The sequence below is a fragment of the Acidovorax kalamii genome (assembly GCF_002245625.1).
Taxonomy (GTDB): Bacteria; Pseudomonadota; Gammaproteobacteria; order Burkholderiales; family Burkholderiaceae_C; genus Acidovorax; species Acidovorax kalamii.
The window spans coordinates 1-113,891 of sequence record NZ_NOIG01000011.1 but is presented as its reverse complement, the minus strand read 5'-3'; the positions used below and the strand labels follow the sequence as shown (position 1 = coordinate 113,891).

General features: G+C 64.6%; 104 protein-coding genes, 1 tRNA gene, 1 pseudogene and 1 riboswitch (1 of these 107 running past the window's edge). Of the genes and pseudogenes, 33 read left to right on the top strand and 73 right to left on the bottom strand.

All coding sequences use genetic code 11. From position 1 onward, the window contains the following. From CBY09_RS17325 to CBY09_RS17225, 21 genes are all read right to left on the bottom strand, one after another. Positions 1-1,122 carry the 5' portion of a type II secretion system protein gene (locus tag CBY09_RS17325; RefSeq protein ID WP_094290841.1) on the bottom strand. Its footprint begins 114 nt before the window's first position, so only the first 1,122 of its 1,236 coding nucleotides appear in the window; it begins with the start codon at positions 1,120-1,122; the stop codon falls past the left edge of the window. After that, on the bottom strand, positions 1,119-3,455 hold the full coding sequence (locus tag CBY09_RS17320; RefSeq protein WP_094290840.1) for a coiled-coil domain-containing protein: 2,337 nt from the start codon (positions 3,453-3,455) through the stop codon (positions 1,119-1,121). Before CBY09_RS17320 ends, CBY09_RS17325 begins: the two co-directional genes overlap by 4 nt. 28 nt (positions 3,456-3,483) lie before the next feature. Beyond that, entirely contained in the window at positions 3,484-4,266 is a 783-nt protein-coding gene (locus tag CBY09_RS17315) for a prepilin-type N-terminal cleavage/methylation domain-containing protein (protein ID WP_094290839.1), read from the bottom strand. Then, positions 4,263-4,850, bottom strand: coding sequence for a hypothetical protein (locus tag CBY09_RS17310; protein WP_094290838.1), 588 nt, complete (start codon positions 4,848-4,850; stop codon positions 4,263-4,265). Before CBY09_RS17310 ends, CBY09_RS17315 begins: the two co-directional genes overlap by 4 nt. Positions 4,851-4,927: 77 nt before the next feature. Next, positions 4,928-6,199 (bottom strand): type II secretion system F family protein, encoded by a 1,272-nt coding sequence (locus CBY09_RS17305; RefSeq protein WP_094290837.1) that lies wholly within the window; start codon positions 6,197-6,199, stop codon positions 4,928-4,930. A 22-nt stretch (positions 6,200-6,221) separates the two neighbouring features. After that, a complete protein-coding gene (locus CBY09_RS17300) occupies positions 6,222-7,967 on the bottom strand; it encodes a GspE/PulE family protein (protein WP_094290836.1) in 1,746 nt (581 codons plus the stop codon). Further along, the gene (locus tag CBY09_RS17295) at positions 7,951-9,456 is read right to left on the bottom strand and encodes an ExeA family protein (RefSeq protein WP_094290835.1); all 1,506 of its coding nucleotides are present in this window, start codon (positions 9,454-9,456) and stop codon (positions 7,951-7,953) included. Before CBY09_RS17295 ends, CBY09_RS17300 begins: the two co-directional genes overlap by 17 nt. Next, on the bottom strand, positions 9,453-9,914 hold the full coding sequence (locus CBY09_RS23965; protein WP_205734161.1) for a tetratricopeptide repeat protein: 462 nt from the start codon (positions 9,912-9,914) through the stop codon (positions 9,453-9,455). The genes CBY09_RS17295 and CBY09_RS23965 overlap by 4 nt, the downstream gene beginning before the upstream one ends. A gap of 485 nt (positions 9,915-10,399) precedes the next feature. Further along, on the bottom strand, positions 10,400-12,199 hold the full coding sequence (mshL, locus tag CBY09_RS17285) for a pilus (MSHA type) biogenesis protein MshL (protein WP_094290833.1): 1,800 nt from the start codon (positions 12,197-12,199) through the stop codon (positions 10,400-10,402). A gap of 132 nt (positions 12,200-12,331) precedes the next feature. Next, on the bottom strand, positions 12,332-12,919 hold the full coding sequence (locus CBY09_RS17280) for a hypothetical protein (RefSeq protein WP_094290832.1): 588 nt from the start codon (positions 12,917-12,919) through the stop codon (positions 12,332-12,334). Beyond that, a complete protein-coding gene (locus tag CBY09_RS17275; protein WP_094290831.1) occupies positions 12,916-14,229 on the bottom strand; it encodes a hypothetical protein in 1,314 nt (437 codons plus the stop codon). Before CBY09_RS17275 ends, CBY09_RS17280 begins: the two co-directional genes overlap by 4 nt. After that, positions 14,226-14,729 (bottom strand): hypothetical protein, encoded by a 504-nt coding sequence (locus CBY09_RS17270; protein WP_094290830.1) that lies wholly within the window; start codon positions 14,727-14,729, stop codon positions 14,226-14,228. The genes CBY09_RS17275 and CBY09_RS17270 overlap by 4 nt, the downstream gene beginning before the upstream one ends. Then, the gene (locus tag CBY09_RS17265; protein WP_094290829.1) at positions 14,730-15,656 is read right to left on the bottom strand and encodes a type II secretion system protein; all 927 of its coding nucleotides are present in this window, start codon (positions 15,654-15,656) and stop codon (positions 14,730-14,732) included. It lies immediately after the preceding gene. Positions 15,657-15,719: 63 nt separating this feature from the next. Then, complete coding sequence (locus tag CBY09_RS17260; RefSeq protein WP_094290828.1) at positions 15,720-16,553, bottom strand: type II secretion system protein; 834 nt, start codon at positions 16,551-16,553, stop codon at positions 15,720-15,722. A gap of 22 nt (positions 16,554-16,575) precedes the next feature. After that, a complete protein-coding gene (locus CBY09_RS17255; RefSeq protein ID WP_094290827.1) occupies positions 16,576-17,433 on the bottom strand; it encodes a type II secretion system protein in 858 nt (285 codons plus the stop codon). Positions 17,434-18,057: 624 nt separating this feature from the next. After that, on the bottom strand, positions 18,058-19,221 hold the full coding sequence (locus tag CBY09_RS17250; RefSeq protein WP_094290826.1) for a Gfo/Idh/MocA family protein: 1,164 nt from the start codon (positions 19,219-19,221) through the stop codon (positions 18,058-18,060). A gap of 56 nt (positions 19,222-19,277) precedes the next feature. Then, on the bottom strand, positions 19,278-20,288 hold the full coding sequence (locus CBY09_RS17245; protein WP_094290825.1) for a sugar phosphate isomerase/epimerase family protein: 1,011 nt from the start codon (positions 20,286-20,288) through the stop codon (positions 19,278-19,280). A gap of 113 nt (positions 20,289-20,401) precedes the next feature. Next, positions 20,402-21,385, bottom strand: coding sequence for a substrate-binding domain-containing protein (locus tag CBY09_RS17240; RefSeq protein WP_094290824.1), 984 nt, complete (start codon positions 21,383-21,385; stop codon positions 20,402-20,404). 195 nt (positions 21,386-21,580) lie between these two features. Beyond that, complete coding sequence (locus CBY09_RS17235; protein ID WP_205734160.1) at positions 21,581-22,633, bottom strand: ABC transporter permease; 1,053 nt, start codon at positions 22,631-22,633, stop codon at positions 21,581-21,583. Beyond that, a complete protein-coding gene (locus CBY09_RS17230) occupies positions 22,614-24,104 on the bottom strand; it encodes a sugar ABC transporter ATP-binding protein (protein WP_094290823.1) in 1,491 nt (496 codons plus the stop codon). Before CBY09_RS17230 ends, CBY09_RS17235 begins: the two co-directional genes overlap by 20 nt. Then, positions 24,101-25,351 carry an ROK family transcriptional regulator gene (locus tag CBY09_RS17225; RefSeq protein ID WP_420807458.1) on the bottom strand — a complete coding sequence of 417 codons (1,251 nt, stop codon included), beginning with the start codon at positions 25,349-25,351 and terminating at the stop codon, positions 24,101-24,103. The genes CBY09_RS17230 and CBY09_RS17225 overlap by 4 nt, the downstream gene beginning before the upstream one ends. Positions 25,352-25,563: 212 nt before the next feature. Here CBY09_RS17225 and CBY09_RS17220 point away from each other — a divergent pair, with 212 nt between their 5' ends. Then, entirely contained in the window at positions 25,564-27,225 is a 1,662-nt protein-coding gene (locus tag CBY09_RS17220) for a DUF4435 domain-containing protein (protein ID WP_094290822.1), read from the top strand. Between the two features lie 180 nt (positions 27,226-27,405). Here CBY09_RS17220 and CBY09_RS17215 read toward each other — a convergent pair whose 3' ends face one another. Beyond that, positions 27,406-27,882, bottom strand: coding sequence for a cupin domain-containing protein (locus CBY09_RS17215; protein WP_094290821.1), 477 nt, complete (start codon positions 27,880-27,882; stop codon positions 27,406-27,408). Positions 27,883-27,935: 53 nt separating this feature from the next. Continuing rightward, complete coding sequence (locus CBY09_RS17210; RefSeq protein ID WP_094290820.1) at positions 27,936-28,334, bottom strand: tautomerase family protein; 399 nt, start codon at positions 28,332-28,334, stop codon at positions 27,936-27,938. Positions 28,335-28,452: 118 nt separating this feature from the next. On the opposite strand from CBY09_RS17210, the gene CBY09_RS17205 reads away from it, so the two are divergent. Continuing rightward, positions 28,453-29,391 (top strand): LysR family transcriptional regulator, encoded by a 939-nt coding sequence (locus tag CBY09_RS17205; protein WP_094290819.1) that lies wholly within the window; start codon positions 28,453-28,455, stop codon positions 29,389-29,391. A 122-nt stretch (positions 29,392-29,513) separates the two neighbouring features. Here CBY09_RS17205 and CBY09_RS17200 read toward each other — a convergent pair whose 3' ends face one another. Next, positions 29,514-30,236, bottom strand: a complete 723-nt coding sequence (locus tag CBY09_RS17200; RefSeq protein ID WP_094290818.1) for a class I SAM-dependent methyltransferase — start codon at positions 30,234-30,236, stop codon at positions 29,514-29,516. A 184-nt stretch (positions 30,237-30,420) separates the two neighbouring features. Between CBY09_RS17200 and CBY09_RS17195 the strand changes: the two genes are divergently transcribed. The 3 genes from CBY09_RS17195 (at position 30,421) to CBY09_RS17185 (ending at position 32,636) form a co-directional block, all read left to right on the top strand. Further along, a complete protein-coding gene (locus CBY09_RS17195) occupies positions 30,421-30,909 on the top strand; it encodes an Rrf2 family transcriptional regulator (protein WP_094290817.1) in 489 nt (162 codons plus the stop codon). Then, positions 30,872-31,831 carry an NAD(P)/FAD-dependent oxidoreductase gene (locus tag CBY09_RS17190; RefSeq protein ID WP_094290816.1) on the top strand — a complete coding sequence of 320 codons (960 nt, stop codon included), beginning with the start codon at positions 30,872-30,874 and terminating at the stop codon, positions 31,829-31,831. Before CBY09_RS17195 ends, CBY09_RS17190 begins: the two co-directional genes overlap by 38 nt. Before the next feature lie 232 nt (positions 31,832-32,063). Next, positions 32,064-32,636 carry a P-loop nucleotide/nucleoside kinase family protein gene (locus CBY09_RS17185; RefSeq protein WP_240515768.1) on the top strand — a complete coding sequence of 191 codons (573 nt, stop codon included), beginning with the start codon at positions 32,064-32,066 and terminating at the stop codon, positions 32,634-32,636. A 15-nt stretch (positions 32,637-32,651) separates the two neighbouring features. Here the strand turns inward: CBY09_RS17185 and CBY09_RS17180 are convergent, their stop codons facing one another. Next, on the bottom strand, positions 32,652-33,623 hold the full coding sequence (locus CBY09_RS17180) for a DMT family transporter (RefSeq protein WP_094290815.1): 972 nt from the start codon (positions 33,621-33,623) through the stop codon (positions 32,652-32,654). Between the two features lie 89 nt (positions 33,624-33,712). Between CBY09_RS17180 and CBY09_RS17175 the strand changes: the two genes are divergently transcribed. After that, on the top strand, positions 33,713-34,579 hold the full coding sequence (locus CBY09_RS17175; RefSeq protein WP_094290814.1) for a LysR family transcriptional regulator: 867 nt from the start codon (positions 33,713-33,715) through the stop codon (positions 34,577-34,579). A gap of 131 nt (positions 34,580-34,710) precedes the next feature. Next, positions 34,711-35,859, top strand: coding sequence for a zinc-binding dehydrogenase (locus CBY09_RS17170; protein WP_094290813.1), 1,149 nt, complete (start codon positions 34,711-34,713; stop codon positions 35,857-35,859). A 143-nt stretch (positions 35,860-36,002) separates the two neighbouring features. On the opposite strand, the gene CBY09_RS17165 is transcribed toward CBY09_RS17170, so the two are convergent. Genes CBY09_RS17165 through CBY09_RS17155 form a run of 3 tightly spaced genes read right to left on the bottom strand, consistent with a single transcriptional unit; the run spans position 36,003 to position 37,858 of the window. Then, complete coding sequence (locus tag CBY09_RS17165) at positions 36,003-36,665, bottom strand: DsbA family protein (protein WP_094290812.1); 663 nt, start codon at positions 36,663-36,665, stop codon at positions 36,003-36,005. Between the two features lie 3 nt (positions 36,666-36,668). Then, a complete protein-coding gene (locus tag CBY09_RS17160) occupies positions 36,669-36,941 on the bottom strand; it encodes a hypothetical protein (protein ID WP_240515767.1) in 273 nt (90 codons plus the stop codon). Between the two features lie 50 nt (positions 36,942-36,991). Further along, entirely contained in the window at positions 36,992-37,858 is an 867-nt protein-coding gene (locus tag CBY09_RS17155; protein WP_094290810.1) for an MBL fold metallo-hydrolase, read from the bottom strand. A 124-nt stretch (positions 37,859-37,982) separates the two neighbouring features. Here CBY09_RS17155 and CBY09_RS17150 point away from each other — a divergent pair, with 124 nt between their 5' ends. After that, positions 37,983-38,876, top strand: coding sequence for a LysR family transcriptional regulator (locus CBY09_RS17150; RefSeq protein WP_094290809.1), 894 nt, complete (start codon positions 37,983-37,985; stop codon positions 38,874-38,876). Between the two features lie 273 nt (positions 38,877-39,149). Here the strand turns inward: CBY09_RS17150 and CBY09_RS17145 are convergent, their stop codons facing one another. The 3 genes from CBY09_RS17145 to CBY09_RS17135 are packed head-to-tail and all read right to left on the bottom strand — an operon-like array spanning position 39,150 to position 41,944. Beyond that, a complete protein-coding gene (locus CBY09_RS17145) occupies positions 39,150-40,142 on the bottom strand; it encodes a Bug family tripartite tricarboxylate transporter substrate binding protein (RefSeq protein WP_094290808.1) in 993 nt (330 codons plus the stop codon). A 45-nt stretch (positions 40,143-40,187) separates the two neighbouring features. After that, positions 40,188-40,559, bottom strand: a complete 372-nt coding sequence (locus CBY09_RS17140) for an AtuA-related protein (RefSeq protein WP_094290807.1) — start codon at positions 40,557-40,559, stop codon at positions 40,188-40,190. A gap of 11 nt (positions 40,560-40,570) precedes the next feature. Then, the gene (locus CBY09_RS17135; RefSeq protein ID WP_094291206.1) at positions 40,571-41,944 is read right to left on the bottom strand and encodes an acyclic terpene utilization AtuA family protein; all 1,374 of its coding nucleotides are present in this window, start codon (positions 41,942-41,944) and stop codon (positions 40,571-40,573) included. Between the two features lie 106 nt (positions 41,945-42,050). Between CBY09_RS17135 and CBY09_RS17130 the strand changes: the two genes are divergently transcribed. Beyond that, positions 42,051-42,944: a LysR family transcriptional regulator gene (locus CBY09_RS17130; protein ID WP_094290806.1), complete on the top strand. Its 894-nt coding sequence runs from the start codon at positions 42,051-42,053 to the stop codon at positions 42,942-42,944. Positions 42,945-43,026: 82 nt separating this feature from the next. Here the strand turns inward: CBY09_RS17130 and CBY09_RS17125 are convergent, their stop codons facing one another. Beyond that, positions 43,027-43,560 (bottom strand): 2'-5' RNA ligase family protein, encoded by a 534-nt coding sequence (locus tag CBY09_RS17125; RefSeq protein ID WP_133066297.1) that lies wholly within the window; start codon positions 43,558-43,560, stop codon positions 43,027-43,029. A gap of 204 nt (positions 43,561-43,764) precedes the next feature. On the opposite strand from CBY09_RS17125, the gene CBY09_RS17120 reads away from it, so the two are divergent. Beyond that, complete coding sequence (locus tag CBY09_RS17120) at positions 43,765-44,757, top strand: NAD(P)-dependent alcohol dehydrogenase (protein ID WP_094290805.1); 993 nt, start codon at positions 43,765-43,767, stop codon at positions 44,755-44,757. Between the two features lie 81 nt (positions 44,758-44,838). Here CBY09_RS17120 and CBY09_RS17115 read toward each other — a convergent pair whose 3' ends face one another. From CBY09_RS17115 to CBY09_RS24300, 10 genes and pseudogenes are all read right to left on the bottom strand, one after another. Continuing rightward, positions 44,839-47,055, bottom strand: coding sequence for an ATP-binding protein (locus CBY09_RS17115; RefSeq protein ID WP_094290804.1), 2,217 nt, complete (start codon positions 47,053-47,055; stop codon positions 44,839-44,841). Further along, the gene (locus CBY09_RS17110; RefSeq protein WP_094290803.1) at positions 47,040-48,311 is read right to left on the bottom strand and encodes a hypothetical protein; all 1,272 of its coding nucleotides are present in this window, start codon (positions 48,309-48,311) and stop codon (positions 47,040-47,042) included. The genes CBY09_RS17115 and CBY09_RS17110 overlap by 16 nt, the downstream gene beginning before the upstream one ends. 93 nt (positions 48,312-48,404) lie before the next feature. Further along, complete coding sequence (locus CBY09_RS17105) at positions 48,405-48,869, bottom strand: hypothetical protein (protein WP_094290802.1); 465 nt, start codon at positions 48,867-48,869, stop codon at positions 48,405-48,407. A 96-nt stretch (positions 48,870-48,965) separates the two neighbouring features. Then, the gene (locus tag CBY09_RS17100) at positions 48,966-49,826 is read right to left on the bottom strand and encodes a hypothetical protein (RefSeq protein ID WP_240515766.1); all 861 of its coding nucleotides are present in this window, start codon (positions 49,824-49,826) and stop codon (positions 48,966-48,968) included. Positions 49,827-50,065: 239 nt separating this feature from the next. Further along, entirely contained in the window at positions 50,066-50,683 is a 618-nt protein-coding gene (locus tag CBY09_RS17095) for a hypothetical protein (RefSeq protein WP_205734159.1), read from the bottom strand. A gap of 116 nt (positions 50,684-50,799) precedes the next feature. Beyond that, positions 50,800-52,446 (bottom strand): ABC transporter ATP-binding protein, encoded by a 1,647-nt coding sequence (locus CBY09_RS17090; protein ID WP_094290800.1) that lies wholly within the window; start codon positions 52,444-52,446, stop codon positions 50,800-50,802. Continuing rightward, a complete protein-coding gene (locus tag CBY09_RS17085) occupies positions 52,443-53,498 on the bottom strand; it encodes an ABC transporter permease (RefSeq protein WP_205734158.1) in 1,056 nt (351 codons plus the stop codon). Before CBY09_RS17085 ends, CBY09_RS17090 begins: the two co-directional genes overlap by 4 nt. 13 nt (positions 53,499-53,511) lie before the next feature. Then, positions 53,512-54,540, bottom strand: coding sequence for a microcin C ABC transporter permease YejB (locus CBY09_RS17080; RefSeq protein ID WP_094290798.1), 1,029 nt, complete (start codon positions 54,538-54,540; stop codon positions 53,512-53,514). A 16-nt stretch (positions 54,541-54,556) separates the two neighbouring features. Further along, positions 54,557-56,383, bottom strand: a complete 1,827-nt coding sequence (locus CBY09_RS17075) for an extracellular solute-binding protein (protein ID WP_094290797.1) — start codon at positions 56,381-56,383, stop codon at positions 54,557-54,559. 14 nt (positions 56,384-56,397) lie between these two features. Further along, positions 56,398-56,589 (bottom strand): annotated as a pseudogene (locus tag CBY09_RS24300) (hypothetical protein); the annotation flags it as partial. Here CBY09_RS24300 and fabI point away from each other — a divergent pair. Further along, on the top strand, positions 56,497-57,288 hold the full coding sequence (gene fabI, locus CBY09_RS17070; protein WP_420807463.1) for an enoyl-ACP reductase FabI: 792 nt from the start codon (positions 56,497-56,499) through the stop codon (positions 57,286-57,288). The pseudogene CBY09_RS24300 and the gene fabI overlap by 93 nt on opposite strands. A gap of 134 nt (positions 57,289-57,422) precedes the next feature. Next, positions 57,423-58,271 (top strand): DNA ligase, encoded by an 849-nt coding sequence (locus CBY09_RS17065; RefSeq protein WP_165773935.1) that lies wholly within the window; start codon positions 57,423-57,425, stop codon positions 58,269-58,271. A 120-nt stretch (positions 58,272-58,391) separates the two neighbouring features. Here CBY09_RS17065 and CBY09_RS17060 read toward each other — a convergent pair whose 3' ends face one another. Then, positions 58,392-60,677 carry an arginine/lysine/ornithine decarboxylase gene (locus CBY09_RS17060; RefSeq protein WP_094290794.1) on the bottom strand — a complete coding sequence of 762 codons (2,286 nt, stop codon included), beginning with the start codon at positions 60,675-60,677 and terminating at the stop codon, positions 58,392-58,394. Between the two features lie 147 nt (positions 60,678-60,824). Between CBY09_RS17060 and CBY09_RS17055 the strand changes: the two genes are divergently transcribed. The 3 genes from CBY09_RS17055 (at position 60,825) to CBY09_RS17045 (ending at position 62,391) form a co-directional block, all read left to right on the top strand. After that, positions 60,825-61,250: an NfeD family protein gene (locus CBY09_RS17055; RefSeq protein WP_094290793.1), complete on the top strand. Its 426-nt coding sequence runs from the start codon at positions 60,825-60,827 to the stop codon at positions 61,248-61,250. 51 nt (positions 61,251-61,301) lie between these two features. After that, positions 61,302-62,219, top strand: a complete 918-nt coding sequence (locus tag CBY09_RS17050; protein ID WP_094290792.1) for an SPFH domain-containing protein — start codon at positions 61,302-61,304, stop codon at positions 62,217-62,219. Positions 62,220-62,301: 82 nt separating this feature from the next. After that, positions 62,302-62,391 (top strand) — tRNA-Ser (locus CBY09_RS17045). Positions 62,392-62,604: 213 nt separating this feature from the next. On the opposite strand, the gene CBY09_RS17040 is transcribed toward CBY09_RS17045, so the two are convergent. After that, positions 62,605-65,367 (bottom strand): DUF349 domain-containing protein, encoded by a 2,763-nt coding sequence (locus CBY09_RS17040; RefSeq protein ID WP_094290791.1) that lies wholly within the window; start codon positions 65,365-65,367, stop codon positions 62,605-62,607. A gap of 1,121 nt (positions 65,368-66,488) precedes the next feature. Between CBY09_RS17040 and CBY09_RS17030 the strand changes: the two genes are divergently transcribed. The 4 genes from CBY09_RS17030 (at position 66,489) to CBY09_RS17015 (ending at position 70,496) form a co-directional block, all read left to right on the top strand. Further along, positions 66,489-67,328, top strand: coding sequence for a lytic transglycosylase domain-containing protein (locus CBY09_RS17030; protein WP_094290789.1), 840 nt, complete (start codon positions 66,489-66,491; stop codon positions 67,326-67,328). 67 nt (positions 67,329-67,395) lie between these two features. After that, a riboswitch (ZMP/ZTP riboswitch) is annotated at positions 67,396-67,546 on the top strand. 36 nt (positions 67,547-67,582) lie between these two features. Continuing rightward, positions 67,583-68,827, top strand: coding sequence for a serine hydroxymethyltransferase (glyA, locus tag CBY09_RS17025; protein WP_094290788.1), 1,245 nt, complete (start codon positions 67,583-67,585; stop codon positions 68,825-68,827). Between the two features lie 21 nt (positions 68,828-68,848). Further along, on the top strand, positions 68,849-69,298 hold the full coding sequence (gene nrdR, locus CBY09_RS17020) for a transcriptional regulator NrdR (protein ID WP_063460772.1): 450 nt from the start codon (positions 68,849-68,851) through the stop codon (positions 69,296-69,298). 298 nt (positions 69,299-69,596) lie between these two features. After that, positions 69,597-70,496 carry a DMT family transporter gene (locus CBY09_RS17015; RefSeq protein WP_094291204.1) on the top strand — a complete coding sequence of 300 codons (900 nt, stop codon included), beginning with the start codon at positions 69,597-69,599 and terminating at the stop codon, positions 70,494-70,496. A gap of 30 nt (positions 70,497-70,526) precedes the next feature. On the opposite strand, the gene CBY09_RS17010 is transcribed toward CBY09_RS17015, so the two are convergent. Both CBY09_RS17010 and aroC read right to left on the bottom strand, forming a co-directional pair. Then, positions 70,527-72,323, bottom strand: a complete 1,797-nt coding sequence (locus CBY09_RS17010) for a bifunctional metallophosphatase/5'-nucleotidase (protein ID WP_094290787.1) — start codon at positions 72,321-72,323, stop codon at positions 70,527-70,529. Between the two features lie 36 nt (positions 72,324-72,359). Next, positions 72,360-73,457 carry a chorismate synthase gene (gene aroC / locus CBY09_RS17005; protein WP_094290786.1) on the bottom strand — a complete coding sequence of 366 codons (1,098 nt, stop codon included), beginning with the start codon at positions 73,455-73,457 and terminating at the stop codon, positions 72,360-72,362. Positions 73,458-73,607: 150 nt separating this feature from the next. Here aroC and CBY09_RS17000 point away from each other — a divergent pair, with 150 nt between their 5' ends. Continuing rightward, positions 73,608-75,845: a sensor domain-containing protein gene (locus tag CBY09_RS17000; RefSeq protein ID WP_240515765.1), complete on the top strand. Its 2,238-nt coding sequence runs from the start codon at positions 73,608-73,610 to the stop codon at positions 75,843-75,845. A 60-nt stretch (positions 75,846-75,905) separates the two neighbouring features. Here CBY09_RS17000 and CBY09_RS16995 read toward each other — a convergent pair whose 3' ends face one another. Continuing rightward, entirely contained in the window at positions 75,906-76,355 is a 450-nt protein-coding gene (locus CBY09_RS16995; protein ID WP_094290784.1) for a CBS domain-containing protein, read from the bottom strand. Between the two features lie 109 nt (positions 76,356-76,464). On the opposite strand from CBY09_RS16995, the gene CBY09_RS16990 reads away from it, so the two are divergent. Beyond that, complete coding sequence (locus CBY09_RS16990) at positions 76,465-77,775, top strand: O-acetylhomoserine aminocarboxypropyltransferase (protein WP_094290783.1); 1,311 nt, start codon at positions 76,465-76,467, stop codon at positions 77,773-77,775. A gap of 2 nt (positions 77,776-77,777) precedes the next feature. Then, the gene (locus CBY09_RS16985) at positions 77,778-78,596 is read left to right on the top strand and encodes an alpha/beta fold hydrolase (RefSeq protein WP_094290782.1); all 819 of its coding nucleotides are present in this window, start codon (positions 77,778-77,780) and stop codon (positions 78,594-78,596) included. 30 nt (positions 78,597-78,626) lie between these two features. On the opposite strand, the gene CBY09_RS16980 is transcribed toward CBY09_RS16985, so the two are convergent. Both CBY09_RS16980 and CBY09_RS16975 read right to left on the bottom strand, forming a co-directional pair. Further along, entirely contained in the window at positions 78,627-79,889 is a 1,263-nt protein-coding gene (locus tag CBY09_RS16980; protein WP_094290781.1) for a DUF418 domain-containing protein, read from the bottom strand. Further along, positions 79,886-80,494, bottom strand: a complete 609-nt coding sequence (locus tag CBY09_RS16975) for a TetR/AcrR family transcriptional regulator (RefSeq protein WP_094290780.1) — start codon at positions 80,492-80,494, stop codon at positions 79,886-79,888. The genes CBY09_RS16980 and CBY09_RS16975 overlap by 4 nt, the downstream gene beginning before the upstream one ends. Positions 80,495-80,686: 192 nt before the next feature. Between CBY09_RS16975 and CBY09_RS16970 the strand changes: the two genes are divergently transcribed. Then, positions 80,687-81,022, top strand: a complete 336-nt coding sequence (locus CBY09_RS16970) for an Mpo1-like protein (protein WP_094290779.1) — start codon at positions 80,687-80,689, stop codon at positions 81,020-81,022. Between the two features lie 90 nt (positions 81,023-81,112). Here the strand turns inward: CBY09_RS16970 and CBY09_RS16965 are convergent, their stop codons facing one another. After that, entirely contained in the window at positions 81,113-82,375 is a 1,263-nt protein-coding gene (locus CBY09_RS16965) for a YihY family inner membrane protein (RefSeq protein WP_094290778.1), read from the bottom strand. Positions 82,376-82,396: 21 nt separating this feature from the next. On the opposite strand from CBY09_RS16965, the gene CBY09_RS16960 reads away from it, so the two are divergent. Both CBY09_RS16960 and CBY09_RS16955 read left to right on the top strand, forming a co-directional pair. Beyond that, positions 82,397-82,828, top strand: coding sequence for a DUF2069 domain-containing protein (locus tag CBY09_RS16960; protein ID WP_094290777.1), 432 nt, complete (start codon positions 82,397-82,399; stop codon positions 82,826-82,828). A 57-nt stretch (positions 82,829-82,885) separates the two neighbouring features. Further along, positions 82,886-84,304 (top strand): FAD-binding oxidoreductase, encoded by a 1,419-nt coding sequence (locus CBY09_RS16955; protein ID WP_094290776.1) that lies wholly within the window; start codon positions 82,886-82,888, stop codon positions 84,302-84,304. A 105-nt stretch (positions 84,305-84,409) separates the two neighbouring features. Here the strand turns inward: CBY09_RS16955 and CBY09_RS16950 are convergent, their stop codons facing one another. Continuing rightward, positions 84,410-85,423 carry a hypothetical protein gene (locus CBY09_RS16950; RefSeq protein ID WP_094290775.1) on the bottom strand — a complete coding sequence of 338 codons (1,014 nt, stop codon included), beginning with the start codon at positions 85,421-85,423 and terminating at the stop codon, positions 84,410-84,412. Between the two features lie 179 nt (positions 85,424-85,602). On the opposite strand from CBY09_RS16950, the gene CBY09_RS16945 reads away from it, so the two are divergent. Together CBY09_RS16945 and CBY09_RS16940 are read left to right on the top strand one after the other, a co-directional pair. Continuing rightward, positions 85,603-86,070 carry a GNAT family N-acetyltransferase gene (locus CBY09_RS16945; protein ID WP_094290774.1) on the top strand — a complete coding sequence of 156 codons (468 nt, stop codon included), beginning with the start codon at positions 85,603-85,605 and terminating at the stop codon, positions 86,068-86,070. 20 nt (positions 86,071-86,090) lie between these two features. Beyond that, positions 86,091-86,711 carry an SMI1/KNR4 family protein gene (locus tag CBY09_RS16940; RefSeq protein ID WP_094290773.1) on the top strand — a complete coding sequence of 207 codons (621 nt, stop codon included), beginning with the start codon at positions 86,091-86,093 and terminating at the stop codon, positions 86,709-86,711. Positions 86,712-86,864: 153 nt separating this feature from the next. On the opposite strand, the gene CBY09_RS16935 is transcribed toward CBY09_RS16940, so the two are convergent. From CBY09_RS16935 to CBY09_RS16885, 11 genes are all read right to left on the bottom strand, one after another. Further along, on the bottom strand, positions 86,865-87,335 hold the full coding sequence (locus CBY09_RS16935; RefSeq protein WP_240515764.1) for a GNAT family N-acetyltransferase: 471 nt from the start codon (positions 87,333-87,335) through the stop codon (positions 86,865-86,867). Between the two features lie 14 nt (positions 87,336-87,349). Then, positions 87,350-87,625, bottom strand: a complete 276-nt coding sequence (locus tag CBY09_RS16930) for a hypothetical protein (protein ID WP_094290771.1) — start codon at positions 87,623-87,625, stop codon at positions 87,350-87,352. A gap of 76 nt (positions 87,626-87,701) precedes the next feature. After that, entirely contained in the window at positions 87,702-88,736 is a 1,035-nt protein-coding gene (locus CBY09_RS16925) for a PfkB family carbohydrate kinase (protein ID WP_094290770.1), read from the bottom strand. Positions 88,737-88,764: 28 nt separating this feature from the next. Further along, positions 88,765-90,312, bottom strand: coding sequence for a xylulokinase (gene xylB / locus CBY09_RS16920; protein ID WP_094290769.1), 1,548 nt, complete (start codon positions 90,310-90,312; stop codon positions 88,765-88,767). 181 nt (positions 90,313-90,493) lie between these two features. Further along, a complete protein-coding gene (locus tag CBY09_RS16915) occupies positions 90,494-91,426 on the bottom strand; it encodes an AraC family transcriptional regulator (RefSeq protein WP_094290768.1) in 933 nt (310 codons plus the stop codon). 32 nt (positions 91,427-91,458) lie between these two features. Next, positions 91,459-92,850, bottom strand: coding sequence for a D-arabinitol 4-dehydrogenase (gene dalD, locus CBY09_RS16910; protein ID WP_094290767.1), 1,392 nt, complete (start codon positions 92,848-92,850; stop codon positions 91,459-91,461). Between the two features lie 19 nt (positions 92,851-92,869). Beyond that, positions 92,870-93,613, bottom strand: coding sequence for an SDR family oxidoreductase (locus CBY09_RS16905; RefSeq protein ID WP_420807457.1), 744 nt, complete (start codon positions 93,611-93,613; stop codon positions 92,870-92,872). Continuing rightward, positions 93,610-94,653 carry an ABC transporter ATP-binding protein gene (locus CBY09_RS16900; protein ID WP_094290766.1) on the bottom strand — a complete coding sequence of 348 codons (1,044 nt, stop codon included), beginning with the start codon at positions 94,651-94,653 and terminating at the stop codon, positions 93,610-93,612. The genes CBY09_RS16905 and CBY09_RS16900 overlap by 4 nt, the downstream gene beginning before the upstream one ends. A gap of 50 nt (positions 94,654-94,703) precedes the next feature. Continuing rightward, positions 94,704-95,549 carry a carbohydrate ABC transporter permease gene (locus CBY09_RS16895; protein WP_094290765.1) on the bottom strand — a complete coding sequence of 282 codons (846 nt, stop codon included), beginning with the start codon at positions 95,547-95,549 and terminating at the stop codon, positions 94,704-94,706. An 18-nt stretch (positions 95,550-95,567) separates the two neighbouring features. Further along, entirely contained in the window at positions 95,568-96,431 is an 864-nt protein-coding gene (locus CBY09_RS16890) for a carbohydrate ABC transporter permease (RefSeq protein WP_094290764.1), read from the bottom strand. A gap of 146 nt (positions 96,432-96,577) precedes the next feature. Then, positions 96,578-97,909, bottom strand: a complete 1,332-nt coding sequence (locus CBY09_RS16885; RefSeq protein WP_094290763.1) for an ABC transporter substrate-binding protein — start codon at positions 97,907-97,909, stop codon at positions 96,578-96,580. A 441-nt stretch (positions 97,910-98,350) separates the two neighbouring features. Between CBY09_RS16885 and CBY09_RS16880 the strand changes: the two genes are divergently transcribed. Together CBY09_RS16880 and CBY09_RS16875 are read left to right on the top strand one after the other, a co-directional pair. Continuing rightward, positions 98,351-98,638, top strand: coding sequence for a DUF4148 domain-containing protein (locus tag CBY09_RS16880; RefSeq protein ID WP_094290762.1), 288 nt, complete (start codon positions 98,351-98,353; stop codon positions 98,636-98,638). Between the two features lie 92 nt (positions 98,639-98,730). Beyond that, entirely contained in the window at positions 98,731-99,024 is a 294-nt protein-coding gene (locus tag CBY09_RS16875) for a DUF4148 domain-containing protein (RefSeq protein WP_094285955.1), read from the top strand. Between the two features lie 146 nt (positions 99,025-99,170). On the opposite strand, the gene CBY09_RS16870 is transcribed toward CBY09_RS16875, so the two are convergent. Beyond that, entirely contained in the window at positions 99,171-99,683 is a 513-nt protein-coding gene (locus tag CBY09_RS16870) for a GNAT family N-acetyltransferase (protein ID WP_094290761.1), read from the bottom strand. A 112-nt stretch (positions 99,684-99,795) separates the two neighbouring features. On the opposite strand from CBY09_RS16870, the gene CBY09_RS16865 reads away from it, so the two are divergent. The 4 genes from CBY09_RS16865 to xth all read left to right on the top strand — a co-directional run bounded on the left by CBY09_RS16865 (position 99,796) and on the right by xth (position 102,755). After that, on the top strand, positions 99,796-100,665 hold the full coding sequence (locus tag CBY09_RS16865; RefSeq protein ID WP_094290760.1) for a thymidylate synthase: 870 nt from the start codon (positions 99,796-99,798) through the stop codon (positions 100,663-100,665). A 100-nt stretch (positions 100,666-100,765) separates the two neighbouring features. Beyond that, positions 100,766-101,380 carry a DUF4337 domain-containing protein gene (locus CBY09_RS16860; protein WP_094290759.1) on the top strand — a complete coding sequence of 205 codons (615 nt, stop codon included), beginning with the start codon at positions 100,766-100,768 and terminating at the stop codon, positions 101,378-101,380. Between the two features lie 31 nt (positions 101,381-101,411). Beyond that, entirely contained in the window at positions 101,412-101,903 is a 492-nt protein-coding gene (locus tag CBY09_RS16855; protein ID WP_094291202.1) for a dihydrofolate reductase, read from the top strand. A gap of 75 nt (positions 101,904-101,978) precedes the next feature. Beyond that, positions 101,979-102,755, top strand: coding sequence for an exodeoxyribonuclease III (gene xth / locus CBY09_RS16850; RefSeq protein WP_094290758.1), 777 nt, complete (start codon positions 101,979-101,981; stop codon positions 102,753-102,755). Between the two features lie 155 nt (positions 102,756-102,910). Here the strand turns inward: xth and ntrC are convergent, their stop codons facing one another. The 10 genes from ntrC to CBY09_RS16800 form a co-directional block, all read right to left on the bottom strand. Beyond that, on the bottom strand, positions 102,911-104,554 hold the full coding sequence (gene ntrC, locus CBY09_RS16845) for a nitrogen regulation protein NR(I) (protein WP_094290757.1): 1,644 nt from the start codon (positions 104,552-104,554) through the stop codon (positions 102,911-102,913). Positions 104,555-104,608: 54 nt separating this feature from the next. Beyond that, positions 104,609-105,634, bottom strand: coding sequence for a nitrogen regulation protein NR(II) (gene glnL / locus CBY09_RS16840; RefSeq protein ID WP_094290756.1), 1,026 nt, complete (start codon positions 105,632-105,634; stop codon positions 104,609-104,611). Between the two features lie 81 nt (positions 105,635-105,715). Next, positions 105,716-106,243 carry a hypothetical protein gene (locus CBY09_RS16835; RefSeq protein ID WP_094290755.1) on the bottom strand — a complete coding sequence of 176 codons (528 nt, stop codon included), beginning with the start codon at positions 106,241-106,243 and terminating at the stop codon, positions 105,716-105,718. Between the two features lie 220 nt (positions 106,244-106,463). Then, on the bottom strand, positions 106,464-107,879 hold the full coding sequence (gene glnA / locus CBY09_RS16830) for a type I glutamate--ammonia ligase (protein ID WP_094291201.1): 1,416 nt from the start codon (positions 107,877-107,879) through the stop codon (positions 106,464-106,466). A 172-nt stretch (positions 107,880-108,051) separates the two neighbouring features. After that, the gene (locus CBY09_RS16825; RefSeq protein WP_094290754.1) at positions 108,052-108,873 is read right to left on the bottom strand and encodes a competence/damage-inducible protein A; all 822 of its coding nucleotides are present in this window, start codon (positions 108,871-108,873) and stop codon (positions 108,052-108,054) included. Next, positions 108,870-109,811 (bottom strand): EI24 domain-containing protein, encoded by a 942-nt coding sequence (locus CBY09_RS16820; protein WP_094291200.1) that lies wholly within the window; start codon positions 109,809-109,811, stop codon positions 108,870-108,872. Before CBY09_RS16820 ends, CBY09_RS16825 begins: the two co-directional genes overlap by 4 nt. 41 nt (positions 109,812-109,852) lie before the next feature. Then, on the bottom strand, positions 109,853-110,866 hold the full coding sequence (locus CBY09_RS16815; protein WP_094290753.1) for a sterol desaturase family protein: 1,014 nt from the start codon (positions 110,864-110,866) through the stop codon (positions 109,853-109,855). A gap of 87 nt (positions 110,867-110,953) precedes the next feature. Further along, positions 110,954-111,715, bottom strand: a complete 762-nt coding sequence (locus tag CBY09_RS16810) for a polysaccharide deacetylase family protein (RefSeq protein ID WP_240515763.1) — start codon at positions 111,713-111,715, stop codon at positions 110,954-110,956. Positions 111,716-111,780: 65 nt separating this feature from the next. Next, on the bottom strand, positions 111,781-112,764 hold the full coding sequence (locus CBY09_RS16805; RefSeq protein WP_094290751.1) for a YncE family protein: 984 nt from the start codon (positions 112,762-112,764) through the stop codon (positions 111,781-111,783). 195 nt (positions 112,765-112,959) lie between these two features. After that, positions 112,960-113,718, bottom strand: coding sequence for a 16S rRNA pseudouridine(516) synthase (locus CBY09_RS16800; RefSeq protein ID WP_094290750.1), 759 nt, complete (start codon positions 113,716-113,718; stop codon positions 112,960-112,962). Positions 113,719-113,891 lie beyond the last annotated feature (173 nt).

Sequence of the window (113,891 nt, the reverse complement as noted above, 5' to 3'; positions counted from 1 at the left end):
TTGCAACGCGTCCTCAGCTTCTTTTAGGTCAATTGCTGCCAAGGTCACCTCAGCTATTGCGAGTCCGAGATTCACACCAGCCAGTGCAATACCGAATATGGTGATCCCTTCCGTATTGGAAGCTGATGCAATCGCCAACGCCAAGCTACCGCCCGCCAGGGCGGCGTTGACGGCCGCCAAGGCAACACCTGATTGGGCTCCTGACAATGCAGACTCGGCCTGCGCAATGTCGAACACACGCAGCGACCAATACTCCTGCGTCAAAAGCGCATTGTCATAAGCGGTGTAAGCCGCTTGAGCAGCGGCCTGCATGGCGCTCAAACGAGTAGCGCAGCCAATGCGCCCCGCCAGATCGGCTGGACCGACACCGATCGCGATGTCGTCGTAGTTTGCGGATTGAACCCGGCCAGGGAAATCAAAGAATCGCCCACCCGCACCCCCACTGACATTGCTTCCCTCAAAGATGTTGTTCAAACCAGGGTGCACAACCACAAACGCGACAGGCATGCTGTCGGTGGCGTTTCCCGCCTGCAGAACGCCAGCCGCCGCAGGGTTGGCGGCAAACCGCCGAAGCACACGGCACCAGTCCAGGCCATTCGCATCCGCAGCGCGCTGGGTCGCAGCGGCGGTCATGGCGGCCGCCACATTGGCCAGCGCTGCATCAACCGCTGCGTCGGCAGGCAAATCTGGATCAGAGGAGGGAATGCCGGTCAGTGTGAGATTCAGGTCAGGTGACACCGATCGCGCGAGCGCACCCGCCTCGGGGGCCAGATTCAAACCCGTGCCGCCTCGGTTCACACCGTAGTGCAATTGGCCGAAACGGCTGCTCAAGCCTAAAGTGCGCCATGGCAGAAAGACAGCCGTGGCATCAGCGCAGTTTTCATTGCCACCTGTGTTGGATGCTGCGCAGGGCAAGCGGCTTTGCGCCAGCACAAAGCCTTCCAGCGCAGCCTGCGCCTCTGCCAGCTGACCCACGATGGCGGGCCGCTCCAGCGGTTCTCGGGTGGAGGCTACCCAACGCCAGACAATGACGCCGATGATGCCGACGATGGCCATCGCCACACCGAGCTCCACCAAAGAGAATCCCGACTGCCGTCGAACAGAGAGGTGCTTGAGCCTCATCGGGTGCCTCCCTTGCGATCCACGTTCTCCAAAATAGTCTGGGCCTGTGCGGGCGTCATGGGGACCACAGCCGACCCCGTGGTAGTGCAAGCAGCAGGGTTATCGACCATGGCCTGCATCTGGGTTACTTGCGCTTGGGCCTTGGTTGCCCGCTCTGCGGCGGCCTCCCGCTTCTTCGCCAACGCGTCCAGTTCTTTCTGTAGCTTCAAGGGTTTCAGATACGTCGCATCTGTGCTGGGGGCTGTAGTGCCAGGAAAACCGAATAGATTCCACAACAAGCTGTTGAGATCGTTGGCGATGTTCACTTCGCCTTGCGCGCACCCGCTCGTGCACCGGTAGGCAATCACATTACCGTTGCCATCGTAAACAGCGTAACGGCCGGCGCCAGTCAGATTGGCGTAGGTGGTTTGGTATTGCGTCTGGGCCTGGCCAAAGCTGGATGACGCAGCATCTCGGTCAGCGATTGCGGTGTTGAGCGTCGCCTGGGCAGAGGCCAGCGAATTGACCGCGTCAGCGCGAGCAGCTCGGAACAGATTGGCATCCAACTCACGGGCCTTGCGTGCGCGCTCCTTCTCCAACTCCGCCTTGTTCGGCGGATTGGTAGCAATCTGCGCATCCAGCGCCGCAATTTCATTGGTCAGGGTCTGTATCTGCGGAATGCTCTCCAGCATGCGGATTTCGGCTTCCTTGCCGGAGCGCTGGCCGCGCAACAGATTCAGCCGTTCAGTGTCGCTCGGGCTAGTGGCGGCAATCTGCGCGTCCAGCGTAGCGATGTCTGCGTTGAGCCGCGCCAGAGAGCCCGCGCTGTCCGCAAGCATGGCGTCGTAGCTAGCGACTTTGTCAGCCCAGGTGTCGCGCGCTTCGGTGGCGCGGCTGACATTGGCCACCGCAGCCTCGTAAGCGTAAGAGTAGTTACCCCAGCTCAGTGCGGCATTGAGCAGCGGATCCACACGGTCATCAATCTGCGACGATGCGCCGTTCCCCCGCAGCAACGCTCGCAGGGATGCCACTGTGTTGTCGCGCACAGTGATGGCTGTATTGCGCTCGTTCGTCTTATTAACGATTTCAGCATCTACAGCGGCAAGCGCATTCACTGCGTTGTCGCGTTCAGTCTTGGCGCTCGCCAGCATCTGGTTGATCAGACTCTGATCACGCGGAGGACAAATGTCTGCCGCCGTTGCAGAGCTATCTGCCAGCGTGAGGGCTGTTCCCGCGATACCTGCAGCCGTGGCGTTCAGGGCCACGGCTGCAATATTGGCATAGACCACGCCCCCCGCAAGCCCAATGGCCACCGTGTGCTGCGGCGCTGCTGCACACGCATTGACAGCCAGCCCCAGCGATGCGGCGCAGGTCACCCATTCGACAGCTGCATTGCCAGCATCCGAAATACCTTCTGCCACGGCCAGCGCAATCTCCAGACTGGTCATGATGGCGGCCAGCGTCGAGAAGGCAACGGCGCGCCGCGCAGCCTCGATATTGTCTGCCTTCATTTCTGCCACTTGACTCACGATGTCCTCGCCCAAGGCTACAGCGTTGATGGAATCGATCAAAGGCTGGCACTGAAAAGCTGCCAACAAGCTGGTGAAGGAGCGCTCCAGAACGATATCGTTGTAGGTAGCAAGCAATGGCCGCCGCGCAGGATCTTCCATCAAATTAGCATTCGCGCCGCCATTGGCGTTCGCTCCATCGAACAGATCGCCATCGCCGTCCGCATCATTACTGCCGGGGTGTGCCAACGCATAGGCAACAGAACGCACCGGGGACGCATTCACGCGGGCCAGACCGGCAGATATCGTGGTAGTACGAGCCGTATCAATGCGTTGGCATAGGTCCGTCAACGTGAGGATGTCACTGGGGTAGCCCGCTCCACGCATGTCGAAGAACGTCGTGCCCGTATCGTCGTACGCCAGCGGTCTCCACGAGTCTGTCAGCGTAGTGAGGTTGTTGCCTCCCGCACCTCGTTGTGCCATGTAGCGCAGCTGACCTACATCCACGCCAGGATCTGCGCCCGCAAGGCGTAGCGTGACGGACGGCAGCCAGCCTTTTTGATCGGTCAGTGTTCCGCAATCCTCCTCTCCGTCACGGTTGATGTCCGGGCACGGCAACCGATGGTTTACCGTGGCAAATGCGATGAGCGCCTGATCCGCTTGGGCGAGCACCTGCCGCTCCTGGCGCGAAGACTCGATGAGTGCCCGCTCGCGCCATTGCAGATAGCCAATCGTGGCAAGGCCCGACATTACCGCGATCAGCAGCAACACCTGCAAGAGCCCGAAGCCACGCGCGCCAGACCTTGTCTGACGGGATGCGGGGACTCTGGAAAAGAAGGAACGCATGGATCTTGTTGGTGTTTTGTTGATACCGCTATGGCAAGCTGGAACGCAGCCAGCCCGCCAACTGAATGGGAGACTCCGCCATCACCACGTCATCGGACAGGCGCCTCCGTGGCGCGGAAGGGCTTGCCGCGCACACACTGTTCAGCGCGTGAGGTGGGTCCAGACGGCTGTCATCGTTGTCGCGGTCCTGCAGCGGGACGACAACCCAGTACGCCACCGCCATGAAGGCGTTGGTAGCGCAGTCGATATTTCCGCTTGCACCGCCATCGCCTGTGATGTGGGTTCTTGACGAAGCAAAAGTCATTCGAGAGGCGCTATTGAGCGCAACGATGAGATCCGTCACGTCTCTGAACGTATCCGCCCCCTCCGCATCACCGGAACGTTCGAGAGCCACCGCCAGATCGGCATCCCGTGTCACGTCGACATTCGCACTACGAAACACGGAATAGCGTGCGCGCAGCGGGTCAGATGGAATGGGTAACCCCGCAGAGGCATAAGGAAACCAGCCCACCTGGGTACCCGAGGTGCAGTTGCCCGAAGTCAGCGACTCGTAGCCAGTGCCAGCTGCGTCAGGGCACGGCAGCCGACCGTGTCGCAATGCAAATGCACGGATAACCGACTGAAGCTGGTGGGCCTCCGCCCGGCCCCGTTCGATTTCCTGCTGCGCCGATACCGTCTCATAACCACTGAAGGCAGCCCATGACATCAAGCCGGCGACGACGAGCACTACCGACACCTCCAACAAAGAAAACCCCCGCTGCGGAGCCCGCCACGAAGGTAGGTGGAGCGACGGGAAGCAGCAAATAGTCATGGCGTTTTAGCCCCTGACCCTGGCTTTGGTGCGTAGGTTTGCAAATTCCGAGCTTCCGCGCCGACACGCTCACCCAGCGCACGCATTTCGTCCATCAGTACTTTCTGACGCTCCAAATCTTTGGGAGATGTGCTCTTGCTGATGGTTTGCAGTTCCTTGTTCAATACCTGAATGCGCGCACTGGACTCGAGCATCTTGCGCAGGGCTTGGTAATAGCGAGGATCAAACCCTGGCGGTGCCAGCGCCTCAAGTTCATTGACCAAAGAAAGCATGCGCTCCGGCGACGCATTGGCCCCTTGAGCGCGCAAGGCATTGAACTCGGCACGAACCTCCGCCAGACGGCGCCGCCGCTCCTGCACCTCCTGTGGCGAACGGAAAGCTGCGCTGGCGCCCCCTGCCGCAGAAGGGGTCTGCCCAGCCAGAGAAGAAGACGATGGCAACGGCGAAACCCGTTGACCAACGCTCGCCCTGGCAGGTGTTGTGGAAGTGGTTTGGGCGTTATTACCAGCCAGCCAAAAGCTGCCCGCCAGCAGAGCCAACACCAGCAGCCCCAGGCCGCCACCTATCAATAAAGGCTTGCGCATGCTTCAGCACCCAGCCCCGCACAACTGCTGGCGGGCTTTCAAAAAAAACAAAACTGTCGGGCAATCCAGACACATGACTAGCCGCCTCCCATGCTCTGCGTTACCGACTGGCGCACCAGGTCGTACACCGGCAGCAGCAATGCAACGATCAGGAAAAGAAACAGGCCACCCGCCACCAGAATGATCAGAGGCTTGAGAATTTCCGCCAGCGACTTCACCAACACTTCCAGACGCTTGCGATAGTCCGCCGCTAGGTGAGAGAGTTGTTGATCCAGGCTGCCAGACTCTTCCCCCACTGAAATCATGCGAACTGCCATGGCGGGGAAGCCGCCCACACGCCGCATGGATGAAGACACAGACTCCCCACGCGAAACCGATTCCGCCACGTGGATCAGTCGGGTGCGGTAGTAGCGGTTCTTGGTGGCCCGCCCCAGAACGCGCAGGCTGGACACCATATCCACCCCCGCACGCACCAGGATGGAAAGGTGCTCGGTGATATGCGCCATGCCAGAAGACACCAGCAACGTGCGAGCAATCGGCAACCGGTGCATCAGGGTATAGGTGGCCAGTTGGAATCGCTCGGACCGCCTGAACGCAATAACGCCGATAGACACCACGATGACAGTGACCAGCAGCACCCAGGGCAGATGGGTGGACAGCAAGTTAGCAAACGCCACCAGCCCTTCAGTGATGGGCGGCAGTTTCGCCTGCAGCTGCTTAAACAGGCGCGCCATGTTGGGCACGACGTAGTAGATCCAGAAGATAGCGACGCCGATGATGGAGGCGAACACAAACGCCGGATAGATCAGCGCAGTCTTGATGTCACGCCGGATGTTGATCATTCGCTCCACGTGCTCGGCGGCTTCGCCCAGCATGCGGTCCAGAGTACCTGTCTGGTCCCCGATGGAGATTAGGTTGCGCACGGTCTCGGGGAACACGTTGGGGTGCCGATTGAAAGCTTCGGTCATGCCCACACCCGCGTTCAGGTCGTCCAACATATTGCGAGCGACAGACGCCATGGCCGGATTGCCCACACTGTGGCTTTCTTCCACCAGGGTGGTCAGCGCATCGAGGGCGGGAACACCCGCGCGCATCATGAGACCCAGGTCGCGAAGGAAGCCTGCAAGATCCTCGCCGCGCACCTGCTTTCGGAACAGGTGCAAAAGCGCATCGGCCACCACTGCCAGCCATCCAGGAAAACGCCAGAGGCTGATCACCGTGCCGTCAGTGTCGGCCTCCAGCCGCATACGGGCAGACAAGTCGCGCTTGACTGCCAGGCGCAACAGACCCGAGCGCACCCCACCGTGGGGCAGCAGTACGCGGTAGTAATAAGTGTTGAGATTGGCCATGCAATGCTTCCGCCAAAGCGGCTCAGTCCTCGCCCACGGTGCGGAGGATTTCCTCCATCGTGGTCTCACCTGCCAACACGCGGTGTCGCGCCAAGGTCAAGATGGGTCGCATTCCCGCAGCCAGCGCGCGTTGCCGCATCTCGGCGCGCGTGGCGTCCGACGCGATGGCGTCTGCGAGATCACGATTGACCACCAGCATTTCGTACACCGGGAGGCGGCCCAGATACCCAGTGTCGCGGCAGTGATGGCAGCCGGCACCATGGAACACCTGCTGCATTTCGCCCGTAGCGCCCTGCCCCAGCCAGCGGCGCTCATCGTCAGTCGCAAGACGTGGCTTGGCGCAATGCGGGCAGATACGGCGCACGAGGCGCTGGTTGATCACCGCTACTAGGTTTTCGGCGATCGTTTCGGTGTCCACACCCAAGAGCTTGAGGCGAGGCATTACCCCGAAAATGCTGCCCACGTGCAAGGTAGACAACACCAAGTGACCTGTAGAAGAAGCGTCCAACGCTGCACGCGCCGTCTCGGAGTCCCGGATCTCACCCACCAGGATGATGTCGGGGTCATGCCGAAGAAAATGCCGCATGGCATTGGCGAACTCATAGCCCGCACGGCGGTTCACTTCGGTCTGACAGGCGACAGGGACGCGGTATTCCACCGGGTCCTCCACCGTCAGCACATTGCGCTCGATCAAGGGCTGCATGCGCAGGGCGGCGTGCAGCGTCGTGCTCTTGCCTGAGCCAGTGGGGCCCGTGATCAAGATGAGGCCATGCGGGCGCGAGAACGCCTTGGCCATGACGGCCACGTCCTCCTCCAGGAACCCGAGGTCCGCCAACTTGTCGAGGTTGCTGCGCTCGGGCAGCAAGCGCAGCACCATGCGCTCGCCAAATTCCGAGATCAAGGTGGAGACACGGATGGTGAAGTTGTGCTCCATCACCTGTGCTGTGAAGCTCCCGTCCTGGGGTAAGCGCTGTTCGCTGGCATCCATGTCAGCCTGCAGCTTGACGTAGACCACCAGGCGGTCCAAGGCCGGCGAGAGCGCAAACACAGGGCGCAAAACGCCGTCCACCCGCAGCAACACCGAACGGCTGCGCGCCGTGGGCGCCAAGTGAATATCGGTCGCGCGTTCGCGCACAGCCAGGTGAAGCATGTGCTCCAGCAAGCGAGCGGGGCTGTAGGCACGATCCACGTCGGCTTCGAGCTTGCGGACCTCGCTTTCGATCAGTCGTGCAGGCGGGTGCTCGGCAAAGTAATAGTGCTGCTGGATGGCCTGGGCAACGCTGTCGAACTCTCCCTGGAAGAAATGGCAACCCTTGCCAAGCTTGCGCTGCACAAGCTCGGTCACTGTGTCCGGCTGTGCGTCGCCCAGCACTACCTCGATCAGACCTTCGTCGTTTTCCCGCACAGGCAGGAAGCCATATGTCAGGCACAGCGATCGGTTGAAGATGCCGGCTACCGCCGTATCGGGCTCCGGCATTTCGTCGGCGTTGACAAAGCGCAGGCCGCGCTGACCAGCAAGCTGGCGTGCAACCTCATTGGCACTTGCGAAACCCAGCTCCACCAGAAGGTTGCCCATGGGCACCTTCTCGATCTTCTGCTTTTGCAGCACGTAGTCGATGGCGACTGCTGACACAAGGCCAGCATTGACCAACGCAGCGCCCAGGGAAGGACTCTTGTCACGCAGCACCGCCAGGCGATCCTCGGCCGTAGGGCCTGCGGGCTGCAACTGGCCCGAGGCCTCTAGCAATGATTCAGCGGGGGGATGCATCCTGATGCTCCAGAAGTAAGAAGGTCAGTTCGTCAGGCTTGCCAGTCGGCGGCAGACCTTGCTGCAGTTGAAAGCGGGCGAACGCCTCTCCAGTCTTCGAACCAAAAAAACCGTCGTCCGGCTCACGCTTGTCCAGTAGGCCCATGCTCTTGAGCTTGCCCTGCACCTTGCGCGTGACCTGTTCAGCGGCCTCGATGTTGCGCGCGTTGTGGCGCCCCAGCCATGCGACCCAGGACTCCTTGTCCACGTTGAAGCGGCACATGCGCGTCGATGGTTTCAGGCTGTCCACCATGCCATCGGGCAGGCGGTAAACGTGCACAACCTCGTCAGCATTAGCCGCCGCCTTGAGCTGGGTTTCGCACGCCTCACGCCCGGATACCCCAGCCGCAGGCTGCGGTTTGGGTACCGGTGCAGCAGCCACCACGGCGGGCGCAGAGCTGCCATTGGGCAGAACCGCCGACGCATCGCCTGACACTGTCGGCCGAACTACCTCAGGAGCCGGGGCTGCCACCACTGCGGCCGCTGGCGACACATGCTCACTAGGTTGGGTCGCCAACCCCCAGCTGGCCAACGCGACGGTTGCTGTGGTGCCAGCCAGCAAGCCAGCAAGCACCCAGACCTTGCGACCGCGAGAGCCGCCAGTCACCTTGGCAATCGCTGCGGCTTCATCCCCCAGTGCAGGCAGATCGGCCACCGCACGCTGAACCAGCGAATCCGTCACTACAGATGTCCTGGTACTCGCCAAACCATAGAGACAGCGGTCCAGCACCAGATGAATGCGCCGCAGGTTGCCCTGCGTGGCCCGGTGCAAAGCGTCCGCTGCAGCAGGTTCGATGGAGAGGCGCCCTTCTGCGCCCGCAGCGTTCACGCGAAAGTCGAAGTAACGAGTGACTTCATCCTTTTGCAGACCCGACAGGCGAGCGTGTTTGATGATGCGACTCTTGAGCTGACGCAACTCCGGCGTCGCCAGGGTCTCCTCCAGCTCGGGCTGTCCGACCAGCAGAATTTGCAAAAGCTTTTCCTGGCCGGTTTCCAGATTGCACAACAAGCGCACCAGTTCAAGCGATTCCACACTGAGGTTCTGCGCATCATCGATCACCAGCAAGCTGATCTCGCCTGCCTGGTGCCCCGCGATCAGGAATTCGGTAAGTCGCGCCAGTCCCTGCTCCACGGAGTCCGATGGCGGCAAACCGAAGTCTGCCTGTATGGCGGACAACAGAGCGCTATCCTGCAAAAAGGTATTCAGGATCAGTGCTGAATGGCAGTTCTTGCCGCTGAGGGTGTCCAGCAGGCGCCGCACCAAAGTGCTCTTGCCCAGCCCTACTTCACCGGTCAAAAGAACAAAGCCCTTGCGCGCCTCGATGCAGTGCACGATCTCCGCAAAATCCTCCTCCAGCCGCGGCGTGAAGAAGTACGAACCCGCATCCGGTGTAGGCGGAAACGGATTACGAGACAACCCCAGCGTGGCGTAGATGGAATTGGCCGTCATTGCCGTGCAGCAGGGGTGAACTGGGCCAATGCAGCCCGCAACGCAGCCGAATCCGGTTGCAGTCGTGACGCCGCATCAAGGGTTGCACGGGCTTCTTCCGTCTTTTGCTGGCGCGACTGGATGCTGGCCAGGTTGATGGCAGCCTCTTCATCGCCAGGCAGGCGCTCAAGGATGGTGCGATAACCGCCCGCCGCAGCAGCATCGCGGCCAGCGCGCAGGTCAAACCAGGCTTGCGCGCGTAGCAGTCCCAGAGATCCTGCTGGAAGCCGCTCCTTGAGCCCAGCCAGCTCACGTTCCGCATCGACCGTCCGCGACTCTTTCATGGCAGCGACGAAGCGGGCAAAGCGTAGCTCCACCGGTGTGTCATCCAATACGGGGGCCGTCGCCACAACGGGCGCAGCGGCGGTGTTGGGGCGGTTGGTACCACGCGCCTGCCGCGTCGGGCTGGTACGGGTCACGGGAACCGCTGTGGGCGTAGCGACATCACTGCGCTGGCTGGCTGCTAGGACCGTCTTGGGCGCAGCTGGCTCCATGGCAACCGCCTGAGTGGGAGTCTGTGACTGTGCTGGCGCAGCCGCAGGAACCGCAGCCATTGCAGGTGTCGGGGACGCAACAGGCTCAGCGGGGACTGCCGTCACCGGCGCTTGCGACGCCGCTGCAGGCGCAGCCGCTTCGGCGACTGGCGAAGCTACCGTCACCAGGGCTGGAGCAGGAGCCGGGGCCGGACTCGGCGCAGCCGCCATTGGCGGCGGCAGCGCTTTGGGTTTCATCTGGGTTTGCCAGACAAACCAACCCAGAATCCCGGCCCCCAGTACGACGGCAAAAGCCAGCATGGCATCCAGCCATGCAGGACGGCCACGCACCGTCGCTTTGGAAGCCCTTGCCATGGCAGGCTTGGAGTCTTGAGGCGCATCCATGGATTTCAGCGCGTCGTGGATGAGACTCATAGCACACGCACCCGCAAGACGATCACCAGCTCACGGCTTCCGTGCACCTTGTTTTCATTACCGAGCAACTTGCCCAGCAGCGGCACGTCGGAGATACCAGGTGCGCCGCGATCATTGTTGGAACTGCGCTGGTCGATCAACCCCCCGACCACCACCACGTCGCCATCACCCACGTTCAAGGTCGTTGTCAGCCCCTTGTAGCTCACCTTGGGCAGGGAGACCAGGTTGTCGCCCCCTACAGCTACAAGTTGCAGGCTGGCCGGGTCCACATCGCTCTGCATGGGATTCAGGAGCAGCTCGATGCGGCCATCGTCACGCACCATGGGCAGCACGCCCACCATGACGCCGGAGAACACCGTGTCGGTCTGTACGCTGGACGAGGTGGTGGAAGCTCCACCGCCAGGTACTGTCTGTGTGGATGCAGACTGGGATACATAACGCGAACTGGTGCCCACTGACAGCAACGCAGGGGTGCCATTGCGCACCTGTACGTTGGGGTTGGACAACACCTTGAGATTGCCAAACGAGCGCAGCGCGTTGATCACGATCCCGTAGTTGCTGCCTTGATAAGACACCCCCAGTGCAGGCCCGGCCACGCTACCGATGAGCGCTGCGGGAATGGAAATGGCCCGCGAAGGGTAACCAGTGGCGGCATTCGGCAGCGTGCCCGAGCTACCGCCCAGCTGCATGGGCGACGAACCAAAGCCGGCGGCCAGACGGCTGCGCAAGGATGTCCAGTCCACTCCGAACTCGAAGTTGTCAGACAGCTGTACATCGATCAGCTGCGCCTCGACATACACCTGCTTTCCCAGCACCTTGTGCACCTGGGCCAGCATTTTTTCGACAGCGCGCATCTTGGAAGGCCTGGCCTTCACATACAGCGTGCCCGTCATCTTGTTCAGCGTGAAGCCACTGTCCTCGTTCATGGTGGCCAAAGGGGCCTGCGGCAACTGGGCCGGACGTGCGGGGTTGGCCCCGCCTCCAATCCAAGCCGACGAGGAAGAACCCGGCGTCGTCATGGTCAGGTTCTGCTGCTGCATTTGCTGCTGGGCCAGACGGTCTTGGTTGGCGTCGCCCAGTACCGACTTCAGCGCTGTCTCGATTTCCTGGTACGGGTCCGTGCTGCCACCGCCAGAGCCCGACATGGTCAGACTGCCCTGCTGGGCACCCGATCCGCCACCACCGCTGCTTCCACTGCCGCTTCCGCCTCCACCACCCGAATTGGTGCTGCCGAAAACATTGCCGCCAGAACCCATCTGAATGCTGGTCTTGGTGTTGAGAAAGTTCAGTGAAAAGAACTTTTCCTCGGTCAGGTTGACACGCAACGTATTGCCACGGAACTCGCCGGCCACGTCGTAGGTGCGCAGCACTTCATTGAAGCCTTCACGCAATGTCACCTGGCGCAAGTGCATATCGGCAAGCTGGCCGCCCTTGAGCACATTCGGATCAACGATCAGATTCAGGTTTCCCGCGTCGGCGAATGCACTCAGTATCTGGCTGATGCTGGCGCGGGACATGGCCACGTTGATCAGCTTGCCTTCCAGGGGATCGAACACCGGCGCCATTGGCGCAATGACTGGTGCCGCGGCCGTCTTGTTGATCTCTGCCAGCAGCATCTGCTGATGTACCAGCAAGCGCTGCGCCTCTTGCGCAGCGTGCTCACGCATCTGGTCCGCCGCGCTGGTGTCTGGCGGCGGGAGGCTGGCAGCGCTACGGGGCGAAGGGCTGGCGCAACCAGCCAGGACTACGGCGGCACATACCAGCGCCAATGGCTTGAAAAACGGAGGATTGTTCATGTCGCTGTCCTTGGCGCTACTAGCGTGATTTCTTGAAATGGTCATGAGGAGAAGCCGACGGGAGCCCACAACGCAATGCACTCGTCGAACCATGCGCGACGTTGCCGGTCTGCTGCCATCGGGCTTTCGTGGTCATGGCAAGCTCTTGATGGGGCCGGGTTGCCCGCCCGGCAGGCCCGAGCGGAACTCCTGGGTATTGATGCTTGCCAGCGATCCGTCGGGCCAGCGCAGCGTGCCCACCCGCAAATCGCCCTGGGGCAGCGTCAGGGTCTGGCGACCCAGCCGCTCTGTGACCACCGCCTCGCTGGGGCGCACCTGCACCACACGTCCGCCGCCCTCCAGCCGTGCGCCCTGACGAGCCAGCTGGCCGTCAATCACCACCGACTGCCGCTCCGATGCCAGATCGTCCAGATGCAATGACAGGGAACGGCGCGGCATTTGCACGCTGCCCACGACATCGCTGCCAGGCACCGGCAGCGCGATCAGACGCTGCGGATCGGTACCAGCCGTCGTCGTCTGCGCCTGGATGCGAGACATGGCGCCAAAGGCCTCAGTAACTCGCTCCTGATCCGTGCGCAAAGCGGCTGGCAAGGGCGCCAGCTCCACGGTCATGAGACGCATCGAAGGGGTACGCGCCTGAGTTAGCTGAAACACGCCATACAGCCCCCAGCCGAGCAAAAGAATGGCAAGCCCATTGAGAAGTAAAGCCGCGTATTTCATGGTTTCACATTTCCTGGTGCTGCTGCATTGGCCACCAGCTCATACGAGAAAGAACCTGGCAGCGTGAAGGTGGGGTCCACCGCCCGGAGCGTCCAGCCAGCCGCAGCCATCTGCGAAACCCAGCGCGTCACGGAAGCCGAGGCACCAGGTGCAACCACGCCGTCTACACGGAATGCCTTTTTGCTGGGTTGCGCGCTGCCCAAAGAGTTCGTGGTTTCCAGACGCACCCGCTGAATCCGAATGTCCTTGTTGGACGCAGCTTTCAACACGGCCATGAACGCCACTGGATCATGGCGCGCGCCCTCATCGAGCGTGCGAGAGAACTCTGCCACCGGCAACAGCTTCTGCGGAGCCTCCACCGATGACACCGCCTGGATTCGGCTTTGCAGCGTCTCCAGCTCTGCGCGCTGGTTCATGCCCGCATTGCGCTGCTGATCCGCCAGTTGCCCGACCAGCACGCCCACGATGGCCAGAACGATGCCGACGAGCGCCGTTACCACGGTGATCGGAGCCACCCAGCGCTCGGCACGCCATGCCACCCGCTCCAGACCTGGATTCATCGCATGGCGGCCTGCCGCCTGGCGTGCCAGTGCGGGCATGACGGTATGCACCCGCTCGGAAGCCAGCGTCATCTCCTGCGCATGCATGACCACTGGTGCGCCACCTGCCACGCTGCGTACCGCAGCAAGGCAGGTGTCCACATCGACGGGCTGCGTGGACCACAGCGTGCCCCACTCCACAGCCTCAGCGCCCAGCCGCGTCAACAAAGCACTGTGATTACTCGTCAGTACCTGGGCAGCACTCGCCATGGCAGATGGCCCAGACCCCAATGCCTGGGTAGAGCCAAAGACCATGCCCTCTTCCGATTGCACGAAGCACATCAACCGCCGTTGCGTCAGCACGATGCGCGCACCGCCGGAAGCCACGCCGTCACACAGCAGGCCACCAGCCATCATGACCAGACAATGGTCGTCCTGCTCCTTGGCCCACTGCGTGCAACGCTGCCACAAGTCCAGCGAAATCGCCGAAAAGAACACCTGAAAGCCGCCCGGCAACTTGACCAGCCGGTGCACCACCACGTGTGCGGCGCCTTCGACGAGACCCTGCGTGCGCACACGCTTTTCAACCAGCGCAGCGGCGTACTCGGTCTTGCCCTCGAAACGCCAGACGTCGGTGTAGACGTCGTCCATGTCGAGCACCACCAGGGCACTGTGGGTCAAGCGCGGCCATGCAGGAACCTCTTCGACCTGATGCCCGTGGCAGTGCAGCCAGCCGGAACTGGCTATGCGATACACATGTTCTGCACTCATGGAGTCACCTTCGGCGATGGAGAAACAGACGCCGTCTGGAAGTGCAGCGTGCCCGTGACGCCCAGCAAAAGCCCATGGTCGCCAGGCAGCGGGGGTTGAAACAGGCTGGCCTCCGGCGACACCGTGCCGATCTCGAACACATCCGCCACAAAAATCTGCCCTGCTCCGCCACGGCCCAGTTCGCCCAGGAACTGAGCCGCCTCGACCCGCGTCGCCGGGGCTACGGCACGGCGCAGCCTGCGCTCGCCCCACTGGGACGGGTCAAAGCCCATGCGCTCCACCTGTTGCGAAACGTCTTTGATAGAACGCACCAGTTGCTCGCGCCGCTGCACTTCAGGCACAAGACTGCGGGCGCTTTCGAGCCCCTGTTGCAACTGCGCGAATTGCTGCCGCTCCCAAGCAAGTTGCTTGAGACCGCGTTGCGCCAGCCAGGCTCCACCGCCGAGCAGGGCAGTGGCCAGTGCCAGGCAGGCCAACTTGAGCGTACGGGTGCCGTTCAATTACTGCTCCATGATCCAGTGGGCGGTCAGCAAGATGACCTGGTCTTCGTCGAAGGTGCGGCCGGTTGCTGTACCCGCACCGCTGCCCGAGGTGTTGTCCACAGCCGCACGCGCATCGCTGTTGTTCATCTGGGTGCTGTTACCGCTGCCCACATTGATGGCAACGCCCTGAGTGTTGTTGGCTTCCCATTGATTGCCGGGCGCATTGGCTTGGTTGGCTGCAGTCTGCTGCGGACGACCTTGAATACGGAACCGGCCTTCGCGGGAGTCCGGTTTTCCGTCAATCACCTGGTCCATGAAGCGTGCCAAGTCAGGTGTCAGGCCACGAATCACCATGACGTTCCCTGCGCCGCTTGCAACGCCGGCATCGTTGAACTGGAAGCACACTTGAAGCTCGGCGGGATTGCCATTGGAGTCGATGTAGAGGAAGCGGTCTTCATGACCTTCGCCACGGCCAGGAGGCATGCGGACGCCGGCACGTGTCATCAGTTCGCGCAGGTTTACGGTAGCCAGCGTGGCATCGCCAGCGCCGACCGTGTTCGCTGCATAGCCCTGGCCAGAGCAGATCTTGCGGCCACGGTCAGTGAAGCTGGCGGGAATGCCTGGTACGTTCATGGAGCCCACGCGGGTGCAGGCATTCCCTCCGTTAATCGAAGTTTCGGTGCCATCCACCATGTAGGTCGGGGCTTGCTGGCAATCACCCACTACCACACCGGTCCGCTGGTAGTACTGGTCATAGGCCATCTTCCACTGGTAGGCAAACTTGTTGACGGCCTTCTGGTATTCGGCGTTGCGCTGAACATCCTTGGCGATGGCCACGGCACCGATGATTAGTCCAATCACGGCCAGCACAATGGCCAGCTCAACCAGCGTGAAACCTTGCTGGACCTTGCGGCCCAACCGGCGAAACGAGTGCATCTTTTTCATTGAAACCTCCGACGAGGGGAACAAGTTGTTTAAAGAGTCAGCAGATAAAGGGCTCGCGCCACATCACTGATTCATGCGATAGATAGCCGTGACAATGGCGATCTGGTCTTCGTCAAAAGCACGGTCATTGGTAGTGCCGATCTGGTCACGGTTGGAGGCCTGCCACTCCTGCCCCGGCGCATTGGGATTGGTGCCGCCTGCGTTGTTCAGCACGCCCTGGCGACGGAAGCGGCCTTCACGCTCGTCGGGCTTGCCGTCGATCATCTGGTCCAGTGCGCGTGCCAGGTCGGGCGTCAGGCCGGTGATGACCATCACATTGCCCATGCCGTCGCCGACCGCATTCGCAGCAGAACCGTTGCCCAATGGCACATTCCACTGAAAGCACACCTGGACTTCTTGCGGGTTGCCATTGGTGTCCAGGTAGACATAGCGGTCTTCCAAACCCTCCGCACGGCCGGGTGGCATGCGAATACCTGCACGCGTCATCAAGGCACGCAGATCAGGGTCCGTACCAGCAGTGAATCCTCGGGTCATTCCCTGCCCTGCCGCAGCGCGGCAAATGGCGTTGGGAGGCGTGACACCGGTCATGTCGCGACCAGAGCGCGTACCTGCGGCCAGAAAGCGTTCGCCATTGACCATGTTTTGAGGCGCGGTCTGGCTATCTCCCAGCACCACACCAGTGCGCTGATAGTGCTGGTTGTAGGCCTGCTCCCATTGGTCAATGAACTTGTTCTTGATCTTGGTGTACTCGGCGTTGCGCTGCACATCCTTGCCAATGGCGACCGCACCGATGATGAGGCCGATCACCGCCAGCACAACCGCCAGTTCGACCAGTGTGAAACCCTGCTGACGCGTAGCGCGCGAACGGCGGGCCAGGTTCTTGAATACTTGGTTCATGATGTTTTATTCCTCGCCCTGATTACTGGTTCATCTTGTAGATGGCGGTCAGGGTGATGACCTGCTCTTCGTCACGCGTGGTGCCCGCGCCGGTGGCTGTGGGCGCTCCCGCACCCCGGCCGAAGGAGTTGTTGGCAGACCACTCCACACCAGGTCCATTCGGTGTGCCATTGGGAATATTCCGCAGGCGGAAGCGGCCTTCTTGCGCATCAGGCTTGCCATCGACCATCTGATCCAGCATGCGAGCCAGGTCTGGAGTCAGGCCAGAGATGACCATGACATTGCCTGAACCCTCTGGTGTCGAGGGTCGGTTCCACTGAAAGCACACCTGGATTTCCTGTGGAGAGCCATTGGTGTCGGTATAGACATACAGGTCTTCCTGTCCCTCGGCACGACCGGGAGGCATGCGAATACCTGCGCGTGTCATGTAGGCACGAAGGTCATTCGCATTGGCGGTGAAAGGAGAGTCGGAGCGCATCGTCCCCGCTTCAGGATTGCGCGAGCAAACAGGGACCGGCTCAGAGCCGGCCGCGACCAGTGCAGCCATGTCGCCACCCGAAGTGGGAGAACCCGCCGCTGCTACATAAGCGGTGCCGTTCACCATGATGCGGGGAGCCGTCTGGCTGTCCCCCACCACCACACCCGTGCGCTGGTAGTACTGGTTGTATGCCTGCTCCCATTGGTCGATGAACTTGTTCTTGATCTTGGTGTATTCGGCGTTGCGCTGAACATCCTTGCCAATGGCAACCGCACCAATGATCAGGCCGATGACCGCCAGCACAACAGCCAATTCCACAAGGGTAAAACCACCCTGCGTCGCTCGGTTACCGGGAGAACAGTGCATGCGCCGAGCAGGCAGAACGGAGAGAAGTGATCGCATGATTTCCTCAAGCGTTGAAAGAAGAGTGAGCGCGAAGATTACTAAACGTAACGAAAGTTAACAAATCAAAACTGGGCTCAGCAACCGGACTGTTCAGCCCTCATCAACCGTACCCGGCTGCCCAGAAAAGCACCGAAAAACGGCAGCCCTCCAAAACAAGAAATCATTGATTTTTCTTATTCAAATCAATAAGTTAACACCCAACCTGACTAACTTTCTGTCTTCAAAAGAAGGTGCGCAAGCATCGCGCATGCAGGCTCTCGATGCCATAGTGCGTATGTATTAGTGACACAACAGCAACAAAAACAAACAATCAAATTCAATGATTGGTAGTTTTTAACTATTGGAAAAACAAGGGTTTTCAAGGGGCTGTCAGCACCAGGTTTTGGCGTTGAAAACCTAGGCGCAAAGCTGCGACAAACATGCGCGACTGGATAGCGCGCGCAAGCGTTCGAACTTGGATGGAAGCCGTGTGAAAACGGCGCGCCCGGAACAGGCTAAGAGTGCACGCCCTACCCTTTTTTGCCGGAGACACGGCGACGCATGCCCAAAGCCAACGGCTCAGGAGAACTCACAGCATGCGAAGACTTGGAGAGACGGGATGTGGTGTGCTGGTGCAGGTGCTCACCCCACCGCCGTCCACTTCTGCTCACTGGCCGCAGACGCCAACACCCGCTCGATGAAGCGCACGCCGCGCGCACCGTCTTCCACGCGCGGGTAGTCGGCGTGCAGCGGGTCGGGCGCCGTGCCTGCCTGCCGTGCGCGGATGTCGGCGGCCACGCCCAGGTAGACGTTGGCAAAGGCCTCGATGAAAGCCTCGGGGTGGCCCGCAGGAATGCGCCCGGCCTGCAGCGCGGCAGGGCTGAGCCAGGGCGAGCCGCGCGTGAGAATGCGGCGCGGGCCGTCCACGGGGGAGTGGATGAGCTGGTTAGGTTCTTCCTGCCGCCAGGTGATGGTGCCCAGCGTGCCGGACACCTGCAGGCGCAGGTCGTTCTCCAACCCCGCTGCCACTTGCGATGCCACGATGAAGCCGCGTGCGCCGCTGTCGTAGCGCAGCAGCAGCTGGGCGTCGTCGTCCAGCTGCCGCCCGGCGCCAAAGGTGGTGAGGTCGGCGCACACCCAGGCGGGATGCTGGCCGGTGACCGTGGCAGCCAGGTTTTCGGCGTGTGATCCGATGTCGCCCATGGTGCCCACCGCGCCGCTGCGCGCCGGGTCCAGCCGCCAGTCGGCCTGCTTGTTGGCGCCGCCCTCTTCCACGGCGGTGGCCAGCCAGCCCTGGTTGTATTCGACGGTGATCTTGCGCAGTGTGCCCAGCGCACCGCTGTGCACCAGGTAGCGCGCCTCGCGCACCATGGGGTAGCCGGTGTAGTTGTAGGTCACGCCAAACACGGTGCCCGCCTTCGTCACGGCGGCCACCAGCTCATCGGCCTGCGCGCTGGTGTGCACCAGCGGCTTGTCGCACACCACGTTGAAGCCCGCCTGCACAAACGCCAGCGCCACCGGGTGGTGCACATGGTTGGGGGTGACGATGCTTACCAGGTCGATGCGCTCATGCGCCGGGCGGCGCAGCTCGTCGGCCAGCAGGTCCTGCCAGCTGCCGTGGTTGCGGTCGTCCGCCAGGCCCAGTTCGGCGCCGGATGCGCGCGCCCGCTCGGGCGATGAAGACAGCGCGCCGGCCACCAGCTCGAACTGGCCATCGAGCGCCATGGCTTTGCGGTGCACAGCGCCGATAAACGCGCCGTGGCCGCCGCCCACCATGGCGTAGCGGAGCTTTCTAGGACTGGACATACGAAACGCCTTTGCTCGCTGTGTGTTGTTGTTATCGGTTTTATGCAGGGGTGCGGCTAAGCCTGCTTGTCGCGCGCAAACACGGCGTCGAACGCACCGGCGGCGGGCTTGAAGTCGAGCCGCTTGCAGAACGCCGCGCTCTCCGTAGCGCCGTGCACGCGGTCCATGCGGCTGTCTTCCCACTCCACCGACAGCGGGCCCTGGTAGCCGATGTCGTTCAGCGCGACGATGATGGATTCAAAATCGATCATCCCGCGCCCCACGCTGCGAAAGTCCCAATTGCGCCGCGCATCGCCAAAGCTGGTGTGCCCGCCGAACACGCCCACCGTGCCGTCGCCCTTGCCCCACCACACGTCCTTCATGTGGGCGTTGTAGATGCGGCCGGCAAACTGGCGGATGAACTTCACGTAGTCGACGCCCTGGTAGGCCAGGTGGCTGGGGTCGTAGTTGAAGCCAAAGCGCTTATTGCCGCCCACGGCTGCAATCGCGCGCTCGGCCGAGGCGATGTCGAACGCGATTTCGGTGGGGTGCACCTCCAGCGCGAAGTTGATGTCGTGCTGCTCGAACACATCGAGGATGGGGCCGAAGCGCTTCGCAAAATCGGCAAAGCCCTTGTCCCAGTACGCCTGCGTGGTGGGCGGAAACGCATAGATCGAATGCCACACCGACGAGCCGGTGAAGCCCGTGACCGTCTTCACGCCAAACTTCGCGGCAGCGCGCGCCGTGTCTGCCAGCTCGGCCGCCGCACGCTGGCGCACACCCTCGGGCTCGCCATCGCCCCACACATGGGGCGGCAGGATGGACTGGTGGCGCTCGTCAATCAGGTCGCACACGGCCTGGCCCACCAGGTGGTTGCCGATGGCAAAACACTGCAGGCCGTGCTGGGCCAGCAGTGCGTGTTTGTCTTTGACGTACTGGGGCGACGACAGCGCCTCCTGCACGTTGAAATGGTCGCCCCAGCAGGCCAGCTCCAGGCCGTCGTAGCCCATGCTTTTGGCCAGGGGCGCGAGTTGCGCCAAAGGCAGGTCGGCCCACTGGCCGGTGAAGAGGGTGACGGGTCTTGGCATGGCGGCTCCAAGGGCGTGTGGTTGCGGATGTACAAGTGGCAAGCAGCTATCTTTTCAATAGCTGCTTGCGCTTGATAAATAAGCGCTACAGGCCTATTTGATTCAAAACACCATCAGAACGGCGAGTCCGGGAAGTAAAAATCCTTCGCCGTTTCCTTGGTGATCAGCACCGACGGAATGATGGTGTTGGCGGGCAGTTTCTCGCCCTTGATGCGCGCCTCGGCCGTGAGCTTGATCGAGTCGTAGATGAACTTGGGGCTGTACGACACGTTAGCCTGGATGAGCGGGTTGCTGCCGTCCATCAGCGTCTTGATCATGCCCTTGGCACCCGCGCCGCCGAACACCAGCTTGATGTCCTTGCGCTTGGCCTGCTCGATGGCCTTGAGCACGCCCACGGCCATGTCGTCGTCGGCGGCCCACACGGCGTCGATCTGCGGGAAGCGGGTGAGGTAGTCCTGCATCACCTTGAAGGCGTCGTCGCGGTTCCAGTTGGCGTACTTGGCGTCCAGCAGCTTGATGCCGGGGTGGTTCTTCAGCACGCTGTTGAACGCGTCCATGCGCTCGTTGTCCAGCGTGGTCGCAATGCCGCGCATGGCCACCACGTTGCCCTTGCCGCCCAGCGCCTTGGCGATGTACTCGGCCGGAATCTTGCCAAACGCCGTGTTGTCACCCGCCACATACGCGTCCTGCGCGCTGGTGTCGGTCAGGCCCCGGTCCACCACCGTCACGTACACGCCCTTGGCCTTGACCTGGGCCACGGGCTTGGTCAGCGCCGCCGATTCGAACGGGAAGATGACCAGTGCATTGATCTTGTTCACAGTCACCAAGTCTTGCAACTGGTTGGCCTGCTCGGGCGCGCCGCCTGCCGTCTTGACGATGACTTGCAGGCCGGGGTGGGCCTTTTCCAGATCCTTCTTGGCCTGGTTGGCCCAGTACACGATGCCACCGGTAAAGCCGTGCGTGGCCGACGGAATGGCCACACCCACCACCGTCTTGCTGGCCTGCGCCATGGCGGGGGCGGCCAATGCCAAGGCGGCGGCGCCCACAGCCGAGAGGGCCAGGCGGCGGGTGAAAGAAGAAAGTTGGCTGCTGTTCATGCGTTGTCTCCTGTTGCTTTGAAAAATGGCCATGGAAGCTGGCCGGCTGGGGAACACCTTGAAAAAAACAAATGCGCGCAAAGAGTGGCTGGAAAACTCAGCGAAGCGGTCCTGGCTAGGCGCTGTGTCGCAGACAGTGCGAGTAGCACGGCAAGACACAGCAACAACGCCAGGAGAGTTGTTCCAGCCACTCCATCACCGCTTTCCGCGCTGCATGAACGCCACCGCGATGATCACGAACCCCTGCACCGCCGCATTCAGGTACACGCTGATGATGCTGGTGAGGTTGAGGATGTTGCTGATGACCGAGAGCAGGATGGCGCCCACCACCGTGCCGGTGATGCTGCCCGCCCCGCCCTTCAATACCGTGCCGCCCACGATGACGGCGGCAATCGCCTCCAGCTCCCACAGCAGGCCTGTGGTGGGCGATGCAGACCCCAGGCGCGGCACATACAGCAGTGTGGCAATGCCCACGCACACGCCGAGCAGCATGTACGTGAGGATCTTGATCTTGTGCACATCCACCGCCGCGTACTGCGCCACCTGCTCGTTGGAGCCGATGGCCTGCACATAGCGGCCGTAGGCCGTGCGATTCAGGATCACGCCGCCGATGACAGCCACCAGCAAGAAGATCCACACGGGGATCGGCACACCCAGCAGGTTGGCGTAATACACCGGGCTGTAGATGTCCGACAGATCGTTCTCCAGCGTGATGGCCCCGCCGTTGGAGAAGTACGTGAGGTACGCGCGAAAGATGCCTAGCGTGCCCAGCGTCACGATGAAGGGCTCGATGCGGCCCTTGGTGATGAGCAGCCCATGCACCAGCCCGAACACCGCGCCCAGCACCACGGCCAGCAGCATGCCCACCACCACGGCCGCCATGGGCGAGCCCAGCATGGGCGCCATCGCGTTCATGAACAGGATGACCGAGCCTGCGATCAGCGCTGCCATCGACCCCACCGACAGATCGATGCCGCCCGAGATGATCACAAAACACATGCCCACCGCGATGATGCCGATGAAGGCCGTGCGCGTGAGCACGTTCATCACGTTGTCGTAGGTGGCGAAGTTGCTGTTGAGCAGCGTGCCGGCAATGCACAGCAGCACCAGGCCGATGACGGGGCCCAGGCCGTGCAGCTTGCCCCACCAGGCGCTGGCACCTGTGGCGGCCGCAGCGGCATGGCGGCTGCCGCCTGCCTGCGCGGCTGCGGCGTTTTCCGCCGGCACGTTAACGGGTACCTGTGGCATGGGCGATCAACTCCTCTTCGGTCAAATTGGGTTCTTGCAGCGTGGTCTGCAGCCGCCCGGCGCGCATCACCGCCACGCGGTGGCACAGGCCGATCAGCTCCATCAGTTCGGACGAGATCACCACAACAGCAAGCCCCTGCTCTGCCAGGCGCTGCACCAGGTGATAAATCTCGCGCTTGGCGCCCACGTCCACGCCGCGCGTGGGTTCGTCGAGCACCACCACGCTGGGGCCGGGGTGCAGCACCTTGGCCAGCGCCAGTTTTTGCTGGTTGCCGCCCGACAGCGACGACGCGCGCACCTCCAGCGACCCGGTGCGGATGCCGAACTCCTGCACCGCATCGCGCAGCGCGGCCTGCTCGGCCGCCGGGTCCAGCCAGGGCTTGGCATAGCGCTCCAGCGCCATCAGCGTCAGGTTGGGCCGCAGGCCAAAGTGCACATGCAGGCCCTTGCCCTTGCGGTCTTCGCTCAGATACGTCAGGCCGTGGCGCGCCGCATCGCGCGGGCTTTTCAAATTCACCGGTTTGCCCGCCAGCTCCACCGTGCCGGCCGAACGCGGGCGCAGGCCCAGCAGGCCCTCGAACAGCTCGGTGCGGCCCGCGCCCACCAGCCCGGCAAAGCCCAGGATCTCGCCACGCCGCACGTCAAAGCTCACGTCCTCGGCCCAGCCCGGCACCGTGAGGCTGCGCACCTTAATGGCGGGCTCTCCACCCTCCGGCGCGGGCAGCTTGGGCGGGAACAAGTCCGCCAACTCGCGGCCCACCATCAGGTTGGCCATCTGCCGCCGCGTCACGCTGGCCGTGGCCTCGCGCGCCACCAGCAGGCCGTCGCGCATCACCACCACCTCATCGGTGGTGCGCTCCACCTCGTCGAGCTTGTGCGATATGTAGATGATGGTCACGCCCGCAGCCTTCAGCCCGGCCATCAGCGCAAACAGGCGCTCCGTCTCGCCGGGGGTCAGCGTGGCGGTGGGCTCGTCCATGATGAGCAGGCGCGCATTGCGGGCCAGCGCGCGGGCAATCTCCACCAGCTGCTTTTCAGCCACGATGAGCTTGCGCACCCGCGTGTCCGGGTCCAGCGGCAGGCCCACTTTGGCAAGCGCCTCGCGCGTTTTCTCGCGCATCGCCTTGTCGTCCAGGAAGGGGCCGCGCTTGATCTCGTGGCCCAAGAAGATGTTCTGCGCAATCGTCAGGTCGTCCGCCAGATTGAACTCCTGGTGGATCAGCACAATGCCCTGCGCCTCGGCCGCGCGCGATCCGCCGCCCGGGGCACGCACGGCACCGTCCACCACCACCTCGCCGGTGGTCGGGCTCTCGTACCCGGCCAGAATCTTCATCAGCGTGGACTTGCCCGCACCGTTCTCGCCCAGCAGGCCGTACACGCGGCCCGGCTGCAGCGCAAAGCCCACGCCGTGCAGCACGCGCACGGGGCCGAACTCCTTGGTCACGTTGCGGAATTCGACGGCCACACTCATCGCGCTGCCCCCACACCAACGCCCGCAGCCGACCCCGACCCGGAGATCGAGCCCGCACGCGACAGGCTCTCTTGCATCGCCAGCACACCCGCCCCCACCACACCGGCATCGTCGGCCAGCGGCGCGTATTGAATCTCCAGGTGCCGCGTAGAAAGCGCCAGCGACCGGTGGTACACGCTCTGCCGCACGGAAGCGAGGAACAGAGGCCCCATGTCCGTCACCCGCCCCGCAATGAACACATGCGACGGGTTGAAGAAGTTCACGATGGACGCCAGCATCTGCCCCACCAGGCTGCCCGCGCGCTGAATGATGGCGTTGGCCGCCACATCGCCCGTGCGGCTGGCCTGGGCCACGTCTTCAATCGTCAGCGTGCCCGTGCTTTGCAGCCGCTCGGCCAGCATCGCGCTTTCGCCGCGCTGCGCGGCCTCGGTGGCCATGCGCGCCATGGCGGGCGCTGCGGCCATGGCCTCCACGCAGCCCTGGTTGCCACAGTGGCAGCGCGGGCCGTGCTGGTCCACACAGATGTGGCCCACATCGCCTGCCGAGCCATTGGCGCCCCGGTACACCTGCCCGTGGCACACGATGCCGCAGCCAATGCCCGTGCCCACCTTGATGACCAAGAAGTTGGGCAGATTGCGCTGCAGCCGGTACATCTCGCCCAGCGCCATCAGGTTCACGTCGTTGTCCACAAATACCGGCGCGGCAAAAGCCTCACGCAGGTAGTCGCGGATGGAAAAGCCGTCCCAGTCGGGCATCAGCGGCGGGTTGACGAGCTGCCCGCTTTCAAAATCCACCGGCCCCGGCACGCCCATGCCAATGGCAATCACCTGATGGGCGGCCAGCCCGCAGCGCGCCAGCAGCTCGCGCATCAGCCCCCGCACCCGCGCCAGGATCACACCCGGCCCCTGGCGCACATCAATGGGCTCGCGGTGCCGCGCCAGCACCGTCATGTCGGGCCGCATCACCGCTATCTGCATGCTGGTGGCGCCCAGGTCGGCGCCAATCACCACGCCCAGGGTTTCGCTCAAACGCAGGGTTTCAGCACGCCGGCCGCCAGAGGATTCCTGTAGGCCCACCTCGTCGAGCAAGCCTTCATCGAGCAGCGCCGCGACCATGGCGTTGGCCTTGCTCTTGGAATAGGCCAGGCGCTGCGCCAGCGCATTGCGCGACGCGCCTGCGGACCAGAAGATGGTCTGCAAGACGCTCAGGTCTTCGGTGCCGCAGTGACTCCAGCGGGTGGATGGCAAGGCTTGTCTCCTGTCATGTTTTTGTGCAGCACCTCATGGGGGTGGGTGCTTGACAGGGATGCTATGCGGTCTACTTTGGCCGGGCAAGACTGAACTTTGGACCATTTCAGGCCAAAGATACGATGATTGAACGGTAACTCAGCGTCTTGCGCCTCAATTTCGCACCCCTTATCCTCAAGGCAGACAAATAGACACGGACCCGAGGCATTCAAATGACAGAAATAATCCAAGAAATTCAAATGAAAGAAGTTACCTTTCCTCCTTCAATTTCGGCGCCAGGACAACCAGTGCTCCTGAAATGCCAAACCAGTATTGTAGTTATTGGGGCAAACGGGGCGGGAAAAAGCAGGCTTGGAGGTTGGCTTGAATTAAAAGGCCCCCAGAAGGCAAAAATTCATAGGATAACAGCTCAACGATCTCTGGTTTTCCCCGAAAGCACCAGTCCAATAAGTTATAAAGCAGCGGAAGAGGCTTTTCACTGGGCGCCGCGCCCGGTGAATTGGGACGAACAGACTTATGAAAGCAATAAAAGCCAGCTCAGACTAAATGCCAGATATGGAAAATCAAGCAACCTAGAAACCGCCCCCTTAAATGATTTTGAAAAACTACTTACACTACTATTTTCAGACAGCTACACCAAACTACTTGAGCATGAAGCACAACAGCGCAGAAGCGATGTACTAGTCCCTCTCCCAGAAAATCTCCTCCGCAAAGTTCAGACTGTGTGGGAATCGGTCCTTCCGCATCGCAAACTCCAATTTCTAAGCGGTGAAGTACGTGCACTTCCTACTGGAAGCGAAGAGATGGGCTATCCTGCTCGCGCCATGAGCGACGGAGAACGAGTAATTTTCTACTTGATTGCGCAATGCTTGTGTGCGAGAGATGAATCAATCATCGTTGTTGATGAACCAGAAATACATCTTCATAAGGCCATTCAAGATACGCTATGGAACGCCATCGAGAAAGCCCGGCCGGACTGCACATTTGTTTACTTGACCCATGACCTAATGTTTGCAGCAGATCGAATTGGCGCTGTAAAAGTTTGCCTCAAAGATTATTTAAATGGGGAATTCAATTGGTTTTGCATAGAGTCTCAGGACTCAATCCCAGAAGACATTTACCTTGAGGTTCTGGGAAGCCGGAAGCCCGTCCTCTTCGTCGAAGGTTCCAGCAACTCGTACGATTTGGAGATATACCAATTAACTTATCCACAATTCTCCATAAAACCAGTTGGTTCATGTGCATCGGTTCTGGCAGCAACAAAAGTATTCAGATCACTTCGTGATCTACATCGCATCGAATGCTTCGGCATGATAGATAGAGACTACCTATCCCAAGAGCAACTACAAGCTTACGCCAGCAGTGGAATTTTTACACCACTAGTGGCCGAAATAGAAAATTTATACCTTGCGCCCGGAATTATCAAAGCGGTGGCCAACCAGCTTTTGCTAGATCCAGAATTAGTATTTGAATCAGTCAAAGAATTTATTATAGATGAATTTCAAAGAAATATACATACTCATGCACTGGATGCTACGCGTCACATAGTCAATTTAAAATTAGGCCAATTCGGCTCAAAAGACGCTTCAATCGAAGACTACTCAAATGCGCTTCAAAACCACATCAAACAGATCGACACAATGAAAATATACAATACCGCTCTTCAAGAAGCAAATCACCTAGTCAGCGAACGCGACTACGATGGAATAATTAGAGCCTTCAACAGAAAAGATCTAACGAAAAAAATAACGAGATTTTTTAACATAAAACAAGAAGCATATATAGACAAGGTGCGAGAAATGACGAAACGCGATTTTGGAAATATTCCACTTCATTTCTCTGAATTCCTGCCAAAAATTAAAATAAATCCTTAGCAGATCGACATTGCAAACCCCTCGAAGAGGAATTCCCATGCAGCCGTTGTTGGGAGCGTTTACTCCACAATTTATAGCTACGAGCGCTACAACGATAAGCGCTGTAGCTTATTTCTACTCACATTTCCGTGCGAAAGTTGCATGCCTACTTCGTATAGAGCGCCCCGCCTGGCCGGCCCCCTAGTGCAGATCACGCGTCACTACCCCCACCGCTTTGCACCACCGGTGGTAATCCGCCCGCCGATCCGCCGTGGAAATCCGCTGCAGCACCGCGTGATGCGGCCCCAGGTATTCCACGCTGCCCTTGACCACCACATGCACCAGCAGCTCTTCGGTGCCCGTCGCCTCCCACCAGTCCACATTGCCAGCAGGCTCGTGGATGTAGTCGCCCGGCCGCACCACGCGGCCGTCGTTCAGGCGGCGCTCGCCTGCCAGCGTCAGGGCATGAACTTCGCCCGTGTGCCGGTGCAGGCCCAGCCGCGTGCCGGGCGACAGGCGCATCAGCTCCACCCAACCGGCATCGTCGGGCAAGAACTGAATGGGCAGGGACCACTTGCCTTCGCCTTCGGGAATCCAGTCCGCCAGGCCCGCGCGCTCCAGCGTCTGGGCCACGATCACATCGGCAAGGTGGTTGTTCGTTGTCGTCATCGTCGTCATGTCGGTACTCCTGGGTAGCTATTGGTTGATGGCTTGCTTGATTGCTTGACCGCTTATTGCTCGGGGTGCTGGTGGCGGTATTCCTGCGTGCGGCCGCCAAAGCCGTATGCAGCGGCGCGCACGTCCTGCACGTAGACGTAGCTCTCGGGGTGCAGCGCGCCCAGCAGGCCCTCGAAGGCTGCGAACGCCTCGGCGATGTAGCGCGCCTTCTCGGCCTTGGTGTTGGTCTCGTCCACCACCTTGACGTCGAAGTAGAAGCTTGATTGCTTGAGGTCGGCCAGCGACCGGCCGGCGACGTACCAGTCGGCCGGGTCCACAAAGGTGATGACCACGGCCGTGAGGTCACGCCGCTTGCCGAGCACGCGGGTGGTCAGGTCCAGCAGGGTTTCTGCAATGCGGGCAGACAGCTCGGGTGTGCGTTGGGCAGACACTTTGACGTTGAGGATGGGCATGGAGGGCTCCTGTAAAAACTCATGGGGTTGAACGAGCCTTCACTGTAGAAATTGCGCTCCGCCACGGAAACCGCCCGTGGCGATAATGGCTTTTGCTCCGCACGCAAAGGCGCGCACGATGAAAAAAGAACCCCGCTCCTTCCTCCCCGATCCGGCCGACCTGCGGTGGCTGGTGCGGTCGCTCGATCTGCGCTCGTTTTCTGCGGCGGCGCGCGAGATAGATGTGGCGGTGTCAGTGGTGGCGCGCGGTGTGGACCGGCTGGAGGCCGGCTACGGCGTGCGCTTGCTGCGCCGGTCCACACACGGCCTGTCGGCCACGCCCGAGGGCGCAGAGCTGGCGCAGGAAGCGCGTGCCTTGCTGGCGCAGCTGGAGGACATTGGGGCATCGCTGTCGGACCAGCGCAGCCGCGTGGCGGGCACCTTGCGCCTGGCCTCCAGCCAGGAGATTTGCGAGGCGCTGGTGCTGCCCCACCTGGCCGACCTGCAGGCGCGCTACCCCGCGCTGCGGGTGGAACTGCTGGCCGATGACCGCGTGGCCGACCTGGTGACGGAAGGCATCGACGTGGCGCTGCGCACCACCGTGGGCCACAGCGACCTGGTGGTGGCGCGCGCGCTGGGCCGGTTCGAGCGGCGCCTGTACGCGGCCCCGGAGTATTTGGAAAAGCACGGCACGCCTGCCGAGCCTAGCGATCTGCAGCAGCACCACACCGTGACGCACACCGCGCAGGGGCCAGCGGTGACCTGGGCGTTTCGCAACGCACAAGGCAAGCCGTTGGAGGTGACCGTGCGCTCGCGCCTGGCCGCCAGCAGTTCGGCCCTGGTGCACCACGCACTGGTGAGCGGCGCGGGCATCGGCATGCTGTCCAGCCCGCTCGCAGCGGCGGATGTGGCGCAAGGCCGGTTGGTCGAGTTGCTGGCGCCTTTTGCGTCCCGCACCGTGCACACGCTGTACGCGGTGTCGTCACCGGGCCGGCGCAACGCGGCCAGGGTGAAGGCGGTGATTGATTTTCTGGTGAAGGCGTCGAAGGACCGGTGGGCGCTGGCGCCTGTGCGTTGAAGGTGTTTTGTGCACCACGGGCTGGCTGGCACGGGGGCCGGTGACCCCAGCCGCAAGAAAACCTGGGGGTGCGCAAGGTGCGGGCATGCGGGGTCAGTGGACTGGCCCGCTTTCGTTGCCTGCTAGCAGGCCGATGCCACCCAGCCTCTGAACGCAAAGCCCATGTAAAACATCTGCACATCGCTGAACCCAGCCTCGCGCAGAATCGCCTCGTCTTCCTGCGGCGCCAGCACAGCCAGCTCCGCCGCAATCTTGTCCCGTGCCTTGGCCGCGTGCTCCGGCGGCACACCGGACGCCACCTGAAACGCGGCGTAGCGTGACAGCCATAGGTCGCGCTCCCCTGCCCCGCCCTCTCCCCCAAGGTCTGCACCATCCGCCACGCTCAGATGCGCAACCACCAGCGGTGCCCCGGGCTTGAGCCGCCGCCGGATCTCCGCCGCCATGGGCACGCGCTCCTCGCGCGGCACAAAGTGAAAAGTCAGCAGGCACGTCGCACCATCGAATGGCCCGGCTGGTGCGCTCTGCACATAGCCGTGGTGCAGCGCCACGCGGCCGCCGGGCACGCCCGCGCTTTGCAGCCGCTGCGCCGCCAGGTCCAGCATGGGCTGGCTGGGGTCCACGCCGTCGAACCGCCAGCCGGGGTGCGCCAGCGCCATGTCTTCCAGCTCCAGCCCGCCGCCTGCGCCCACCACCAGCACGCGGCCGTCGGCGGGCACGCGCTCGGCCAGCAGGATGCGGGACATGCGCAGCAAAGCGTCGTAGCCGGGCACGTTGCGGCGGGGGCCTTCGGCGTAGCGGCCGACGGCGGTGGGGTCGGTGAAGGGGGAGGTGTGCTGGTGTGTCATCGGGCTGGTTGGGGGGTACGGCCGCGGCGGTGTCTGCAACGGTGGTGGCAGGGAAAATTCAGCATCAAATTGGCCTTCACCGCGCGTCCATCATGCCCCGGCAGCTATTGATTGAGTAGCAACCTGCCTAGGCGTTGGCAGGGTTTGCCGCGCCATGCTAGCATTACGCAACTTTAAATGTTGCATGAAACGAGATAGCCGCCTTTCCAATGTCCTCCACGCACTGCTGCACATGGCAGAGATGGAGGGGCCCGCCACGTCCGAGGCGATGGCGCAGGCCATGCAGACCAACCCCGTTGTGGTGCGCCGCCTGATGGCGGGGCTGCGGTATGCGGGCTTTGTGTCTTCGGCCAAGGGGCATGGCGGCGGGTGGGTGTTGTCGTGCCCGCTCACCGACATCACGCTGCGCGACATCTACGAGGCGCTGGGCGCGCCCACGCTGTTGGCCGTGGGCAACCGCGTGGAGAGCCCCGGCTGCATCGTGGAGCAAGCGGTGAACCGCGCGCTGACCGACGCCTACCAGGCGGCCGAAGAGGCGCTGCTGGCGCGGCTGGGCGAGGTGACGCTGGCGCAGCTGTCGGCCGAGTTTCATGAACGCATGGTGGCCGGGTGCCACGGTCACAAGGAGATTGAGCATGGCGACGGCAGCAGTGGCAACAACCCAGGCGTATGAGGTGATCGTGATAGGCGGCAGCTTTGCCGGCCTGTCGGCCGCAATGCAGCTGGCGCGGGCTCGGCGGCGTGTTTGTGTGGTGGACGCAGGCCAGCCGCGCAACCGGTTTGCGGCAGCATCGCACGGCTTCTTTGGGCAAGATGGCGAGCCGCCGCTGGCGATGATCGAGCAGGCGCGGCGCAAGCTGGCGGCCTACCCCACGGTGGGTTTTGTGCAGGGCACAGTGGTGTCGGCCACGACGCAGCAACGCGCCGGGTCACCAGAGAACGGGTTTGAAGTGGTGCTGGACGATGGCACGCACATGGAGGCGCACAAGCTGTTGCTGGCTTTTGGCGTGCAGGATGGTTTGCCTGAGATTGCAGGCCTGCGCGAGCGCTGGGGCGCATCGGTTTTGCACTGCCCGTATTGCCACGGCTATGAATTTGCAGGCCAGCGGCTGGGCGTGCTGTACCACTCGGCAGGCTCGGCCATGCACGCGCAGCTGATTGCCGACTGGGGCCCGACCACCCTCTTTCTGAATGGCGACACCACGCTGGAAAGCGCCGAGCGCGAGCGGTTGCAGGCGCTGGGCATCACCATCGAGCCCGCGCCTATCGCGGCGCTGGAAGGCCCAGGCCAGGCGCTGCAGGGCGTGCGCCTGCAGGCCACCGGCAGCGGTGACGCGCGCGTGGTGCCGCTGGATGCGCTGTATGTGGCCGCCACCACCCGCCCCGCCAGCCCGCTGGCCGAGCAGCTGGGCTGCGCGTTCGACGATGGGCCCATGGGCCCGTACATTCGCACCGATGCCAACAAGATGACCACCGTGCCCGGCGTGTATGCCGCTGGCGACCTGACGCTGATGCGGCACAACGCCACGCTGGCCTCGGCCGAAGGCGTGCTGGCGGGTGTGGGGGCGCACCAGGCGCTGGTGTTTGGGGCGTGACCCAGCTTGCCGGGTGCGCGCAGGGTGTGACTGGGGGACTCAACACACGCGCACGGACCACCGGTTGACGCACCCCGCAGTGGGCACCTACACTGCCCCATCGCGCTTGGCCCCTTGCGCCTGAACGAACCGCAAAGCCCTCCACCTCCGTCGAGGGCTTTTTTTCGTCCGTCGTATGGAAAGCTCTCTCTGCTTGCAGAGGGGGCTTTTTGTTTTTCTGGAGCCCTTTCTCGTGCACACCACTTCAAACCACACCGCCCCCGCAGCCGTTGCCTGCACGGCCCCTCGCATTCACCTGGTCATCGGCCCGGTCGGCGCAGGCAAGTCTACCTTTGCCCGCGAATTGATGCGGCAGCACAGCGCCGTGCCGCTGAACCTGGACGACTGGATGGCCACGCTGTTCTCGCCCGACCGACCGGACCTGCCTGGCGCCGATGTGATGGCCTGGTATATCGCGCGCACTCAGCGCTGCCTCTTGCAGATCTGGAAAACCGCCGAAGCTGTTCTGCACGCTGGCACCGATGTTGTGCTGGAGATTGGCCTCATCCGGCAGCAGGAGCGCGATGCGTTCTATACCCGCATGGGGCATTGGGCCGATGCCATGACGGTGTACGTGCTGGACGCCCCGCGCGAGCTGCGCCGTGCGCGTGTGAACCAGCGCAACGCCGAGAGGGGCGAGACTTTTTCCATGGTGGTGCCGCCGCACATTTTTGAGCTGGCCAGCGACCTGTGGCAACCGCCGGACCAGGCTGAGTGCGAGGCGCACACGGTGGTATTTATCCCGCTGGCAGATCAGCCGCAGTGAAGCAGGCCAGGCAGATCAGCCAGCGCTGGCGGCGGCCTTGCCCGGCCGCCGCAGCGTCCACAGCGCCGCCGCCATCAGCCCCACACCCGCCAGCTGCACGGGGCTGAGCGTGCGGCCATACACGGCCCAGTCCACCAGCACGGCGGTGAGCGGGTACACAAACTGCAGCACTGCAATGCGCCCCAGCCCCAGGCGCGCCATACCTGCAAACAGCACCACATAGGCCAGGCCCGTGTGCAGCACGCCCAGGCCCAGCAGCCAGCCCCAAGCGGCGCCCAGTGGCGGCCACCCGAGCACGAAGGGCGCCCATGCCAGCGCCACCGCACCAACCAGGCATTGCCACAGGGCAATGGCGTAGGGGCTGATGGCCTTTTGCGTGTTGGCAAGCAGCGTGACGCCCGCGTAGCACAGCGAGCCGCCCAGGCACATCAACACGCCCGCCAGGTAGCCCTGACTGTTGTTGCTTTCTGTGACAGCGGCTGCGGCCGTGCCGTCGAGCAGCCCGGTGGTCAGCACCAGGCCCGCCAGCGCAGCCAGGGTGGCCAGCCACTGCAGGGGCGAGACGGCCGCACGCAGAAACAGCGCGCCAAACACGATGACCCAGATGGGCTGGATGTGAAAGATGACCGTGGCCACGGCGATGGAGGTGCGGGGGATGGCCGCAAAGAACAGCGCCCAGTTCAGCACCATGAGCACGCCCGTGGCGCAGGCCACCCAGCGGGCTTTGCCGCTGAGCAGAAGCTCGCGCCCCCGCCCCGTGCCCAGGCACCAGGCCAGCAGCGCCAGTGCGCCAAACGCGCAGCGAAACCACACGGTGACCAGCGGGTGCTGGCCCGCTTCTTCCACAAACACGCCGATGGTGCCCAGCAGCACACCACCGGCAATCAGCAGCCACTGGCCGTCGCGCTCGCGGGTGTGTGCGTTGGCGGGCTGCGGTGTGCTGGCAAGGGATGGCGATGCGGCGGTATGGGATGGGGAGTGGTTCATGCCGCCGATGGTCCGGGTTTCGGGCTACGCTGTAAAACGGATAAATCGAACAGATACCATTCGATAAGCGAATTCAAAGCAAACCGCCCATGAACTACCCAGACTTTCAGATCGACTGGCTGCGCGCCTTTGTGGCAGTGGTGGATGCGGGCTCGCTATCGGGCGCGGCGCCGCTGGTGCACCGCTCACAATCGGCCGTGAGCATGCAGATCAAGAAGCTGGAGACCGCGCTGGGCCGCCCGGTGCTGCTGCGCGGGCCGCGCCACCTGGAGGTGACGCCAGCCGGGGCCGAGCTGTTGTCGTACGCGCGCCGTGTGCTCGATTTGCAGGCCGAGGCGCATGCGGCGCTGTTTGGCCCCAAGCTGGCGGGCCGCGTGCGGCTGGGTGTGCCAGACGACTACGCCAGCGCCTACCTCACGCCGGTGCTGCGCAGCTTTGCGCACCGCTACCAGGGGGTGGAGATTGAGCTGACATGCGAGCAGTCCACATCGCTGATCCCGCGCCTGGGGCGTGGTGAGCTGGACCTGGCGCTGGTCTCGCGCGACAAGCCGCAGCGCGGGCGCTTTCTGTTTGATGAGCCGCTGGTGTGGGTTGGCGCTGCGCAGTACGAGGTGTGGCGGCGCGACCCGCTGCCCATTGCGGTGTACGAATCGGCCAGCATGGCGCGGCAGGCCACGTTGTCGGCGCTGGCGGCGCGGCGCCGGGCCTATCGCATCGTGTACCACAGCTCCAGCCTGGCGGGCCAACTGGCCGCCGTGGAAAGCGGCCTGGCCGTGGCCGTGCTCACGCGCTGCAGCGTGCCGCCCCACCTGCAGATCTTGCAGAACCTGCCGGCGGAGTTTGACCTGCCGCCGCTGGATGCCATGCATGTGGCGGTGCTGCGCAGCAAGGTGTCGCAGCGCTCACCGGCGGTGGATGCGATGTATGAGCAGATGGTGCGGACGCTGGGGGATTGAAGACACAGGCCGCCCCTGCCGCCACAAGGCACTTGCGCGACGGTGTTTCTAGCGCAATCACGTTCTAATGCTTGGCACCGGGCCGCGCAGTGGAACGAAAGGCGCGCCCTCTTTCCCCTCGAAAGGCATTCATGACCACCACCGTCACCATCCCTACCACCGCCCTGCAATTGCGCTCGCTCGTCCAGCCCGACGGCACCTTGCAGCTCAGCCTGGAGCCCACACCCGTGCCCACGCCGGGGCCCGATGAGGTGCTGATCCAGGTGCAGGCCACGCCCATCAACCCGTCGGACATTGGCCTGCTGCTAGGCCCGGCCGATTTGTCTACCGTGCAGGTCAGCGGCACGGCCGATCGGCCGGTGGCCACGGCCCGCATCCCCGAGCGCGCCATGCCCAACATGGCCGCACGCCTGGGCCAGAGCATGCCAGTAGGCAACGAGGGCGCAGGCCTGGTGGTGGCCGCAGGCGCATCGCCCGCCGCACAGGCGCTGCTGGGGCGCACGGTGGCCGTGATTGGCGGCGCCATGTATTCGCAATACCGCGCCATGCCTGCGGCGCAGTGCCTGGTGTTGCCACCCGGCACCACGGCGGCCGAGGGCGCATCGTGTTTTGTGAACCCGCTCACGGCGCTGAGCATGGTAGAGACGATGAAGCGCGAGGGCCACACCGCGCTGGTGCACACCGCTGCGGCCAGCAACCTGGGGCAGATGCTGAACAAGGTGTGTCAGAAGGACGGCATCGCTTTGGTCAACATCGTGCGCAAGCCCGAGCAGGCGGCGCTGCTGCGCGAGATGGGCGCGCAGTATGTGTGCGACAGCAGCGCGCCCACCTTCATGGCCGACCTGACGGATGCGCTGGCTGCCACCGGTGCCACGATTGCGTTCGACGCCACGGGCGGCGGCACGCTGGCTGGGCAGATCCTGCAGTGCATGGAGGCCGCCATCAACCGCACGGCCAAGGAGTACAGCCGCTACGGTTCGGCCGTGCACAAGCAGGTGTACTTGTACGGCCACCTGGACACGCGGCCCACCGAAGTGCACCGCACCTTTGGCATGGCTTGGGGCATGGGCGGGTGGCTGCTGTTTCCGTTTCTGCAGAAGATTGGCAATGAGGCGACACAGGCGCTGCGCGCGCGCGTGGCCGCCGAGCTGAAGACCACGTTTGCCAGCCACTATGCGCGCACGGTGTCGCTGGCGGGGGCGCTGAGTGCAGAGGCGATTGCTTTTTATGGCCCGCGCAATACCGGGGCCAAGGTGCTGATTGATCCGTCGATGGAGTGAGGCTGCGCGGGCGTTTTCCTACGGACTCGCGTTCAGCCATCCCAACCGTTCGGGCTGAGCTTGTCGAAGCCCTGCACGGCGCTTCGACAAGCTCAGCGTGAACGGTTTTGGTGTTGTTTCAAAGCCGCGCACTTCCGCCGCGTTCAATCCGCAGCCGCCGCCCGCACCAGCGCCAGCAATTGCTCGCGCGGCCCCAGCAGCGCATCGCCGCCCAGCAACCGCAGCGCCCCACCCTGCCCTGTAACCACCAGTTGCGGCACACCACGCGCACCCACGGCGCGCAGCGTGGCCTGGGCGGTAGCAGTGCGTTCGGCGGTGGCGCGCTGCAAAGCGGTGTCGGGCGCCAGGGCCAGGGCAGCGGCTTCTTGCAGGCCCAGGGCGCGCAGCACTTCGGCGATCACAGCGGGGTCTGCGTTGTCGCGCCCCTCCACATAGCGGGCGTGCTGCAGGGCGTGCAGCGCATCCAGCTCGCGCGTGGGCGCGGTCTGCGCCACGGCCGTGAGGGCCAGGGTGGCCGGGCCGGAGTCAAAACGGCCATTTGCTGCGCCCAGGATCTGGTCGCGGTAGGCCTGCGTAAAAGGCTGGCCGGTGAGCTGCTGGATGCGCTGGTCGTTGGTCCAGGCGTAGGCGGCAAACTGCGCGTCCATGGGCCGCGCGCCTGCGCCTGCAAACAGGCCGGAGGGAGCCAGCACCACATCAACACCCTCCTGCGCTTGCAGGAACTTGAGCGCGGGCGCTGCGGCATAACACCAGCCGCACAAGGGGTCGAACAGGTAGGTCACGGTGACGGTTGGCGTGGTGGGCATGGATCAGGTTCTTTCTTGAGGGTCTGAGGTTTCAGACGCAGTCAGTGCGGCTTCGAACGCCGCGATCTCTTCGGCCAGCGTGCCCCGGCTGCGGAAGTGGCGGGCGGCGCGGTCGTACCAGTTTTCGGCGTCCTCCAAATCGCCTTCTTGCAAATGGAGGATGCCGTGCAGCCAGGCTGCGAGCATGGAGCCATCGTGCTGCACCAGATCGTGCGCCGCGTTCCAGCGCCCGGCGTGCAGGTGCTGCAGGACTTGTTGGAGCGGGTGCGTGCTCACGATCTGGTTCCTTTTCAACAACTTGCTTCGACAGCTTTCAGCACGTCATCTCACCACTTCATCTCGCCCTTGTTGACCTTGGCGCCGATGTCCAGCGACAGGCCCATGGGCGCTGCGGGGTAGGCCTTCTTCATCGCGTCGATGAGTTCGGCGCTGGTCTTGGTGGCCGCGGCGTTTTTCTCAAACGCCTGCAGGTAGCCCTTGGTGTAGCTGATGTTGGCAGCGTCGAGCGTGCCACCAGCGGGCATGTGGCCGGGCACCACCACCGTGGGCTGCAGCGCGGCCATTTCGTCGAGCTGGGCCACCCAGGCGCTGCGCTCGGCCACGGTTTGTGTGTCGGCCGTCCACACATGGGTGTTGGTGCCCACCACGCCAATGTTGCCCACGATGGCCTTGATGGACGGGATCCACGCATACGGGCGGTGCGCCAGCAGGCCGGTGGTGCCACGGATCTCGACCGCCTGGCCGTCCACGCTCAGCGTGTTGCCCGCGATGGCCTTGGGCAGCACGGGCGTTCGCGGTGCGTTGGCGCCCATCTTGGGGCCCCAGAACGAGAGCTTGGTGGCGAGCTTGGCATTGATCTTCTCCAGCACAGCGGGCGTGGTCACCACGTCGGCCTTGGGGAAGATTTCTTTCAGCGTCTCGACGCCAAAGTAGTAGTCGGGGTCGGCCTGGCTCACGTAGATGGTCTTCAGCTCTTTGCCCGTGTCGAGTACGTTGGCAGCAATGCGCAGCGCGTCGGCACGGGTAAAGCCTGCGTCGATGACCATGGCTTCCTTCTCGCCATAGACCAGCGTGGAGTTGACGTTGAAGCTGTTGCCGTCGGCGTTGTAGACCTTGACCTGCAGCGGCTGGGCTGCCTGGGCGCCGGTGAAGGCAACGGCAAGGGTGGCGGCAATGAGGGTGGTGCGGAACATGGTGGTTTCTCCGGGGTTTTGAGAGGTTGCGTAGATGACGGAATGAAGTTTATTTTCTCCAATCGATCCAATAAACCCGATAATTCGCGCATATTTGTTTCACCAATCGATCAAATAACCCCTTATGGACCGCCTGACCGCCATGCATGTGTTTGCCGAAGTCGCCACCAGCGGCAGCTTCAGCGCCACGGCCGACAAGCTCGATATGTCGCGTGCCATGGTCACGCGCTATGTGGGCGAGATGGAGCAGTGGCTGCAGGCGCGGCTGCTGCAGCGCACCACCCGCAGCGTGACGCTGACCGACGCGGGCGAACACGCGCTGCGCCGCTGCCAGCAGATGCTGGCGCTGTCGCAAGACCTGGAAGAAGAAACCGCCACCACCACCGAGGGCGCGCTGCGCGGGCAGCTGCGACTGACCTGCAGCGTGTCGTTTGCGTTTGCGCAGATGGGCGCAGCGATTGCGGACTTTCTGGCGCAGCACCCGCAGCTCAAGATCGACCTGGACGCGAGCGAGGGATCGCTGAACCTGGTCGAAAAGCGCATTGACCTGGCCATCCGCATCAGCGCTGAGCCCGACCCGCTGCTCATCGGCCGCCCACTGGCGCGGTGTGATTCGGTGCTGGTGGCATCGCCCGCCTACCTGGCCGCGCACGGCGTGCCACAGCAGCCCGCCGACCTGGCGCAGCACCGCTGCCTGAGCTATGCCAACTTTGGCAAAAGCATGTGGCAGCTGACGCGTGGCGATGTGGTGGAGCGTGTGGGCGTGAGCGGCCATTTCAGCGCCAACGAGGCCACCACGCTGATGCGCGCCGCGCTGGCGGGCGGCGGCGTTGCGATGCAGCCGACGTATCTGGTCAACCCCTACCTGCACCGTGGCGAGCTGCAGGCCGTGCTGCCGGACTGGGACTTGCCGGTGATGACGATCTATGCGCTGTACCCGTCGCGCCGGCACTTGTCGCCTGCGGTGCGGGCGCTGCTGGATTTTTTGGTGGAACGGTTTGCGGGGGTGCCGTGGTGAGGGATGGTCGCCTCGGCTGAATCACTACCAAATTGATAGCTAATAGCGCTTATCCATCAGGCGGCAGAGGCCTATTTGGCTTGATATTCACACCCCTTTGAAAGCGCTCTGAAACTCCCTCTCCCCTGGAGGAAGAGGGATGGGGAGAGGGGGGAGCATGGGGCGCGGCGCTCGGAAGAAGAGCCCCCTCTCCCCCGCCCTCTCCCGCGAGGGGAGAGGGAGTGAAAACCCGGCGCAGCGCGTGTTACCCACCGCCGCTACCAGGCCTTCGATTTACTCGGCCTCGATGCCCGCCGCCTTGATGACCTTGCCCCACTTCTGCGTCTCTGCAGCCTGGAACTTGGCGAGTTCATCAGGCGTGGTGGTCCAGGCTTCTGAGCCCGCGTTCTCGAAGAAGCTCTTGGCCGCTGCGCTCTTGGTGGCGGCGGTCAGCAGCTCGTTCAGGCGCGCCACCACCGGCGCGGGCGTGCCCGCTGGCAAGTAGGCCGCAAACCAGTAGCCCATGTCGTAGCCCTTCACGCCCGCTTCGTCCAGCGTGGGCACATCGGGCAATTGCGCGCTGCGCTTTTGCGTGGAATAGCCCAGCGCACGCAGCTTGCCCGCCTTGACCTGCGGCACGCCGGTGGAGGTGTCGGTGATCATCAAATCGATCTGCCCGCCCAACAGGTCGGTAATGGCCAACGGGTTGCTCTTGTAGGGCACATGCAGGATGTCCACAGCCGCCAGCTGCTTGAGCATCTCGCCCGCCATGCGGCTCGATGAACTGCCGCTGCCAAAGCTGAGCTTGCCGGGGTTCTTCTTGGCAAAGGCCAGCAGCTCGCCCACGTTTTTGTACGGTGCGCTGGCGTTGACCACCAGCACCTGCCCGCCCTTGCCCAGGCCGGTGACGGGGGCGAAGTCCTTCACCGGGTCGTACGAGAGCTTTTTGTACAGGTGCTCGTTGGCGGCGTGTGTGGTGTTGGTGGTGATGAGCACGCCGTACCCATCGGCCGCCGACTTGGCCACGGCCGACGCGGCGATCATGCCGCTGGCGCCCGCCTTGTTGTCGATGACCACGGGCTGCTTGGTGTCGTTGGTGATGGACTGGCCCAGCGCGCGCGCCAGCTGGTCGGTGGCGCTGCCTGCGGCAAACGGCACGACGAAGGTGATGGCCTTGGCGGGGTAGCTACCGGCCGCCTGGGCCAGTGCAGCGGGGGCGTGCAGTGCGCCGAGCGCCAGCACGGCGGCAGTGGCGAGCAGAGCGCGGCGGGGGAATGAATGGGTCATGTTGTCTCCTGGTGTTGGTATGGATAGAAAAACGAAATCAAAGGTCTAGGCCGTATGGCCGCCAAAGTGCGGCGCTAGGTGCGCGGGCACGGTGACGGGCATATCGAGCAGCAGGTAGCTCAGCGCCTTGCCGTGGCTGTCGAGGTTGAGTGAATCGTTCACGCCGCCATCGAGCACGTCGTCCAGCACGAGGTTCATGGCCTGCAGCTGGGGCAGCAGGTAGCGCGTGACCTGGCGCGGGCGGCGCTGGGCAAACTGCTTCGCCACGGCGGCTTCCGTGACTTGTTCGACCAGCACATCCCACAGTGCGGGGTGCCAGGCGATGACGCTGATGTTGGAGCGGTTGCCTTTGTCGCCCGTGCGGCTGTGGGCAAGTCGATACAAGGGAACGGTGACGGTAGGGTGTGTAGGGGTCATGGCTTGAGTCCTCAATCCACCATCTCAAAACGCACGGCCACGGCATCGCGCGGCACCAGGCACGACACGGTGCCCAGGCGCGTGCGCATGGCGGTGCGCACGCCGCCGCCGCCTGCGGGGCCACAGGTGTAGAGCGCGGTCACTTCGCGCACAAGGCGCTGGGCGATGGCGTGGTCGCGGTGCTGCAGGGCCACGCGCAGGCGCACGTCACGGGGGTCACTGCGAGCATCACCTGCTGCGGGGTCGTCCAACCAGCGACTGGTGTCGTCGCCAAAGATGCTGGTCACGCCAATCAGGTCAATGCGCAGCGGGCCCAGGCCGTGCAGGCGCTCGCGCAGCACCTCGCCCGCCAGCCGCGCTCGGGCTTCGGAGCGCGGGCCGGCGTAGGAGATTTCGCCCTCGGCAAACCAGCCCGATTCAAAACACACGTTGACCTTGAGCGTGGCAGGCCGTGCATGGCCCTGCACGCCCTCCAGCCGCACAGCGTCGGCGCCCACCGTGGTCACGCGGGCGGAGGTGATGTCGGCCACCACATCGGGCGTGAGGTACGCCGCCGGGTCATGCAGCTCGTACAGCAGCTGTTCCTTTACCGTGCGTTCGGTGATGCAGCCGCCCGTGCCGGGGGGCTTGGTGATGGTGCAGTGGCCGTCGGCGTCGATCTCGGCGATGGGGTAGCCCAGGTGGGCCAGGCCCGCCACGTCTTTGTAGCCAGGGTCGGCAAAGTAGCCGCCTGTGACCTGCGCGCCGCATTCCAGCAGATGCCCGGCCATGGTGACGCGGGCCAGCCGGTCCCAGTCGTCCAGCGCCCACCCGTAGTGCGCCAGCGCGGGGCCCAGCACCAGCGAAGGGTCGGCCACACGGCCACAGACCACGATGTCGGCGCCCGCGCGCAACGCATCGGCAATGGCCTGCGCGCCGATGTACGCGTTGGCGCTGACGATGGGCTCGGTGGGCATCGCGCTGCCCAGTGCGCCCTGCAGCAGCGCGCGGTGGTCGGGGCCGCTCAGGTCGTCGCCCTGCAGGACGGCGATGCGCGGGCGGGCCAGGCCCAGCTCGGCCGCCAGCGCATGGATGCGGCGCGCGGCGCCGTGGGGGTTGGCCGCGCCAAAGTTGCTGACGATGCGCACGCCGTGCGCCAGGCACTGCGCCAGCACGGGGCGCAGCAGGTCCACCAGCAGCGGCTCATATCCAGTATCGGGGTCGGTGCGGCGCGCCAGTTGGGCCAGCGCCAGCGTGCGCTCGGCCAGGGTCTCGAAGATGAGCACCGCAGGCTGGCCGCTGGCGATGAGCGCCTGCACCACAGGCAGGGCCGCATCGGTGCGGTCGCCCGAGAAGCCGGCGGCGCAGCCCACCAGCAGATTGGTTTTCTTTTGGTCGTTCGGCATGAATCCGTTGTCTCCTGCAGCCGACTGTAGGAACATCCCGGTATTCTGTGAAATCGATTGTTCTTATGAATCCATCTGAACTACAGATGAATCAAACTCTCTCCGCATGAGCGCCCCCCACCTCTCCAGCCGCCAGCTCGATGCCTTCCTCGCGCTGGCCGAGCAGCGCAGCTTCACGCGCGCCGCCACGCTGTGCCACCTGTCGCAGCCCGCATTCAGCGCCCTCATCCGCGCGCTGGAGGACGACCTGGGCCTGCGCCTGTTCGACCGCAGCACGCGGCATGTGGATCTCACGCCCGAGGGGCAGAACTTTCTGGAGTCGGCCCGCCGCATCCGCGCCGAGATCACCAACGCGCTGGCCGCCGTGCGCAGTGCCGCCACGCTGCAGCGCGGGCGTGTGGCCGTGGCGCTGCTGCCGTCACTGGCCGCAGGCTGGCTGCCAGGCGTGCTGGCGCAGTACCGCGCGGCGCACCCGGGCATCGAGATCGACATTGCCGATGTGCTGTCCGAGCCCTGCATCGACCGCGTTGCCAGCGGCCATGCCGACTTTGCACTGGCCGCCATCCGCGCCGACACGCCCGCGCTGCAGGCCGAGCCGTTTTGCAGCGACAACTTTTATCTGGTGTGCCCGGCCGACCACCCGCTGGCCCGCCGCCGCAAGGCCATCACCGCGCAGGACCTGGCGGCCTGGCCCTTCATCCACCTTGCGCGCACCAGCAGCGTGCGCCAGTACCTGGAGGCCGCGCTGCACCCGCAGGCCATGCACACGCTGATGGAGGTGGAGCAGCTCGCCACCGTGATGGGCATGGTGCGCGCGGGCCTGGGCATCAGCGTGGTGCCCGCGCTCACGCTGTTCCATTTCGAGCAGCCAGGCCTGGTAACCCGGCCGCTGCCGCTGCCAGGGCTCACCCGCCAGATCTACCTGGTGCGGCGCAGGGATGAAAGCCTGTCGGTAGCGGCGCAGGCGCTGTATGCGCAGGTGATGGCGCAGCGGCCTTGAGTGGCGCCCCAAGAAAGCTACACATTTGATAGCTTAAAGCGCTTGATGGACGCGCGGCAACAGCCTTTTTCGCTTCAAAAAACTAGCCGATCAGTTCAAACTGCCCCCGGTGTTCGAACCGCCCGTCCACCACCTGCCCCACCCACAGCGCGGCCACCTGGCCCGGCACCGACACGCCCGCCTGATTGCGCGCGGCACACCATGCGCGCGCCTGGGGAGCGGACTCGAACGTGCCTACGGTGATGTGCGGGGTGTAAGGCAGGTCCAGACGCAGCGCGTCGGCCAGCGCGCTGGTGTAGAGCGCGTCGTGCAGCAGAGACAACGCGGCATAGCCTTCGTCCGGCACCAGATAGGCATGGGCACGCGGGCTGTGGGCGTCGGTGCCCAGCATGGCGTAGCGGCAGTGAAACGCGATGGGTGCCGTGCGCGCTGCCACCGCCGCCACATGGGCAAGGTAGGTGGCTGCGTCCACCGCGTTGCTGGCAAACACCAGCGTGAAGTGAGGGCGCACCAGCGCATGGCCGGTGGGGTCGTTGGCGGCGCGCCAGGTGTCGATGGCCAACATGTCCTCGGCGGCGCAGACGGGGTAGGCAACGGTGTAGAGCGTGGGGTGCACGGTGGGCCTTTGCAGCAATGAATCAATCAGTCAGTCAATCCAGCAGGCCGACAAGGGTAACGTGCAGTTGGGGCATGGTCACTGTCGGCCGCCCCTCCCACGGTCGGGTTGTGCGCGCCCCACCCGGCCGCCTAAGCTGCATGCAGGCACCTCCACCCCGCCCACCTCTTCGACTGCGCCACCGGGAGCCCTGCCTTGTTGCCCATGCACACACTCACCTTGCCCACGTCCACCACCATGCTCGCCTGGGTTTGCACCCGCTATGGCGGCACCGATGTGCTGCGGCTGCGCACACTGCCGCGCCCCGTGCCTGGCCCGCGGGATGTGCTGGTGCGGGTGCTGGCGGCCAGCGTGTCGTCGGCCGACATGCGCGTGCGCACCCAGAAGCTGCCGCGCGGGTTTGGCCTGCTGGGGCGGCTGGCGTTTGGCATCACGCGGCCGCGCCAGCCGGTGCTGGGCACTGATGTGGCAGGCGTGGTGGAGGCCGTGGGCCGTGCGGTGACCGGCTTTGCACCCGGCGATGCCGTGGTGGGTGTGGCGGGTGTGGCCATGGGCGGCCATGCCGAATACTGCCTGTTGCCCGGCACCCGGCCCCTGGTTCACAAGCCTGCTCGCCTGTCGTTTGTGGACGCGGCCTGCCTGCCGTTTGGTGGCTTGGCGGCACTGCACTTCTTGAACAAGGCAAACCTGCGTGCGGGCGAATCGCTGCTGGTGATTGGCGCGGCGGGCGCCGTGGGCAGCGCCATGGTGCAGCTGGCGCGGCACCGGGGCGCGCATGTCACGGCGGTGTGCAGCGGCGGCAATGTGGCGCTGGCGCGGGCGCTGGGTGCGCAGGCCGTGATCGACTACACCGAAGAGGACTTCACCCAGGACCCGCAGCAGTGGGACGTGGTGGCCGACACCGTGGGCGCGAGCAGCTTTGCCGCCTGCCTGCCGCGCCTGACAGAGCATGGCCGCTACCTGGCGGTGGCGGGCAGCCTGGCGCAGGTGCTGGCCCGGCCGCGCGGCACGCGCCGCAGCATTGGCGGCCCCGCGGCCGAACGGCCTGAGGATCTGCAGACCCTGATGGACCTGGCCCAGGCCGGTGTGCTGCGGCCGGTGCTGGACTGCGCCTACCCGTTTGCCGACCTGCCTGCGGCGCATGCGTATGTGGAGACAGGGCGCAAGCGCGGTGCGGTGGTGGTGGCGCTGCCGTGAACCCCAACGCCCACGGCACAAATTACTACCAAATAGATAGCTAAAAGCGCTTATCCATAGCGCGGAGACGGCCCTTTTTTCTCAAACTTTGGCATCGCTGCGCGCCAGCACGGCCAGCTCCTGGTGCAGCAGCAGTTCCACTTCCGCCGGTTCAAACTGGTCCTGCAGCAGCGGGATCGCAAAGCGGTATTCACCGCCTTCGTGCTTGCGCAGCACATAGGCCAGCTGCAGGCGTGCCAGCGACTGGCGCAGCGCCTGCGCGTCGCCCGCGATGCCGTGGCCTTGCAGCAGCTGGGCCAGGGCGACCAGGCTGGCCTGCCCGGCCTGGGCAGTGTGGTAGACCACGATGCGGTCGAGGCGGCAGGCCGCTTCGTCGTGGCTCAGACGGCCCCAGCCCGCCAAGGCATCCTGCACGGCCTGCGAGGCCAGGGCCTGGTCGAGATGGCGCTTTTCAATCACGCGCTCGCCGGGCGCCAGTGCCTCCAGGCACTCCTGGCACAGGATGGCGACCAGGTTGGCGCGCTGGCCGCTGGCGTCCACCAGGCGGTCCACCAGGCGCTCGTTGTCAAAACCCAGGCGCAGCTTGCGCAGCGGCTCTGTGGCCAGTTCGCGGCAGGCGCTGCGCTCCAGGCCGCCAATGGCCAGCACCTCGCCAAAGTTGCGCAGGGGGCTTTGGTAGTCGAGCACGGCCGTGGCATACAAATCCCAGAAGCCCGCGAGCATGAACCAGCAGCGGCCCTCTTCGCTGAGCGCGCGCAGGGTGGACAGCTGCACATAGCCGTTGGCCGATTCGTCACGGAAGAACAGGTCGGCCTCGTCGATGAGCAGCACCAGGCGCTTGCCCTGGTACTGCGCCTGCAGGTGGTCCACGATGGCTTCGAGCGGGGTATCGGCCGCCAGGCCAAACTGCAGCGCCATGCGCGGTGCCAGGCGGTGGTCGCGCAGCGAGACGTAGTGGCACACGGTGTGCGGGTGGCCCGCCATGCGACGCTGCACGGCCTTGAGCAGGCTGCTTTTACCCAGCTGGCGCCCGCCCACCACCAGGTAGTTGGCGGGCTCGCGGTTGATGACACGGGCGAGCAGCTGGGCGCGGCCAAAAAAGCCGCCCTCGCGCGTCACACCGCCGCGTGTCTGGTAGGGCGAGATGCGCGTGATGCGCAGTTGCGCGGCCAGCTGGCGCAGCAGCGCCTGCAGGGCCTCGCCACCAATCAGCCACTCGGTCTGCTGGGCGCTGTCCAGCATCACATGCAGGTTGGCGCGGTCGTCGGCATGGGCGCGCAGCAGGGGCCAGGGCGTGTCCACGCTGTGCTCGCACAGGATCAGCAGCACGTCGCTGCCGGTCTGAACGGCGCGCAGCTGGCGCAGCACGGTGGCTTCGTCGATGCCGGGCGTGGGCACAAACACCAGGCAGCGGTCCAGCGACACGGGCAGGTCGGGCGGGAACTGCCACTCAAACACTGCACCGGGCAGCGCCCAGTCGGTGCTGGGCTGGCAGCGGGCCGACACGCGCTCGGCCAGCGCGCGGGCCAGGGCCGGGGCGCGCTCGCCGCCCGTGGCCTGGGCACAGGCCACGGCGCGGCGCCAGTCCACCGTGCGGATGTCGGCGGCGAGCAGGGTGGCGTCCAGCCGCCGCAGCCAGCGCAGCAGGCGGTCGATCTGCGGCAGGCGCGCCAGCGGCGTGCGGCGCAGGCGTGCGGGGCGCAGCTGGCCCGCACCGATGAGCGGATGGCGCACCACCCACAGCACGGCGCCTGCCCCAAAAATCACGGCGCACCAGGCGATCAGCGAGCGCATCCAGCCAAACGGGTCGGCATCGGGCACTTGCGTGGGGCGCTCGAAATCGTCGGTGCTGCCCTCCAGGCAGTTGATGGGCAGGTAGCCCAGGGGGATGGGCGGCTTGCCGGGGCGGCAGGACCAGGTGGTGGTGCCGGGTTTCAGCTCCACCACCACCTGGGTGCCAGCGAGCTTGCCCAGATCGGGGTGCTGGGCGATGTCGGCCTGCAGCACATAGGGGCGCGGGGAGGTGACGCGCAACTGCGGCTGGGCCACCGGGGGCGCGTAGGCGTAAATGTCCTTGGGCCAGTGGCCCAGCTCGTTGTGCGCCTGCATCATCGCCACGCGCCACTGCACCAGCTCGCCCCACAACGGTCCCACGTTCATGGCCGCCATGAACCTGCCGCGCGTGGCCGGGTTGTGTTGGGGCGTGAACACCGCGCTGGCCACAAACAGGGTGACCAGCGCGATGACCACGGCGCGCACCACGGGTCTGGACAGCAGGGGCTTCAGTCCGCCGAGCATGAATCCAGCACCATGAAGCCCGCATCGCGGATGGTGGCGCAGCGCCAGTGCAGCCGCGCCGCATCGCCCGTGCCGCGCGCATGGATGAGGTTGCCCCAGAACAGGGTGCGCAGTTCATCGTCTTGCAGATAGGGCCGGGCGCGGCCCAGGTCGTCGGCCTGCAGCAGCTGCAACAGGCGCGCGCGGGTGGCGGGCGCCTGGGCCAGGGGCAAAAAGGTTTGCCACAGGCGCGGGCTGCTGGCCAGGTGGGTGCGCAGGGCGCTGGGTGGCGCATCGCCCTTGCCCCCTTTCTGGTCCATCCCCTGGTCCACCAGCCACTGCAGCCCCTCTTCAAACAACGCGGGGTGGCCGCCGCTGAGCGCCTGCAGATCGGCCACCACGGGCTCCGTCCAAGTGTGCTCGGGCCAGCGGTGGCGGGCCAGCTGCAGAAGGTCGTGCAGCGACGGGTCGGGCCAGTGGTTGACCTGCGCGATGTTGAGCAGCGAGAGATCGCCACTGCGGTACTTGAGGTCGGCCAGCGCCTCGCCGCCACACAGCAGCAGGTGCAGGCGGCCGCTGTGCATCTCGCTCAGGCTGCGCAAAATGCCCGCCAGGGTTTCGCGCAGCGCGGGTGTGCCCTGCTCAAAGCGGCTGACCAGGCAGAAGATGCGTTCGCCCGCCAGCAGGCGGCGCTCCAGCGCGGATTCAAACTCGTAGTCCGACGCCACGTCGCCCAGCCCACACTGGCGGCCGATGGCGGCGAAGTATTCGGCGGGCACGGTGCTCACGCTGTAGGGCGGCTGGATGTGCAGCACCGAGCCCTCGCCGTACTGCGCGCGGGCACGCTGCAGCAGCTCGTGCCGAAATGGCGGCTGCCCCCAGTGGGCGGGCGACAGCAGCAGCGAGATGGGGTATGGCACGGCCTGCGCGAGCTGGGCAAACAGCCGGTCCTGAAACGCCGCAAAGGGCTGCGCAGCGCCTGGGGCCACACCCGTGGCCCTGGCCTCGGCCCGCAGCGGGGCTTCGGCCTGCAGCGGAAACTCGGGCGCAAACCCTGCTGCGCTGAGCAGGCGGTTGGTCTCGCTCTCGGTCAGGCGCAGGTAGCGGGTGCAGGCCACCAGCTTGTCGCGCGAGCGCGGGTTGGGCACCGAGATGCCGTTGCGCCAGTTGTTCACCGCCTCGCGGCTCAGGCCGATTTCGGTGGCCACGCCGGAGGCGCTGGCGCGGATGCGGCGCATGTAGAGCGAGAGCAGGTCAGGAAAAGAATCTGTGGCCATGAACGGGGACAAGGAAGCGCAGCACAGCGCCGGGAGACGATCGAAAAAAGGAAGGCAATGCGCGGGCACCCAGGCTGCCCGGCCGCTACCCCGCTACAACAGCCCCTGCACCATGGGCCAGGCCTTGGCGCAACCCAGCCCGCAGGCCACCAGCACCGGGCTGTAGAGCACCACCACCCCGATCAGCGTCATCAGCCAGCCGGGCGATTCATCGTCCGCCTGCGCTGCGCCCGCAGCAGCGGCCCCACCGGCAGCCTCTGCGGTAGTCTCTGCCGAGCCTTCGCCCGCATCCCCGGTCACCTCCTGCACCAGCATCACAGCCACCAGCAGCAGAGCGGCGCCCAGCACGCCCATGTAGGCGTATTGCAGGCCGGGGCCTGCCAGCGGATAGAAATACCCGGCCAGCACCACGGCGGGCAGCACGAAGAAGCCGTGCATCTGCCAACGATGCCAGTCGATGCCCTCGTCTTTCTTGTCCAGCGCTCCCGTCACCAGCCGGTGGGTGATGGCCCCCAGCACGAAGATCAGCCCACCCCACCATTCGATCTCTGTCAGCATCGCTCACTCCCTCGTTGTTGCTTGTTTGTTTGTCTGCATGTCTGTTCTGTTGGGCTGTGTCGCGGGTCTTTGCCGCCCCGCCCGCCCTGCGCCGGGTCAGCCCGCCGCCGGTTGCACCGTGGCCGGGCCTGCAGGGTCGGCACCATCGCTGCCACCGGCAGCGTCGTCGTCATCGTCCCCATCGCCGCGCAGGTCCTTGTGCTCGCGCACCATGTAGAACAGCGGCAGCGCAATCGCGAGCACCAGGCCCAGGCCCAGCCACAGCCAGATGCCCTTGAACAGCAGCACCGTGACCACCGTGAACACGACGGCATGCAGCAGCCCCTTGAACCCCGCGCGCAGCAACAGCACCGCAATCAGGCCCTGCACTGGCGACTGGCCATTTTTGCCAAAGGTTTGAGCCAGGTCGATGAAGGCCTTCGCCGCCTCTTCGCCCTGCTTGCGGCGGTCGGCCTCATCCTTGCGCATCTTCGCCACGCTCATGGGCTTGGCCGGGTCGCGGGAGCAGGCATAGGGGTCGTCCTGCGCATCGTCGCCCCCATCCAGAGGCTCCACCACCGCGCGCCAGTCGGGGTGGGCACTGAAGAAGGCCTGGCGCCCCACCCACTGGCCCTGGTCGAAGTGCATGCGCTCGGTTTCGCCCACCTGGTCGTAGAACACCTCCAGCACCGCCGCCCGCAGGCCGTGGGCAAACAGGGTTTCCAGGGCGCGCAGGGGGAGGTCGTCGTGGGTACCCGTGTCAAAACACAGCAGCAGGTGGGTGGGTTTGGCCGCCACCTGCTGGTTGAACCATTCCCCATCCCACAGGTCGTCCAGGTCGGCCACGCCCAGCTCGCCGGCCCAGCGCTGTGCCTGTTCGGTGTTGCCCGCCACCAGGTACTGGTAGGCCAGTTGTGCTGTCTTGAGCTTGATGGGGCTGTCGAAGAAGAGCTGCAGGGTATGCGCGTTTTGTGACATGGTGTGGAGGGTGAAGTCGGCCCGTGTGAAAGTGCACGAATTGTTACCGCGCTGCGCGGGTTTGTTCTTCTCGGCGTTGTCCACCGCCCACACTGCGTGCGCATGCCGACCACCTCGCCACCTGACAGGGTGTCAACCGCTCCCGCGCAATCTCCCATGCGCCAGCACCATCCACCCGGTGCTCGGGTGGCCCGCACGGGCAGCCAATCCAGCTCTCTCCACTATCTCATCAATAGCAACTACTGCAGGTCCAGCAAGGTGATTTCGGCAAATGGCATGTGATGCATCAATTCGCGCAAGACGAGCAGGCTGGCTGCGAAGGCGGGGCTGGCGGGCAGGCCCTCGTGCGCGGCGGGGCGGCCTTGCGCCACTGCGGCCAGCCGGTTGAACAGCCGCTCCATGGCCTCCAGCGGCAGCACCCGGGCGGGCCCCGGCGAAATGCCTGCGAGGGTGGCGATCTCATGCAACGCCGGGTCGGTGGAGTACAGCTGGGCCGAGGCGCCCTCGGGCACCCATTGGCGGTGGCGCACATGGGCCGCATAGACCTCGTCTTCCACCGAGGCGATGGCGGTCTCCAGCTCCAGCGGCGTCGGCACGGCGCCACGGAAAAACGCCCGCGCCGTTTTCTGCTGGCCGAGCGCCAGCGTCAGCTGGGCCGAAGGCTGCGCGGGCCCCTGCCCCGTGGCCAGCACGCAGTGCTCGGGCCCCAGGTGCAGGGCGGTGATGCATTGGCCCTGGGCGGCCAGAGCGCGGGCCCGGCGGTAGACCTCGGCCAGATCCAAGGCGGTCGTAGTGTCGCCGTCTGGCGGCAGGGTGGGCGCTTGGGCGGGCATGGGTTCAGGCAGGGATGGGGGCATGGAGGCTCCGGCCAGAGTGCCCCGGCGGGTTGCAGGGGGTGAAGGCATCTTTCCACGGCCAGGGGGCATGCGCAACCGCATGCACGCATCCATGCGCGCAAGCCCTCCCCAGTCTGTCAGCCCGCAACGCCCGGTGCAATGGCAGCCGCCACCAGGCGCTGGGTGTAGGGGTGTTGCGGTGCGTCCAGCACCCCATTCACCGGGCCGCTTTCCAGCACGGCGCCATCCTTCATCACCAGCACATCGTGCGCCATGGCGCGGATCACATCCACATCGTGGGTGATGAGCAGGTAGCTCAGGCCCTTTTCTTTCTGCAGGCGCTGCAGCAGGCCCAGCACCTGCTGCTGGATGGTCACGTCGAGCGCGCTGGTGGGCTCGTCGAGCACCAGAACCTGCGGCTGCACGATGAGCGCCCGCGCAATGGCCAGGCGCTGGCGCTGGCCACCTGAAAACTCATGCGGGTAGCGCTCCAGCAGGCGCGGGTACTGCGCTTCGGTCAGGCCCACTTCGGCCAGCACTGCCTCGACACGCGTGCGGCGCTGGGCCACGGCGAGCGTGGGTTCGTGCACCTTCAGGCCCTCGCCCACGATCTCTTCGACCGTGAGCCGCGGTGAGAGGGAGGAGAACGGGTCTTGAAACACCACCTGCACCCGGCGGCGCAGTTGCTGGTTGCTGGGCGTATTGCGCATGGCGGGCTGCTGCCACGCCTGCCCGCCCACCTGCACTTGTCCTGCCGAAGGCAGCAGCCCCAGGATGGCCCCTGCCAGCGTGGACTTGCCGGAGCCGGATTCGCCCACCACACCCAGCGTCTGGCCGGGCAGCAGTTGCAGTGTGGCGCCCTGCACGGCCACAAACTCGCCTTTCTTGAACCAGCCCTTGATGCCTGGCAACGGCGTGGGGTAGACCACCCGCAGGTCTTGTGTCTGCACCACGGGCGCCGTGCCAGCAGGCGGGTCGGCCAGGGCCACATCGCGGCGCGGCTGGCTGGCGATCAGGCGGCGGGTGTACGCATGCTGGGGGGCACCAAACACTTCGGCCACCGGCCCCTGCTCTACCAGCACGCCCTGCTCCATCACGGCCACGCGGTCGGCAAAGCGGCGCACCAGGTTCAGGTCGTGCGTGATGAGCAGCACGGCCATGCCGGTCTGGCGCTGCAGGTCGCTCAGCAAATCCAGGATCTGCCCGCGCAGGCTCACATCCAGAGCCGTGGTGGGCTCGTCGGCCAGCAGCAGCTTGGGCGCGCTGGCCAGGGCCATGGCGATCATGGCGCGCTGGCGCTGGCCGCCGCTGAGCTGGTGCGGAAAGCTGTTGGCGCGGCGCGCGGGCTCGGGGATGCCGGTTTGCGCCAGCAGATCAATGGCCGCCTGTGCGCACTGGGCGCCCGTGAGACCGCGCTTGAGCAGCAGGATTTCGGCGATCTGCGCGCCAATCGTCATCAGCGGGTTGAGCGCCGTCATGGGCTCCTGGAACACCATGGCGATGTCGTCGCCGCGCACGCCGCGCATTTCGCGCTCGGTCAGCGCCAGCAGGTCGCCCCGGCCTTGCAGGTGAGCCTGCCCGGTGATGGCGGCATCGCCCACCAAGCGCAAAAGGCTCAAGGCGGTGATGGTCTTGCCCGAGCCGGACTCGCCCGCCAGCGCGAGCTTCTCGCCCGCAGCAATGTGGAGATTGACACCTCGCACCACCTCTTTGGGGCCGAAGCGCACATGCAGGTCCTGCACCTGCAGCAGGGGTGGATTGTTGGCCGATGGGGTTACGGTCACAGGTCGGCCTTTCTGGGGTCCAGCGCATCGCGCAGTGCGTCGCCCATGAAGGTGAGCAAGAGAAGGGTGGTGACCAGCACGCCAAAGGTCGAAAGCGAAATCCACCACGCGTCAATGCTGTTCTTGCCCTGGCTCAGCAATTCGCCCAGCGACGGTGTGCCGGGCGGCACCCCCAGGCCCAGAAAGTCGAGCGAGGTGAGCGCAAGGATGGCCGCACTCATGCGGAAGGGCAGGAAAGTGACCACGGGCGTGAGGCTATTGGGCAGGATGTGGCGCCAGATGATCTGCAGGTTGCCCACACCCAGGGCGCGTGCGGCCTTCACATAGTCAAGCTGGCGGTTGCGCAGGAACTCGGCGCGCACATAGTCAGACAGCCCCATCCAGCCAAACAGGCTCAGCAAAACAAGCAGCAGCGCAATGCTGGGCGCAAACACCGCGCTGAAGATGATGAGCAGGTACAGCTCGGGCATGGAGCCCCAGATCTCGATGAAGCGCTGGAACGCAAGATCGGTCTTGCCGCCAAAAAAACCCTGGAGGGCACCCGTGACCACGCCCAGCAGCACGCCGGTGATGGTGAGCGCCAGGCCAAACAGCACGCTCACCCGAAAGCCGTAGAGCAGCTGCGCCAGCAGGTCGCGCCCCCGGTCGTCCGTGCCCAGCCAGTTGTCGGCCGTGGGCGCCGAGGGGTTGGGCGCCTTGGCAAAGTAGTTGAGCGTGTTGGGGCCGTAGGGGTTCAGGGTGTACAGCGCCCAGTTGCTGCCGGTGCTCAACCGCTCCTTGATGAAGGGGTCGAGGTAGTCGGTGGGGGTTTCGAAGTCGCCCCCGAAGGTCTTCTCGGGGTAGTCCTTGAGCATGGGGAAATAGGTCTGCCCCTCGTAGCGCACGATGAGTGGCTTGTCGTTGCTGACCAGCTCGGCGCACAGGCTGACCAGCACCAGGGCACAAAAAATGATCAGACTCCAGTACCCCAGCCGGTTGCGCTTGAAGCGCAGCCAGGCACGGCGGGATGGGGAGAGTGAAATCGGGGCAGCAGCAGGACTCATCGGGGCCATCGGTGCGTTCGGGCTAGTCAAACTTCACGCGCGGGTCCACCCACACATAACAGAGGTCACTGATGAGCTTGGTCACCAGCCCGATCAGCGTGAACAGGTACAACGTGCCCAGCACTACGGGGTAGTCACGGCGGATCACGCTCTCGTAGCTGAGCAGGCCCAGCCCGTCGAGCGAGAACAGGGTTTCGATCAGCAGCGAGCCTGCAAAGAAAGCGCCGATGAACGCGGCCGGAAAGCCGGTAACGATGGGGATGAGCGCATTGCGAAACACATGCTTCCACAGCACCTGCCGCTCGGAGAGGCCCTTGGCACGGGCCGTGAGCACATACTGCTTGCGGATCTCTTCGAGGAACGCGTTCTTGGTCAGCATGGCCGTGACGGCAAAACTGCCCAGCACCATGGCCGTGACGGGCAGCGTGATGTGCCACAAATAGTCCACGATGCGCGCGCCCCAGGACAACTGCTCCCAGTTGGCCGACGTGAGCCCGCGCAGCGGGAACCACTGCAGCTGACCGCCAAAAATCACGAGCAGCGCCACGCCGAGCACGAAGCCCGGGATGGCGTAACCGACCAGGATGAGCAAGGTGGTGACCAGATCAAAGCGTGACCCCGCACGCACCGCCTTGGCCACGCCCAATGGCACAGCAACGAGGTAGCTGATGAAGAAGGTCCACAGGCCCAGGCTGATGGAGACAGGGAGCTTTTCCTTCACCAGCTGCCACACATCCTTGTTCTGGAAAAAGCTCTTGCCCAGATCAAACCGTGCGAACTGGGCCAGCATCTGCAGAAAACGCTCGTGCGCAGGCTTGTCAAATCCGTACAACGCCTTGATCTGCTCCAGCCGTTTGGGGTCCACACCCTGTGCACCTCGATAACTGAGCCCGCCCCCTTCAGCGCCACCACCCACCCCGGCCTTGGCCTCGGCCATGTACTGCTCCACAGGGCCACCGGGCACGAACTGGATCACCACAAAGGTCAACAAGAGCACGCCCAGCAGCGTAGGCAGCATGAGCAGGACCCGTTTGAGGATGTAAGCAAACATAGGGAGCGGTCTGTGGCTATTTCTTGTCCGGCGCGGTCTGTCGCGGAACACGCGCCCACCATGTGTCGATGACCCACCCTTCGCCGCTGGCGTAGGGCGGCACCGTAGCCGGTCGCTCCAGCCGCCAGGCGTTGTAGACCATGCGGTGTGTGCCGGCCGTCCACTGCGGAATCAGGTAGTGGCTGTGCGCAATGATGCGCTCCAGCGCGTGGCAGGCGGGCAGCAATTGCGCCTCGGTCTTCGCAGAAGTCATGGCTTTGACCATGGCGTCCACTGCCGGGCTCTTGACGCCCGCATAGTTGCCGGAATCCTCCGTATCGGCCGCCTGGCTGCCGAACATGTCAGCAAATTCCTGGCCTGGGTTGTTGGTACCCTGGTACGCGATCGAGGTGATGTCGAAATCGAACTTCTGCAGCCGCTGCTGGTACAGCGCGAAGTCCACCGACCGGAAGCGCAGGGTGATGCCGATCTTTTCGAGATTGCGCATCCAGGGGGTGATGGTACGCACCCCCCCTTCGTTACTGTCCATGTACTCCAGCACCATCGCCTCGCCCTTCGCGTTGCGCAAGGCACCGTCACGCACTTCCCAGCCAGCCTCTTTGAGCAGGGCCTGTGCGCGTCGCAGGTTGGCGCGCAGTGACGAATCGCCGTCGGTGCGGGGGGGCACGGTCATGGGGCCAAAGGCAGCGGCAGGAATGTCTTTGCGGTAGGGCTCCATCAGCGCGAGTTCCTCGGGCGACGGGCTGCCCTTGGTTTCGCACGCAGTGTTGCCAAACAGGCCGTTCACACGCTGGTAGGCGCCGTAGAACATCTGGCGGTTCATCCACTCATAGTCCAGAGCCAGGCCCAAGGCCTCCCGCACGCGCACATCCTGCAGCAGCGGGCGGCGGGTGTTGAGCACGTAGCTCTGAAAACCCGACGGCAGTTTGTGTTTGAACTCGCCCTTGACCAGCTCACCAGTGTCGAACTTCCTGCCCGTGACGCGGCGGGCCCAGTCGCCCGCACTGAAGAAACGCATCAGATCGAACTCACCCGCCTTCAGGGCCTCCAGCCGCGCGGTGTTGTCCTTGTAGATCTTGACCAGGACGTTGTCGAAATTGGCGGTACCCCTGCGCGCGTTCAGGTCGCGTGCCCAGTACTGCGGGTCACGCACATAGGTGATGTCCTTGCCGAAACGTACGGGCCCAATCTTGTAGGGACCACTACCGATGGGGATATCCATCACCACCTGGTCAAAAGGCTTGGCCTTGCCGTTTTCCACACCCCAGTCGCGGCTGAACACCGGTAGCCCGCCCACGGTCAAGGGCAGCTCACGGTTGGGCTGTTTGAAGCGATAACGCACGGTGCGGTCATTGACTACATCCACACCCGCCACTTCGATAAGCAGCGTCTTGTAGGCGGGCGATGTGAAAGGGCCAACCAACGTGTCGTAACTGTGTTTTACGTCCTGGGCCAACACCGGCTTGCCATTGTGGAACCGCGCCTCGGGTCGCAAGCGGAAGGTGGCGGACAACCCATCAGGGGCAACTTCCACATCTTCTGCCAGCAGGCCGTAGCCCGTCGCGGTCTCGTCCATGGAGCCCACCAGCAGTGAGTCGAACATCAGCGACGACAGGTACGCTGGCGCGTTGCCTTTGATGGTGAACGGGTTGTACTTATCAAAGGTGGAGACACGCAGGTTGCTGACCAGCCGCAGCTCTCCGCCTTTCGGCGCATCAGGGTTCACGTAGGCAAAGTGCGCAAACCCAGCGGGATAACGCGGCTCGCCCCACAGAGCATACCCATGCGCAGCCCACACAGGAGTCGCACACCCCATCAGCAAAAAAGTCAGCCAGAACCGCATGCGACAATTCTGCACTACGTTCGCCGGCCTACGTGGCACCCAGCGCATACCCCTATGCCCTCGCCCGCCGGCCCACATTCCGCTATTCCAAAAGGAGATTGAACATGGGTTTTCTGACCGGCAAGAAGCTGCTCATCACGGGTGTTTTGTCCAACCGCTCCATCGCCTACGGCATCGCCAAGGCCTGCCACGAACAAGGCGCCGAGCTGGCGTTCAGCTACGTGGGCGAGCGCTTCAAGGACCGTATCACCGACTTTGCGGCAGAGTTCAACTCCCAGCTAGTGTTTGACTGCGACGTGGCCAGCGACGAGCAGATCGAGCGCATGTTTGCCGAACTGTCGCAGACCTGGCCGAAGTTCGACGGCTTTGTGCACAGCATCGGCTTTGCACCGCGCGAAGCGATTGCGGGCAACTTCCTCGACGGCCTGAGCCGCGAAGGCTTCCGCATTGCGCACGACATCAGCGCCTACAGCTTCCCGGCCATGGCCAAGGCCGCCCTGCCCTACCTGAACGACAAGTCGTCGCTGCTGACCCTGAGCTACCTGGGCGCGCTGCGCTCCATCCCCAACTACAACACCATGGGCCTGGCCAAGGCCAGCCTGGAGGCCAGCGTGCGCTACCTGGCTGAGGCTGTGGGCCGCACCGAAGACGGCCGCAGCATCCGAGCCAACGGCATCAGCGCGGGCCCCATCAAGACGCTGGCTGCGAGCGGCATCAAGGACTTCGGCAAGCTGCTGTCCCGCGTGGCCGACGCCTCGCCCCTGCGCCGCAATGTGACGATTGAAGACGTGGGCAATGTGGCGGCCTTCCTGCTGTCCGACCTGGCCTCGGGCATGACCGCCGAGATCACCTACGTGGATGGCGGCTTCAGCCAGACGGCGGGCCTGTCTGCCGACCAGGTCTGAGCGCACCGCACCCCGGACACCCTGCGGACCACACCGAAATATTGAACAAAATGGCTGCTACCGCGCATCCATCATGCGCAATCAGCTATATTTTCAATAGCAAACTAACCCGCAGGCATTGGCTGGGCCTGGGGATGCTGGGCCTGCTGCCTGTCGCCATGACAGTGCACGCAGCCGATGCCCCCGCCCTGCTGCTGGCCAATGTGTACCGCCCCGGCATGCCGCTGGCCGACTACTGGGTAAGCGAGAAGTACGACGGCGTGCGGGGCTACTGGGACGGCTACACGCTGCGCACACGCGGCGGTGAAACGGTGGCCGCGCCCGCCTGGTTCACCGCAGGCTGGCCCGCCACGCCCATGGATGGCGAGCTGTGGGCGGGGCGAGGCCGTTTTGCGCATGCCCAGTCCACCACACGCCAGCAGCAGCCGGACGATGCGGCCTGGCGGCAGATGCGCTTCATGGTGTTTGACCTGCCCACCCAGGGCGGCCCGTTTGACGAACGCCTGCCCGCACTGAAGGCCCTGGTCGCACAGATCCACCAGCCCTGGGTTCAGGCCGTGCCGCAACAGCGCGTGGCGACCGATGCCGCCCTGCAAGCCCTGCTGCAGCGCACGGTGCGCGCGGGCGGCGAGGGGCTGATGCTGCACAAGGGCAGCTCGCTGTACCGCTCTGGCCGCAGCGACGATCTCATCAAGCTCAAGACCCACGAAGACACCGAGGCGCTGGTGGTCGGCCACCTGCCAGGCAAGGGCAAGCATGCCGGGCGGCTGGGTGCGCTGCTGTTGGAGATGCCCTCAGGCCAGCGTTTCAGGCTGGGCGCAGGACTGAGCGATGCCGACCGCGCCGACCCACCGCCCATTGGCAGCTGGGTGACCTACCGCTTTCGCGGCACACACGACGGCGGCCTGCCGCGTTTTGCGAGCTTTGTGCGGGTGCGGCTGGACTCGCCGGCTGCCACGACTCCCACAACAGCCGTACGCTGATCCACTATCAAAAAAATAGCTACCGGCGCTTTATGAACAAGCGCTGGTAGCCTTTTTTGACTCAATTCCCCCCCACCAAGCCCAGGCAGCGATGGGGGCATGAGCGGGCTGTGGGCGGGCTCAGAGCTTGCCCGCGACGCAGTCGGCGTAGTAGCGCACCTGGCCGCTCTCGTCTTCCACCTCCACCAGGCCGTGGATGTCGGTTTCGAAACCCGGGCACAGCTTGGCGAACTCGCGCGCGAACTTGAGGTAGTCCACGATCTTCTTGTTGAACACCTCGCCGGGAATCAGCAGCGGAATGCCTGGGGGGTACGGCGTGACCAGGCCCACGGTGATGCGGCCTTCGAGGTGGTCAATCTCGACGCGCTCCGTCGTGCGATGCGCAATGTGCGCGTAGGCGTCCGAGGGCTTCATGGCGGGCGTGAGGTCCGACAGGTACATCTCGGTCGTCAGGCGCGCGATGTCGTACTTGGCGTACATCTCGTGCACATGCTGGCATAGGTCGCGCAGGCCCATGCGCTCGTAGCGCTTGTGCTGCTGGCAGAACTCCGGAAGGATGCGCCACATGGGCTGGTTCTTCTCGTAGTCGTCCTTGAACTGCTGCAGCGCCGTCAGCAGCGTATTCCAGCGGCCCTTGGTGATGCCGATCGTGAACATGATGAAGAAGCTGTACAGGCCCGTCTTCTCCACCACCACGCCGTGCTCGGCCAGGTACTTGGTCACGATGGACGCAGGAATGCCGGTCTTGTCGAACTTGCCGTCCAGGTTCAGGCCGGGCGTGACGATGGTGGACTTGATCGGGTCCAGCATGTTGAAGCCATCGGCCAGCTGGCCGAAGCCGTGCCACTTGCTGCCGTTCTTCTTGCCTTTGCCGTCGCTGCGGATGATCCAGTCCTCGGCACGGCCCAGGCCCTCGTCCACCAACTTGTCGGGGCCCCAGACCTTGAACCACCAGTCGTTCTTGCCGAAGTCTTCTTCCACCTGGCGCATGGCACGGCGGAAGTCCAGGGCTTCGAGCAGGCTTTCCTCCACCAGTGCGGTGCCGCCGGGCGGCTCCATCATGGCGGCGGCCACGTCGCAGCTGGCGATGATGCTGTACTGCGGCGATGTGGACGTGTGCATCAGGTAGGCCTCATTGAAGAGGTGCCTGTCGAGCTTGGCGGTCTGCGAGTCCTGCACCAGCACATGCGATGCCTGGCTGATGCCGGCCAGCAGCTTGTGGATGGACTGCGTCGCATACGTCACCGAATACTTGGGACGCGTGCGCTTCTTGCCCATGGCGTGGTAGCTGCCATAGAACGGGTGAAAAGCCGCGTGCGGCAGCCAGGCCTCGTCGAAGTGCAGGTTGTCCACGTAGCCATCGAGCATGCCCTTGATGGTCTCGGTGTTGTAGAGCACGCCGTCGTAGGTGCTCTGCGTGAGCGTGAGCACGCGCGGCTTGACCTTTTTCGCGTCCACGCCCTTGAGCAGCGGGTTGGCCTTGATCTTGGCCTGGATGGCAGCGGGTTCGAACTCGCTTTGCGGGATGGGCCCGATGATGCCGAAATGGTTGCGCGTGGGCTTCATGAACACGGGGATGGCCCCGGTCATGATGATGCTGTGCAGGATGGACTTGTGGCAGTTGCGGTCCACCACCACCACGTCACCCGGGGCCACGGTGTGGTGCCACACCATCTTGTTGGACGTGGACGTGCCGTTGGTCACAAAGAAGCAGTGGTCGGCATTGAAGATGCGCGCGGCATTGCGCTCCGATTCGCCAATGGCGCCGTTGTGGTCCAGCAGCTGACCCAGTTCTTCCACCGCGTTGCACACGTCGGCACGCAGCATGTTTTCGCCATAGAACTGGTGGTACATCTGGCCCACAGGGCTCTTCAAAAACGCCACGCCGCCCGAGTGGCCGGGGCAGTGCCAGCTGTACGAGCCGTCTTCGGCGTAGTCCAGCAGCGCCTTGAAGAACGGCGGCTGCACGCTTTCGAGGTAGCTCTTGGCTTCGCGGATGATGTGGCGCGCCACGAATTCGGGGGTGTCCTCGAACATGTGGATGAAGCCGTGCAGCTCGCGCAGGATGTCGTTGGGCAGGTGGCGGCTGGTCTTGGTCTCGCCGTGCACGTAGATGGGCACATCGGCGTTCTTGCGGCGCACCTCGCCGATGAAGTTGCGCAGGCTCAGAACGATCGGGTCCAGCCCCTCGCCCACAGTGAACTCTTCATCGTCGATGGACAAAATGAATGCGCTGGCGCGGCTTTGCTGCTGCGCAAATTGGGACAAATCCCCATAGCTGGTGACCCCGACCACCTCAAAGCCCTCAGCCTCAATGGCCTGCGCCAGGGCGCGGATACCCAGACCCGAGGTGTTCTCGGAACGATAGTCTTCATCGATGATGATGATGGGAAAGCGAAACTTCATGCGCAGCCTCCAAGGAGCCGTGGCCTGCCCGGCCAAAAAACGAAATAGGCGCGAAGTGTAAGGAATAACGTTGACGCGCCTTTGAACTGCCACCCTTTTGACCCAGAATGTGGTGCACTAAACACAACCGACCCAAGGAGGTTCAGCATGGAGGCATCCACCATCTGGTGGCTGGCAGCGGGGGCCGTGGTCGTTGCGGAGCTGCTTACCGGGACGTTTTATCTGCTGATGGTGGCCGTCGGCCTCGCAGCTGCAGCTTTGGCAGCCCATCTGGGACTGCCTATCGCGGCTCAACTGGTGGCGGCGGCCTTGGTGGGCGGCGGCGCTGTGGTGGGCTGGTACTACCTCAAGAAAAAGCGGCCTGGAGACCCTTCCGCCCGCGCCGACCGCAGCGTGAATCTGGATGTGGGAGAAACCATCCTGATCGAGGGCTGGAACCCCGATGGAACCACCACCGTGAAGTACCGGGGCGCAACCTGGATCGCCATCCACCGTCCTGGCGTCACGCCCTCCACCGGGATGCACCGGGTGGCGGAATTGGTGGGCAATCGCCTTCTGGTGGATCCACTCTAGAGATCGACCACCGCTTTAGCTTTACAGATCACAAGAAAAGAGAGGTTTCTCATGGAAGTCGCCATCGTCATTCTCATCATTGCCGTGATATTCATCGCACGCTCCGTCAAGGTCGTGCCCCAGCAAAACGCCTGGGTCAAGGAGCGGCTGGGCAAATACGCCGGCACCCTCACGCCGGGCCTGAACTTTCTGGTGCCGTTTGTGGACAAGGTAGCCTACAAACACAGCCTCAAGGAAATCCCTCTCGACGTGCCCAGCCAGGTCTGCATCACACGCGACAACACACAGCTGCAGGTGGACGGCATCCTGTACTTCCAGGTCACCGACCCCATGCGCGCCAGCTACGGCTCCAGCAACTACATCATGGCCGTCACGCAACTGGCCCAGACCTCGCTGCGCTCCGTGATCGGCAAGCTGGAGTTGGACAAGACCTTCGAGGAGCGCGACATCATCAACGCCCAGGTCGTGCAGGCCATCGACGAAGCTGCGCTGAACTGGGGCGTGAAGGTGCTGCGCTACGAAATCAAGGACCTGACTCCTCCTAAGGAAATCCTGCACGCCATGCAGGCTCAGATCACCGCTGAGCGCGAAAAGCGTGCGCTGATTGCTGCCTCCGAAGGCCGCCGACAGGAACAGATCAACATTGCCACCGGCGAGCGCGAAGCCTTCATCGCCCGCTCCGAAGGGGAAAAACAGGCTGTCATCAACAAGGCCATCGGCGAGGCCGAATCCATCCGCGCCGTGGCCCAGGCTACCGCAGAGGCCATCGAGCGCGTGGCCACCGCCATCCGCCAGCCCGGCGGTGAACAGGCCGTGCAGCTCAAGGTCGCAGAAAAGGCCGTGGACGCCTACAGCCAGGTCGCGTCCGACGCCACCACCACGCTCATCGTGCCCAGCAACATGACCGAGGTATCGGCCCTGATCGGCTCGGCCATGAAGATGGTGCAGGCGTCGCAGAAGGCAGGCTAAAAACGGACCAGCACCTTTTTTTGCCGCCAACCCCGCCACCGGCCCAGATAGACGCAATCCTGTGGCTATAATCGAGGGCTTCGGAGAGGTGGATGAGCGGTTTAAGTCGCACGCCTGGAAAGCGTGTGTGGGCTAATCCCCACCGCGGGTTCGAATCCCGCCCTCTCCGCCATATGCAAACATTCAGAGCACTTCCATTGCTTTGAAAGCGCCAAAAAAATCCCCGCATGCCGGGGATTTTTCATTTGTGCTGCCTACATTTCGCCGCAGCCAATCACCCAATCGCCAATACGCAGCACGCCCGTGGATCAGCGCATTCGCCTGCACGGGCCCGCGGCACATGCCCGGGAGCCCCTTCGGGTCACCCGAGCAGCACCCTCATCCCTTACTGCTTGCGCAGCAGCGTCTTCAGCACGTTCTGCAGACGCCGGGCGCTGGCAGGGTCGCTGGCACTGGCCAGCACGCGGGCAGCATCCTGGCCCCAGGTCTGGGCCGGGGCCGGGTCGTTACGGCGCGTCAGCAGTTGCAGTTGCAGCATGCGCCGAGCAGCGATGTGCTCCGCGGGTGTGGGGGCTTCGGCTGCCATTTCCAGGCGCAGCAACGCTTCGGATGCATCGCCCTGAGGCGCGGCGGACAGAGCCTGTGTCCATGCGGCGCGCACGGATGCCGTCACGCGGCCCCCCAGGTCTTGTGCACTCGGGACCTGGGACGGATCGCGCTTGTCCCACGCCGCGAGCAACTGGGTCAGCGTTTCACCATGGGCCTGGGCTGCCAACTTTTTCAGCGCCAGCTGAGCGTGCTCCATGGCATCACGCTGTGCCCGGAAAGCCGCATCACCCAGGCGGGGACCACGGTCTTCGTGAGCAGGGCGCTCGCCCATGCGGCCGCCACGGTCATTGCGGTCACCAAAACGGCCTTCGGTGCGCGGGCCACGGCCCGCGTCACGGTCACCAGGACGACCATCACGGCGATCACCTGGACGCGCGCCACGGCCAGCGGCGGCTGGTGCATCCTTTTTCATACCAGGGCGGTCGTCGCCACGCACAGCCACCACGGGGCGGGCTGGCTTGGGGGGCGCCACAGGGGCGGCAGCAGGTGCCGCAGCTTCGCCATCAGCGGCTGCCCCACTCGCATCGGCATCCGCCGCAGGAGCATCACCCGCGCCGGCCTGCTCGGCAGGCGACGCAGCGTTTTGTGCCGCCTCCGCCTTCTGCACAGTAGCCACCGCTTCAGCCGCCTGGGCCTGGCCACGCAATGCAGCCTCCAGCGCCTGCACGGCAGCACGGATCTGCTGGGCATCGCCCGTGGTATTGGCAGCCTCCAGGGCCTTGGAGGCGTCCAGCACCGCGCGGTCGCGTGCGCTCAGTTCGGTGGCAGCCTTTTCACGGTCGGCCGATTTGCGATTGAACGCCTCGTCAATGGGTTTGCGGAAAGCATCCCACAGCTTTTGTTCGTGCTTGCGATCCAGCGGCACGGACTGCGCCTCGGCTTGCCAGCGCTGCTGCAGGGCCTTGACCGCGTCGATGCGCAGCGTGGGTGCAGCGCCCAGCGCCGTTGCTTCTTCGATCATGGCGTGGCGGCGGGCCAGGCTGTCTTTTTGTGCGGCCTCCAGCGGCGCGGCGGCCAGGGCAATGGCCTGCTTCCACTGCGGCTGCAGTTCGGCAAACAGCTTTTCGCCCACATGGCCACCCTCGCGCCAGCGGTCACCAAACTGGTACAGAGCGCGGTTCATGCCCTTCCAGTCGGTCGATGACGCGTGCTCTTGCGCCCAGGCCTTGACCTCTTCGATCAGCGCCAGGCGCTGCGCCTTGTGCTCAGCCGCTTCGGTGCGGATCTTGTCCAGCCAGGCCTCGACGACCTTGTGCGCGGCGTTGCAGGCTTCGTCGAATTTTTTCCACAAGCCGTGGTTGGGGGCACCGCCTTGGTCTGCCTGCTTCCATTGATCACGCAGGTTGCGCAGGGTCTCCTGCATCTTGCGGCCACCCAGGGCCTGCCCTTCGGGGCGATTGAGCAATGCCTCAGCCTTGGCGACGAGGTCTTCGCGCACCTGGTCGGCGCTCCAGCGCTGCCAGCCCTCCAGTTCGCCCGCAGCCACCAGTGCGGTGTGCACCTGCTGCTCCAGCGCGTTGTCGATGTGTTTGCCATGCACCTTGAGCACGGCCCGCAGGGCGGCGGCGGCACCAGCGCTGGCCTTGCCATGGCCTTCGGCGGTTTCCTTTTCCAGCGTCGCCAGGGCTTCGCGCACCACCTGTGCGGCCTTCTCCACCACCTCGGGAGCCACCTTGGGCTTGGCGGCACGTGCGGGTTTGGCTGCAGCCGAAGCGGCGGCCGCCTCGGTAGGCAGGCCTCGCGCAGCACGCAGTTCATCGGCCCACACGGGCACGGGGGGCAAGGGTGCTGCTGCGTCTTCGGCCGCTGCGGCCGCCTGGGCCACGGCGGGCTGGAAGGCTTCCCACACCACCAGCAACTGGGTGCGAGAGGCGTCCAGCAGCGGGGGGAAGCGGGCTTCCACGCTCACCCAGCTGGCGTCGCCCGTCAGTTCCTGGGCTTGCTCCTGCCAGCGCGCAACGTCGGCGCGCAGCAGTTCAAGCGCCGCATGTGCATCGCGCCAAGGCTTGGTCGAGAGCACTTCAATGCGTTGTGCAAGCAGCACGGCGGCTTCGCGTTGCACCTGCACGCGGTGCTGCAGGTCTTCGATGACCTTCACGCGGTCAGCCATCTGCGCCTTGAGCAACGACAGCGGTTCACGGGACAAGGGCGCACCGGCCTTGGCCGCATCGCGCTGCCAGGCCAGGGCGTCTGCAATATTGAGCTTGGGGGCGGCCAACAGCGCCTGGGCCTTCTCGGCCCATTCGGCGGCGATCGCTTCTTGCCCCTTGGCGCGGCGGATTTCATCCAGGCGCTCACGCACGGCACGGGCGGCACCCTTGTCACGGCCGCTCAGCTCCTTGAAGACTTCCTGCAGCTGTTCGGGCGCGGGCTGGGTGGCCAGCCAGTCACGGATGCGGGAGGCGCGCTCGCCGGATGTGGCGGCAGAAAAAGCACCGCCGGTCAGCGCGTCGAGCGGATGCGGCTCTTGGGTTTTGGCCGGGGCCGGATTCACTTCAGGTGCGTCGGACATTTTGCTGCGGGAAAAAAATGGAAACATGGATCCAATGGATAACGAAGGCACCCCTGGCGCATTGCCAAAAGAGGACCTGCCACGGCAAGCGCACTGCATGCGTGCCGGGGCAACAAAGGGGCTATTTTCACCGGGTTCTGAGCGGGCGCCTTTGTATGCACCACACCAACCTTCTACAGGTGATCTGGCACAAGGCTTGGACAGGCAGCCGACAGGCTGCGGCCCCTCTATGGGAACCTCGCCCTACTGCGGGCGAACAGTCGCCCCGCCAGGGGCAGCCCCCATTATCTATATATAGACGCCAATGCCCAATCGCCAAGGGATCCTGCACGAATGGAGCGGCAAGCGGGCGCTGCGGAACGGGATGGGCTGCAAGGCGCAAAAAGCAGCAATAGCCGTAGCTATTGCGAGTATTTGCAACGCCGCAGACCACCCGAGACCGCAGATGCACACGGCGCGGTGATTTGTGCAGAATTTGTGCAGAGGATCCCAAGGGTGAAGCACAAACAAGAAAGCCCGACGGACAGGGCCTCATGGCCTGCCCGCCGGGCTTGACGGCTGACACAACGGTCTTTGCCATCGGTCGCGATGCGGAGATAAAGGTCCGCATGGCGAGGAGGCAAGGGATTGCCTCCAGGGGTTGCCTTAGAAGCGGCATCTGCTGCACCTTGGCACTGAATGCCCTCGGAGGGAGATTTCGCTTCGTCTGGCGATGCCTGAAATCTACAGGCGCCTCCACCTTACCAAAGTCGCTCTCCGGGCTCAAATCGGATTCTCAATGGCGGCCACACGGCCGATTGAATTTGACACGGGGGTGTCACACCCACCACCCGCGCCAGGCAACTTCGAGCCCCTCAAAGAGCCCAAAAACTGTAATTTTTTACAGATTTTTCATAACTCAAGTGTCTGATGATTTCGATTGTTAGTATTGACTATGCATTTAGAGAGCTTCTAGAATCCGCCAGCCCTGAAAACGGGCTAGTAAAAACCCCAACCCGCTGCCGAACCCGGCTAAGTCAAACCAGGCGACAAGCACTCCACAGACGTGCAGCCCGGACTTGATGGCGTACCAATCCAGGCGACTTGCCGGGAAGGTGCAGTCCCAGTGACTGCTCCAAGCTCCCGCTGCGCCTCAGAAAGGAAGAGCTATGACAGCGTCAGGAAAAATAGTCTCCGGCGTACGAACCTTCGTGGCCGATGTGACCGAAGGTTTTCTTGAAATCACCCACAACAGCTTTGCCCTCATCGGCCTGGCCGTTGCCTTCATCATCATTGCCCTCACGGCCCGGCCCGACCTGCGCCAGGCTGGCGAAGAGCGCCTCATGGGCTGGCTGCAGGCCCGCCAGGTGGAAATGCTGGGCATGCCCATCGAGCCCGAAGCCAGCGAGCGCGCCACGGCCGCCAACCCCAAGGACCTGCCCAAGGAGCAGGCCGCAGTGGCCTTCTGGCTCAGCAAGAAGTACCGCGTGGCGCCCGAGCCGCTCAGCGTGCTGGTGGCCGAGGCCTATGAGATCGGCACCCGCGCCAAGATCGACCCCACGCTGATCCTGGCCATCATGGCGATCGAGTCGAGCTTCAACCCGTTTGCCGAGAGCGCCGTGGGCGCCCAGGGCCTCATGCAGGTCATGACCCGCGTGCACACCGACAAATACCAGAGCTTTGGCGGCCACTTTGCGGCCTTCGACCCGGTGAGCAACCTGCGCGTGGGTGTCAAGGTGCTGCAGGAATGTATTGCGCGCGCTGGCTCCGTCGAGGGCGGCCTGCGCTACTACGTGGGCGCAGCCAACATGGCCGACGATGGCGGCTATGCAGCCAAGGTGATGGCAGAGCATTTCCGCCTGCGCCAGGTCGCCAACGGCCGGGCCATGCCCTTCAACCCTCCCCCGTCGCTGTCCACCCAGGCGCCTGCCCAGAGCATTCCGGCCGCAGCCCCACCGGCAGCGCCCACCGCGACCGCCGACAAGGTGGCCCTGCTGTCGGGTCTGTGAACCCCTCGGCCCAGCGGAGATTTGTGCGATGCACCTGGTAGGTGCACGCCGCCGTGTCGGCTACACTAGCGAAGTACGCGACTGGCGATAGGCGCGGTACCCGCACAGGGTGCTGCCGCTGACGTGGAAACCGGCAAGGGCCCGCCCCTTGTGAACCACTGGGAAGCGTGCCGCACGGGGCCACCCGCTGCGTTCAGCCGTTCGCCTGGGCAGCCCTTGTTTCAAGGGACACAAGTTCTTAGGACTGCCAAACCATGTACGACCGCAACATTCTTGTCGAACAAACCGACCCCGAACTCTTTGCCGCCATCCAGGCCGAAAACGCCCGGCAAGAGCACCACATCGAGCTGATCGCCAGCGAGAACTACGCCTCCCCCGCCGTGATGTGGGCGCAGGGCACCCAGCTGACCAACAAGTACGCCGAAGGCTATCCCGGCAAGCGCTACTACGGTGGCTGCGAGCATGTGGACGTGGCCGAGCAGCTGGCCATCGACCGCGTGAAGAAGATCTTCGGCGCCGATGCCGCCAACGTGCAGCCGCATTGCGGCGCATCCGCCAACGAAGCCGTGTTCCTCGCCTTCCTCAAGCCCGGCGACACCATCATGGGCATGAGCCTGGCCGAAGGTGGCCACCTGACCCACGGCATGCCGCTGAACATGTCGGGCAAATGGTTCAACGTGGTCTCCTACGGTCTGAACGCCAAAGAAGAGATCGACTACGACGCGATGGAAGCCAAGGCCCGCGAGCACAAGCCCAAGCTGATCGTGGCTGGTGCATCCGCTTACAGCCTGCACATCGACTTTGCCCGCTTCGCCAAGGTCGCCAAGGAAATCGGCGCCATCTTCATGGTGGACATGGCCCACTACGCGGGCCTGATCGCTGCCGGCGTGTACCCCAACCCCGTGCCCCACGCCGACGTGGTGACATCGACCACGCACAAGAGCCTGCGCGGCCCCCGTGGCGGCATCATCCTGATGAAGGCCGAGCACGAGAAGGCCATCAACAGCGCCATTTTCCCCGGCCTGCAAGGCGGCCCGCTGATGCATGTGATTGCAGCCAAGGCCGTGGCCTTCAAGGAAGCAATGCAGCCCGAGTTCAAGGCCTACCAAGAGCAAGTGGCAAAGAACGCCAAGGTTGTGGCCGAGACGCTGACCGCACGCGGCCTGCGCATCGTGTCGGGCGGCACGCAAAGCCACGTCATGCTGGTGGACCTGCGCGCCAAGGGCATCACCGGCAAGGAAGCCGAGGCCGTGCTGGGCGCCGCTCACATGACCATCAACAAGAACGCCATCCCCAACGACCCTGAAAAGCCGATGGTGACCAGCGGCGTGCGCATTGGCACCCCCGCCATGACCACACGCGGCTTCAAGGAAGAAGAAGCCCGCATCACGGCCAACCTGATTGCAGACGTGCTGGACAACCCCCGCGATGAGGCCAACATCGCCGCCGTGCGCGCCAAGGTCAACGCCCTGACCGCACGTTTCCCGGTCTACCGTTAAGCAAGCCGGTCCTGGAAGTCCATGAAGTGCCCCTTCTGCAGCCACCTCGAAACGCAAGTCGTTGAAACGCGGGTGTCTGAGGATGGGGTCTTCATCCGCCGCCGCCGCCAGTGCGGCGCGTGCGACAAGCGCTTCACGACCTACGAGCGGCCGGAAGTGAACTTCCCGGCCATCGTCAAGAAGGATGGTCGGCGCATTGAATACGACCGCAGCAAGCTGCTCGGCTCGTTCAGCCTGGCACTGCGCAAACGCCCGGTGAGCACGGAGCAGATCGACAGCGCCATCGAGCGCATCGAGGAAAAGCTGCTCAACCTGGGCCAGCGCGAAGTGCTGTCCGGCCGCATTGGCGAACTGGTCATGCGCGAACTCAAGAAGCTCGACAAGGTGGCCTACATCCGCTTTGCGAGCGTCTACCGAAGCTTCGAAGACATCGACGACTTCCGCGCCATGGTCGATGAAGTGCGCAAGTAAGTAGGTCAGCGCCAGGCCAGGCGACATGGTCACCTCCACCCGGCCCACTGCGCATGGAATTCAAGCTTTTTTGGCGCCTACCGCGCGCCCACCATGCCTTGATAGCTATCAATAGCATAGCAATCAAACAACACCATGGCTTCCCGACAGATGCTGCCAGCAGCGCTGTCACCAAGGCTACAGCGCGCAACGCTCCTGAAACGATAGCTGCAACGGCATGCTGGACGAGCGCAAACGGCATTTTTTGCTTTAAGTTTTTCACCCGCACATGCGGCACGCCCAGCGCCCGTGCCCGACAATCGCTGCGGTGAAAACCCGCCACTTCCTGCAGCTGGTGCTGCTGTCTGCCCTGTGGGGCGCCTCATTCCTCTTCATCCGCATCGCCAGCCCCGTGCTGGGGCCCAACGTGATGGCGGCCCTGCGCATCGGGCTGGCCACTCTCACGCTGATTGGCATCATGCGCGTCGCCAACGAGTCCTGGCCCTGGCGCCACTGGCGCGAGCTGTTCGGGCTGGGCACGCTCACCGTCGCCCTGCCCTTCTTGCTGTACGCCTGGGCGGCCTTGCACTTGCCAGCGGGCTACAGCTCGCTGCTCAACACCATGGCTGTACCGTTTGGCGTGATCGCCGCTGCCTGGATGAAGGAAGACACGCTGAGCGTGCGCAAGTGGCTGGGCTGCCTCAGCGGCTTTGCGGGCGTGGCGCTGATCGTGCAGCTGGGCCCCGTGCAGCCCACGCCCGCCCTGTTGCTGGCGGCGGCGGCCTGTGTGGCGGCGTCAGCCTGTTATGGCATCGCGACCACCTGGATGAAACGCGCCACCCAGCGCATGTCCCCGCTGTCGATTGCCGCAGGCATCCATGCCGCCGCCCTGGTGCTGTTGCTGCCGGGCGCAGCCTGGAGCCTGCCCGAAGCGCGCTTCACACCCGGCGCACTGGCCGCCGTGGCCGTGATGGGCATCGTGACCTCGGGCCTGGCGTATTGGCTCAACCTGCGGGTGCTCAAGCATGTCTCGCCCGTGGCCGCCATGAGTTCGGCCTTCATGATCCCGCTGTTTGGCGTGGCCTGGGGCCATGTCTTTCTGGGCGAGGCCCTGGGGCCGGGCATGCTCTGGGGCGGCGCGCTGGTGCTGGTGGCGACCGGGCTGGTCACCGGCTTCAATCCGCTGCAATGGCTGGGTGCGCTGCGCCGCCGCAGCTGAACCGCACTATGGCTGCAGCGCGGCCCCGCCTCAGCGGCCCACGCGCGTGATGCGGTCCGTGGCGGGCGGCGCCACCGGGCTTTGCTGGCGGAAGTAGGCCTCCAGCGCGTCCAGGTCCAGCGCGCCCACCTGCCGGTCCCGGCCCTGGGTCAGCACCGTGAAGTTGTCGCCGCCGCTGTCCAGGAAGCTGCTCATGACCACGCGCACCGGTTGCGCGTCGGCCAATGGCGCCCCGTTCAGCACCATCTGGCTGATGCGCGCCCCGGCGGGCTGGGTCAGGTCGTAGCGGTAGCTGAAGCCGCTGGACACCGACAGCACCCGGGGCCGCTGCACCGTGTTGCCGCCGCTGGCGAACTGTTGCTCCAGCACCGCACGGATCTGTGCCCCCGTGAAGGTCTTCACCACCAGTTGGTTGCCAAAGGGCTGCACCGCGTACAGCTGGCCATACCGCACCAGCCCTTGCTCATCCGGCACTAGGTCGGCGCGCAGGCCGCCGGGGTTCATGAACGACAGCTGCGCGCCCCCCTCTTCGGGCGAACGCGTGGCCAGCAGCTGGGCGTCCGCCACCAGGTTGCCCAGCACGCTCTCCAGCGCCGCGTTGGGCTGGCGGCGCATGGGGCCCTTGGCCTGGCCCACGGGCCGCTGGGCCAGTGGAATGGCGGCGGCGCGGTAGGTGTCGATGATCTTTTGCACACCTGGGTCTGCCGGGAAGGCAGGCACGGCGGTGGTGACGGGCACAAGGCCCTGGGCACCAGTAAAGGCCTCGCCCTGCACCACCACATTGCGCGCTGTCTTGCGCACCACACGGCGGGTCCGCGTATCCACGCGCAGCTGGATGTCAGTGAGCAGCGTGCCGTACTGGCCTGCGCTGGTCAGCAAGAAGGGCTTGGCCGGGTTCACGCGGCTGTAGTCGCACACATAGGCCTGGTGCGTGTGGCCCGAGACCACCACATCCACGGCAGGGTCCAGGCGCTCCAGAATGGGCACGATGTCGCCCGACAGACCTGCGCAGCTGGTCTCCTGCACGCCCGCCGTGGTGCTTCCGCCTTCATGGATGGCCACCACAATCACATCGGCGCCCTGGGCCTTGAGCTGCGGGATCAGCGCATTGGCAGTGGCCGCCTCGTCCTCAAAACGCAGCCCCGCTACGCCCGACGGGCTGACCATGGTGGGTGTGGCCTGCAGCGTGAGGCCGATAAACCCCATGGTGACCGTGACGCCGCCTTCGGTGAACCGCTTGAGCCCCGTGGCGGGCAGCAGGGTGCGCCCGTCTTCGCGCACTGTGTTGGCCGCCAGCAGGCCAAATCGGGCGCCCTCGAACGGCTGGCTGATGCGGCAGGGCTCGCGCGAGGTGAATTTCTCGCAGCCCCCGTGCTGCAGCCGCAGCAGTTCGCGCCAGCCCCGGTCGAACTCGTGGTTGCCCACCGCATTGAAGTCGATCTGCATGCGGTTGACCGCTTCGATCGTGGGCTCGTCCAGGAAGAGTGACGACACCAGCGGCGAGGCGCCCACCATGTCACCTGCCGACACCACCGCATGGTGCGGCGACTGGGCCTTGAGGGCCGCCATGGCGCTGGCGAAGTAGGCCATGCCTCCGGCAGGCGCCAGCACCGGGCCTGTGGGCCCCTGCACCCGGTGCGCCATGTGGGGCGGCTCCAGGTTGCCGTGCAGGTCGTTGAAGCCGATGAGGGTGATGTCGATGTGGGGCGGCGCGCTGCCCGCCACAGGCGAGGTGGGCGCAATGCCGGTACAGCCAGCCAGCCACAGCGGCACCGCCAAGGCTGCCAGCACGCGAAGGCAGAAGGCCCGGGACAAGCGGTTGCTCATACGGAGGCACCGCCCCAGGGACGGTGGGAGTTGGTGTTACAGAAACGAGGCCTGGATCGGCGGCACGGGTGGCACCACGTCGCCGCACTGGGCGCGGTGGCGCAGCGCGTGCTCCATCACCACCAGCGCCAGCAGCGCCTCGGCAATCGGCGCGGCGCGAATGCCCACGCAGGGGTCGTGGCGGCCCTTGGTGATCACCTCGGTGCTCTTGCCGTGGATGTCGATGGATTCGCGCGGGCTGATGATGGAGCTGGTGGGCTTGATGGCGATGCTCACCTCCAGGTCCTGCCCGGTGCTGATGCCGCCCAGCACGCCACCGGCGTTGTTGGTGCGAAAGCCCTGGGGCGTCATCGAGTCGCCATGCATGGTGCCGCGATGCGCCACGCTGGCAAAGCCCGCGCCAATCTCCACGCCTTTCACGGCGTTCAGGCCCATCATGGCGTGGGCGATGTCGGCATCCAGCTTGTCGTACAGCGGCTCGCCCAGCCCCACGGGCACGCCCGTGGCCTGCACGCCGATGCGGGCCCCGCAGGAGTCGCCCGCCTTGCGCAGGGCATCCATGTAGTCCTCGTACTGCTGCACGTCGGCCACAGGGGCGAAGAAGGGGTTGTTGCGTACGTGGTCCCAACTCTCGAACGGGATGGGCAGTTCGCCCAGCTGGGTCATGCAGGCGCGGAACTCGACGCCATACTGTTGTGCCAGCCACTTCTTGGCCACGGCGCCTGCGGCCACGGTGGGCGCCGTCAGGCGGGCCGATGACCGACCACCGCCGCGCGGGTCGCGGATGCCGTACTTGTGCCAGTAGGTGTAGTCGGCATGGCCGGGGCGGAAGCTCTCGGCGATGTTGCTGTAGTCCTTGCTGCGCTGGTCGGTGTTGCGGATCAGCAGGGCAATGGGGGTACCGGTGGTCTTGCCCTCGTACACGCCGGAGAGGATCTCCACCGCATCGGGCTCGTTGCGCTGCGTGACGTGGCGGCTGGTGCCAGGGCGGCGCCGGTCCAGGTCGGTCTGGATGTCGGCCTCGGTGAGGGGCATGCCGGGCGGGCAGCCGTCGATCACGCAGCCAATGGCCGGGCCGTGGGATTCACCAAAGTTGGTGACTGCGAATAGGGTACCGATGGTGTTGCCGCTCATGGTGCGGGATTATCCCAGACCCACCGCCCCCTAACGGCCTGGAGCGCAACCGGCGTATCCACCGATCTTGTCCCGCCCTGCGCAGGGCATATCGCGCTTGGCATGGCCCCACGCGCTTGCTAGGATCGGCACACCACCTCCGGGACCTTCATGCCCGCCTCTGCCCTGCCAATGCCTGGTCCCTCTTTGCCCCACGCAGAATTTCTGCCCCCCATGCTGGGCGATGCCCCCCTTCGCAAGGCCCTGGATGCCAGCGACAACGCCATCGTGATGACCAACAGCGCCAAGCGGGTGGTGTACATCAACCAGGGGTTTACGCGGCTCTTTGGCTTTCAGCCCGAGGAAATGCTGGGAAAGCTGCTCAGCGAGGTGCTGCTGGGCCCGCATTCCGATCCGGCCCTGCTGGGCAGCATCCGCTCCAAAGTCAGTACCCAGGGCGAGTTCCATGTCGAGACCATGCTGTACAGCAAGTCCGGGCAACCACGCTGGGTGTCGATGGTGATCAATGCCTCGCCCGAGGCCTCGGGCGGCCCGGGAGGCAGCATCACGGTGCTGACGGACATCACCTTGACCAAGATGCACGAAGTGCTGCAGACAAAGGTGCTGGAAGGCATGGTCAACGAACTGCCGCTGCCAGACCTGATGGCGCTCGTGTGCCGCGAGGTGGAGCGGATTGCCCCCGAAGTCACGGCCTCCATCCTGGCAGTCGATGCACAAGGCTGCCTGCGCCCTCTGGCCGCCCCCGGCCTGCCAGCGGCCGTTTGCGATGCCCTGGATGGCCTTCCCATTGGTCCGAAGGTGGGCTCCTGCGGCACGGCGGCGTTTCGCAACGCGCCGGTGATCGTCACCGACATCACCACCGACCCCCTGTGGACGGACTACCGCGACCTGTTCGCCCCCACGGGCCTGCGGGCCTGCTGGTCCAGCCCCATCTCCAACCACCAGGGCAAGCCGGTAGGCACTTTCGCCTTTTATTTTCGGGAGCCTCGCAGCCCCGGTGCGCTGCACCACCGCCTGGTGGAGGTGTGCCTGCACCTGTGCGCCCTGGCCATCGAACGGGACAGCACCCACCGCCGCATTCACCAGCTGGCGTCTTTCGACACGCTCACGGGCCTGCCCAATCGCGCCATGTTCCGCAGCAGCGCAGAACGCGCCTTGGCCAGCCTGGAGCACGAAGAGCGCCCCGGGGCGTTGCTGTTTCTGGATCTGGACCGGTTCAAGCAGATCAACGACACCCAGGGGCACGCCGCAGGCGACGCCCTGCTGTGCGAGGTGGCCGCGCGGCTCACGCAGTGCCTGCGTGCGCGCGACCTGATCGGGCGGCTGTCGGGGGACGAATTTGTGCTGCTGCTGTCCGAATGCACCACCGAACAGGCAGTGCCCATGGCCCAGCGGATTCTGGAATCCATCGCCCAGCCCCTGCACATCAACGGGCAGGTCCATAGGCCCCACGCCAGCCTGGGGATCGCCATGTTCCCCGACGACGGCAGCAACATCGACACCCTGCTGCTGCACGCGGACCAGGCCATGCACCAGGCCAAAAGCGACCACCGGCACAGCCTGCAGCTTTTCAGCGCCGAGATGAACCGCCGCGCGCAAGAGCGCGCCTCGCTGGAACGCGCGCTGCAACAGGCGCTGGCGGAACGCAGCCTCACCCTGCACTACCAGCCCCAGGTGCTCAGCAGCTCGCCAGATACGCTGCATGGCGTCGAAGCCCTGGCACGCTGGCACCACCCCACCTGGGGCATGGTGCCGCCTTCACAGTTCATCGCCATTGCAGAAGAGGCGGGCTTGATCCACACACTCACACTGTGGCTGCTGGACGAAGCCTGCCGCCAGCTTGCGGCATGGCGCGCGGCAGGCCATCCCGTGCCTTGCGTGGCCATCAACCTGTCAGGCCGCAGCTTTCACCAACCCGGGCTGGCGCAGGAGATCGCCGACGCCTTGAAACAGCACGGCCTGCGCCCCGGGGATGTGTTGCTGGAGATCACCGAAAGCGTGATGATGGATGCGCGGCCGGTGACCCTGGCCAACATCGACACCCTGCACCGGCAAGGCTTCAAACTGTCGCTGGACGACTTTGGCACCGGATACTCCAGCCTCAGCTATCTGCACCGGCTGCCGATCAGCGAACTCAAGCTGGACATGGCCTTCGTGCAGGACCTGACCACCAGCGCCACGGCGCGCGCACTCACGGTGTCGGTGCTGAGCATTGCGCACAGCCTGGGCATGGTGGTGGTGGCGGAAGGCGTGGAAACCGTGGGCCAGCAGCAATGGTTGCAGGCGCATGGGTGCCCGGTCATGCAGGGCTATCTGTTCGGCAAGCCCCTCCCGCCCGAGGACATCGAGGCCTGGCTGGGCGCCCGATCGGCGGCACACAACCACTGACCTGGGCATCCACGCGGTGGCAGGGCCACGCCACGTCGGCAACCGGAGCCCCCGGCGGGGTCAGGCGCGTGGTTCTTCCTCAGGCCAATCGCGGATGTAGGCCTTGAGCATCTTGTTCTCGAAGTTCTGGCTGTCCACCACGGCCTTGGCCACGTCGTAGAAGCTGATCACGCCCATGAGCATGCGGCGGTCCATCACCGGCATGTAGCGCGCGTGGCGGTCCAGCATCATGCGGCGCACCTCGTCCATGTCGGTTTCCAGGGTGCAGGTCAAAGGCGCATCGTCCATAGCGGTGCGCACCAGCATCGTGCCCACGCTGCCGCCGTTTTTCACCACGGCCTGGATCACTTCGCGGAAGGTGAGCATGCCCACCAGGTCACCATGCTCCATCACCACCAGCGAACCGATGTCGCGCTCGGCCATCAGGGCCACGGCGCCTGCCAGCGGCTCGTCGGGCGAGGCGGTGTACAAGGTGTTGCCTTTGACGCGAAGGATGTCGCTGACTTTCATGGTGCTGGGTCTCCGAGAGGGCGAGAGAAGCGCGGCAGGCGCTATAGACAATTTGCTACCAAATATAGCCCACAATGCCCGCCTGCATTGACAACATGGGAGACACCCGATGCCCGGCTATTCCGACCCCGGCTTTGACACGCTGGCCCTGCACGCAGGGGCGAGCCCCGACCCCGCCACCGGCGCGCGCGCCACGCCCATCCACCTGACGACCTCGTTCGTCTTCGAGTCGAGCGACCACGCAGCGTCGCTCTTCAACCTGGAGCGCGGCGGCCATGTCTACAGCCGCATCAGCAACCCCACCAACGCAGTGCTGGAGCAGCGCGTGGCGGCCCTGGAAGGTGGCGTGGGCGCAATTGCCACCGCCAGCGGCCAGGCCGCGCTGCACCTGGCGATTGCCACGATCATGGGCGCGGGCAGCCACATCGTGGCGAGCACGGCGCTGTATGGCGGATCGCAGAACCTGCTGCACTACACGCTCTCGCGCTTTGGCATCGAAACCACCTTTGTGAAGCCCGGTGACATCGACGGCTGGCGCGCTGCCGTGCGCCCCCACACCAAGCTGTTCTTCGGCGAAACCGTGGGCAACCCGGGCCTGGATGTGCTGGACATCCCCACCGTGAGTGCGATGGCACACGAGGCCGGTGTGCCGCTGCTGGTGGACTCCACCCTCACCTCGCCCTGGCTCATCAAGCCGTTTGAACACGGCGCGGACCTCGTCTACCACTCGGCCACCAAGTTCCTCTCGGGCCACGGCACCGTGGTGGGCGGCATCGTGGTGGACGGCGGCAGCTTTGACTGGGACGGCCCAAAATCCGCCAGCAAGTTTGCCGAGCTGACCCAGCCCTACGACGGCTTCCACAACATGGTGTTCACCGAAGAGAGCACCGTGGGCGCCTTCTTGCTGCGCGCGCGGCGCGAGGGGCTGCGCGACTTTGGCGCCTGCATGAGCCCGCACACGGCCTGGCTCATCCTGCAAGGCATCGAGACCCTGCCGCTGCGCATGGCGCAGCACATGCGCAACACCGAGAAGGTGGTGGAATTTCTGGCTGCGCAGCCGTTTGTGTCGCGCGTGGGCCACCCCATGCTGGAGTCTCACCCCAGCCACGCCCTCGCGCAAAAGCTGCTGCCGCGTGGCGCAGGCTCCGTGTTCAGCTTTGACCTCAAGGGCAATCGCGAGCAGGGCAAGAAGTTCATCGAAACCCTCAAGGTCTTCAGCCACCTGGCCAACGTGGGCGACTGCCGCAGCCTGGTGATCCACCCCGCGAGCACCACGCACTTCCGCATGAGCGACGACGCGCTGGCGGGAGCAGGCATCAGCCAGGGCACGATCCGTCTGTCCATCGGCCTCGAAGATGCCGACGACCTCATCGACGACCTCAAGCGCGCGCTCAAGGCCGCCGAGAAAGCGGGGGCCTGACCATGCACATCCAAGTCAACGGCGCCGCCATCTACTGCTACACCGGCGGCAAGGCCTTCGATGCCGCCAAGCCCACGGTGGTGTTCATCCACGGCGTGCTCAACGACCACAGCGTGTGGGCCCTGCAAAGCCGCTACATGGCCAACCATGGCTGGAACGTGCTGGCCATCGACCTGCCGGGCCACTGCAAGAGCGGTGGCGACGCGCCTGCATCGGTGGAGCAGGCGGCCGACTTCATCGGCGCACTGCTCGGCGCTGCAGGCGTGCAGCGCGCAGCCCTGGTGGGCCACAGCTGGGGTTCGCTCATTGCCATGGAAGCCGCCGCTCGGCTCAAGGACCGCGTCAGCCATCTGGTGCTGGTGGGCACGGCTTTCCCGATGAAGGTGTCGCCCGCGCTCATCGAGGCCTCGCAGAGCGACCCCGAAAAGGCCCTGCGCATGGTCAACGTGTTCTCGCGCAACACGCTGGCCGCGCCCCCGTCGGCCCTGGGGCCCGGCACCTGGGTGTTTGGCACGGGCATGGCGCTGGGCCGCCGGGTGCTGCGCAGCAACCCGGCCGTCAACGTGTTCCACCGGGGCTTTGTGGCCTGCGACAGCTACGCCGGTGGCGAAGCCGCCATGGCGCAACTCACCTGCCCGGTGCTGTTTGCGCTGGGCGCGCAGGACCAGATGACCCCCCCGAAGGCCGCGCAAGGTCTGGTCAACGCGGCCCGCGCTGCAGGCCAATCGGTGTCGATCGCGAGCCTGCCCGTAGGCCATCACCAGATGACCGAAGCGCCGGAAGAAACGCTGTTCGCGCTGCGCGACTTTCTGGCCCGCTGAGCAACACGCCGCCCGCGCCCTGGCCAGTGGTCAGGGCGCGCCGCGCCGCCACGCTGGCCACTGCCAAAGCGTGAAGGCCCGCAGCCACCACTCCACCGGGCCGTAGGCGTGTGTGGCCATCCAGCGGCGGCTCCACGCCAACTGGGCCCCGTACAACGTGAACACCCCCAGCACCACCAGCCAGGGCGCCACCCGGCCCACCAGCGCAAAGCCATAGGCCGTGAAAACTGTGGCCCCGATCAGCGACTGCAGCAGATAGTTGGACAGCGCCATGCGCCCCGCAGGCTCCAGCGCCGCGCCCAGACGCTGGCCCACGGGGCCATGCTGCAGCAGCCACAGCAGCAGCGCCACATAGCCGAAGGTAAGAAACGGCGCCGTGGCCAGGTCCACCGCCAGCGCGGCCAGCACCACATGCTCGGGCTGCTGCACGCTGCTGGTGCCCACCTGTGCCGTGGCATAGAACAAGGCCCCCGCCCCTCCTGCAGGCAGGCACCACGCCATCCACCGCCGCAAGTGCGCTGGCTGCTGCGACACCCGGGCCAGAAAGCCCGAGCGGTGGGCCGCGAGCCCCAGCAGGAACATGGCCAGTGCACAGGGCCCCTGCACAAACACCAGCACAAACCACACGCCGTCGGCCATGTCTCGCCCGCGCTGGGCGATGGCATCCAGCGCGCTCGCACGGTAGGCCTGTGCGGCCTGCTGCGCCTTGGCATGCAGCTCGGCCACCGGTACCCCTATGGGCGGCACATGCGCCACCAGCCAGGCCAGCAGGCCCCAGCCTCCGGCCACCATGCCCAGCAGCGCCAGGGCCAGCACCGTGGCCGATGCGGGTTTCAGCCCGCGCCAGGCCAGCAGCAGCACGCCCAGCAGCGCATAGGTGACGAGGATGTCGCCCGCGAACAGCAACCAGGCATGCGCAAGCCCCAGCAGCAAAAGGCCTAGCAGGCGGCGCAGAAAGCGCGGCACAAAGGCGCTGCCCGAACGTTCCGCCGAATCCATCTGCAGCGCAAAGCTGTAGCCGAACAGCAGCGAGAACAGCAGGTAGAACTTGGTCTCGAAGATGAAGCTCACCCACCAGCGCACAGCATGGTCCACGGTGCGGGAGAAGGCCGGGTCCACCACGCCCACGCCAAAGTAGGTGGATGCAAAACTGCCCGCATTGACCATGAGGATGCCCAGCAGCGCAAAGCCGCGCAGCGCGTCAATGGCGTGTTCGCGCCCGGCACTGACTGGTGCGGGGTGGACGGGGGTGGTGGGTGCGGCGGGTTCGTGGGGGTGCGCTGCCTGCGTCATGCGCCCTCCCCCACCGGCACCACCACTGCGGCCAAGGCCCCCAGCACCAGCGAGCGATAGGCCTGGGCGTCAAAACGCTCTTCCACCATGGCCCGGCCAAAGGCGCCATCCAGCAGCAGCAGGATCCAGTCCGCCACCTGCGCAGGCGGCATGGTCAGCCGCGCCTGCTGGCGTTCCACCGCCGTATCAAGCAGACGCACCAGCTGGGCCTTGCGGCCCGCCTCGCTCCGTGCCACGCTGGCAAACACATCAGGGTTGCGCACGGCCTCGGCCAGCACCTCCAGGCCGATGCGGGTGTACACCGGGTCGGCCAGCAGGGCGAGGCTTTCTTCCACGATGGCGATCAGCGCGCCATAGAGGTTGTGAGCACCTGCCGCAGCGGCAAAACGCTCGGCAGTTTCGCGCTGGTCCTCTTCCACGATGGCCGCGATGATGGCCTCCTTGGTCGGGAAGTAATGGAACAGGTTGCCGGGGCTCATGCCCGCCTCGGCGCAGATCTCGGCGGTGCGGGTGGCATGAAAGCCCTTGCGCATGAAGCAGGCCACCGCGGCCTCCAGGATCTGCTGGCGCCGCGCCTGATGGCGCTCGGGGTCCACGGTACGCATGTGAAAAATCTTGTGCAGTTATTAATAGATCAACCAGTCGATTTATTAAAACACCGCAACTGCGCCGCTGTCAAATCCGCTACCCCATCCCTGCGGGCTTGGGCGTATAAAGCGCCAGGGGCCGCCTTTTCCCGTTGCTCACAAAGGGCCAGGCATGGTGAGCCCCCCTGAACAACAACACAGGAGACAACGATGGACATCAGCGCCCCCCACACCACCACCGACCCGCGCAGCTTCAAGAGCTTCGCGGAGTTCTATCCCTTCTACCTGGGCGAACACAGCAACCGCACCTGCAGGCGCCTGCACTTCGTGGGCTCTACGCTCACCCTCGTCTGCCTGGCCATGCTGGTGGCCACGGGCAAGCCGCAGTACCTGCTGTATGGTCTGCTCTGCGGCTATGGCTTTGCCTGGGTGGGGCACTTCGGCTTTGAGAAGAACAAGCCCGCCAGCTTCAAGCGCCCGCTCTACAGCTTCATGGGCGACTGGGTGATGTACAAGGACATCTGGACGGGCAAGGTGCCGTTCTGATCTGAAAATTCAAGAAAAAATGGCCGCTACCGCGCTTCCACCATGCGCCGATAGCTATATATTTTATAGCAATCAAAGCGCAACAGCAGTTCATCCGGCCTGCGCGGCGCTCTCCAGCACATCGGCCATGTGCAGGCTCTCCAGGCCCGCGCGCTGCCACAGCGGGGCCAGGCTCTGGGCGCGCTCCAGCAGCAGCTTCTGCACCAGGGGCGCGAGCGGGGTGAGGGCCGGGTCGGCCAGCAGCACATAACGCGGCTCGGGCACGTCCGAAGCGCTCACCGCCGCATCGGCCACCTCGCCCGCCCAGTCCAGGGCGGTCAGGGCTTCGAGCACGGGTTCGAGCTGCAGCACGTCCACGCGCAGCAGCTGAGCGAGCTGGCTGGGGCGTAGGCCTTTCATGGGCTGGCTGCGCGCGCGGTGCAGCTCCTGCAGCACCTCGATCGCGAGCTGGAACGTCCAGCCCGCCACCGTGCCGCGCCGCGCCACGCCCGCCAGCAGGCTGGGCAGGTAGGCGGTGACCACGGCCCCCAGCAGCACGATGACCCAGGCCACATAGATCCACACCAGCAAGATGGGCAGCGTGGCAAACGCGCCGTACACCACCGAATAGGTGGGCACCTTGCCCAGGTACAGCGCCAGGATCTTCTTGGCCAGCTCGATGCACACGGCCACGAACAGCCCGCCCGTCCAGGCATGGCGCCATTTGACCGGCGTGTTGGGCACATAGTGGTACAGCGACGCCATGCCCCCCGCCAGCACCACAAACTGGATCGAGTCGAACAGCAGTTGCACGCCATCGGGCAACCGTTTGACCAACCCGCCCGAGGCCGACATCACATACGAGGTGAGCGCCAGGCTCGCGCCCATGAGCAGCGGCCCCAGCGTGATGGCGGCCCAGTAGATCAGCACCCGCTGGCCCAGCGGGCGCAGGCGCGGCACGCGCCAGATGTCGTTGAGCGTGCGGTCGATGGTGAGGATCAGTGCGAGCGCCGTGGCCAGCAGGATGCTGAAGCCCGCCACCCCCAGGCCGCTGGCCTTGGAGGCAAACTGGTTCAGGTAGCCAATCACCTGCCGCGAGATGCTGTCGGGCACCAGGCTGCTCACCAGCCAGCCCTGCAGCGCATCCTGCAGCTTGCCGAAGATGGGGAACGCGGTGAACACCGCCAGCGCGACGGTAAAAAACGGCACCAGCGCCAGGATGGTGGTGAAGGTCAGGCTGCTGGCCGTGAGCCCCAGATGGTCCTCACGAAAGCGCTCGCGCAGCGTCTGGGCCGTGGTCTTCCACGGGAAGTGCGACAGTTCATTGATCAACGCTTCGGTGCGTGATGCGACTGTCTGTAGGGAAAGAGGCATGGCCGATATGATGCCACCCCAATGACTGCATCCCCCGCCACCCCCCTCACCCCCTCTGACCACGGCGTTGCCGCCACCCGCTGGCTGGCCACCGGCAGCCTGCTGGCCCTGATTGTTCTGTGCCTGGCCTGGGAGCTGGTGCTGGCCCCCTTGCGCCCCGGTGGCACCTGGCTGGCCATCAAGGCCCTGCCGCTGTGCATTCCGCTGGCGGGCATCCTCAAGAACCGCATGTACACCTACCGCTGGGTCAGCCTCGTGATCTGGCTGTATTTCACCGAAGGCGTGGTGCGCGGCTGGAGCGACAAGCCCCCGTCGCAATGGCTGGCCTGGGCCGAAGTGGCCCTGTGCCTGGTGCTGTTCACGGCCTGCACGCTGCATGTGCGTGTGCGCCAGCGCAACGCCAAGGCCGCCGCGGCGGCGGCAGAAGCCAACTCAGCAGCACCCGCCCCCTGATGCCCCTGGCGCAGTCCCCCGCTACCCGATCCACCCACTGAACACGCCGATTCATCCATGACCACCTTGCTCGACACCCTGCGGGCCATCGTTGGCCCCACCCATGTGATCACCGAAGGCGACCTCACCGCCTGGGAACAGGACTGGCGCCGCCGCGTGCGCGGCAAGGCCCTGGCCGTGGTGCGCCCCGCCAACACGCAGGAAGTGGCCGCCGTGGTCAAGGCCTGCGCGGCGGTGGGTACCGCCATCGTGCCCCAGGGCGGCAACACGGGTCTCGCCGTGGGCTCCACGCCCGATGACAGCGGCACGCAGATCGTGCTGAGCCTCACGCGCATGAACGCGGTGCGCAGTGTGGACACCGACAACCTGACCATGACCGTGGAAGCGGGCTGCATCCTGCAGAACCTGCAGGACGTGGCGCAGAACGCCGGTGTGCTGTTCCCCCTGAGCCTCGCGGCCGAGGGCAGCTGCACCATTGGCGGCAACCTGGGCACCAACGCGGGCGGCACGCAGGTGGTGCGCTATGGCAATGCACGCGACCTGTGCCTGGGCCTCGAAGTGGTCACAGCGCAGGGTGAGGTGTGGGACGGCCTCAAGGGCCTGCGCAAGGACAACACGGGCTACGACCTGCGCGACCTGTTCATCGGCAGCGAGGGCACGCTGGGCATCATCACCGCTGCCACCATGAAGCTCTACCCCCAACCCGCCGCCAATCTCACGGCCTGGGCCGCCGTGCCGTCAATGGAGCATGCCGTGGCGCTGCTGGGCTTGGCACACAAGCAGCTGGGCGCGGGGCTCACGGGCTTTGAGGTGATGGGCCAGTTTGCACTGAGCCTGGTGGGCAAACACATGCCGCAGCTGCGCGTGCCCTTCCTGGGCGACGAGAACGCGCCCTGGTGTGTGTTGCTGGAGAACTCCGACAGCGAATCCGAGGAACACGCCCGCGCGCGCTTCGAATCGCTGCTGGAAACCGCGTTTGAAATGGGCTGCGTGACCGACGCCGTGGTGGCCGAAAACCTCACGCAAGCCCACCAGCTGTGGCATATCCGCGAGAGCATTCCGCTCGCTCAGGCCGAAGAGGGCCTGAACATCAAGCACGACATCTCGGTGCAGATTTCGCGCATCCCCGCCTTCGTGGCGCACACCGACGCGGTGCTGCAGCACGAGATCCCGGGCGTGCGCCTGGTCAACTTCGGCCACCTGGGCGACGGCAACCTGCACTACAACGTGCAGGCGCCGGCTGAGGGCGACCCCAAGGCCTTCCTGCGCGAGCACGAGGACCATGTGAACCACTTGGTGTACGAGGCCGTGGCCGAGTTTGGCGGATCGTTCTCGGCCGAGCATGGCATCGGCGAACTCAAGGCCGAGAAGCTCGCCAAGTACCAGTCGCCCGTGGCGCTTGGCATGATGCGCGCCATCAAACAGGCGCTGGACCCGCAGGGGATCATGAACCCGGGGCGGGTACTGAAGGTCTAACGCCGCACGGTCTGCGCAAACATAGGATCAGCGCGAGATGTGCAGGCCGCACACGGCCAGCAGCTCGTGCATCTGGGGCAGCAGCCCCCGGCCAAACGCGTCGGCCTAGTACATTGCATAGCGCTCCAGGGCGCGTTGCTCGAAGTCAGGGGCGTTGACTGCAGCAGCCACCAGCAGATCGGGGTGGTAGTTCAGCAAGCGGTAGTCGCTGCGTTGGCGCAGGCCCACGAAGGGGCATTCCTCATCCGGCACGCGGTTGGCCCATCTGTCCAGATCCTCCAGGCTGTGCAACTGGTCCAGCCAGTCCAGCACGGCCCTGTCGTACAGCGCCGCCAGCTCATCCCGGCGCGTGGCAGCACTGTCTGCGCTGCCCATGGGCAACTCGTAGATCACCCCTCCCGCCTGTTTTTGGAACAGTGCCGGTGGCTCCAGGTAAGTGAAGGGCAGCCTGTGCGTCTGCGCGAAGTGCTGCAAGGACACCTTAAAGGCCGGCCCGCCATCGCTGTTAAGAGCGGGCTGCAGGTGGGAGGGCAATGCAAGGCGTATCCACACGCCGTGGTGCAAGGTGTCCCGCACCATGTCCGAGTACACCAGCGCCTCGCCCACAGGCAGCTTTTTCTTGAACCAGAATGCGCCCCGCAGCTTGCGCCAGCCCCGTTGGGTGAACAGGGGCTCCAGCGATTGCTGCACCCGGCGGCTGCGCGCCGAAGGCGAAGTGTCCAGCTCAGGGAGCACAGGCACATCCGCCACGGCTGCAACAGATCCCATGGGGCCCATCACCTGCCCCGAAGGAGGGTGCACCTCGCCGCTCTGCGGATCAAAAATCACCCACCCCAGCTGGCGGGCCACGCGCTCGATCACCGGCAGCACCACCTCCAGTTCGGCCACGGCAGGACTCAGGCTTTGCACCAGCGCGAACGGGTCCGGCTCCGGGGGTTCAGTCCAATAGTCCTCGGGCTCGCCATCCTGCGGCAGCCCGGCTGCAAGGGCTTGCATCAGTACGCCTGCCGCCGGATCGGGGTTGAAACTCAACTGCTGGCGCAAGTCACGCAACGTGACCTGCGCGTCCTCACTGGAGACAGGGATCGGATGGCGCCAGAGGTGCAGAACATAGCTCATGGTCAAAGCGTGGGGCACAGGGCCCGAATGCGGATCAGACGCGCATCGTAGCCCACCGAATCCCAACAAACCGCAGGGCATGGCCGCCGCCGCGCAGCTGCAGGCCCCGGCAAGGAAAACGGCCCTCCGGCTCTGCCTGCACAATCACCGCTTCGCTCCACAACACCGCTCGGCCCGCCATGAGTTCTGCTGTCTCCATACGCCCCGCTCAGCCCTCCGACTACGCCGCATGGCGCCCGCTCTGGGACGGCTACAACGCCTTCTACGGTCGCTTTGGCGCCACGGCGCTGCCCGAGCACATCACGCAAACCACCTGGCAGCGGTTTCATGACGCGGCAGAACCCATGTTCTGCCTGGTGGCGCAAGACGATGCCAGCGGCGAGCTGCTGGGCCTCACGCACTGCGTCTTTCACCGCAGCATGACGCGCATCGAACCCGTTTGCTACCTCAGCGATTTGTTCACCCGTGAGGCCGCGCGCGGCCGGGGCGTGGGGCGGGCGCTGATCGAAGCGGTGTACGACGCTGCGCGCGCCGCCAAGTCTTCCCGCGTGTACTGGCAAACGCACGAGACCAATGCCGCCGGGCGCCAGCTGTACGACAAGATGGCCAAGCACCATGGCTTCATCGTGTACGCCCAAGAACTCTGACTGCCACCCAAGGTCTGCCCATGACACTGCCTGATCTGCACCGCGCCATCACCGAACACGCCGGCACCTTCACCTGCGAGCGCATCAACAAGCCGCAGCAAACCAAAACGGTGAACTTCCAGCACCACATCCAGCCCCCCGCTGCGCTGGATGCGCCCCTGTCCGATGTGGGCCAGCTTTCCGGTTTCTATGCCACGTTCGGTGGCGTGCTGCTGTATCACGATGCCGACTCGGGCGACGCCGCCCGCTACATCGCCCCACCAGCTGAATGGCCCACGCTGCAAGAGGCGTTTGAAGGCTGGACGGAACACCTGAGCGACGAAGAACGCGAAGAGATCCTGCCCGACTGGATCGAGCACTGCCTGGTGATTGGCGAGACGCCCCATTCGGGCAACTACATCCTGATGGCGACCGATGGCGAGTGCGCCGGACAGGTGTTCGAGTTTGACCACGACGGTTTCGAGTTCACCCACGAGGCCAACGACCTGATGGACTATGTACAGCGCCTGCTCCACCTGGACAGCCAAATGCTGGCCAACATCGCCTCGCACATGCGCTTCATCGACAAGAACACGGGGGCGCAGTGGTGGATTCTGGAAATGAACGACAACCAGGGCCACCGGGTGACCACAAGCACCTAGCGACGTCGCGGGCGCTGGGAAACCTTATCCATAATGCTATAAAAAAGAGAGCTACAAGCGCATACCTAACAGGCGCCAGCGGCCAATTTTGCTTGCATCTCTACCCCCCAAGGCCGGGCACGACAGGCGGGCACGCCAGGAACCCCAGTCAGTTCATAGCGCCTTGCGCATCGGCTGTGCCTGCAGACCGGCCCACGTTTGCACCGCGCCATGCGGCACGTAGCCATTGCGGCGGTAAAAGTGCTCAGCGGTGCGCGTACTCTCAAGGCCCAAGGCTGAGAGCCCCACCTTGCGCGCATGGCCCTCGGCTTGTCGCAGCAAGGCCCGCCCCACCCCTTGGTGTATGGCTTCAGGCACCACATAGCACAACGCCAGCGTGGCCCCCGCCACCAGCGCAAAACCCACCATCTTGTCGCCCCGGTATGCACCCCACGCGGCAGCGTCTGGCGCGGACATCCACGCAGCCAGATTCTCGGGGGTCTTGTTGATCAGCCAGGCCGTCAGGATGGCAGGGTCATGGCCGTGGTCGAGGGAGCAGCAGTGGGTGATGGACTGGCGGATGAGCGTGCAGGCGGCTTCTGCCGTGACAGGGCCGACGGGGATGATCTGTGTGTCCTGGGGCACTGCGCTACCCGCAATCACGCCAAAGCCAGCCTCGAAAGCGCGACGGCCAAAACGGCGAGCAACCCATAGAACAACAAGCCCACGAATATCAGGCCGTTGGTCGTCACCACACGTTGCCCGTCATGGAGAAACGACAGTGCGCCCGCCGCGCTCAAGGTACGCGCTTCGTTGGTGCTCCAGCGCTCAGAGCGCCAGCGGCCGAAGCTGAGCACCCGGATCACCTGCGCGCCCGTGAAGACGATCAGCACCTCAACCGCTGACCACAGCATCGCAACCAGAAACTCCGTCATCGGCATCCTCCGCAAATCTGCAACAGGAAATGATAGACGGCCTGCCCCTCCAACGACGGTGCCCCAAACCCGGATGTCAGCGCGGGTCTTGGGCTGCTGGATGCTGCTCGCTCCATGCGCGCGCTGCCTCCCAGCCCGGTGGCACGCAGCCCTGCTCCATCACACACAGGCTGGCGCTGGCCAGCGCATGGCGCAGCGCCAGCTGGCAGGCGTCGGCCGTCAGCCCGTCCACAAACTGCGTAAAACTCGCAACCCCTGCAGCCTGCGATTGCCGCAGCAAATGCGCCAGCAGCCCCGCCAGAAAACTGTCGCCCGCGCCCACGGTGTCCACCACCTGCAGCGGCTGGGCTTCTTTCGCAAAACATTGCGCGCCGCTGCGGTGCAGCAGCCATGCGCCTTCCGCCCCCAGTGTCAGCGCCAGCAGATGGGCTTGCGGGTTGGCGGCCAGCAGATGCTGCGCGCGGGCCAGGGCATCGGCGCCGGGCACAGCCAGATGCTCCAGGTCTTCGTCGCTGGCCTTGATGATGTGGGCGTGGGCCAGCGCGGCGTGCACCATGGTGCGGTAGGCCGCCAGGTCGGGCATGACGGAGGGGCGCAGGTTGGCATCGACCACCACGCAGCGGCCTGCGGCGCGCTGGGCGGCCAGCCATGGCAAGTAGATGGCCGTGTCGCGCGCGTCGAGAGCCAAAGCGCCGGTGCAGACCAGCTGCAGCGCGGGCAAAGCCGCGCAGCTTTCGCCCAAACCCGCGGCGGACACAGCGCGGTCTGCCACACCTTCGCGGTAGAAGGCGTAGTCGGGGTGGCCATTTGCATCGAGATTGACCACGGCCAGTGAGGTGACTTGCTGCACAGGCTCGGGCTGGGCCAACACCACGCCGTCGGCCACCAACTGAGCTGCCAGCTCGCGGCCAAAGCGGTCGCGCGACAAGGGGTTGAGGTACTGCGTGCCCACGCCCTGCCGGGCCAGCGCACGGCACAGGTTGTAGAGCGCGCCGCCCAGGCACGGCAGGTAGCTGCCATCGGGGCGGCGGATGAGGTCGATGAGGGCCTCGCCTGCGATGGCGGCGTGGATGGGCGTCGTAGCGGTAGAGGTGTTGGGTGCAGAAGTCATGGTGGCTTGGGGAGAAGCAGGCAGCGCGTCAGAACTGCGATTGCAGTGCGGGGTACAGCGCGACAAATCGGGCATAGCGGTCGGCCAGCAAGGCTTGTTGTGCAGGCTGTGGCATGAAGATGGCATCAGCAGTCAAGGGCTGGCACCAGTGGGCCTCGTCCCCGCCACAGGCCATGGCCGCCAGGCGGGCCGCGCCCAGAGCGGCGGCGGCGTGTGCGCCCTGCGGGCGCTGCAAAGAGGTGTCGAAAGCGCTGGCCAACAGTTGCGCCCAGGGGTTGCTGCGCGCGCCACCACCGACCAAAGCCAGGGCGCTGTCGGCGGCGCCTGGTGCTGTACGGGCATCGACAAGTTCAGCCTGAACAGGGGCGGTCGAACCAGCAGCATCAACCGCAGCATCGCCCTGCCCGGCCCCTGCGGCGCGCATCGCATTGAGGCCATCAAGCAGGCCAAAGCCCACGCCTTCCATCACGGCATAGGCCAGGTCCGCCGCGTCGTGCTCGGCGCGCAGGCCCATGAAAACGCCGGTGGCCGCCGCGTTGTTGTGCGGCGTGCGTTCGCCGCTCAGGTAGGGCAAAAACAAAGGTGCCAGGGCACGGCGGCCGGGTGCCAAAGCGCCCACGGCGTCCGACAGTTGCGCCTCGTCACCGCGCCCTGTGAGCCGGGTGACCCAGCCAAACGCACTCGCTGCACTGAGCATGACCGACATGTGGTGCCACCGCTGCGGCAGCGCGTGGGCAAAGGCATGCACGGCGCGCTCGGTGGCAGGCGCAAATGCATCCGTCACCCGAAAGACCACGCCCGAGGTGCCCAGCGACACAAAGCCCTGCCCGGCAGTGCGGGCGCCCACACCCACGGCACTGGCGGCATTGTCGCCCGCGCCAGCGGCCACGACGACACCTTTACCGAGCCCCCAGCGGCGCGCCACGTCGCTGCGCAGCGTGCCCGTGGGCGCGCTGCCCTCGGCCAGTGCGGGCATGTGCAATGTATCGAGCCCACAGGCTTGCAACATGGCCGGGCTCCAGGCGCGGGCCTGCACGTCCAGCCACAGCGTGCCTGATGCGTCGGACATGTCGCTCACTGCATCGCCGCTGAGTTGCAGACGCAGCCAGTCCTTGGGCAGCAGCACGGTGCGGATCTGGTCGAACACGGCGGGCTCGTGCGTGCGCAGCCACTGCAGCTTGGGCGCGGTGAAGCCGGGCATGGCGAGATTGCCGGTGATCTGGCGCGAGGTGGGCACGGCGTCTTCCAGCTGCGCACATTCGGCGCTGGCGCGGCCGTCATTCCACAGGATGGCGGGGCGCAGCACCTGGCCCTGCGCCCCCAGCACCACCGCGCCATGCATGTGGCCCGACAGGCCGATGCCGCGCACCTGCGCCCAGGCGGCAGGCACCTGCGCGCGCAGCTGCGCCACGGCAGCCTCCAGGGCTGCCCACCAGTCGGCCGGGTGCTGTTCGCTCCATGTGGGCCGGGGGCGGTGCTGGGGCACGGCAGCATCGGCCGTGGCGACCACGGCTTGCGCATCGTCCAGCAGCAGGAGCTTGACACCCGAGGTGCCCAAATCGATTCCGAGGTACATGGTGGGTGGCGGGGTCGGCGGGATGCCACGCGGGCGCAGGATCAGATTGGAGGGCGGGCCGTGGCTTCGAAAGGCTCAGCCCGAACGGTGGGTGGGTGACGCGGGGGAGGGTCGCAGGGTGATTCGGTGGGAACGATCTTCAACACTCACCAGCCCTTCACCCTCCAGACCGCTGCGGGCCTCACACCTTGCCAAACCTTCCCGCGCCCTGCTTGCGAAACTCGCTGGGCGTCATGCCCTTGATGTCCAGGAAGCGGCGGTTGAAGTTGGCCATGTTGTTGAAGCCCACGTCGTACGCGATGTGGGTGATGTAGCGGTCGGACTCCATGAGCAGCTGGCACGCGCGGTTCACGCGGACCAGGTTCACGAAGTCGGTGAAGGTGTTGCCCGTGGCGCGGCGGAAGAAGCGCGAGAAGCGGCTCTCGGTCATGCCCAGCTCCTGCGCCAGGTCAGCGGCGGCCAGGGGCTCGGCCAGGTGGTCGGTGATGCGGCTCACGATGGCGTTGATCTGGTCAAGCTGGGCGTCGTTGTCTTCGCTTTGCAGTTGCGTGCTCGACAGCAGGCGAAAGTCGGTGCAACGCGCCAGATCGCTCAGAAATTCGCAGAACGCGCCAAACCGGGCCAGGCCTTGCCGCGCCTTGATGCGGTGCCAGTGTTCTTGCGCCTGCGCCTCCATGCCGAAGAACTCGATGCCGTGGCGCGCGCGCTCCAGCAGGGGCAGCACCTCGCGCAGCTCAGGAATGCTTTCACTGCTGGCCACCAGCGGCGCGTGCGAGAACTGGATCACCAGGTCGCGCAGCGGCACACCGCCTTCGGGCAGATCCATGCTGATCCAGTTGTGCGGCAGGCGCGGGCCCGTCAGCACCAGATGGCCGGGCTGAAACTGCCCGATCCAGTCGCCCACAAACACCTTGCCCGAGGTGGCCGTGATGAGGTGCAGCTCGTACTCGTCGTGGTAGTGCCAGCGCGCCAGCGGCGTGGGAAACCCGTGGGCCAGGCAACGGATGAAGCCCGCAGTGTCCGGCGACTCGTAGCCCAGTGCGGGCGAGCGCACATAGTCGTGCTCCAGCTCGGGTTTGGTCTGGCGCGGGGCGGTGGACGTTTTCACGGTCATGGTGGTGGTGCTGGACGGAAGTTACACCAGCATCAGGCGCCTGTCCGCTGCGCCACAAAGGCCAGCACGCGGGCGTAGGCTTTGCGCAGGGCATCCACCAGCCGGGGGTGGCTGGCCATCTCGCCCCACAGGGTGGTGTCGGCTGCGAAGGCGGCTACGGGGTCGGCGGCATCGCAGATGGCATGGGCCACGGCCGGGTCCATGGCCTGGTCCTGGTAGGTGTAGGGGATCTGCCCGGCATGCCAGCGCTGCAGGTAGGCCAGGAACAGTGCGGGCAGCAGGGCTACGCTGTCAAACGATGCATTGCGCGCCAGCTTGTCGCGGATGGTGGGCGCGATCATGCCTGGGATCTTGGAGAACGCGTCCATGGCCACGCGCTGGTTGGTGTCAGCGATGGCGGGGTTACCAAAGCGGTCCAGCACCACGTCGCGGTAGCGCGCGAGGTCGATGGGGCACGGCAGCAGCACGGGGATCGCATCGTCGGTCACGTAGTCGTAGGCCATTTGGCGGATGGCCGCATCGTGCGTGCCTTCGTGGATGTACTGGTAGCCCACCAGCGTGCCCGCCCAGGCAATGCAGCTGTGGGTGGCGTTGAGCAGGCGGATCTTGGCCTCTTCGTGTGCCTGCACCGACTGCACCATCTCCACGCCTACCGTCTCCCACGCGGGCCGGCCGGCGATAAAGTCGTCTTCGATCACCCACTGGATAAAGCTCTCGCCCATCAGGGCAGCCTTGTCGTCCCAACCCGTTGCAGCCTTCACGCGCTCGGCCACATCGGGCGTGGGGCGCGGCGTGATGCGGTCCACCATGGCGTTGGGGCTGGTGGTGTTCTGCACCACCCACTCTTTCAGTGGCTCATCGCCCAGCGCCTCGATGAACTGCAGCAGGCCGTTGCGCGAGCGCTCGCCGTTGTGGCGCAGGTTGTCGCAGTTCATCAGCGTCACGGGGCCCGTCCCGGCTGCCCTGCGCGCGCGCAGGATGCTGACCAGGCCACCGTAGATCGTGTGGCCAGCTTGTCCCGCCTTCACGGCCGCGAGGTCGGCGCGCAGGTCGGCAAACGTGGACCAGTCGAGCTGGTTCTGGGCATCCAGGTAGTAGCCTGCCTCGGTCACCGTAAAGCTGATGATGCGCGTGGCCGGATCGGCACCGGCGGCGATCAGCGGGGCAAGGTCGTCTTGGTACGGGATCACGCGCTGAATCGACTCGATGACGGTGTAGCTGCGCTCGCCCTGGGGCGTGACGGTCTCCAGCGTGTAGCGCCCGCCCTGCGCCTGCAGGGCCGCAATCGTGTCTGCCATGTCGGGGCGCAGGTTACCGCCCGCGATGGCCCAGTCCGTGCTGCCCTGCTGGCGCAACTGGTGCATATAGACGGCCTGGTGCGCGCGGTGGAAGGAGCCCAGGCCCAGGTGCAGGATGAAATTCATGGTGCGTGACAGCGGGTTTCTAGAGATCAAAATTGGTGGGCATCATCACGACGTCGCGGATGGTCATGCCGCGCGGGCGGGTGAGCATGAAGAGCACCACATCGGCCACTTCGGAGGCCTCGATGAGGCTGCCGCTGGCCTTGGCCTCGGCGAGCTTCTCCGCGGGCCAGTCGGCCAGCAGCGAGGTGATGACGGGCCCGGGCGAGATGGAGCCCACGCGGATGCCATGCTTGAAGACTTGACGGCGCACGGTCTGCACGAAGCAGTTGACCGCCCACTTAGACGACGCGTAGACGGGCTCCCACGGCGTGGGGAAATGCGCTGCCAGCGAGCTGGTGACGATGATGTCCCCCCGGCCGCGCTCGATCATGTGGGGCAGCACGTTGTGCACGTTCTTCATCACTACGTTGACGTTCAGGTTCAGCATGCGGTCGATGGCGTCAGGGTCGGCATCGACGAGATCGCCGCCCACATACAGCCCCGCGTTGGCATGAAAGATGTCGAGTGGGCCCGCGATGCCCAGCGTGCGCTGCAGCAGGCTGGCGCACTGCTTGGCATCCAGCAGATCGAGCACCAGCGGCGAAGCGCGTTCGCCAATGGCCGTGCAGGCCTTGGCGAGCGCCTCCTCGTCGCGGTCGATCAGCACCACGCGCGCGCCCGCATCGGCCATGACCTGGGCGCTGGCAAAGCCAATGCCAGAGGCCGCGCCAGTGATGGCCGCCACCTTGCCGTGGAGTGGGAATTGGAGGCTCATGACCGTCATGCAGCCTGTCGGGCCACCACACGGCCTTGGGGGTCGAACCAGTGGCCTTGCGAGGCGTCGATGTCCAGGCTCACCGCATCGCCAGCGCGCAGGCCTGTGCGGTCGTTCTGGCGCGCCACAAACTGCGCGCCGCTGGGCGTGCTCACGTAGATCAGCGTCTCTGCACCCAGTGCTTCCACCAGGTCCACCCGACCCGGCACCGGCGTCGCGCCGGTGTTGCGTACAGTGATGTTCTCAGGTCGCAGGCCGATGGCGCCGCCCTCCGCCCCGGCGGGTGCCTGCTGCTGCACGGGCGATGGCAACTGCGGCAAGGGCACCACATTCATCTGCGGCGTGCCGATGAACTGGGCCACGAACTGGTTGGCAGGTTTGTCGTACAGCTCCAGCGGCGTGCCCACCTGCTCGATGACGCCGTCGCGCAGCACCACCACGCGGTCGGCCAGCGTCATGGCCTCCACCTGGTCGTGCGTGACGTAGATGGTGGTCGCACCCAGGTCGCGGTGCAGCTTGGCGATCTCTACACGGGTCTGGCCGCGCAGCGCCGCGTCAAGGTTGGACAGTGGCTCGTCAAACAGGAACACCTTGGGCGCGCGCACGATGGCGCGGCCGATGGCCACGCGCTGGCGCTGCCCGCCCGACAGCTCCTTGGGCGTGCGCTGCAGGTACTGCGTGAGGTTGAGGATGCGCGCGGCGTTCTGCACCTTCTCGTCGATGACCTGCTTGTCCGCCTTGGCGAGCTTGAGCGCAAAACTCATGTTCTCGTACACGCTCATGTGCGGGTACAGCGCGTAGCTCTGGAACACCATGGCCAGGTCGCGCTTGCTCGACGGCTGGTCGGTGATATCTCGGCCGTCGAGCATGAGCGAGCCACCGTCGATGGCTTCAAGCCCTGCGATCAGCCGCAGCAGCGTCGACTTGCCGCAGCCCGAGGGGCCGACGAAGACGATGAACTCGCCTTGCTGGATGGAGAGGTCGATGCCCTTGATGGCGCGGTGTTCACCAAAGAATTTCTCGATGCCGCGCAGTTGAAGGTAGGCCATGGAATCGGGTTCCTGAATGCTTTGAAAACTGGGGAGATGAACGCTGCGCTTTACTTGACCGCGCCGAACGTGAGACCTTGGACGAGCTGCTTCTGGCTGAACCAGCCGAACACCACGATGGGCGCAATGGCCATGAGCGAAGCCGCAGACAACTTGGCCCAGAACAGGCCCTCGGGGCTGGAGTACGACGCGATCAGCGTGGCGAGCGTGCCGGCCTTGGCGGCGCTGAGGTTCAGGCTCCAGAAAGCCTCGTTCCACGACAGCACAAGGCACAGCAAGCCGGTGGATGCCAGGCCGCCCATGCCCAGCGGCAGCAGCACCAGGCGCACCTCCTGCCATAGCGTGGCGCCGTCCATGCGCGCGGCCTCCAGGATCTCGTGCGGGATGTCCTTGAAGTGCGAGTACAGAATCCAGACCATGATGGGCAGGTTGGACAGCGCGAACACGATGATGAGCGCAAGCTGCGTATCCAGCAGGTGGCTCTTTTGCGCCAGCACGTAGATGGGCACCAGCGCGCCCACGGCGGGCATCATCTTGGTGGAGAGCATCCACATCAGGATGTCCTTGGTGTACTTGCCCTTGAAGAAGGCCATGGCGTAGGCCGCAGGGGCGGCGAGCATCAGGCCCAGCAGGGTGGAGAGCACGCTGGTGATGACCGAGTTCTTGGCATACAGCAGGTAGTCGCTGCGCTCCTGCACCTCGTGAAAATTCTCCAGCGTCGGCGTGAAGACGAACAGCGGCGGCACGGCGATGGCCTGCAGCTCGGTCTTGAAGGCGGTGAGGAACAGCCACCCCAGCGGGAAGAACAGCAGCAGGGCCACGCCCCAGGCGGCTGCGGTGCGCAAGGCCAGCAGGCCGAGCGGAAAGTTGGAACGGCGTCGTTTGGTTGTTGTCATGTTCGTTGCCCCTGGGTCTTACTTGTCGAGGTTCTTGCCGACCATACGGATCAGGAAAACCGCCGCAATATTGGCCAGCACGACGGCGAACAGCGCGCCGGCAGAGGCCACGCCCGCGTCGAAGTTGAGCAGCGCCTGCTTGAAGATCAGGAAGGTGACGTTGGTGCTCGCATCGCCCGGCCCACCGGCGGTGGTGGTGTAGATCTCGGCAAAGATGCTGAGCAAGAAGATGAGTTCGATCATGACCACCACGGCCACCGAGCGGCCCAGGTGCGGCACGTACAGGTAGCGCAGCTGCTGCAGGTAGTTGGCACCGTCCATGCGCGAGGCTTCCAGCTGCTCGTGGTTCATGCTCTGCAGCGCGGTCATGAAGATCAGCGTGGCGAACGGCAGCCACTGCCACGACACCATGACGATGACGGAGAACAGCGGGTGGTCGGTAAGCCAGTCCACGGGCTGTGCGCCAAAGAACATCCACACCTGCGCGAGCACGCCGTAGATGGGGTTCATCATCATGTTCTTCCACATCAGCGCGTTCACCGTGGGCATGACGAAGAACGGCGAGATCAGCAGCACCCGCACGATGCCCCGGCCCGGGAACGGCTCGTTGATGAGCAGCGCGATCGCCACGCCGAAGAACACCGTGATGAGGATCACGCTGCCCAGCAGCAAGATGGTGTTGACCACTGCCGCGCCGAACGATGGGTCAGTGACGAAGTACTCGAAATTCTCCAGCCCAGCAAAGCCCGTTTGGTCGGGCTGCATGAGGTTGTAGCGGATGAGCGAGAAGTAGATCGTCATCACCAGCGGCACGATCATCCACAGGAAGAGCGTGGCCATGGCTGGCGTGAGCAGCAGACGGGGGAGCAGGCGGCGGTTCATGGGAGCCTCAGAAAAAAGTCCAGCGGAAATAGGCGTTCAGTCGGCGTCGCGAGCGGGCCGAGGCGGGGTCGCTGTACCGCAGCCGTACTCTCGTACGGCGAGGAACACCGGCCCCGGATCGGCCCGCGCAGTAGCCGAATGAATGCCTATTTGTAGTAGCCAGCCTTCTTCATCTCACGGTCAGCCGACACCTGCGATGCCTTCAGCGCAGCATCCACCGTCGTCTTGCCTGCGAGCGCGGCGCTCATCTGCTGCCCCACCGCAATGCCGATGGCCTGGAACTCAGGAATCGCCGCGAACTGCACGCCCACGTACGGGCTCTTGGGCAGGGTCGAATCGGTCGGGTTGGCCGAGTCGATGGCGACCTTCTCGGCGGCGGCAAAGCGGGCGGCCTTCTGGAACTCAGGTGACGCATAGGTGCTCTTGCGCGTGCCGGTGGGTACGTTGGCCCAGCCGTTGGTCTTGGCCACGAGCTGGATGTAGTCCTTGCTGGTGGACCAGGTGATGAATTTCTGCGCGGCATCCACCTTCTTGGACCCTGCGGGGATCGCCAGATTCCACGACCACAGCCAGTTGGCGCCCTTGGGCGTGTTCATGGTGGGAGCCTGCGCAAACGCCATCTGGTCCGCCACCTTGGACTGCTTGGGGTCGGCCACAAACGACGCGGCGATGGTCGCATCCACCCACATGCCGCACTTGCCGGAGTTGGTCAGCGCCAGGATCTCGTTGAAGCTGTTGGCCGACGAGCCAGGCGGGCCGTAGTTCTTCAGCAGGTCCACGTAGAAATTGATCGCTTCCTTCCAGGGCTTGGATTCGAGCTGCGGCTTCCACTGCATGTCGAACCACTGGCCACCAAAGGTGTTGACCAGCGTGGACAGGAAGGCCATGTTGTCGCCCCAGCCCGGCTTGCCGCGCAGGCAGATGCCGTACACCCCGTTCTTGGGGTCGTGGATCTTGGCGGCCAGGTCCTTGATCTGCGGCCAGGTGGGGCGCTCGGGCACTTGCACGCCCGCCTTGTCGGCCAGGTCCTTGCGGTACATGAGCATCGAGCTTTCGCCGTAGAACGGCGCCGCGAACAGCTTGCCGTCGATGGACAGGCCGTTGCGCACGGCGGGCAGCAGGTCGTCCACGTCGTAGGCGGCGTCAGTCTTCAGCTCCTGCAGCCAGCCCTTTTTGCCCCAGATGGGCGCCTCGTACATGCCGATGGTCATCACGTCGAACTGGCCACCCTTGGTGGCGATGTCGGTCGTCACGCGCTGGCGCAGCACGCCCTCTTCCAGCGTCACCCACTTGAGCTTGATGTCGGGGTGGGCCTGCTCGAAGTTCTTGCTGAGCTTCTGCATCTCGATCATGTGGCCGTTGTTCACGGTGGCAATCACGAGCTCGGTCTGCGCATGCGCAGCGGCGCCGCACAGCGATGCCGCCAAGGCGGCAACGGCCAGGGCCAGGCGGGTGTGTGGACGGGTGGAACGGGGCATCGGAACGTCTCCTGCGTAGTTGGTATGGATCTGCCATTCAACGCCGGTCGGATCACGGCATTGATGGGCTGAACGATACCGATGCTCTGATGCTCAGTTGATACTTTGAAAAGCCTTACACATACTAATTTTCGCCAGAATCTCAGGATTTATACCTAGATACATCAATTGGGTATGTGCATTGCGGGCCTGGGATGCCTGCCATGGCGCTGCGGGGCACTGCGCAAACTCGGCACAAGGGCGCACCCTGTTCGTCCCCACTGTTTCGAATACTGGAACAGTCAGTTCGCGACTCGGTGGTTTTTCTCTGAACACCATCGGCGTACAGTTCATCCCATCGATGAGCCGAACCCGCAAGGCGACTCACCGAACCCGGTTCAGGAATGGTTTTTTGACCCGGCTTTTTTGAGACGCTTTTTTAACTTCAAGGACTTATCCATCATGAACAACACCGCACGTTTCCTCTCCATCGCCGCTGTCGCTGCTTTCGCCTCGTTTGGTGCCCACGCTGACGAAGCCGATGCTTCGCAGTTCGCCACCCAATTCGAAACCAACCGCACCCGCGCCGAAGTGGCCGCTGAAGCCGCCACTGTGGCCCAGACCCGCAGCCAAGAGCCTGCTGGTTCGCGTGTGGTGACCTACAAGAGCACCGCTGACCGCGCTGCTGTGCGTGCCCAGGCTGCCGACGCTGTGCGCACCGGCCAGATCGCCTACGGCGAGCGTGGTTGATTGGTCAGCGCCTGATTCGCTGAATCCACCGCTCTTGCTGTTTCGTATTGCCCCGTACATCCCTGTTTTTTGAATTTCACCGGAGTTTCACCATGAACAAGACCGCTCGTATCATCTCCATCGCCGCTGTGGCTGCTTTCTCTGCCTTTGGCGCACACGCTGACGAAGCCGACAGCTCGCAATTTGCCCTGAAGTTCGACACGAACCGCACCCGCGCTGAAGTGGCTGCCGAAGCCGCTACCGTGGCACAGACCCGCAGCCAGGAGCCTGCTGGTTCGCGCGTGGTGACCTACAAGTCCACCGCTGACCGCGCTGCTGTGCGTGCCCAGGCTGCTGAAGCCCTGCGCACCGGCCAGATCCCTTCGGGCGAATTCAGCGCCATGTAATCGGTTGATCGATTGACACAGTTGCGGGACTTCCCATGGTGGTGGCATCTCACGGTTGTGGGTGCTGCCACCATGTGGAAGTGTTTCCCCCCGCCCCCATGAAAGGGCTCCCGCATGGGAGTCCTTTTTTTGCATCAGGGAAAAGCTCAGGCCACCAGCGTCTTGAACATCACGTGGGCATCGACATAGCCCAGCGTGTGGTGCCGGAAGGCCCCGGGCAGCGTGCCCACGACCGCAAAGCCCAGGTGCTGCCACAGCCGCACGGCGCGCACATTGCTGGCCACCACCAGGTTGAACTGCATGGCCCGAAAACCCATGGCCACCGCCTGCTGCTGGGAATGCTCGCACATCAACGAGGCCACGCCTTGCCCCTGCGCGACCGGCGCCACCACATAGCCACAGTTGCACACATGGGCGCCCAGCCCGGCCTGGTTGGGCTTGATGAAGTAGGTGCCCAAAATCTGCCCGCCCACGCCGCGGGCAACAAAGGTTGCGGCAGGCAGTTCTACCCAGGCTTTGTGGATCTCGCCCTCGGTGCTGTCAGGGGCAAAGGCATACGTGTCGCCCGCCTGAAAGGTGGCGCGCAGGATGGGCCATACGGCGGGCCAGTCGGCAGCTTCGAGGGGGCGGATGGTGGCGGGAGTGGCAGGAGTCGTCATGGCAGATGCAAGGGATGGAAGGCGAGTCCCGCATTCTCCCGCTCCGCATAAAATCCGCTGTCGGCAACGGCCACCTTTTGATGGCGGCGCCCCACTCTGAGTGATCGATCCCATGACCCAGCCTTCTGCCGCCCCGGCAGCTCCTGCCTTGCTCGCCCGCCCCGCGCGCTCCCAGTACGAAGACTTCATGCGCCATGTGTTCACCCACGGCGTGCACAAGTCGGACCGCACGGGCACCGGCACGACCAGCGTGTTCGGGCACCAGATGCGGTTTGACCTGAAGGAAGGCTTTCCTCTGGTCACCACCAAGAAGGTGCACCTCAAGTCCATCATCCAGGAGCTGCTGTGGTTCCTCACCGGATCGAGCAACAACAACTGGCTGAAAGAACGTGGCGTGACCATCTGGGACGAATGGGCGCGCGAGGATGGAGACCTGGGCCCGGTGTATGGCGTGCAGTGGCGCAGCTGGCCCACGCCGGACGGCGGGCACATCGACCAGATCAGCGACGTGATCCAAACGCTCAAGACCAACCCCGACTCGCGCCGCATCATCGTGAGCGCCTGGAACGTGGCCGAGCTGCACAAGATGGCGCTCATGCCCTGCCATGCGTTCTTCCAGTTCTACGTAGCCCCGGCGCAGGAGCCCGGCGGGCGCGGCACGCTGAGCTGCCAGCTCTACCAGCGCAGCGCAGACATCTTCCTCGGGGTGCCCTTCAACATCGCCAGCTATGCGCTGCTGACCCACATGGTGGCGCAGCAGTGCGACCTGGATGTGGGCGACTTCATCTGGACCGGCGGCGACTGCCACATCTACAGCAACCACCACGAACAGGTTGAGACGCAGCTGGCGCGCACGCCCTACCCCTACCCCGTACTGAACATCAAGCGCAAGCCGGACAGCATCTTCGACTACCAGTACGAAGACTTTGAAGTGGTGGACTACCAGTGCCACCCGGCCATCAAGGCGCCCGTGGCGGTGTAGCCCCAACCGGCGCCCGCCCTTAAAACCCGTTTCCGCAGGCAAACGCAGTAGCGCTTGCCCGGCGTCCATTCATCCACAACCATCACCCCCACGCTTACCCATGTCTTCCGGCGGATTTCACGTACACGGCCCCCACGACCACGCAGTCGAGCATGCCACCCATGGCCACCATGGCGACCACGCCTCCAGCCATGGCGCGGAGGGCAATGGCTCGTCCATGAACAAGATCGCCATGTTCACCGCCATCGTGGCCACGGTGGGTGCCATCTTTGCCTACATGGGCGGGGCCACGCAGGCCAATGCCGGGCTGCTCAAGAACGATGCGGCCATCAAGAAGACCGAGGCCTCCAACCAGTGGAATTACTTCCAGTCCAAAAGCACCAAACAAAGCCTGGCCGAACTGGCACGTGACCTGACCCCGGCCGAGACCGAAAAGGCCAAGTACCAGGGCAAGATCGACCGCTACGAAAAAGAAAAGAACGAGATCAAGGCCGTGGCCGAAAAGCTGGAGGCCGATGCCCATGCCTTCGACCAGAAAAGCGAAGCCCAGATGCACCAGCACCACCGCTGGGCCCAGGCCACCACGGCGCTGCAGGTGGCAATTGCCTTGGCCGCCATTGCGCTGCTGACCAAGAAGAAGTGGCTGGAATACGGCATGTATGGCGTGGCCGCCGTGGGCCTGGGCGTGGGCGCGCTCGCCGCCCTGCACATCTGACCAGATCAACCCCCACAAAACACCGAGCCCCATGCCCCTGCACCTCATCTACGCCCGCGCCGCCAATGGCGTCATCGGCCGGGACAACCAGCTCCCCTGGCACCTGGCCGAGGACATGGCGCACTTCAAGCAGCTCACCCAGGGTTGCCCGGTGGTCATGGGCCGCAAGACCTGGGACTCGCTGCCTCCGCGCTTTCGCCCCCTGCCCGGCCGCAGCAACATCGTGGTGACGCGCCAGACCGACTGGCAGGCCGACGGCGCGCACCGCGCAGGCAGCCTGGCCGAGGCCCTGGCGCAATGCGATGCGGCCCAGACGGTGTGGGTGATCGGCGGCGCGCAGATTTACGCCGAAGCCCTGCCCCTGGCCGACCGCGTGGAGGTGACCGAGATCGACCAGCCCTTCGACGGCGACGCCTACGCCCCCACGCTCGGCCCGGAATGGGCCGAGTCGGCACGCAGCAGCCGCCAGGTGGGCAGCAACGGACTGCCGTTCAGCTTTGTGACCTACGTGCGCGCGGCCTGAGTGCCACTGCGCTTTTACTCACTTATTGATAGCTACTAGCGCTTGATGGACGGGCGCAAAGGGCCAAAAAAATCTATGCAAATCGCCACCTGGAATGTGAACTCCCTGTCGGTGCGCCTGCCCCAGGTGCTGGCCTGGCTGGCCGCCAACCCGGTCGATGCGCTGTGCCTGCAGGAACTCAAGCTCACCGATGACAAGTTTCCGCACGACGCCCTGAAAGAGGCCGGCTACGAAGCCGCCGCCTTTGGCCAGAAGACCTACAACGGCGTGGCCATCCTCAGCCGCCACCCGCTGCGCGATGTGGTGCGCAACATCCCCGCCTTTGGCGACGAGCAGGCCCGCGTCATCGCCGCCACGCTGGACACGCCGGCAGGCCCCCTGCGCCTGCTCAACGGCTACTTCGTCAACGGCCAGGAACCAGGTTCGGAAAAGTTTGCCTACAAGATGCGCTGGCTGCAGGCGCTGCAGGACATGGTGCGCGCAGAGATGGCCGCCCACCCGCGCCTGGTGCTGGTGGGCGACTTCAACGTGGCCCCCGAAGACCGCGACTCGTACGACCCCGAGGGCCTGCGCGAGACCATCCACCACACGACCGAAGAACGCAACCACTTCCAGGCGCTGCTGGGGCTGGGCCTGACCGATGCGTTCCGCATGTTCGAGCAACCCGACAAGAGCTTCTCGTGGTGGGACTACCGCATGCTGGGCTTCCAGAAAAACCGGGGCCTGCGCATCGACCACATTCTGGTGAGCGAGGCCCTCAAGCCCACGGTGACGGCCTGCGTGGTGGACCGCGCCCCACGCAAGAACCCGCAGCCCAGCGACCACACACCGGTGGTGGTGACCCTGGGTTGATTTGCTACTGATTCAATAGCTATAAAGGAAATAGGGGCGCGCGCAAACGGCCTCTTTTTCCTTGATTTTTGAATCACCCAAGTCAAAGAGCCCCTGGCAGCTTGCCGCTGCCAGGGGCTCTTTTCAATCCGGCTATGCAGCCACGACGCGGGCAGTTACGCCTCGTCGGGTGCGTCCAGCCCCAGCTCCTGGATCTTGCGCGTGATGGTGTTGCGCCCAATACCCAGGCGCTGCGCGGCTTCCATGCGGCGCCCATGGGTGGCCACCAGGGCCGTGCGGATCAGGCGCGACTCAAAGCGCCGCGTGAGCGCATCCCACACCTCGGGCTGGCCGCCCGCCAGCAGCTTTTGCGCCTCGGTTTCCAGCGCCTGCTCCCAGCTGTGGACTGCCGCAGCGGGGGCTGCGGCTGCCACCGCATCGGCCGACCAGGATGGCGCGGCGGCAGGCATGGGCGCAGGCACCGCAGGGTGGTGCAGCCCTCCCACCATGTCGGACGCAGGCTGCGGCGCGGCAGGGGCCTGCGCCACGGGCACCACCGCGGCCAACGGCGCCACGGGCATGGATGTGACCGTGGCCGCAGGTTCTGCACCCGGCGTGGCGCGCACCGGCGGCTGGTAGACCGGGGCCTCCAGCACTTCAGGGGGCAGGTCTTGCAGGGAGATCACCTGCGCGGGTGCCATCACTGTCAGCCAGTGGCAGATGTTCTCCAGCTGGCGCACGTTGCCGGGGAAGGCGAACTGCTCCAGCCGCGCGAGCGCCGAGTCGGCGATGCGCTTGGGTTCCACGCCCAGCTGCCGCGCGCTTTGCTGCAGGAAGTGGCGCGTGAGCATGGGCACGTCTTCGTGCCGCTCGCGCAGCGCGGGCAGGCGCAGGCGGATCACGTTGAGGCGGTGGAACAAGTCCTCGCGGAAGCCGCCTTCCTTGACGCGCTGCTCCAGGTTCTGGTGAGTGGCAGCAATCACGCGCACATGGGCCTTGACAGCCGCATGGCCGCCCACGCGGTAGAACTGGCCGTCCGACAGCACGCGCAGCAGGCGCGTCTGCAGGTCAAACGGCATGTCGCCGATTTCGTCGAGGAACAGCGTGCCGCCCTCGGCCTGCTCGAAGCGGCCGCGCCGCTGGGTCTGGGCTCCGGTGAAGGCGCCGCGCTCGTGGCCGAAGAGTTCGCTCTCCAGCAGGTCCTTGGGGATGGCTGCGGTGTTGATGGCCACAAAGGGGCCGTCTGCCACGGGCGAATGCTTGTGCAGCGCACGCGCCACCAGTTCCTTGCCCGAGCCCGATTCGCCGGTGATGAGCACCGTGACCTGGCTTTGCGACAACCGCCCGATGGCGCGGAACACGTCCTGCATGGCGGGCGCCTGGCCCAGCATTTCGGGGGTCGCGGTCTGGCGTTCTTCGGTGACTTCTTCGCGTTGGCTTTCTTCCACCGCGCGGCGGATCAGTTCCACTGCCTTGGGCAGGTCGAAAGGCTTGGGCAGGTATTCGAACGCGCCGCGCTGAAAGGCCGACACGGCGCTGTCGAGGTCGGAGTACGCCGTCATGATGATGACGGGCAGGCCGGGCTGCAGCTCGCGCACCTTCTCCAGCAGCTGCAGGCCCGAACCGCCGGGCATGCGGATGTCGCTCACCAGAACCTGGGGGCCCTGGCGGGCAGGGTCGCCTGCGGTGACATCGGCCAGTGCGTCCAGCACTTCGCGGGGGTGCGTGAAGCTGCGCGTGGGCAGGTTCTCGCGGGCCAGCGCCTTCTCCAGGACGAAGCGGATCGAGGGGTCGTCATCTACTATCCAGATCGGCTTCATATGTTTTTCTAACCTTCCCTGTGGTTGCGTGTCAGGGACCGTCGTGCGTGGTTGTCAAGGCAGCGGGATCAGGATGCGGAAGTCGGTGCGACCCGGTACGCTGTCGCATTCGATCAACCCGTGGTGGCGCTGCACGAAGGTTTGCGCCAACGTCAGCCCCAGCCCTGATCCGCCGTCCCGCCCCGACACCAGTGGATAAAAAATCCGTTCCTTGATGGCATCGGGTACGCCCGGTCCGTTGTCGATGACATGCAATTCCAGTGCCAGCCGGTAGCGCTGCCGGCCGAACGTGACCTGGCGGGCCACGCGGGTGCGCAGTGTGATCACGGCATCGCCCGCAGCAATGCGGTCGGTGAGCGCCTGGGCGCCGTTTTGCACGATGTTCAGCAGCGCCTGGATGAGCTGGGCGCGGTCGCCCCGGAACTCGGGGATGGAGGTGTCGTAGTCGCGCTGGACCTTGAGGCCCTGCGGGTATTCGACCAGCACCAGCGAACGCACACGCTCGCACACCTCGTGGATGTTCACGTCGCCCACCAGGTGCGGATGGCGGTGCGGCGCGAGCAGCCGGTCCACCAGGCTTTGCAGGCGGTCGGCCTCGTGGATGATGACCTGGGTGTATTCGGTGAGCTCGCGGTTGTCAAGCTCCATCTCCAGCAGTTGCGCCGCGCCCCGAATGCCGCCCAGCGGGTTCTTGATTTCATGGGCCAGGTTGCGGATCAGCTCCTTGTTGGCCTGGGCCTGGTCGCGCAGGCGCTCTTCGCGGTCCTGGCGCGCTTGCTGCTCCAAGGGCCACAGCTCCACCAGGATTTCGCCCACCTGCTCGGCATCGGCCACGTTGACATGCACGGGCACCGGGTCCTGGTGCAGGCGTTTCAGGCTGGCCTCGTAGCGCAGCGCTGCAAAATCCTTGCCCCGGGCGCCCGCCAGGGCGGTCTGCAGCAAGGCGGGGTCGGTGAAGAAGGTGGAGAAGTCCGCCCCTTCCAGGGTGCGGCGCGAGAGGCCCAGCGTGTTTTCCAGGGCGGCGTTGGCAAACTGCACGGCACCATCATCCGCACGCAGCACCGCCACCAGGGTGGACATCAGGTCCAGGGAATGAAAACGCCCGGTGTCAGTGCCGGGAAGGTCGGAGGAAGAAGGGGCACTCACGCGCAATCACCGCTATCAGTTGGTGGGTGCAGCAGGGGCAGGCAGGCGGGCAATCTCGCGCTTGATCCCTGCAATGTCGCTCTCGCTGCGAGCCAGGCTGGCCTTGAGTTCGGCCGTGCGCTCGGTGTAGCGCTGAGGGTTGCGCAGATCCAGCGCATTGCGCTCGGGCGCGCCGTTGTTGTATTCCTTGAGCAGTTCGGCATGGCGCGTTTCCGCCTTGCGCAGCTCGGACTCCAGAATGGCACGGGCATCCGAGTCGCGGGACTTTTGCTCGTTGTTGCTCACGCGGGGCGCAGTGGCGGGTGATGTGGCGGAAGACGTGGCTGCAGCGCCACCGCCACCGGCGGCAGGGGCTGCAGCAGACGCCGGGCGGGTGCCCTGCACCACGGTGACATTGCCCCCTTCGACCAGTTTGCAGCCACGCTCCTTGGCCTGCTGCGCGTTGTTGGTGTATTCGTTGCCGCAACGGTAGATGCGGTCTTGCGCCTGGACTACGGGGACGGTGGCGGCGGTGAGGAGCAGGGTGATGAGTGTTTTATTCATTCGGTTTCCTCGCACGGACATGCAGGGGTCGAGGGAGTATCCCCCAATCACCCCGCATCTCCAATCCAACAAAGACAGACCCTTGCAGGGCTGTGTATACGGATGCAACACCTGACGCCTTGGTTCCGTCGCATGCGTTCGACGCGTCCGCCCTCTTCGCCCGCCCATGAAAAAAGGCGGCTTGCGCCGCCTTTTTGAGCAATGGTCTGCAAGCAGACGATTACAGCGAGTAGTACATGTCGTACTCGACAGGGTGCACGGCCATGCGGAAGCGGGTCACTTCGTTCATCTTCAGATCGATGTAGGCGTCGATCATGCTGTCGGTGAACACGCCACCCTTGGTCAGGAACGCGCGGTCCTTGTCCAGGTGCTCCAGGGCCTGGTCCAGGCTGTGGCACACGGTGGGCACCAGCTTGTCTTCTTCTGGAGGCAGGTGGTACAGGTCCTTCGTGGCGGCTTCGCCAGGATGGATCTTGTTTTCCACGCCGTCCAGACCGGCCATCAGCAGGGCAGCGAAGCCCAGGTAGGGGTTCATCAGTGGATCGGGGAAGCGGGCTTCCACGCGACGGCCCTTGGGGTTGGCCACATAAGGAATGCGGATCGAGGCAGAACGGTTCTTGGCCGAGTAGGCCAGCTTCACCGGGGCTTCGAAGTGGGGCACCAAGCGCTTGTAGCTGTTGGTGCCGGGGTTGGTGATGGCGTTCAGGGCACGGGCGTGCTTGATGATGCCGCCGATGTAGTACAGCGCGAAGTCCGACAGACCGGCATAGCCGTCGCCAGCGAACAGGTTCTTGCCGTCCTTCCACACGGACTGGTGCACGTGCATGCCGGAGCCGTTGTCGCCGTGGTAAGGCTTAGGCATGAACGTGGCGGTCTTGCCGTAGGCGTTGGCCACGTTGTGGATCACGTACTTTTGCAGGATGGTCCAGTCGGCGCGCTCGACCAGCGTGCTGAACTTGGTGCCGATTTCGTTCTGGCCAGCGCCCGCCACTTCGTGGTGGAACACTTCGACCGGGATGCCCAGGGATTCGAGGATCAGGGACATCTCGGCGCGCATGTCTTGCGTGCTGTCAACGGGAGGCACGGGGAAGTAGCCGCCCTTGACGGTGGGACGGTGGCCGCGGTTGCCGCCTTCGAGCTTGGCGCCGGTATTCCAGGGGGCTTCGTACTCTTCGATTTCGTAGAACGTGTTGTTGGGTTCGGTGCTCCAGCGCACGCCGTCGAAGATGAAGAATTCTGGCTCGGGACCGAAGTAAGCGGTGTCGCCCAGGCCGGAGGCCTTCAGGTAGGCTTCAGCGCGCTTGGCGATGGAGCGTGGGTCGCGGTCATAGGCCTTGCCGTCGGTGGGCTCGATCACGTCGCAGGTCAGGATCAGCGTCGTTTCTTCGAAGAAAGGATCGATGTTGGCCGTGCTCGGGTCGGGGATCAGCTGCATGTCGGAGGCTTCAATGCCCTTCCAACCGGCGATCGACGAGCCGTCAAAGGCATGGCCCGAAGTGAACTTGTCTTCGTCGAAGTGAGAGACGGGCACCGTGGTGTGCTGTTGTTTGCCACGGGTATCGGTGAAACGGAAGTCAACGAACTTGACTTCGTTCTCCTTCACCATCTTCATCACGTCTGCAACGGTCTTGGCCATCAGGTTCTCCTGGGTAAAGCGCTTGTTGAAAAAAGATTTTGCCGAAATAAAAGCAGTTTGCGTGCCAGCCGAGTGCACTACCGCACTATGAAGGAGCGCCGCAGACTACGGGTTGGCACGGCATCCGCCAAAAAGCACCAAAACAGTGCAATCCTTGGATCAAGCCTGAACATCACAGATTGCGCACCAATTCAGGGCCGCAATTTGCACCAAATTCGTGCAACCCTTGTTTCAGATCCTGCCATGCAGCAGGAACCGAGGATGCCGGCCCTTTGACGCCCAGCTCGATATGCCGCCCGTATTGTGGATGATCCACGCTGGGCAGACTGAACACCCGCACCAGCGGATGCATTTTTTCAATGCGCTCCATGAGAGGCGTCAACGCCGCCTCCATGGCGCCGTAGACCACCACCGACTGCTCGGTCTGGGGCGTGCGGTTGAAGAATTCCGCGTAGTGCCGCTCCAGCACCTCTTCGATCATGGGCCAGGCCATCACGGGAAAGCCCGGCACAAAATGCACGGCCCCTCCGCCCGCACCCTCGCAGCTGAAGCCGGGGATCTTGTTGTAGGGATTCGGAATGATGCGGGCCCCTGCCGGAAACACCCCCATGTTGAGCCGATGGATGTTGTCGGGCCGGTCGGCCTCGTAGGGCACGCCTTGCTCCCGCGCCACGTCCTGCATACGTTCGCGGATCAGGGCCTCGGCCTCAGGGTGCAGCAGCAGTTCACGCCCCAGGGCGCGGGCGGCACACTGGCGCGTGTGGTCGTCGGGCGTGGCACCAATCCCGCCGCACGAGAACACCACGTCGCCCGATGCAAAGGCACGCTGCAGGGTCGCCGTGATGCGGTCAGGGCTATCGCCCACATAGTCCGCATAGGCCAGCGACAGGCCTCGTGCCGCCAGAAGCTCAATGACCTTGGGCATGTGCTTGTCGGCACGTTTGCCCGACAGGATTTCATCGCCCACGATGATGAGGCCGAAGGTGGGGGTCATGGTGCTGGATTCTCGGAGGTCGGAGATGGAGCCGGAGGCAAGGCGGCTGCAGAGGACGCGGCGGGCAACGCAGAAGCCACCACCGCAGGAGGCCCGGCGGCATCGGCCACATCGGCAGTGACAACCACGGGCGCCAGCCCGGCAGACTCGGCACGCAGGCGCTGCAGCGCTGCCAGACCGTAATGGGTAAACCAGAGCGACGAGAACGCGAACACCAGGGTGTAGATCCAGATGGCCAGCGGAACCAGGATGAAAAAGGCCGCTGCAAACACGACCCCGGACGCCCAGACAATGCTGGGCGCCGCCCCCAGGTAGCCGGTGATGATGCCAATGCCCAGCAGGCTGCTGCGGTGGCGGCGGAAGATCTCCTGACGCTCTTCCTTGCTGGCATGGTCGGCCAGAGCATCAAACACCATGACCCGGTAGGTGAGCCAGCCCCAGATCAGGGGCGGCAGCACCAGCACGAGCGGCGGCACCAGCCACAGCGGAACCGACACCACAAGGGCCACCAGCGCCAGCAGGGTGGAGCCCACCGACCAGGCCACGCTGGCAATGAAGGAGCCGCCCTTCTTGCGCTCCAGATCGGGAAACCGCCGCTCGGCCACCAAAGCCACCAGGGCGGGTGTCATGAGCACGGCCACTGCCAGCAGCGACACCACCACCAGCACGGGCGCCACGGCCAGCACCACCATCAGGGGGGCCATCACGGCAGTCACATCCCCCAGGCCCCAGCCCTGGAGCCAGCTCCAGACGCTGGCCAGTAACGTGGAGGCATCCAGCATTGCGCGCATGCCCTGAACCGCCACATCCCAGTAGAAATAACCTAGGCCCAGTGCCAAAGCCACCATCAGCAATAGCGGCAAGACCGACAGGGCCACAACACGCGGCCGCAGGCAATAGACCGCAGCGCGCCAGAAAGAGTCAAGCAGAAGTCCCATGTCGGCAAGCATACCTTGGGTGCCTAAGGGGGGGAGACAAATCAGGCTTTGCCGAACAACCTCAGCACGCCCCGCCATTGCTGGGACCAGAACCCCTGGCCGTAGTCGCGCAACCGCCCTTTCGCATCGGGCTCGACCTGGTCGCGCACGCCGGTGGGGTCAAAGCGCCATTCGAAGTTGGCCGTGTGCATCAGCATGTCCCACCAGGGCAGCAGCACCCCGAAATTGTGGCCGCCCAGCACCACACGGGGTCCTTCGGACTTCGCACCGTCGGCTGCAGCCACCGCAGGCTTCACCGTCTCATGGCCAATGCCAATGCTGTGGTGCAGGCGGTGGAAACGCGGGCTGACCCACAGGCGCTCGCCCCAGTGGCCAAACCACAGACGCACATTGGCATGCTGAAAGCTCTCGCTGAGCTGGGTGATGGCCACAATGGCGATGAACTGCCCCGGGGCCACGCCAATCGCCTGCGCGACAACCACCAAAATCGTGTCCCGCAGCAGGTCGTCGAGCAGGTGGTTGCGGTTGTCGCTCCACATGGTCATCTGCTGCTGCGCATGGTGCAGGGAGTGCAGGCGCCACCACCATTCGAAGTGGTGCTGGCCCCGGTGGATCCAGTAGTCCACAAAATCGAACACCACCAGGTACAGCAGCAGGCTTACCCAGGGGATGTCCGTGATCCCCGGCCAGACGCCATCCAGCTGGAAGGTGCTGATCCCCGCCACGCGCAAAGCTCCGAACAGGGAGTCGGCCAGCGGGTCCACCGTGAAGAACAAGGCCAGGCGGAACACGCCCAGCCGGTGGATCAGCGTGTAAAGGATGTCGGTGCGGATGGTGGCTCGGTTGGTCACCGGCTCCACCGGCCACAGGTGCTGCATCGGGCCGATCACGGCCACGATCATCGCCAGCTGCAGCAATCCCACCAGAAGCCAGCCTGCGGCCTCATAGCCAGTCTCCAACACGCTGCTCAGGCCCAGCGAGAACATCAGCGGCTGCAGCACGCTCTCAAACAGCCACTGCTGTACACCGTCAAACCAACCGCTCAGCGATCCCATCACATCATGCTCCCATGCCTACGCTGCAACAGGCCGCGCAGCAATCGCCTGCATCGGCATCCGCGCAACCCACCGCCCTGTTGTCCATCAGCGGACGACCCCATACTGGGGGTGTTCCCGCAAGGTCCGAAAGCAGAAACCCTGCTGCTTGAGGCCCACAATTAAGGGCTCCAGCACGGTTGGCGCCCACGGGTCCTTGCGCGACCAGATACCGAGGTGCGCCAGCAGAATGTCGCCGCTGCGCACGTCACGCAAGGCCTTGCGCAGCAGGGCCGCATTGCTGGCGCTCTCACTGGGCAGCTCATCCCCCAGAAAGCCTGCGGGCGACCAGCCCACATGCGCATAACCGCAGGCCTGCGCGGTGGCGATCAGCTGGGGGGATGTTTTTCCTCCGGGCGCGCGGAACAGAGGCAGCGGCGTCTTGCCCGTCAGCACCTTCAGGCGATCGGCAGCACGGCCAATCTCCGCGCAGTACTCGGCAGCCGACATCTGAAAGCTCTGCCCCTCCCGGGGACCTGCTGAAGGGCGCACGCGAAACACCGGAGCTTGCGCCGTGCCCACATCCGCACGCCAGTAGGTGTGGTCCCAGGTGTGTGAGGCGAATTCGTGGCCCTCGGCCGCGCGCGCGCGCCACCAAGGCGCCCAGTGGTCGCCCAGGCTGCCGTCGCCTTCCTTGGTCCGTTCGTTGGCCGCAAAAAAAGTCACCCGCACCTGCTGGCGGTTCAACACATCGGCCACCAGGGGCGCCACCTCCATGTGACCGGTGTCGAACGTCAAATACAGGGGTTTCTTACAATCATTTTGGGCGCTTGCATCCGATGGGCATGCGGTTATTGCTACAAATAACATAGCAAACTGCCACCCCGACATTGGTTTGTGGCCCAGCCTTGCGCGCACGGCCTTCACCCTCGCCCTCAACGCGGTGCGTGGTGCAAGGTCCAGACGCCGTGGGGTGACTTGCCCACCGTGACCTGCCGCACGACCTTCTTGGCTTCGGTATCCACCACCGACAGCTTGCGGGCCCAACGCGAACTCACGTAAATGAAGCGTCCATCGGCAGACACATCCATGCAGTCGGGGCCACCCGGCACGGGGTACGACTCCACCACCTGGTAAGTTGTCATGTCGATCTTGCTGATGGAGTTGGCCACGCGGTTGCTCACGTAGAGATGGCGGCCATCCCCTGCAGCGCGAAATGCATGGGCACCGTTGCCGGTCTTGATCTTCCGAACGCTGACCGGCTCACGCCCCGAGACATCAAACACTTCAACACTGTCGCTGCCGGTCAAGCCGACAAACAAGCGCTTGTCGTCGGGACTGCCGTACACATCCGCCGGCATGGTGCCGGTCTTGATGCGCCATTTGATGGTCTGGGTGGCGATGTCCATGGCCACCAACTCATCACTGTCCTGCATGGTGGCGTACACCGTGGTACTGCGGCTGTCGATCCACAGATGGCTGGGCGTGCGCGATGTGGCCACACGCTGCACCAGCGTCAGGTCCTTGCCATCCCAGCGATAAAAATCCACATGGTTCAACCGGTTCGCAGCGGTAATGAACCACTTCATATCGGGACTGAAGCGGAGGTGGTAAGGGTCCACAATGCCGCGCACCATACGCTGTACCTGGGCCGTGCGCGGATCAATGAACGTCAGCGTGTCGCCCAAAGCATTGGCCACGATCACCGACTTTTCATCCGGTGTCAGGTAGAGATGGTGCGGCTCTTTGCCCGTAGGGATCCGGGTTGTCTCCGTCCAGGTCGCCGGGTCAATGACACTGACATTGGCCTCCAGCGAATTGAGAACAAACAGGGGGGGCACTGAAGCGCCCGCGCCTCCGATGGACAGCCACAGCCCACACAGGGCAACACATGTACGTGCAATCGAAAAAATCTTCACAGAGCCACTTTCAACACAGCCTGTGAGTGTAGCGTCCCGCCCACCCGTACCCGGCGATTGCAGGAGTAACGCGGCGCGTCAAACATGAACATTGATCAAGGTCATGCACCAGTATGCTCTTCGATCAGCTCGTCCTACCCCGGGCCCCTGCCACCCAGCGCGATGCACTGATGGGCAACTGCCCTACCCCCTCCTTCAGCCAACCTGGGTCAAGAGCTGCATCTCATCTTCGCCAAGCCAGCGCCAGGCACCAGGGGCCAGGTCCGCAGGCAAATCCATGCCGCCAACTCTGGAACGGTGCAGCCCTTCCACCCGGTTGCCCACGGCAGCCAGCATGCGCTTGACTTGGTGGTACTTGCCTTCTGTCAGGGTCAGGTCCAGGCGGTGGCTGCCAACCACCTCGCAACCTGCTGCGCGAACCGGCTTGGGATCGTCATCCAGCACCACTCCTGCCAATAACTGGGTCACCTGGGCACCATCCACAGGGTGCTTGGTTGTGACCTGGTAGACCTTGGGCACGTGCTTCTTGGGCGAACTCATGCGGTGAATGAACTGCCCGTCATCGCTCAGCAGCAGCATGCCGGTGGTGTCCTGATCGAGACGTCCGACAGCCTGGACCCCTTGCACCGCACTTTTTGTAGGCCGCTGCCGCAATGGCGCGGGCAACAGCGTGTAGATGCTGGGATAGGTGGATGGCTTCTGGGAACATTCGGTCCCGGCAGGCTTGTTCAGCAGCACATAGGCCTTGGCATGGTAGGGCCAGTCAACGCCCTGAACCCGCAAAACCAGCCCTTCGGGATCGTAATCAGAGGTCGCATCGGTACAAGGGCGGTATTCGTACTCAGCTGCGGCCACAGTCGGCTCACGCACAGCCACCCAACCTTGCTGCACCAGTCCAGCGCAGACGCGGCGTGTGCCAAACCCTTGGGAATACAGAATCTCTTGTAGTTGCATGGCAAAAGCAGAGTGAATCAGCGGGCTGCTCCGAGAGTCAAGGCAATCCAGTTATTGCACGCAACTCAAAGCGAAAAGTTTGTGGACCTGCAAAGCAAAAAACCCCAGTCTAAATAGACTGGGGTTTTCTGGGCTGTAAGAGCCTGACGATGACCTACTTTCACACGGGAACC

Coding starts and splice junctions, on each gene's coding strand:
- CBY09_RS17320 (WP_094290840.1), bottom strand. CDS start 3,455: ATGCGTTCCTTCTTTTCCAGAGTCCCCGCATCCCGTCAGACAAGGTCT.
- CBY09_RS17315 (WP_094290839.1), bottom strand. CDS start 4,266: ATGACTATTTGCTGCTTCCCGTCGCTCCACCTACCTTCGTGGCGGGCT.
- CBY09_RS17310 (WP_094290838.1), bottom strand. CDS start 4,850: ATGCGCAAGCCTTTATTGATAGGTGGCGGCCTGGGGCTGCTGGTGTTG.
- CBY09_RS17305 (WP_094290837.1), bottom strand. CDS start 6,199: ATGGCCAATCTCAACACTTATTACTACCGCGTACTGCTGCCCCACGGT.
- CBY09_RS17300 (WP_094290836.1), bottom strand. CDS start 7,967: ATGCATCCCCCCGCTGAATCATTGCTAGAGGCCTCGGGCCAGTTGCAG.
- CBY09_RS17295 (WP_094290835.1), bottom strand. CDS start 9,456: ATGACGGCCAATTCCATCTACGCCACGCTGGGGTTGTCTCGTAATCCG.
- mshL (WP_094290833.1), bottom strand. CDS start 12,199: ATGAACAATCCTCCGTTTTTCAAGCCATTGGCGCTGGTATGTGCCGCC.
- CBY09_RS17280 (WP_094290832.1), bottom strand. CDS start 12,919: ATGAAATACGCGGCTTTACTTCTCAATGGGCTTGCCATTCTTTTGCTC.
- CBY09_RS17275 (WP_094290831.1), bottom strand. CDS start 14,229: ATGAGTGCAGAACATGTGTATCGCATAGCCAGTTCCGGCTGGCTGCAC.
- CBY09_RS17265 (WP_094290829.1), bottom strand. CDS start 15,656: ATGAAAAAGATGCACTCGTTTCGCCGGTTGGGCCGCAAGGTCCAGCAA.
- CBY09_RS17260 (WP_094290828.1), bottom strand. CDS start 16,553: ATGAACCAAGTATTCAAGAACCTGGCCCGCCGTTCGCGCGCTACGCGT.
- CBY09_RS17255 (WP_094290827.1), bottom strand. CDS start 17,433: ATGCGATCACTTCTCTCCGTTCTGCCTGCTCGGCGCATGCACTGTTCT.
- CBY09_RS17250 (WP_094290826.1), bottom strand. CDS start 19,221: ATGTCCAGTCCTAGAAAGCTCCGCTACGCCATGGTGGGCGGCGGCCAC.
- CBY09_RS17245 (WP_094290825.1), bottom strand. CDS start 20,288: ATGCCAAGACCCGTCACCCTCTTCACCGGCCAGTGGGCCGACCTGCCT.
- CBY09_RS17240 (WP_094290824.1), bottom strand. CDS start 21,385: ATGAACAGCAGCCAACTTTCTTCTTTCACCCGCCGCCTGGCCCTCTCG.
- CBY09_RS17235 (WP_205734160.1), bottom strand. CDS start 22,633: ATGCCACAGGTACCCGTTAACGTGCCGGCGGAAAACGCCGCAGCCGCG.
- CBY09_RS17230 (WP_094290823.1), bottom strand. CDS start 24,104: ATGAGTGTGGCCGTCGAATTCCGCAACGTGACCAAGGAGTTCGGCCCC.
- CBY09_RS17220 (WP_094290822.1), top strand. CDS start 25,564: ATGACAGAAATAATCCAAGAAATTCAAATGAAAGAAGTTACCTTTCCT.
- CBY09_RS17215 (WP_094290821.1), bottom strand. CDS start 27,882: ATGACGACGATGACGACAACGAACAACCACCTTGCCGATGTGATCGTG.
- CBY09_RS17210 (WP_094290820.1), bottom strand. CDS start 28,334: ATGCCCATCCTCAACGTCAAAGTGTCTGCCCAACGCACACCCGAGCTG.
- CBY09_RS17205 (WP_094290819.1), top strand. CDS start 28,453: ATGAAAAAAGAACCCCGCTCCTTCCTCCCCGATCCGGCCGACCTGCGG.
- CBY09_RS17200 (WP_094290818.1), bottom strand. CDS start 30,236: ATGACACACCAGCACACCTCCCCCTTCACCGACCCCACCGCCGTCGGC.
- CBY09_RS17195 (WP_094290817.1), top strand. CDS start 30,421: ATGAAACGAGATAGCCGCCTTTCCAATGTCCTCCACGCACTGCTGCAC.
- CBY09_RS17190 (WP_094290816.1), top strand. CDS start 30,872: ATGGCGACGGCAGCAGTGGCAACAACCCAGGCGTATGAGGTGATCGTG.
- CBY09_RS17180 (WP_094290815.1), bottom strand. CDS start 33,623: ATGAACCACTCCCCATCCCATACCGCCGCATCGCCATCCCTTGCCAGC.
- CBY09_RS17175 (WP_094290814.1), top strand. CDS start 33,713: ATGAACTACCCAGACTTTCAGATCGACTGGCTGCGCGCCTTTGTGGCA.
- CBY09_RS17170 (WP_094290813.1), top strand. CDS start 34,711: ATGACCACCACCGTCACCATCCCTACCACCGCCCTGCAATTGCGCTCG.
- CBY09_RS17165 (WP_094290812.1), bottom strand. CDS start 36,665: ATGCCCACCACGCCAACCGTCACCGTGACCTACCTGTTCGACCCCTTG.
- CBY09_RS17155 (WP_094290810.1), bottom strand. CDS start 37,858: ATGTTCCGCACCACCCTCATTGCCGCCACCCTTGCCGTTGCCTTCACC.
- CBY09_RS17150 (WP_094290809.1), top strand. CDS start 37,983: ATGGACCGCCTGACCGCCATGCATGTGTTTGCCGAAGTCGCCACCAGC.
- CBY09_RS17145 (WP_094290808.1), bottom strand. CDS start 40,142: ATGACCCATTCATTCCCCCGCCGCGCTCTGCTCGCCACTGCCGCCGTG.
- CBY09_RS17140 (WP_094290807.1), bottom strand. CDS start 40,559: ATGACCCCTACACACCCTACCGTCACCGTTCCCTTGTATCGACTTGCC.
- CBY09_RS17135 (WP_094291206.1), bottom strand. CDS start 41,944: ATGCCGAACGACCAAAAGAAAACCAATCTGCTGGTGGGCTGCGCCGCC.
- CBY09_RS17130 (WP_094290806.1), top strand. CDS start 42,051: ATGAGCGCCCCCCACCTCTCCAGCCGCCAGCTCGATGCCTTCCTCGCG.
- CBY09_RS17120 (WP_094290805.1), top strand. CDS start 43,765: ATGCACACACTCACCTTGCCCACGTCCACCACCATGCTCGCCTGGGTT.
- CBY09_RS17115 (WP_094290804.1), bottom strand. CDS start 47,055: ATGCTCGGCGGACTGAAGCCCCTGCTGTCCAGACCCGTGGTGCGCGCC.
- CBY09_RS17110 (WP_094290803.1), bottom strand. CDS start 48,311: ATGGCCACAGATTCTTTTCCTGACCTGCTCTCGCTCTACATGCGCCGC.
- CBY09_RS17105 (WP_094290802.1), bottom strand. CDS start 48,869: ATGCTGACAGAGATCGAATGGTGGGGTGGGCTGATCTTCGTGCTGGGG.
- CBY09_RS17100 (WP_240515766.1), bottom strand. CDS start 49,826: ATGTCACAAAACGCGCATACCCTGCAGCTCTTCTTCGACAGCCCCATC.
- CBY09_RS17095 (WP_205734159.1), bottom strand. CDS start 50,683: ATGCCCCCATCCCTGCCTGAACCCATGCCCGCCCAAGCGCCCACCCTG.
- CBY09_RS17085 (WP_205734158.1), bottom strand. CDS start 53,498: ATGGCCCCGATGAGTCCTGCTGCTGCCCCGATTTCACTCTCCCCATCC.
- CBY09_RS17080 (WP_094290798.1), bottom strand. CDS start 54,540: ATGTTTGCTTACATCCTCAAACGGGTCCTGCTCATGCTGCCTACGCTG.
- CBY09_RS17075 (WP_094290797.1), bottom strand. CDS start 56,383: ATGCGGTTCTGGCTGACTTTTTTGCTGATGGGGTGTGCGACTCCTGTG.
- CBY09_RS17065 (WP_165773935.1), top strand. CDS start 57,423: ATGCTGGGCCTGCTGCCTGTCGCCATGACAGTGCACGCAGCCGATGCC.
- CBY09_RS17060 (WP_094290794.1), bottom strand. CDS start 60,677: ATGAAGTTTCGCTTTCCCATCATCATCATCGATGAAGACTATCGTTCC.
- CBY09_RS17055 (WP_094290793.1), top strand. CDS start 60,825: ATGGAGGCATCCACCATCTGGTGGCTGGCAGCGGGGGCCGTGGTCGTT.
- CBY09_RS17050 (WP_094290792.1), top strand. CDS start 61,302: ATGGAAGTCGCCATCGTCATTCTCATCATTGCCGTGATATTCATCGCA.
- CBY09_RS17040 (WP_094290791.1), bottom strand. CDS start 65,367: ATGTTTCCATTTTTTTCCCGCAGCAAAATGTCCGACGCACCTGAAGTG.
- CBY09_RS17030 (WP_094290789.1), top strand. CDS start 66,489: ATGACAGCGTCAGGAAAAATAGTCTCCGGCGTACGAACCTTCGTGGCC.
- glyA (WP_094290788.1), top strand. CDS start 67,583: ATGTACGACCGCAACATTCTTGTCGAACAAACCGACCCCGAACTCTTT.
- nrdR (WP_063460772.1), top strand. CDS start 68,849: ATGAAGTGCCCCTTCTGCAGCCACCTCGAAACGCAAGTCGTTGAAACG.
- CBY09_RS17010 (WP_094290787.1), bottom strand. CDS start 72,323: ATGAGCAACCGCTTGTCCCGGGCCTTCTGCCTTCGCGTGCTGGCAGCC.
- aroC (WP_094290786.1), bottom strand. CDS start 73,457: ATGAGCGGCAACACCATCGGTACCCTATTCGCAGTCACCAACTTTGGT.
- CBY09_RS17000 (WP_240515765.1), top strand. CDS start 73,608: ATGCCCGCCTCTGCCCTGCCAATGCCTGGTCCCTCTTTGCCCCACGCA.
- CBY09_RS16995 (WP_094290784.1), bottom strand. CDS start 76,355: ATGAAAGTCAGCGACATCCTTCGCGTCAAAGGCAACACCTTGTACACC.
- CBY09_RS16990 (WP_094290783.1), top strand. CDS start 76,465: ATGCCCGGCTATTCCGACCCCGGCTTTGACACGCTGGCCCTGCACGCA.
- CBY09_RS16985 (WP_094290782.1), top strand. CDS start 77,778: ATGCACATCCAAGTCAACGGCGCCGCCATCTACTGCTACACCGGCGGC.
- CBY09_RS16980 (WP_094290781.1), bottom strand. CDS start 79,889: ATGACGCAGGCAGCGCACCCCCACGAACCCGCCGCACCCACCACCCCC.
- CBY09_RS16975 (WP_094290780.1), bottom strand. CDS start 80,494: ATGCGTACCGTGGACCCCGAGCGCCATCAGGCGCGGCGCCAGCAGATC.
- CBY09_RS16970 (WP_094290779.1), top strand. CDS start 80,687: ATGGACATCAGCGCCCCCCACACCACCACCGACCCGCGCAGCTTCAAG.
- CBY09_RS16965 (WP_094290778.1), bottom strand. CDS start 82,375: ATGCCTCTTTCCCTACAGACAGTCGCATCACGCACCGAAGCGTTGATC.
- CBY09_RS16960 (WP_094290777.1), top strand. CDS start 82,397: ATGACTGCATCCCCCGCCACCCCCCTCACCCCCTCTGACCACGGCGTT.
- CBY09_RS16955 (WP_094290776.1), top strand. CDS start 82,886: ATGACCACCTTGCTCGACACCCTGCGGGCCATCGTTGGCCCCACCCAT.
- CBY09_RS16950 (WP_094290775.1), bottom strand. CDS start 85,423: ATGAGCTATGTTCTGCACCTCTGGCGCCATCCGATCCCTGTCTCCAGT.
- CBY09_RS16945 (WP_094290774.1), top strand. CDS start 85,603: ATGAGTTCTGCTGTCTCCATACGCCCCGCTCAGCCCTCCGACTACGCC.
- CBY09_RS16940 (WP_094290773.1), top strand. CDS start 86,091: ATGACACTGCCTGATCTGCACCGCGCCATCACCGAACACGCCGGCACC.
- CBY09_RS16930 (WP_094290771.1), bottom strand. CDS start 87,625: ATGACGGAGTTTCTGGTTGCGATGCTGTGGTCAGCGGTTGAGGTGCTG.
- CBY09_RS16925 (WP_094290770.1), bottom strand. CDS start 88,736: ATGACTTCTGCACCCAACACCTCTACCGCTACGACGCCCATCCACGCC.
- xylB (WP_094290769.1), bottom strand. CDS start 90,312: ATGTACCTCGGAATCGATTTGGGCACCTCGGGTGTCAAGCTCCTGCTG.
- CBY09_RS16915 (WP_094290768.1), bottom strand. CDS start 91,426: ATGACCGTGAAAACGTCCACCGCCCCGCGCCAGACCAAACCCGAGCTG.
- dalD (WP_094290767.1), bottom strand. CDS start 92,850: ATGAATTTCATCCTGCACCTGGGCCTGGGCTCCTTCCACCGCGCGCAC.
- CBY09_RS16905 (WP_420807457.1), bottom strand. CDS start 93,613: ATGACGGTCATGAGCCTCCAATTCCCACTCCACGGCAAGGTGGCGGCC.
- CBY09_RS16900 (WP_094290766.1), bottom strand. CDS start 94,653: ATGGCCTACCTTCAACTGCGCGGCATCGAGAAATTCTTTGGTGAACAC.
- CBY09_RS16895 (WP_094290765.1), bottom strand. CDS start 95,549: ATGACAACAACCAAACGACGCCGTTCCAACTTTCCGCTCGGCCTGCTG.
- CBY09_RS16890 (WP_094290764.1), bottom strand. CDS start 96,431: ATGAACCGCCGCCTGCTCCCCCGTCTGCTGCTCACGCCAGCCATGGCC.
- CBY09_RS16885 (WP_094290763.1), bottom strand. CDS start 97,909: ATGCCCCGTTCCACCCGTCCACACACCCGCCTGGCCCTGGCCGTTGCC.
- CBY09_RS16880 (WP_094290762.1), top strand. CDS start 98,351: ATGAACAACACCGCACGTTTCCTCTCCATCGCCGCTGTCGCTGCTTTC.
- CBY09_RS16875 (WP_094285955.1), top strand. CDS start 98,731: ATGAACAAGACCGCTCGTATCATCTCCATCGCCGCTGTGGCTGCTTTC.
- CBY09_RS16870 (WP_094290761.1), bottom strand. CDS start 99,683: ATGACGACTCCTGCCACTCCCGCCACCATCCGCCCCCTCGAAGCTGCC.
- CBY09_RS16865 (WP_094290760.1), top strand. CDS start 99,796: ATGACCCAGCCTTCTGCCGCCCCGGCAGCTCCTGCCTTGCTCGCCCGC.
- CBY09_RS16860 (WP_094290759.1), top strand. CDS start 100,766: ATGTCTTCCGGCGGATTTCACGTACACGGCCCCCACGACCACGCAGTC.
- CBY09_RS16855 (WP_094291202.1), top strand. CDS start 101,412: ATGCCCCTGCACCTCATCTACGCCCGCGCCGCCAATGGCGTCATCGGC.
- xth (WP_094290758.1), top strand. CDS start 101,979: ATGCAAATCGCCACCTGGAATGTGAACTCCCTGTCGGTGCGCCTGCCC.
- ntrC (WP_094290757.1), bottom strand. CDS start 104,554: ATGAAGCCGATCTGGATAGTAGATGACGACCCCTCGATCCGCTTCGTC.
- glnL (WP_094290756.1), bottom strand. CDS start 105,634: ATGTCCACCCTGGTGGCGGTGCTGCGTGCGGATGATGGTGCCGTGCAG.
- CBY09_RS16835 (WP_094290755.1), bottom strand. CDS start 106,243: ATGAATAAAACACTCATCACCCTGCTCCTCACCGCCGCCACCGTCCCC.
- glnA (WP_094291201.1), bottom strand. CDS start 107,879: ATGGCCAAGACCGTTGCAGACGTGATGAAGATGGTGAAGGAGAACGAA.
- CBY09_RS16825 (WP_094290754.1), bottom strand. CDS start 108,873: ATGACCCCCACCTTCGGCCTCATCATCGTGGGCGATGAAATCCTGTCG.
- CBY09_RS16820 (WP_094291200.1), bottom strand. CDS start 109,811: ATGGGACTTCTGCTTGACTCTTTCTGGCGCGCTGCGGTCTATTGCCTG.
- CBY09_RS16815 (WP_094290753.1), bottom strand. CDS start 110,866: ATGGGATCGCTGAGCGGTTGGTTTGACGGTGTACAGCAGTGGCTGTTT.
- CBY09_RS16810 (WP_240515763.1), bottom strand. CDS start 111,715: ATGTTATTTGTAGCAATAACCGCATGCCCATCGGATGCAAGCGCCCAA.
- CBY09_RS16800 (WP_094290750.1), bottom strand. CDS start 113,718: ATGCAACTACAAGAGATTCTGTATTCCCAAGGGTTTGGCACACGCCGC.